Raw genomic sequence first — 115,343 nt, 5'->3', positions numbered from 1 at the left:
GATGACGCTGAGCAGCTTGGGCAGGAACAGCAGCACGATGGTCGTGGAGAACAGCGCGATGGCTTTTTCCGGGTGCCACTGCGGCCACAGCGGGTAGAGCTGGAACGGTTCGATGAAGTATTGCGGCTCCATCAGAGTATTGGTCGCCAGCAGTGCGGTCGACAGCACCAGGAACAGGAACCACAACGGCGCCGACAGGTACGACATCACCCCGGTGAGGAACACCGCGCGATGCACCGGGTGCATGCCCTTGACCAGGAACAGGCGGAAGTTCATCAGGTTGCCGTGGCACCAGCGACGGTCGCGCTTGAGCTCGTCGAGCAGGTTCGGCGGCAGTTCTTCGTAGCTGCCCGGCAGGTCGTAGGCGATCCACACGCCCCAACCGGCCCGGCGCATCAGTGCGGCTTCGACGAAGTCGTGGGAAAGGATCGCACCGGCAAACGCGCCCTTGCCCGGCAACGGCGCCAGGGCGCAGTGCTCGATGAATGGCTTCATGCGGATGATCGCGTTGTGGCCCCAGTAGTGCGACTCCCCCAACTGCCAGAAGTGCAGGCCGGCGGTGAACAGCGGGCCGTATACGCGGGTAGCGAACTGCTGCATGCGCGCATAAAGGGTATCCATGCCCGAAGCTTTCGGCCCGGTCTGGATGATGCCGGCGTCCGGGTTGGCCTCCATCAGGCGCACCAGGCTGCTCAGGCACTCGCCGCTCATGACGCTGTCGGCGTCGAGCACGACCATGTACTTGTACTCGCCGCCCCAACGACGGCAAAAGTCGTCGAGGTTACCGCTCTTGCGCTTCACCCGGCGCCGGCGACGACGGTAGAAGATGCGGCCGAAGCCCTTGGTCTCGCGACACACGTCGAGCCAGGCCTGTTGTTCGGCCACGGCGATATCGGTGTCGTTGGTATCGCTGAGCACGAAGAAGTCGAAGCGGTCGAGGTTGCCGCTGGCAGCCACCGACTCGAAGGTGGCGCGCAAGCCTGCGAACACCCGTGGCACGTCTTCGTTGCAGATCGGCATCACCAGCGCGGTACGCGCCTCGGCGGGAATCGGCTCGTTGCCGGCGCTGCTGCCGGAAATCTTGTACTTGTCGCGCCCGGTGAGCAGCTCGAGGAAGCCCATCAGCGCGGTCCAGAAGCCCGCCGATACCCAGCAGAACAGGATGCCGAAGAGGATCAGGATGGACGTCTGCAGCGCATACGGCCACACCTGCACCACGGTGTCCCACAGAGGCTGGTGGATGACTTCGTCGAGGTCGACGAACGACCAGCCCTGGTACGGCAGGATGCCCTTCATGTACCAGCCGGCGACAATGGTCTGCCCGATCATCAAGGTCAGCAGGATGTAGCGGCGGATCGAGCCGACCGTGCGCCAGCGCGCCGGCGGCAGCTCGCGCTTGGGCGGCTGCGGGGCGTTGGTGCGACCGGTCATGCGCCGCCACATGCGGATCAGCACGTTGGTGCGCCACGGCTCGGGCACGACCTTGGTGCGTTTGATCGGTGGGGCGATCTTCAGGCACAGGCGGCCGCTGCCATCGACGCCGAGCATCTCGGCCTCTTCCAATTCGGCGGCGCTGCCTACGGTAAGACGGGCACCCACCGAAGCCTGGACGGCCTCGGCGGTGGCGGCGGCCGGGTTGGCCGCCAGGCGTTGGTGCAGCTCGCTGAACGAAGTGCAACGGGCGAGTTCCGCGCGTTGCTCATCGCTCAGAGGGAGGTGGGCCAGGTACTCGCCAAGCGATTCCGGCCTTGTGCTTGAGTTACTCATCGGCAGGCAACTGATAGCTCCAGGTCTCGGTCAGCACCTTCTCGGTGGTGGCCGGGGCCCCGTTGGTGGATGCCGCGTCGGCGGCGGGTTGCTCGGCAGCCTGCTCGGCCTTGGCTTTCTCAGCCTTGGCGTGGACGTGCTTGGCCGCGGCCTTGTCCTGCTTGGTTTCCTTGGCAGGCTTCGGTTGCTCGACCGGCACGTCACGCAGCAGCGCGGCGCGCATCTCGGTGGACTTCTTCGGATCCTGCACCTTCAGGCGCAGGGTCAGGCGCCAGCCTTTGGTTTCCGGGTTGTAACGCAGATTGTTCTCGACCACTTCGGCGTTGTCGCCGACGCTGACCTGGCTGCGCACGGCGGTGTCCGCCGGCAACGCCGCAAGGTTCGGGCCGATGAAATCGACCAGCAGGGCAACACTACCGTCGGTCTGGCGGATCAGGTTGGACTGCTTGACGTCACCGGCAGAGCGCAGGGTCTGCTTGACCCAGCCCAGCTCCTGCGAGTGCAGCTGGTCTTCCTTGATGGTCCAGCGCAGGCGGTAGTCGTATTCGAACGGCTTGCCTGGCTCAGGCAGTTTTTCCGGGCTCCAGAAGGCCACGATGTTGTCATTGGTCTCGTCGGCGGTCGGAATCTCGACCAGGTCGACGGTGCCCTTGCCCCAATCACCCTTCGGCTCGATCCAGGCACTCGGACGCTTTTCGTACTCGTCGTCGAGGTCTTCATAGTCGCTGAAGGCGCGTTGGCGCTGGAGCAGGCCGAAACCACGCGGGTTCTCGACGCTGAAGTTGCTCACGGCCAGGTGTTTCGGGTTGTTCAGCGGGCGCCACAGCCACTCGCCGTTGGCGGCGTGGATGGCCAGACCTTCGGAATCATGCAGGGCCGGGCGGTAGTTCATGACCTTCGACGGCTGGTTGGGGCCGAACAGGTACATGCTGGTCAGCGGGGCGATGCCCAAACGGCTGACGTTTTCACGCAGGTAGACGCGCGACTTGACGTCGACCAGGGTGTCCTCGCCAGGGCGCAGGGTCAGCTTGTAGGCACCGGTGGAGCGCGGCGAGTCGAGCAGGGCGTAGATCACCAGGTGCTTGTCTTTCGGCTTGGGCTTCTCGATCCAGAATTCGCGGAAACGCGGGAATTCCTCGCCCGACGGCAGTGCGGTATCGATGGCCAGGCCACGGGCCGACAGACCATAGCGGTGGCCTTTGCCGACCACGCGGAAATAACTGGCGCCAAGCAGGGTCATGATCTCGTCCTGCTTGTCGGCCTTGTTGATCGGGTAGAGCACACGGAAGCCGGCATAGCCGAGGTTCTTGGTGGCATCAGCGTCATGGGGCACGTCACCGAACTCGAAGCGGCTCGGGTCGTACTTGATTTCCTTGACCTTGTTGGCGGTGATCTCGTTGATGGTCACCGGCGTGTCGAAGTGCATGCCCTGGTGATAGAAGGACAGCTTGAACGGCGTCTTGTCCTTGGCCCACTCGGCCTTTTCCTGCAGGAAGCGGATCTTCTGGTAGTCGGCGTACTTCATGTCGCGGAACACCGGTGGCAGGTTGCTCTTCGGTGCCTCGAACTTCTGACCGGCCAGATCCTTTGCCTTGGCTGCAACATCGTCCAGATTGAATGCCCACAGCTGGCCCGCGCTCATCAGGCCGACCAGCGCCACGCCGGCCAACAGGGCCTTGCGCAGCCGGATACCGGGGATTCTAGGTGCAATACAGGGGCTTACAATCACGAGCAATCCTCGCCGAAAACAGATCATGAAACCAACGGCCAGCGACAAATGCCGGGTTGGCGAGCACTGTTCGGACCCCGTGAGGGCGTAATGATTCCCCAAACGGATCCTGACAATGCTCGAGTCAAAGTGAAACGAACCTGCGAACGCAGGTTCATGCAGCGCGCGATTATCCAGCAGGTCGCGTTACAACGCATCAGGCTGAACAAACTATTTATCGTACAAAACCCCTTGTTTTCGCCAAACAAAGGGTTTTTTGACCTCATATTTGTAACATAAATGTTACCGGGCCATCATTGACCAGATGCACCTGCATGTCAGCGCCGAAGCGACCACTGGCCACCTGGGGATGCTGACCTTGTGCCTTATTCAAAAGATAGTCGAAAAGCGCCGCGCCAAGGGCCGGTGGCGCAGCTGTCGAGAAGCTCGGGCGCATGCCGTTGCGGGTGTCGGCGGCCAAGGTGAACTGCGAAACCAGCAACAGGCCACCGCCGACATCCTTGAGTGAGCGGTTCATCTTGCCCTGCTCGTCGCTGAACACTCGGTAGTTCAGCAGTTTATGCAGCAGTTTGTCGGCATGCTCGGGCGAATCGCCAGGCTCGACCGCCACCAGCGCCAGCAGCCCTTGGTCGATGGCCCCGACGATCTCCCCCGCCACTTCCACCCGTGCGCCACGCACACGCTGGATCAGCCCTTTCATGCCTCCTCCAGGGGCAGGTCGAGCAGGCGTCGCGCCATCTGGTCGGCCGCGCGTACCAGAGCGTCGGTGATACCCGGCTCGGAGGCGGCGTGGCCGGCGTCGCGGATCACCTTCAACTCACTGTTCGGCCAGGCTTGGTGCAGTTCCCAGGCGTTGTCCAGCGGGCAGATCACATCGTAGCGGCCATGCACGATCACCGCCGGCAGATGGGCGATCTTCGGCATGTCGCGGATCAGCTGATCCTGCTCGAGGAACGCGTTGTTGGTGAAGTAATGGCATTCGATGCGGGCGATCGACAGGGCGCGCTGGGGTTCGGAGAAGCGGTCGACCACCAACGGATTTGGCCGCAGGGTGGCGGTACGGCCTTCCCAGGTGGACCAGGCCTTGGCCGCGTGCATCTGGGCGATCTGGTCGTTGCCGGTCAGGCGCTTGTGGAAGGCCTTGACCAGGTCGCCACGCTCTTCCGGTGGAATCGGTGCGATGTAGTCCTGCCAGTAATCCGGGAACAGACGGCTGGCGCCCTCCTGGTAGAACCAGCTGATTTCCTGCGGGCGGCACAGGAAGATCCCGCGCAGGATCAGCCCATGCACGCGCTCAGGGTGGGTCTGGGCATAGGCCAGGGCCAGGGTGGAGCCCCAGGAGCCGCCGAACAGCACCCATTTGTCGATGCCGAGGTGCTCGCGGATGCGCTCCAGGTCCTCGACCAGATGCCAGGTGGTGTTGTTCTCCAGGCTCGCGTGGGGCGTGGAGCGGCCACAGCCGCGCTGGTCGAAGGTGATGATGCGGTACAGGTTGGGGTCGAAGTAGCAACGGCTCTGGGCGTCGCAACCGGCGCCCGGGCCGCCGTGGATGAACACCACGGGCAGACCTTCCGGCGAGCCGCTTTCATCGACGTACAGCACATGCGGCGCTTCCACGGCCAGATCGTGCCGGGCGTAGGGTTTGATCTGCGGGTAGAGGGTCTGCATCGCGCACTCCGTGTGAGGTTTGGTTCGGCCGTGGGCCATCATAAACCTGAATTGCGCTTTGAGCATGTGTCTAAGCAAGATCATCTTATGTGCAAGGCGCAGACACGGCTCAATAGCATGAGGGACTCAATCAACACGAGATGCCCTCATGCTCGACCCGGCAAACGCTGCAACCTCCGAACCTAGTCTCTATCACCAACTGATCAGCCGCAAGTTACCCGCCTGGCTGATCGACGCTCAGCCGGAGCAACGGCAACTCCTGCGCCAAGCGGCAAGCCAACGCGACCCACAGCTCGAACGCGCATGCGAGGAGAACCCGGCGGTGGCCAAGGCACTGGCGCAAACCTATGGCCAGCACCTGCAGGCCGAAGCCAACCTGAAGACACTTCTGGCGGGCCTGCCACAGCTGGAGCAATACGCCACTGAACTGCTTTCGAACGCGATCCGCCAGCACTTCGACCAGCAGATCGAGGTTTCGACAACCTACCTGATGAATCTGACCAGGGCCGCGGCCATCAGAGAGACGCTGTCCAGCCTGACCAGCGACCCATTCGCCACTTCAGCCCGCGCCCTGAAGCTGGCGACTCAATCCCTGCTGCACAGCGCCCTGCAGAATTTCGAGGCCTTCGAAGCTCGACCTGGGGGCTTGAAAGCTGGCAACAAAGAGTCGGCCATCCTCGACAGGAACGATGTCAGTCCCGTCTCCCAGGCCGTCAGGCTGCCCATCACTGCAGAAGACTTTGCGGCGCTGGCACGTAAGCTGGATATCGGCGGCAAGTACCAGGCGCTGCTCGACGCGCTTGATCCCCCCGCCGACAAGCCAGACTCAGAAGCCGTTCGGACCGTATTCAAGGCTGCCGAAAGCTCTGCATTCTGCTTGCACGTTCACCACGCCTTTTTACTGGGCAAGATCGGCAAAGCCATCCACGATACCCTGCTGAAACTCGCGAGCGACGACAAAGTCGAACATGGCGGGCGCCCTGTGCTGTGTGGCAGCATCACGCTGTTGCACACCACTCTTACCGGCGCAATGACGATTGGAATCGACGCTCGCATCCCAACGGGTGCCGGGCGCTTCCCACCCGGCCCGGTGTATCCCTATGACGGCTGGCTGGTGCTTTACCTCCCAGGCCTCCCCGAGCCGCTGACCTGCCATGCATCCAGGGCCGATGCCGAAGTCTTCCTTGCCAAGCAGTTGCCAGCACTTCGCCAGGCGAGCCACCAGCAACTGATACCCGACCGGCACCGGAGCAGTTTCCTCGACAGACTCACCGACACGCTTGAACCCTATACCTGGAACGCCAGCGGCCAGTACAAGGAACGCCTACCCGCCCCCAACCCCCAGATCAGCCTGCACGTACACCCCTTCACCAGGTCGTGCATGGACGAGCGAGTCACTCAACGGCAGCAGCGCCTGCGCGACGATGGACTGTTCCACGCCGTACCGACGGCAACGATGGACCAGCAGACCGCCCGAAGGCACATGGCCTACTTCGAGGCTATCGCGTTAAATACCCTGAATTTCGCGGGCATGTTCATAGCACCGTTAGGTGCCTTGATGCTCGGTGTGACCGCAGTGCAACTGGTCAACGAAACCTTCGAGGGTATTGGCAGCTGGCTCGACGGGGATCGCGAGCAAGCGCTGCAGTACCTGATGGATGTGATCGAGAACGTCGCCATCATGGCGGCGCTGGCGGCGGCTCACCGTGGCAGTGGCATACCGGTGGTCGAGCGAATATCGGTGCAGACGCCGTCCTTCATCGAAGAGCTCCAGCCCGTCGAGACGCCTGACGGTGAACGCCGCCTGTGGAAACCCGATCTGGCCCCCTTCCACCACGACACAGTACTGCCGGCCGGACTCAAGCCCGACGAATTCGGTTTGATCCACCACGAAGGCAAAACCTGGCTGCCGGTCGAGGACCGGGTGTACTCGCTCAAGCGCGCAGACAATGGGTATCGCCTCGAACACCCTGGCCGCACCAACAGCTACCAACCGACAGCGCTGCACAACGGCGCAGGGGCGTGGCTGCTTCCCACCGAGCAACCGCGTAGTTGGGCCGACATGCGTCTGTTCCGCAGGCTTGGACACCTGCAGGCCAGCTTCGATGAATGTGCCGCCGAGCAGATACTGCGTGTCAGCGGCACCGACGAGCACGTGCTGCGCAAGATTCTGTGTCACAACCAGAGGCTACCGGCGCTGCTGGAGGACACGATGGAGCGTTTTGCCATCGATCAGCACATACAGCAGGCGCTTCCCGAGGCCTCGATCATGGCGCGCAGCGCCGAGTTCAGGCACCGCACCCAGGCAGTCATCGTCCCCCTTTCCTCTCGCGCGGCACTGCTTCGAAGGGTTTACCCGAATCTACCTGTCAGGCTTTGCGAAGAACTGGCGCGCAATGCCTCATACGCCGAACGACGCATGCTGACTGCAGGTAAGGTACCTGGTCGGCTGGCTGGGGAAATTCGGCTCTATCAACAACAGGTGCGGCTGGCCCGTGCCTACGAAGGCCTGTATCTGGATTCCACGCGTAGCTGGGACAGCGACCGCCTGGCCCTGCGCATGCTCGAACGGCTGCCAGGCTGGCCCGAGGACCTGCGGGTGGAGCTGCACCACCGCCAGGTATCCCCGGAACGTATCGACGCTATCGGCCCAAAGAAAACCAGCTCGACCGTATCGATCACCAGTGCCTGGGCAGGCTATCTGGAGACCCCGACGGCCGAGACCCCGGATGAGCAGATTCGCCCCCACGACAGCCTGTACGGCGCAGTGTTCGACGCGCTGACCGACTCACATAAATTGGCGCTGGGTATCGATTCGGCGTCAGCCCTGCAAGAACGGGTGCGGGACGCCCCCCTGCTACCGCGCGCCGAACTGCGCAAAGTGCTCAACATGCAGCCCCCCGTGTTTCGTTCGCCCATGCGCCTGGCCGATGGACGGCTGGGCTACCGCCTGAGCGATGACGGGAAACCTCCAGAACCGCAGAGCAGGAGAAGCTTGTTGTCGCAACTTGACGACTTGAGCTTGGCACCCGAATTCTCCCTATCCTCGGAGCGTGTCTTGGTGGCCCTGGAAAACGCTGGCCGGTCGCCCTCTCAGATACAGGCGCGGATCGATCAATTGCGTGTCGAGCGCCAGGAGCTGCGTCAGAGTTTGGATGAGGCCTTCACCGGCACTAACCAGGTGTTGGCTCTCGGAGCGAGTATCGCCAATCGACAAGAGATCGAAATGGCCCTGTGGCAGCACTGGATTCATAGTGCCGTGCCCGAACTCGACGAATCACCAGGTATTCTGCGGCTTTCCAGGATGTTCATCGCCGAGTTCCCCCGGCAGTTGCCTGCCTTCATCGGTTTACGGGTCAACCGCTTGCAGCTGGACGACATCCTCCTCGATCACTCGCCCGACAGCAGCTTGGCCTGGACAGATTTCGAAGCGCAACTGAGCAATGTCTTCGGGCACTTCCCCAACCTGTCAGCCCTGGAAATCAGCCGTCACCCTGACGCGCTCGCTGGAACCTCGGAGTTCGCCAACAGCTTGCCGCTGATCGTCAGTAGTTTTCCACAGCTTGGTGAATTGAGACTGATCAACCAGAACCTCACACTCTACCCGCTGGACCTCGAACGCTTCGCCTCTCGCACTCAACTGAGCTATCTGGACCTGAGCGGCAATCGCCTTGCTCCACTCACACGCTTCAGCCCCCCGGACTGGTATCTGGATTACCTGGGCCTGGAGCGTATGGCACTGGAACACTGGCCGGACTGGCTTGACGCGGTGGCCCTGGAACGAATCGGCACCTTGTCGCTGCAACACAACAACCTGACCCGTGTCCCGACGCTGTTACTGGAAAACGCCGAAAGCGAGAGCACGCACACCCGTATTCTGCTCGATGGCAATGCCATACGCCCGGCGCAGTTGCTGGATTTGCACCACAGCCAGGCAAGCCTGCGTCGCCGGTTCGTTTTCAGCCTGGGGCACAATCTCGTCATCGAGCAGTATCAAGCGCTGCGCGACACCCTGTACCAGTGGAGCATGGCCTCCACGTCCACGTCGGTGCCTGACGGCCAAACGGCAAACGCTCGATCGAGAGTCGCCCAATCTACTCTCGACTTCTGGGAACGCCGTGTCCGTGACGACTCCCTGAGCCCCTGGCACCTTGATGACTTCAGTGTTGAACACTTCCCACCTTCACTGCCGGAGTTCTTCATCCGCTGCGCCGATATTGTCCGACTGACCCGCATGCAGGGCACGGCAGAGCAGCTTGACCGGTGGCTTGAGCGTTTCACACACATCACCCATTTGACCCTCGACGGCCATGCCCGGCCACTTTCGCGCCTACCCGAGGCACTGACCCGGCTGCCTGCGCTCAGCCGCCTGAGCGTCATAAACCAGGGCCTGGAGATCGACAATCAGGCGATGCGCGTAATCGCACGCATACCCGCCTTGAGGGAACTAGACATCTCTGACAACCGGCTGAACCCGGAATTGCGCAGCCTCAATGGCATGGCCCCACGCCTTGATCGCCTTGCTCTGCGCAACATGGGGCTGGAAAGCTGGCCGGCCTGGCTGGACAACCTGATGCCCAGATACACCTTGGACCTGCGGGAAAACCGCCTGACTACCCTGCCCCAGACGATTCTCGAAAACCCGCCAAGCACGTTCGGCAGCACTGCCATCCTGTTGACCGGCAACCCGTTGACCCCCGCGACGATGCGCGCAGCGCACCTGTCACAGCGCTACGACCGGACCTTCACCTTCGACATGGACTTGCCCTTCGACATTCTCAGCGCGTCGCCAATGGGCATCGAGCCAGGTGTCGCATTCGGCAGCTCGCTGGGCAGCCTCGGTAGTACGGGCAGCACCGGCAGCTACCATCGCCATGGCTTTGCCCCCTGGACGCCGATGCTAGAACTGGATGCCAGCCCTTGGCTGGAGGGTGCCGGCAGCTTGCACCACTCACGGGACGCGCAGTGGCAGCAAATTCGCCAGGCCGGTGATGCGGACAACCTGCTGCAACTGATCACCCAGCTGACAACAGCCGTGCCCTATCGCAACACCGACACCAGGCCAGCCATCATAGAGCGTGTCTGGCGTGTCCTGGCAATGGCAGCGAACCAGCCAGATGAACGTGAGGTGTTCGATGCGATTGCTGCCGAGGCCATCCGCGAAGGCACCTGCCCGGACGGGATCTTGCTGCAGTTCCAGCAGGTCGAGCAGATGCACATGATTGCCCAGACCGCCCTGGATACGACCGGGGCGGGTCGCGAGTCGCGCCTCTATCGTTTGCTGCGCCGCCATTTCCGCCAAGAGCGCCTCGATGAAATTGCCAGCGCCAGGTCACTGCACCAGGATGCCGCCGAAGTCCGCCTGGCTTATCGGCGTCTGCTGGCCTCGCGCCTGGATCTGCTGAGCCCGGCTGACGAAATGATGTTCGCTGCCGACGTGAGTTCGGCAGATGCCACGGATGCTGCGTTACGAATATGGGAGGCTGAGGAGGGGGAGGAGTTTCTGACATTCGCCGGCTACACGCCGTTCTGGGTCGATTACCTGCGCGAGGTCTACGCTGGCGATTTTGAGCGGATCGAAACGAAGTTCCAGAGCGCAGTGAACAACCTGCAATACGACCAACCAGAGGCCAGCCTGGATGAACTGGAGGCGCCGACCCGCGCGCTGGAGGCTCTGCGCGAGCGACAAGAGGCAAACCTGATCGCCGAGCTGACCCAGCGCATTCGCGCCGAGCACCACTAGCCGCAAGCCAGCGCCCGCAGCTACGGCGCTGGCCATTGCTGCATGTTAGCGCCCGTAGCGCTCACGCCCCCATTGCAAGGTGGCTTCCAACAGGCGGCGCAAGACCGACTGGGTGGGTTGTGCCAGTTGCTCGCGATAGGTGAAAGGCTCCACTTCATCCATGTAGGTGCTCTGCGCTAGCTCCAGTTGCACTGCATGGATGTTGTTCGCCGGATCGCCGTAATGCCGGGTGATATGCCCACCCTTGAAACGGCCATTGAGCACATGGCTGTAGCCCTGCGCCTCAGCGCATACGCCCTCCAGCCGTTGAGCCAGCTCCGGGTCGCAACTTGCACCGTTGAAGGTGCCAAGGTTGAAGTCCGGCAGCTTGCCGTCGAACAGGTGCGGAATCAGCGAGCGGATCGAATGGGCATCCCACAACAGGGCGTAGCCGAAGTGGTCATGCAGACGCTCCAACTCGTTGCGAATGGTGTCGTGGTAAGGGCGCCAGATCTGCTTCAGGTACTGTTTGCGCTGCTCGCCTGTCGGTTCCAGCCCGTCCTTGAACAGCGGCTCGCCATCGAACAACGTGGCCGGGTACAGGCCGGTGGTGGCACCGGCATACAGCGGCTTGTCGTCATCCGGCCGATTCAGGTCAATGACGAACCGCGAGTACTCCGCCGCTACCACGCTGGCGCCCAGGTCACGAGCGAAGGTATACAAGAGTGGGATATGCCAATCGGTGTCCGGCAGGCTGCGGGCCCGGTCTACCAGACCGTCGCGCACGGCATCGGTGAGGCCAAGCCCGGCGTGGGGCATGCTGATCAGCAGGGGCAGGCGGCCCTGGTGGAAACTCAAAACCTTGTCCATGTCGCCTCGCTCAATTGGATATCTCGTGACCCATGCGCACCACGCGCTTGGGCAGGTCGCCGCCAAGCCAGTAGCTGAGGTCGGCCGGGCGTTCGATCTGCCAGGCGATGAAATCCGCCACCTTGCCCACTTCCAGCGAGCCATGGCTGTCGCCCAGCCCCAGGGCCGTGGCGGCATGCACGGTGACGCCGGCCAGCGCTTCCTCGGGGGTCATGCGGAAACAGGTGCAGCCCATGTTCAGCATCAGGCGCAGCGACAGCCCCGGCGAGGTGCCAGGGTTGAGGTCGCTGGCCAGGGCGATCTTCACGCCGTGCCGGCGCAGGGCGTCCATCGGTGGCAACTGGGTTTCGCGCAGGAAGTAGAACGCCCCCGGCAACAGCACGGCAACAGTGCCGGCCGCAGCCATGGCCATGGCGTCTTCCTCGGTCATGAACTCCAGGTGATCGGCCGACAGCGCCTGGTAACGGGCTGCCAGGCTCGAGCCATGCAGCGACGACAGTTGCTCGGCATGCAGCTTGACCGGCAGCCCCAGCTCGCGCGCCTTGATGAAGAGGCGCTCGACCTGGGCCGGGGAAAACGCCAGGTGCTCGCAGAAGGCATCCACCGCGTCCACCAGCCCCTCGGCGGCCAACGCCGGGAGCATCTGCTCGCAGATATGGTCGATGTAGTCGTCCGCTCTGCCCGCGTATTCCGGAGGCATCGCATGGGCGGCCAGGCAGGTGCTGCGCACGGTCACCGGCAACTCCTCGCCCAGGCGGCGGGCGACGCGCAGCATCTTGCGCTCGTTCTCGAGATCCAGGCCATAGCCGGACTTGATCTCGATCGTGGTCACGCCGTCGCGCATCAGTGCCTGAACCCGCTGGCGGGCACTGCCCAGCAGCTCGTCCTCACTGGCCGCGCGGGTGGCCCGCACGGTGCTGGCGATACCGCCGCCCTGGGCAGCGATCTCGGCATAGCTGACGCCCTGCAGGCGCTGCTCGAACTCGCCGCTGCGGTTGCCGCCGAACACCGCATGGGTGTGGCAGTCGATCAGCCCGGGGGTGACCCAGGCGCCGCCAAGATCGACGACGCGGTCGGCCGTGACCGACGGCATGTCAGCGCGGGTGCCGATCCACTCGATCAGGCCGGCGCTGGTGACGATCGCCGCGTCCTCGATGACCGCGTAGCGACCACCGGTCATGGTCGCGGCGTGGCAGTGCTGCCAGAGGGTTCTCATCAGGATCTCCTTTCTAATTCAGCGTTGCAGCTCGGCAGTTTCCCGGACTGGCTCGCCACCACCGGCGCGTGGTTTGCACCACAGCAGGTAGGAGGCCACCAGGAACACCACCCAGATCACCCCGACGATCAATGCCGCCTGGGTGTCGGGGAAGTAGCCGAGCACACCGAAGATGAACACCATGAAGGCAATGGCCAGGGCCGGGCCATAGGGCCAGAAGGGTACCGGGAACTTGAGCTGGGCGACTTCCTCGCGGCTCATGCTGCGGCGCATGGCCACCTGGGTGACCAGGATCATCAGCCACACCCATACAGTGGCGAAGGTAGCGATCGATGCGATCAGCAGGAACACGTTCTCCGGGATCAGGTAGTTGAGCAGCACCCCGACCAGCAGCGCCGCGCCCATCACCACCACGGTCATCCACGGCACGCCGTGCCTGGACAGCTTGCCAAAGCCACGCGGCGCCTGGCCGTGCTGGGACAGGCCGTACATCATCCGGCCAGCGCCGAAGATGTCGCTGTTGATCGCAGAGATGGCTGCCGAAATCACCACGATGTTCAGCACCGCCGCCGCCGAGCCAATCCCCAGGTTGCTGAAGATCTGCACGAACGGGCTACCCTGGCTGCCGATCTGCGGCCAGGGGTACAGGCACATCAGCACGAACAGGGTCAGCACGTAGAACAGCAGGATGCGCAGCGGCACGGCGTTGATCGCTTTCGGGATCACGCGTTGCGGGTCTTTCGCTTCACCTGCGGTGACGCCGATGATCTCGATGCCGCCAAAGGCGAACATCACCACCGCGAACGAAGCGATCAGGCCGCTGACGCCATTGGGCATGAAGCCGCCATGTTCGAACAGGTTGCTCACCCCGACAGCCTGCCCGGTGCCCACCTGGCTGAAACCGAAGGCCATGATGCCGAGACCTGCGAGGATCATCGCGACGATGGCGCCGACCTTGAGCAGCGACAGCCAGAACTCCATCTCGCCGAACACCCGTACGTTGCACAGGTTCAGGCCGCCGATCAGGAAGACGATACCGAGCACCCAGATCCAGCGTGCCACTTCGGGGAACCAGAAGCCCATGTAGATCCCGAAGGCCGTGACGTCGGCGATGGCGACGATGACCATCTCGAAGGCGTAGGTCCAGCCGAGGATGAAGCCGGCCATGGGGCCGAGGTAGGTGCTGGCGTAGTGGCCGAAGGAGCCGGACACCGGATTGTGCACGGCCATTTCGCCGAGGGCACGCATGACCATGAATACTGCGGCGCCGCCGATCAGGTAGGCCAGCAGCACGGCCGGGCCGGCCATCTGGATGGCCGAGGCCGAACCGTAGAAAAGCCCGGTACCGATTGCCGAACCGAGCGCCATGAAACGGATGTGCCGGGCCGATAGCCCGCGCTTGAGACCTTGAGCTTGTTGCATGTCACGTCCTTATTGTTGTTCTGGTCGTGATATCGGGATGGGGTCTGCTGCGCAGCCCAATCGCCGGCAAGCCGGCTCCCACACAAGCAGTTGTGGGAGCCGGCTTGCCGGCGATGGGCCGCAAAGCGGCCCCGAGGGCGTTACAGGCTTGGCAGGACGCCCGCCGGCAGCAGCCCGGTCAGCGTGCCTTTGGCCAGCAACGCGGCAGCCGCCTCGATATCCGGCGAGAAGAAACGGTCGCGGTCATAGTGCGGCACTTCGCGCCGCAGCGCCTGGCGCGCCTGTTCCAGCTTGGCGGAGGTCTTCAGGCCCTTGCGCAGGTCCAGGCCCTGGCAGGCGCCCAACCATTCGATGGCCAGCACGCCACGGGTGTTCTCGGCCATTTCCCACAGGCGCTTGCCGGCGGCCGGGGCCATCGAGACATGGTCTTCCTGGTTGGCGGAGGTCGGCAGGCTGTCGACGCTGTGCGGGTGCGACAGTGCCTTGTTCTCGCTGGCCAGGGCGGCTGCGGTGACCTGGGCGATCATGAAGCCGGAGTTCACACCACCGTTTTCCACCAGGAACGGCGGCAGCTGGGACATGTGCTTGTCCATCATCAGCGAGATGCGGCGCTCGCTCAGCGAGCCGATCTCGGCAATGGCCAGGGCCAGGTTGTCGGCGGCCATGGCCACCGGCTCGGCGTGGAAGTTGCCACCGGAGATCACGTCACCCTCGGCGGCGAACACCAGCGGGTTGTCCGACACAGCGTTGGCTTCGATGCCCAGCACTTCGGCAGCCTGGCGGATCTGGGTCAGGCAGGCACCCATGACTTGCGGCTGGCAGCGCAGCGAGTACGGGTCCTGGACCTTGTCGCAGTTTTTGTGCGACAGCGAGACTTCGCTGGAATCACCCAGCAGGTCGCGGAAGCAGGCGGCGGTATCGATCTGGCCACGCTGACCGCGCACTTCATGGATGCGCGCATCGAACGGCGAGCGCGAACCCAGCGCCGCCTCGACGCTCAGGCCGCCACAGGCGATGGCCGCGGCGTACAGGTCTTCGGCCTGGAACAGGCCACGCAGGGCGTAAGCGGTGGAGGCCTGGGTGCCGTTGAGCAGTGCCAGGCCCTCTTTCGCGGCCAGGGTCAGTGGCTCCAGGCCGGCGACGGCCAGGGCTTCGGTGGCCGGCAACCATTGGCCCTTATAGCGGGCCTTGCCCTCGCCCAGCAGCACCAGCGACATGTGCGCCAGCGGCGCGAGGTCGCCGGAGGCGCCGACCGAACCTTTCAGCGGGATGTGTGGGTAGACTTCGGCGTTGACTAGGCCGATCAGCGCATCGATGACTTTGCGGCGAATGCCGGAGAAGCCACGACTGAGGCTGTTGATCTTGAGCACCATGATCAGCCGCACCAGGTCGTCGTCCAGTGGCGCGCCGATACCGGCGGCGTGGGACAGCACCAGCGAGCGCTGCAGGTTTTCCAGATCGTGGCTGGCGATGCGGGTCGAGGCCAGCAGGCCGAAACCGGTGTTGATGCCATAGGCGGTACGGTCTTCGGCGATGATCTGCTCGACGCAGGCGACGCTGGCGTCGATGGCGGGCGCGGCGCTGGCATCGAGCTGCAGGCGCACGGGCGCGGCGTGGACGGCGCGCAGTTGGGCCAGGGTCAGGGTGCCGGGCTTGAGGGTCAATTCGGTCACTTCGCTACTCCAATCGCGGGGGCCATGGCCCCCTTCTTGTTGTTCAGTATCACCCGTGAAGGGTGCGATCCAAAGCGCGGCGATCAGCCGGTGATCATCGGCAGGTCCAGGCCCTGCTCCTTGGCGCAGTCGATGGCGATCTGGTAGCCGGCGTCGGCGTGGCGCATCACGCCGGTGCCCGGGTCGTTGGTCAGTACGCGGGCGATACGCTCGGCGGCTTCATCGGTACCGTCGCAGACGATGACCATGCCCGAATGCTGGGAGAAGCCCATGCCTACGCCACCGCCGTGGTGCAGCGAAACCCAGGTGGCGCCGCCTGCGGTATTGAGCAGGGCGTTGAGTAGCGGCCAGTCGGAGACAGCGTCGGAGCCGTCGCGCATGGCTTCGGTTTCACGGTTGGGGCTGGACACCGAGCCCGAGTCCAGGTGGTCGCGGCCGATGACGACCGGCGCCGACAGCTCGCCGCTGCGCACCATTTCGTTGAATGCCAGGCCCAGCTTGGCGCGCAGGCCCAGGCCAACCCAGCAGATGCGCGCCGGCAGGCCCTGGAAGCTGATGCGCTCGCGGGCCATGTCCAGCCAGCGGTGCAGGTGGGCGTCGTCGGGGATCAGTTCCTTGACCTTGGCGTCGGTCTTGTAGATGTCCTCGGCGTCACCGGACAGCGCAGCCCAGCGGAACGGGCCGACACCGCGGCAGAACAGCGGGCGGATATACGCCGGGACGAAGCCTGGGAAGTCAAAGGCGTTGGCAACGCCCTCTTCCTTGGCCATCTGACGAATGTTGTTGCCGTAGTCGAAGGTCGGGATGCCCTGCTTCTGGAAGTCGAGCATGGCCTTGACGTGCACGGCCATGGATTGCTTGGCGGCTTTCACCACAGCAGCCGGGTCGGTCTGCGCGCGGTCGCGGTACTGCTCCCAGGTCCAGCCAGCCGGCAGGTAGCCGTTGAGCGGGTCGTGGGCGCTAGTCTGGTCGGTGACCATGTCCGGGCGCACGCCACGCTTGACCAGCTCTGGCAGGATTTCGGCGGCGTTGCCGTGCAGGGCGATGGAGATGGCCTTGCCTTCGGCGGTGTACTTGGCGATGCGGGCCAGGGCGTCGTCCAGGTCAGTGGCCTGCTCGTCGACGTAGCGGGTCTCGAGGCGGAAGTCGATGCGGCTCTGCTGGCACTCGATGTTCAGCGAGCAGGCGCCAGCAAGTGTTGCCGCCAGTGGCTGGGCGCCGCCCATGCCGCCCAGGCCCGCGGTCAGTACCCACTTGCCCTTGAGGCTGCCGTTGTAGTGCTGGCGGCCGGCCTCGACGAAGGTTTCATAGGTGCCCTGGACGATGCCCTGGCTGCCGATGTAGATCCAGCTGCCGGCGGTCATCTGGCCGTACATGGCCAGGCCCTTGGCATCCAGTTCGTTGAAGTGTTCCCAGTTGGCCCAGTGCGGTACCAGGTTGGAGTTGGCGATCAGCACGCGCGGGGCATTGCTGTGGGTCTTGAACACGCCGACCGGCTTGCCCGACTGCACCAGCAGGGTTTCGTCGTCTTCCAGGCGGGTCAGGGTTTCGACGATCTTGTCGTAGCACTCCCAGTTGCGCGCGGCGCGGCCGATGCCGCCGTACACCACCAGCTCCTTCGGGTTTTCGGCGACCTGCGGGTCGAGGTTGTTCATCAGCATGCGCAGCGGGGCTTCGGTCAGCCAGCTCTTGGCGGTCAGCTTGTTGCCACGCGGGGCACGGATTTCTACGTCACGGTACTTGTTGTTGTCAGTCACGGGGATGTCCTCTGCGGTCGTCCGACGGCATGTGTGTGTCGTGGTGACTATACAAACACACCTTTACTTGTATGTACAAGCATAGGCAACCAAAAAAGAGTGACCATTCCTCGGATGAAAAACGAAAAAGGGGCCGCTACGCGCCCCATCGCTGGCAAGCCAGCTCCCACAGGGTTCACTTGGCCCATGTGGGAGCTGGCTTGCCAGCGATGGGCTGCATAGCAGCCCCCTTTCAGCGATGACAGATCAGTGTGAAATCAGCTCGATCAGGCAGAACCGCCCCTGTACATCCATTTCCAGCAACCCTTCATTGCCATCGACCCGCAGACAGTCATAGCGCCCAAGCTGCTGCGTCTCCTCCCTAGCCAGCCCCACCTCGACATGAGTGCTGGCGGCAAACAGCAACAGCGTCGACGCCGAGCTGAAGAGCCGGCTACTGCCATCGAACCACTGCAACCGCGCCCGATACCGCTGCGGCGCATAGATCAGGTTGAAATCGCGAATCGCCCCGCCCAACAGCTTGCAGCTCACCTGGCTTTCGCCACTGAAGGCGAACGCATCGAACGGCAGCAACGGCCGGCTGGCTTGGCCATCGACCAACAGGCGCATGCCATCGCCCTGCAATACGGTGATGATCCGCTGGTACCCGGTGAAGCTGGAAAAACCACCGGACTCCTCGATATCGGCGATCGACAGGCGCCAGCCGAAACCGTCCAGGCTGTCGCCTGCGTCGCGGGTGATCTCTTCGGTGAAACCGCCACCGTTCTTCCAGGGCATGCGCGGGTAGTCCTGGGCACGCAACAGCTGCAACTGGGTCATTTGCTGAATCGTCCTTCCAGACGGTGACGGGAACCGGGGTGGATCAGGCGCGCAGCGGTGACCGGCTGGCGCCCCGACCAGGTGCGACGGCGGATCAACAGGCACGGCTCGCCCCGCTCGATCTGCAGTAGTTTGCATTCTTCAGGCTCGGCGAGGATCGCCTCGACCACGTGCTCGCCTTCAGTGAGCGGCGCCACCTGCGACAGGTAGGCGTAGGGCGTCTGCCGGGTGAAATCCTGCTTGAGGTAATCCGGAGCGATGGCGGCGTTGACGTAGCGGTCCTCGATCTGCACCGGCACGCCATTTTCGTAATGCACGATCAGCGAGTGGAAGACCCGCTGGCCTTCGCGCATGTCCAGTGCCAGGGCGCGCTCGGAGCCGGCGGCCTCTTCGGCAAGCTTGATTACCTGGCAGCTATGCTGGTGGCCACGGCCGGCGATCTCGTCGGCGATGTTGTTGACCTCGAACAGCGCCGAGCGGCTCTTGGGCTCGGCGACGAAGGTACCGACGCCCTGCATGCGCACCAGCAGGCCTTCGGCGGTGAGTTCGCGCAGGGCGCGGTTGATGGTCATGCGGCTGAAGCCCAGCTCGCTGACCAGTTCGCTTTCCGATGGCACCCGGTGATGAGGCGGCCAGCTGCCGCTCTCGATCTGCTGGATGATCATCTGTTTCACCCGGGCGTAGAGCGGCGCCGGCCCTTCGCCCATCTGGGCAACCAGCGCGGAGACAGGAAGTGTCGGCACGGCGTTGAATCCTTGTGCGGTTGGAGTGAACGGTAGCTTGCCGGAGTTTACCCGGCAGGCAAACGGCTGTATATGTATATACAAGTTAACAATAACAGGATTTCACCGATGCCCGCCTACTTCGCCGAACGCGCCCTGCTCCCTTCGGGCTGGGCCCGCAATGTCCGCCTGGAGGTCGCCGCCGACGGTCGACTGGCCGCGATCATGGCCGATGCCGACGCCGAGGGCGCCGAGCGCCTGGGCGGGCCGCTGCTGCCGGGCATGCCCAACCTGCACTCGCACGCATTCCAGCGGGCCATGGCAGGGCTGGCGGAAGTGGCCGGCAATCCCAACGACAGCTTCTGGACCTGGCGCGAGCTGATGTACCGCCTGGTCGGCCGCATCACGCCGGAGCAACTGCAGGTCATCGCGCGCCAGTTGTATATCGAGATGCTCAAGGCCGGCTACACCTCGGTGGCCGAGTTCCATTATGTACACCATGACCAGAACGGCCAGGCCTATGCCGACCCTGCCGAGTTGTCGCGGCGCATCAGCGCCGCCGCCGCCGCCAGCGGCATCGGCCTGACCTTGCTGCCGGTGCTATACAGCCATGCCGGATTCGGCGGCCAGGCGCCCAATGACGGGCAACGGCGCTTCATCAACTCAACCGAACAATACCTGCAACTGCAACAGCAGCTAGCACCATTGCTGACACAACAGCCGGCGCAGGCACTGGGACTGTGCTTCCACTCGCTGCGCGCCGTGACACCGGGGCAGATCGCCGATGTGCTCGGTGCCAGCGACAAATCCTGCCCGATCCATATCCACATTGCCGAGCAACAGAAGGAAGTCGATGACTGCCTGGCCTGGAGCGGCCGCCGTCCGCTGCAATGGCTGTACGAGCATGTCGATGTCGATCAGCGCTGGTGCCTGGTCCACGCTACCCACGCCGAAGCCGACGAAGTCGCCGCCATGGCCCGCAGTGGCGCGGTGGCCGGATTGTGCCTGACCACCGAGGCGAACCTGGGTGACGGCATCTTCCCGGCGGTGGACTACCTGGCCCAGGGCGGGCGCATGGGTATCGGCTCGGACAGCCATGTGTCTTTGAGCGTGGTCGAGGAACTGCGCTGGCTGGAGTATGGCCAGCGCCTGCGTGACCAGCGGCGCAATCGCCTGTATCGCGCCGATCAGCCGATGGTTGGTCGAACCTTGTACGACGCCGCGCTGCTGGGCGGTGCCCAGGCGCTGGGACAGCCGATCGGCGAACTGGCCGTGGGCAAGCGGGCGGACTGGCTGGTACTGGACGGGCAGGATCCGTATCTGGCCGTGGCCGACGGCGATGCCATTCTCAACCGCTGGTTGTTCGCGGGTTCTGATCGCCAGGTACGCGATGTGATGGTCAACGGGCAGTGGGTTGTGCGCCAAGGGCGGCATGAACAGGAGGAGCAAAGCGCGGCAGCGTTTGTACAAGTGCTGCGTCAGTTGCTGGACTGACAGTCGAAACATCGCGGGGCCCGCCCCCACAGGTAATGTGGGGAGCGGGTTTGCCCCGCGATGGCGTCCTCAATGCCGGGCGACGATGCTCTTGTCGGGCGTGCGCCAGATCAGGCGGCTGGTATCAAAGCCCTGCTGCCGCGCCTTGGCCAGCAGGTTTTCACGCTCCCACGCCGGCAACGAAGGCGTACGCGAAAGAATCCACAGGTACTTGCGGTCCGGGCTGCCGACAATCGCCGTGCGATAGCGCTCGTCGACGAACAGGATCCAGTAGTCCCCCTTGGCCACCCCGGGCACCAGGCGGGTGAACCAATTGTCGAACTCCACCCACAGCTTGTCGGTATGCCCCGCCTGCTGCGGCGTCGCATGGCCCTCGGCACGCAGCCATTCATCACCCAGGGTACGGCAACGGTTCAGCACGCCGACCGTGCCATCGGGCTTGAGGTTGTAATGGGCCTCGGACTGGGCGCAACCGTCCTGGTACTTCATTGGCAGGCGCGCCAGCTCGAACCATTTGCCTTGGTAACGCTTGAGGTCGACCGCACCTGCGGTCTTCGGCGCCAGCGGGTCGGTGGCCAAGGTGGCGCAGCCACCGAGCAGCATCACCAGGCACACGCCTAGCAGCAGGTGCAGGTGCCTCATTTGAGGCCCTGCCCGGAATACATCAGGACCTTGTCCGCCGCGTACTGCACGCTGATGAAGCTCTTCTCGTCCCCCCAGGTGCAACTGCTCATGCCTAGCGCACCAGAGCACTCCGTGGGCGTGCCGAGCAACTGCTCGACCTCGGCCTTGTTCATGCCAGCCTTGAGCTTGGAATAGTTTTCCTGGTTGATCTTGCTGCAGGCGGTCAGGACGACGCACAAGGACAACAAGGCGAGGGAACGCAACGACATGAAGGGACACTCCTGGAGATGGATACACAGGCACGAGGGCCTGCAGGGAGCTTAGAAGGGAAAAAGGCTCCTCGGTTCCCTGGCCGACGAGGTTTCGTTGTGCACCGTTGGTCGCCTGGCGCGCAAACGATTAATGTTTTATCCCTGCGCGTCGACATAGAGCGGTGGTGTGGCCTTTTGCCGCACCCCTCCCCTTCGTGCCCGTGCGCAGATTCCAAGAAAAATGACCAAGAACCTCAAGTTCAGCCACAAGATCCTGCTGGCCGCCGCCCTGGTGGTGGCAGTCGCCTTCACTTGCTTCGTCCTGTTCAACGACTACCGACAGCGTCAGTCGCTGCGTAGCGACACCGAGTCGACCCTGCAATCGCTGGGCAACCTCACCGCCGGCAACATCCGCACCTGGCTCGACAGCCGCATCCAGCTGGTGAACTCGGTGGCCCAGCAGATTGCCGTCGACGGCCCCGCCAAGAGCAGCCTCGAGCGCATCCTGGCGCTGCCAGTGTATGGCGGCAACTTCATCCTCACCTACTTCGGCGGCCAGGACGGCAGCATGCAGTCGGTGCCGGTGGGCAACCGTGCCGCCGACTACGACCCGCGCGTGCGCGGCTGGTACAAGGCAGCCAGCGCCGCTGGCCAAACCATCGTCACCGAACCGTACATCTCGGTATCGGCCGGCAAGCTGGTCATCACCCTGGCCACTCCGGTGCAACAGGGCGGGCGCATGATCGGCGTCAGCGGTGTCGACACCGATCTGCAGACCATCAGCAACCTGATCAACACCCTGGACTTCGGCGGCCACGGGCACGCCTTCATCGTCAACGGCGAGGGCAAGGTGCTCATCCACCCCAAGGGCGAACTGGCGCTCAAGCCCCTGGCGGAAGTCTACCCTGGCAGTAACCTGCGCATCGGCAGCGGCCTGAAGGAAGTGGAGGTCGAGGGTCGCAAACAGTTCATCAGCTTCACCCACGTCGACGGCGTGCCGTCGGCGGACTGGTACGTGGCCCTGGTGCTGGACCAGGACGCAGCTTTCGCCATGCTCGGCGAACTGCGCACTTCGGCCGTGGTGGCGACACTGATCGCGGTGGTGGTGATCATCGCCCTGCTCGGCTTGCTGATCCGCGTGCTGATGGAACCGCTGCACGTCATGGGCCGCGCCATGCGCGACATCGCCGAGGGCGAAGGCGACCTGACCCGGCGCCTGGCCATCCACGCCCAGGACGAGTTCGGCAGCCTGGCGCAGTCGTTCAACCGCTTCGTCGAGCGGATCCACGAATCGATCCGCGAAGTGGCCTCGGCCACCGGCCAAGTGAATGCCGTGGCCGGTCAGGTGGTGAGCGCCTCGAATGCCTCGATCCACAACGCCGACCAGCAGTCCAGCCGCACCAGCAGTGTCGCCGCGGCGATCAACCAGCTCGGCGCCGCCGCCCAGGAGATCGCCCAGAACGCCGCCCTCGCTTCGCAGCACTCCAGCGCCGCCCGCGGCCTGGCTGAAGAGGGCCAGCAGGTGGTGGGCGAAACCATCGACGTGATGAATCAGTTGTCGGCGCGCATCAGTGATGCCAGCGGCAACATCGAAACGCTGAACAACCACACGGCCAACATCGGCCAGATCCTCGATGTGATCAGCGGCATTTCGCAGCAGACCAACCTGTTGGCGCTCAACGCGGCCATCGAGGCAGCCCGTGCCGGCGAAGCCGGGCGTGGGTTCGCGGTGGTGGCCGACGAGGTGCGCAACCTGGCACACCGCACCCAGGACTCGGCACAGCAGGTGCAGCGCCTGATCGAGGAGCTGCAGGCCGGAGCCCAGGTGGCCGTGAGCACCATGAACCAGAGCCAGCAACACAGCGACCGCAGCGTCGGCATCGCCAACCAGGCCGGCGAACGCCTGGGCAGCGTCACCCAGCGCATCGGCGAAATCGACGGCATGAACCAGTCGGTGGCCACCGCCACCGAAGAGCAGACGGCCGTGGTCGAGTCGATCAATGTCGACATCACCGAGATCAATACGCTGAATCAGGAAGGGGTGCAGAACCTGCAGAGCACCTTGCGTGCCTGCACCGACCTGGAGCATCAGGTCGAGCGGTTGAAGCATCTGGTGGGTAGTTTCAGGATCTGAGATGGCTGGGGCCGCTTCGCGGCCCCACTGGCACTAGAACCTGGACCCAGGCTCCAGCAAGAAGTCCATCTCTTCACTGGTGCTCGGGCGGTTCAGCACCAGGTTGCGGTGCGGGAAGCGCCCGAAGCGGGCGATCACCCGCTGGTGCTGCTCGGCATAGTCGAGGAAGCCTTCGAACAACCGACGGTTGGCCTCGGGCTGCTCGTCCAGCAAGGTCTGGTAACGCTCGACGCACAGGTTTTGCCAGTCCAGCACCTCGGCGTGCTCCAGTACCAGCAGCACGAACACCCGCTGGATCGGCAGCAGCTGGTAGTCCCAGCCCTTCTGCAACCCCTGCATGGCCACTACCTGGGCACGCCGGTCACCCTCGAAGGCACGCGGCGTGTCGCGATAGATCATGCGCGGCAACTGATCCAGCAGCAGCACCAGACCGAGCCAGCCCTGGGGGCTCTGCTGCCACTCGTCGAGCCCGCCCGCCAGGGCTTGCTCGACCAGGTCGCCGAACAGCGCCTGGGCATCGACGTCGTGATGCTTGCCGAACCACAGCGTGTTCTTCTCGTCAGCCACGGCCTGGGCACTTGTGCCCCAACCGAACCACCACTCCAGCAACGGCTGCCAAGGTGCGAGCATGACTTACTCCTTGTGGTAGGCGGTGACGCGCTCGACCTCTTCCTTCGAGCCGAGGATCACCGACACACGCTGGTGCAGGCTCTCCGGCTTGATGTCGAGGATACGCTCGTAACCGTTGGTGGAGGCGCCGCCTGCCTGTTCGATGATGAACGACATCGGGTTGGCTTCGTACATCAGGCGCAGCTTGCCCGGCTTGCTCGGCTCGCGGGCATCGCGTGGGTACATGAACAGGCCGCCACGGGTCAGGATGCGATGCACATCGGCCACCATGGAGGCGATCCAGCGCATGTTGTAGTTCTTTTTCAGCGGCCCGGTCTCGCCGGCCAGCAGCTCGCCCACGTAGCGTTGCACCGGGGCTTCCCAGTGGCGCTGGTTGGACATGTTGATGGCGAACTCGGCGGTGGTGGCCGGTACCTGGATGTTTTCGTGGGTCAGGACGAAGCTGCCCAGCTCGCGGTCCAGGGTGAAGCCCTTGACGCCGTTGCCCAGGGTCAGGATCAGCATGGTCTGCGGGCCGTAGATGGCGTAGCCGGCGGCGACCTGCTGGGTGCCTGGCTGCAGGAATGCATTCTCGTTCAGGGTTTCGTTCTGGCTCAGGTATTCGTTCGGGCAACGCAGCACCGAGAAGATGGTGCCGACCGAGACGTTGACGTCGATGTTCGACGAGCCGTCCAGCGGGTCAAAGACCAGCAGGTAGGCGCCTTTGGGGTACTTGCCCGGGATCTGGTAGGCATTGTCCATCTCTTCGGAGGCCATGCCGGCCAGGTGACCGCCCCACTCGTTGGCTTCGAGCAGGATGTCGTTGGAAATCACGTCGAGCTTCTTCTGCACCTCGCCCTGCACGTTCTCGGTGCCCATGCTGCCCAGCACGCCGCCCAGGGCGCCCTTGGACACGTGGTGACTGATCTCCTTGCACGCACGCGCCACCACTTCGATCAGGAAGCGCAGATCGGCAGGGGTATTGTTGCTGCGGGTCTGCTCAATCAGATAGCGACTCAGGGTAACGCGGGACATGTATGGCTCCGAAAAGGAAAGGGGGAGAAAAACCCCCGCAGTTTACAGGGAGAGTTGCAGGCTAGCGAGCAAAGAGACTCGACTGGCGGATCAGACGGCGCTTTGGCCATTGAGTTCACGCAGCTGGTCGATCGGGGCTGCCGCGCAGCCCCACGCTTCAATCCAAGGCCTTCCAGATCTCGCTCGCATACTCGCGAATGGTCCGGTCAGACGAGAACCAGCCCATGCGCGCCGTGTTCAGCACTGCCACGCGCCACCAGTCCTGCGGCGCGTGCCACAACTCCTCGACCCGCCGCTGGGCGTCCCAGTAGGCATCGAAGTCGGCGCACACCAGGAAGCGGTCGTAGGCGATCAGCCCGTCCACCAAGCCGGCATAGCGCGCCGGATCATCAGGCGAGAACACCCCGCTGCGAATCGCCTGCAGCACGTCGCCCAGGCGGTGGGAGGCGGCGATCGCCGACGCGGCGCCAAAGTCGCCGCTGCGCTTGCGTGCCTCCACCTGCTGCGCGGTCAGGCCGAAGATGAACATGTTCTCCGCCCCTACCTGCTCGCACATCTCGACGTTGGCGCCATCGAGGGTGCCGATGGTCAACGCGCCATTGAGGCCGAACTTCATGTTGCTGGTGCCGGAGGCCTCGTAGCCGGCCGTGGAAATCTGCTCGGACAGGTCCGCCGCCGGAATGATGCTCTCAGCCAGGCTGACGTTGTAGTTGGGCAGGAACACCACCTTGAGCAGGCCGCGCACCGTGGGGTCGTTATTGACCACCCGGGCAATGTCGTTGGCCAGCTTGATGATCAGCTTGGCCTGGTGGTAGCTGGCCGCCGCCTTGCCGGCGAAAATCTTCACCCGCGGCACCCAGTCAGTGCCGGGGTCGTTGCGGATGGCCTGGTACAGCGCCACCGTATGCAGCAGGTTGAGCAACTGGCGCTTGTACTCGTGGATGCGTTTGACCTGCACGTCGAACAGCGCCTCCGGGTTGACCGTCACGCCCAACCTGTCCTGGATAATGCTGGCCAGGGCGCGCTTGCTGTGCAGGCGCTGGGCGGCGAACTGCTTGCGGAAGGTGGCCTTGTCGGCGAAGGGCGCCAGTGCCTTGAGCTTGCCTTCCGGGTCATCCAGCACCTCCGGCCCCAGCGCCTCGATCAGCATCGCCGTGAGCGGCGGGTTGGCCTGGTACAGCCAACGGCGGAAGGTGATGCCGTTGGTCTTGTTGTTGATTCGCTGCGGGTAAAGCTTGTGCAGCTCGGCGAACACCGTGCTTTTCATCAGCTTGCTGTGCAGCGCCGAGACGCCGTTGACGCTGTGCGAGCCGAGGAACGCGAGGTTGCCCATGCGTACCCGGCGGCCATTGTCCTCCTCGATCAACGACACCGCGCGCAGCACGTCGAAGTCGTGCAGGCCTTTGGCCCGCAGTGCGTCGATATGGTAGGCGTTGATCAGGTAGATGATCTGCATGTGCCGCGGCAGCATGCGCTCCATCAATGCCACCGGCCAGGTTTCCAGGGCTTCGGGCAACAAGGTGTGGTTGGTGTAGGCCAGGGTGCCGACGGTCAGCGCCCACGCTTTGTCCCAGGGGATTTCGTGCTGGTCGACCAGCAGGCGCATCAGCTCGGCCACGGCAATCGACGGGTGGGTGTCGTTGAGCTGGATGGCCGCGGCATCCGGCAGGTTGAGCAGGTCCTTGTGCATGTTCAGGTGGCGTCGCAGCAGGTCCTGCAGCGACGCCGAAACGAAGAAGTACTCCTGGCGCAGGCGCAACTCCTGGCCAGCCTCGGTGCTGTCGGCCGGGTACAACACTCGCGAGATGCTTTCGGCGCGGGCCACCTCGGCCACCGCGCCCAGGTGGTCACCAGCATTGAAGCGTTCCAGGTGCAGCTCCTCCAGCGCCCGGGCACGCCACAGGCGCAGGGTATTGACGCTGGAGCCGCGCCAGCCGACCACCGGCGTGTCATAGGCCACCGCCCGCACCGTCTCGCCCGGCCACCAAACCTGACGTTGCTGGCCATTGCCTTCCTGCACGGTCTCGACGCTGCCGCCGAAACTGATCGGATAGATCACTTCGGCCCGCTCGAACTCCCAGGGGTTACCAAAGTCCAGCCAGTTCTCGGTCTGCTCCTGCTGCCAGCCATCGACCACCGCCTGGCGGAACAACCCGTGCTCGTAGCGAATGCCATAGCCATGGGCGGCAATACCCAGGGTCGACATGCTCTCCATGAAGCACGCCGCCAGGCGCCCGAGGCCACCGTTGCCCAGCGCCGCATCGGGCTCGAGCAGGCGGATGCGCTCCAGGTCGACGTCCAGGCCTTCGAGGGCCTCGCGGGCGATCTCCAGGTAACCCAGATTGCTCAGGCTGTCGTACAGCAGGCGGCCGATGAGAAACTCGAGGGAGAGGTAATACACCCGTTTCTGGCTACGGCGGTAGGCCTGGCGAGTGTGATCCATCCAGTGGTCGACCATATGGTCGCGGGCAGCCAGGGCAATGGCCTCGAACCAGTCGTGGTCGAAGGCGTGTTCCGGGTCCTTGCCAACGGCGTAGGTCAGCTTGGCCAGCACGGCGGCGCGGAACGCGGCCACCTCGTCGGTATGAGCTTTGGCCTCACGGGCCTTGTTTTCCTGGGACATGCGGCATCCTCGGGCAAGTAGGCGAAAGCGCAGGGAGAGTGTTCAGCCTAGACGCTCTGACACACAGCGACAGCGAGCGTTCGCGGTTTTCATCAACCACCAGGGGAATCGGGCAAAAGGTTGTTCACAAATTGAACAACTCCGGTATGATCGCGCGCCCCAAGACCGTGATTCACCCCATAACCATGAAAACGACCCTGATCGCCGCCGCCGAAGTCGACCGCCTGGAGACCTGGCAGCGCTATGCCAGCCATATGTGCGGTGGCTGCCACTCGACCTGTTGCACCCTGCCGGTGGAGGTGAAGATCAAGGATCTGATCCGCATTGGCGTGGTGGACGAATTCGAGAAAGACGAACCACCAAAGAACGTGGCCAAGCGCCTGCAGAAGGAAGGCATCATCGAGCGCTTCAACCAGAAGTCGGGGATCTTCACCCTGACCCGGATGAGCAACGATGACTGCATGTACCTGGATCGCAAGAGCCGCCTGTGCACCATCTACGACAAGCGCCCGGATACCTGCCGCAACCACCCCAAGGTCGGGCCGCGGCCGGGGTATTGCGCGTACAAGCCCAAGGTGGTCGGGCGCTGAGACTGCGCCACGCCTGAAATGCTGGGGCTGCAAAGCGGCCTGTATTTCTGAAGGCAAACAAAAACGCCCCCGGCCTTTCGACCGGGGGCGTTTTCATTCAGCCTGAGCTAACTCAGTTCTTGGCTTTCTTGGCAGCGCGGGTACGCTCGCCTTCGTCCAGGATCTTCTTGCGCAGACGGATCGACTTCGGCGTGACTTCGCACAGCTCGTCGTCCTGGATGAACTCCAGAGCCTGTTCCAGGGTGTGGCGAACCGGCGGTACCAGGGCGATGACTTCGTCCTTGCCCGAAGCACGCATGTTGTCGAGCTTCTTGCCTTTGGTCGGGTTCACGCCCAGGTCGTTGTCGCGGCTGTTCAGGCCGATGATCTGACCGTTGTAGATCTCCTGGCCGTGCTCGACGAACAGCTTGCCGCGCGCCTGCAGGGTTTCCAGCGAGTAGGTCAGTGCCTTGCCGGTCTCGACCGAAACCAGTACGCCGTTCAGACGGCCGGACATCTGGCCCGACTTCATGGTGTCGTAGCGATCGAAGATCGAGGTCAGGATGCCTGCACCGTTGGTCAGGGTCAGGAACTGGTTACGGAAACCGATCAGACCACGGGCTGGAATGTTGTATTCCAGGCGAACACGGCCCTTGCCATCCGGCACCATGTTGGTCAGGTCGCCTTTACGCAGACCCATTTCTTCCATGACCTTGCCCTGGGATTCTTCAGGGATGTCGATGGTGACGTTCTCGAACGGCTCCTGCTTGACGCCGTCGACTTCGCGGATGATCACTTCAGGACGGCCTACGGCCATCTCGAAGCCTTCACGGCGCATGGTTTCGATCAGAACGGACAGGTGCAGCTCACCACGGCCCGATACCTTGAACTTGTCAGGGGAGTCGGTTTCCTGGACGCGCAGGGCAACGTTGTACAGCAGCTCTTTGTCCAGACGGTCCTTGATGTTACGGCTGGTGACGAACTTGCCTTCCTTGCCGCAGAACGGCGAGTCGTTGACCTGGAAGGTCATCGAGACGGTTGGCTCGTCGACGGTCAGCGGCTTCATCGCTTCTACCGCGTCCGGGGCGCACAGGGTGTCGGAGATGAACAGCTCGTCGAAACCGCTGATGCAGACGATGTCGCCAGCCTGGGCTTCTTCGACGTCGACGCGGTGCAGGCCGTGGTGGCCCATCAGCTTCAGAATACGGCCGTTACGCTTCTTGCCGTCGACATCGATGGCAACAACCGGGGTGTTCGGCTTGATGCGGCCACGGGCGATACGGCCAACACCGATAACACCGAGGAAGCTGTTGTAGTCCAGTGCCGAGATCTGCATCTGGAACGAACCTTCACGGTCAACGTCCGGCGCCGGTACGTTGTCGACGATCGACTGGTACAGGGCGGTCATGTCTTCGCCCATGGCGGTGTGGTCCAGACCGGCGATGCCGTTCAGGGCCGAGGCGTAGACGACTTTGAAGTCCAGCTGTTCGTCGGTGGCGCCGAGGTTGTCGAACAGGTCGAAGATCTGGTCCAGAACCCAGTCAGGACGCGCGCCCGGACGGTCGACCTTGTTGATCACGACGATTGGCTTGAGGCCAGCTTCGAAGGCCTTCTTGGTCACGAAGCGGGTTTGCGGCATCGGGCCGTCCTGGGCGTCGACCAGCAGCAGCACGGAGTCGACCATCGACATTACACGCTCAACCTCGCCACCGAAGTCGGCGTGACCGGGGGTGTCGACGATGTTGATGTGGTAGCCGTTCCAGTTGATGGCGGTGTTTTTCGCCAGAATGGTAATGCCGCGCTCTTTTTCCTGGTCGTTGGAGTCCATGACGCGCTCGTCGTTGAGCTCGTTACGCTCCAGGGTGCCGGACTGGCGCAGGAGTTTGTCGACCAGGGTGGTTTTACCATGGTCAACGTGGGCGATGATGGCGATGTTACGCAGATTTTCGATCACAACTGTATCTCGATCAGAGGATTCGGTTGCCGCCAGTGTAGGCGGCCAATATGTACGGTTTACGGCTCAGCGGGCCCGGTGGTCGGGAGGGCGATGGCGGATGCTGCCGCCATACAGCCCTGGCGTCTTATGTCGGACGATAAACACGCACATTGGCATGTCCCTCACTGAGCAGGTGGTGTGCGTGCAGACGGCTCATCACACCCTTGTCGCAATACAGCAAGTACTGGCGCGTGGGGTCCAGGTGCTTGAACTTGCTGTTGATGGCGTAGAACGGCATGGCCTGGACTTCGATGCCTTCCAGCACCAGAGGTTCGTCCTCCTGGGCGTCGGGGTGACGAATGTCGATGACGATCTGGCCTGGCAGCGCGTCGGCCACTTCCTCGATTTCGATGTCCTTGCCCAGTTCGTCGATCACATGGTCGATGGAGATGAACTTGGCACGCTCCAGGGCGCGCTCCAGCACGGCCATGTCGAACTGCTTCTCTTCGTGCTCCATGCGGTGACGCTTGGCATGGGTAGTCGGGTTCACCGAGATCACGCCGCAATATTCGGGCATGTGCTTGGCGAAGTCGGCGGTGCCGATCTCGGTGGCCTGGTCGATGATGTCCTGCTTGTGGCTGGCCAGCAGCGGGCGCAGCACCAGCTTGTCGGTGGCCGAGTCGATGATCGACAGGTTCGGCAAGGTCTGGCTCGACACCTGGGAGATCGCCTCGCCGGTGACCAGCGCGTCGATCTGCAGACGGTCGGCCATGTGCGCGGCGCCGCGCAGCATCATGCGCTTGAGGGTGACGCCCATGTAGCTGTTGTCGACCTTGTTGAGGATCTCGCCGACCACTTCCTCGAACGGCACGCTGATGAACAGTACGCGCTGGCTGCTGCCGTACTTCTTCCACAGGTAGTGAGCCACTTCCATCACGCCCAGCTCGTGGGCACGGCCACCGAGGTTGAAGAAGCAGAAATGGGTCATCAGTCCGCGGCGCATCATCTGGTAGGCCGCGACGGTGGAGTCGAAGCCACCGGACATCAGCACCAGGGTCTGTTCCAGTGCGCCCAGCGGGTAGCCGCCAATGCCGTTGTGCTGATTGTGAATCACGTACAGGCGCTGGTCGCGGATCTCCATGCGCACCACGACTTCTGGGGTCTTCAGGTCGATGCCGGCGGCGCCGCACTGCTGGCGCAGTTGGCTGCCGACGTAGCGGTCGACGTCCATCGAGGTGAAATCGTGGTGGCCGCCGCGCTTGCAGCGTACCGAGAAGCGCTTGCCGGCCAGCAGGTGGCCAAAGTGGTGCTTGCACTTGGCGACGATGTCGTCGAAATCGCCCAGTGCATACTCCTCGACCTGCAGGAAGTGGGTGATACCCGGCGTGCAGGTGAGGCGCTCGATCATTTCGCGCTGGAGCTTTTCGTCCTCGACGCGGGTGACCACCTCGAGATTATCCCAGACACCATCAACCGCGAGCTCGGGATCAAGGTCCTTGAGCACGTTGCGGATGTTCTTGGCGAGCTGGCGGATGAAGCGCTTGCGCACCGGCCGGCTCTTGATGGTGATTTCTGGGAAGACTTTGACGATAAGTTTCATTGGTTTAACAGCGCGCCCAGGGCCTACCGAAAATGAGGGGCGCGAATTATAGCGGAAATTGCTCAGCTTTTGACCAACTTTTGTCCAGAAGGTTGGATTTATGTTGCCTGCCCCGCGATGTAGCCCTGCACGCACAGAGCGCACCATAACGGTGCGGCAAAGTTAAAAAACGCATCACATGAGTGCACAGCAGCCATCCAGATCACCAGCAAATGCCCAGCACCGCCTCCTTTTATCGCGTGCAGGCCATTTTCGGGCACTGGCATGCAATTTGCTCCCTTGTGAGGCAGGTAAGCTTGGCCGACTATCCGCGCCCAGCGACACCCTTATTTCCAGGGCAGCGGCCAACTGCGCCCTAGACCATCCGGAGGACAATATGTCGAAGTCGGTTCAACTCATCAAAGATCATGACGTCAAGTGGATTGATCTGCGTTTCACGGACACCAAGGGCATTCAGCATCACGTGACCATGCCGGCGCGCGATGGCCTGGACGAAGACTTCTTCGAAGTCGGCAAGATGTTCGACGGCTCCTCCATCGCTGGCTGGAAAGGCATCGAAGCCTCCGACATGATCCTGATGCCGGTTGACGAAACCGCCGTGCTGGACCCGTTCACCGAAGAACCGACCCTGATCATCACCTGCGACATCGTCGACCCGTCGAGCATGCAGGGCTACGATCGTGACCCGCGCGGCATCGCCAAGCGCGCCGAAGAGTACCTGAAGAGCACCGGCATCGGTGACACCGTGTTCGCAGGCCCAGAGCCTGAGTTCTTCATCTTCGACGAAGTGAAGTTCCACTCGGACATCTCCGGCTCGATGTTCAAGATCTTCTCCGAGCAAGGCTCGTGGATGACCGGCGCTGACGTGGAAGGCGGCAACAAAGGCCACCGTCCGGGCGTGAAAGGCGGCTACTTCCCGGTTCCGCCGTTCGACCACGACCACGAAATCCGCACCGCCATGTGCAACGCCCTGGAAGAAATGGGCCAGACCGTCGAAGTTCACCACCACGAAGTGGCGACTGCCGGCCAGAACGAAATCGGCGTCAAGTTCAACACCCTGGTGAAGAAAGCTGACGAAGTACAGGCCCTGAAATACGTCGTGCACAACGTTGCCGACGCCTATGGCCGTACCGCCACCTTCATGCCCAAGCCTCTGTACGGCGACAACGGCTCGGGCATGCACGTGCACATGTCGATCTGGAAAGACGGCAAGAACACCTTCTCCGGCGAAGGCTATGCCGGCCTGTCCGATACCGCCCTGTACTTCATCGGCGGCATCATCAAGCACGGCAAGGCCCTGAACGGCTTCACCAACCCGTCGACCAACTCCTACAAGCGTCTGGTCCCAGGTTTCGAAGCCCCGGTAATGCTGGCCTACTCGGCGCGCAACCGTTCCGCCTCGATCCGTATTCCTTACGTCGGCAGCCCGAAAGCCCGCCGTATCGAAGCACGCTTCCCGGACCCGTCGGCCAACCCGTACCTGGCCTTCGCGGCCCTGCTGATGGCAGGCCTGGACGGTATCCAGAACAAGATCCACCCAGGCGATGCCGCCGACAAGAACCTGTACGACCTGCCGCCTGAAGAGGCCAAGGAAATCCCGCAAGTCTGTGGCAGCCTGAAGGAAGCCCTGGAAGAGCTGGACAAAGGCCGTGCGTTCCTGACCAAGGGCGGCGTGTTCTCCGACGACTTCATCGATGCCTTCATCGAGCTGAAGAGCGAAGAAGAGATCAAGGTCCGCACCTTCGTGCACCCGCTGGAATACGAGCTGTACTACAGCTGCTGATCTGATCCGCGCCTCGCGTCGGTAACATCAGGACGGCCTCCTTCAGGAGGCCGTTTCCATTTTTGCATCGGCATCATCGGACTAGGCCTACAGCCGTATTTGGCAGCACTGCGACACTCGACTCTCCACCCATCCAGGAGATCGCCATGCGTACCACCCACCTCGCCTTCACTTGCTGCCTTGCACTGTCTGGTTGCAGCGCCGCGCCGCCGCCCACTTCGGACCTCGACACCTTGCTCGACGCCATCGAGCGCCGCCTTGACCTTGCCGAAGCAGTCGCCCTGCACAAATGGGACCGAGGGCAACCTGTGCAGGCCGTGGAACGCGAGCAACTGGTTCTGGCTAGTGCACGCCAGGCCGCAACCGCCTACCAACTGGACCCCGCACGCGCCGAAGCATTCTTCGCAGACCAGATCGAGGCCAGCAAACTGCTCCAGTACTACCTGCTTGACAGCTGGCACCGGGAACGGCGAGCACCCGACCTGCCTCGACGTGATCTTGGCCAAGATGTGCGCCCCACATTAGACCGCCTTCAGGCGCAACTGCTCGTGGCCCTTGCCCGGTTCGACCAGGGGGCCACGATCAAATGCCCCGGTTACCTGGCCGACGCACTGCAGCGCCGCACCCACGAAGCCACGCGACACCTCGCACTGATCCGCGCCACCGGCCAACTGTGCAAAAACGCCTGACCACCCTATGCTCCATATTGGTGCATAGCTAGGCCGAGCGCCTCGACATGCAGCCCAGTTTGGGTCGCAAGAATCGTTTAACCAAGACTTTGTGTGCCGAATTTGCGCGCACACGCGACTTTATCCGGAAATCCCGCTTCTTTTCGGAGCCTTGGTTTGGTTCTTGCATTTTCATTGCATCCTGCACGTCATCCGTGCGCGCCCCAGGTCTGGCCGGGGCGCCAAAAGAGTGCCAACAGAGGTCACCGACGCCTTATGACCATCAGCGATGCACAGCACCGTCTGCTTCTGGACAACCTGACCACGGCCACGCTCCTGCTCAATGCCGAACTGCGCCTGGAGTACATGAATCCAGCCGCGGAAATGCTCCTGGCTGTCAGTGGCCAGCGCAGCCATGGCCAGTTCATCAGCGAGCTGTTCACCGAATCGGCCGAGGCACTCAACTCGCTGCGCCAGGCGGTGGAACAGGCGCACCCGTTCACCAAGCGCGAAGCCCAGCTGACCTCGCTGACCGGCCAGAGCATCACCGTCGACTACGCCGTCACGCCCATCCTGCACCAAGGCCAGACCCTGCTGCTGCTGGAAGTGCACCCGCGTGACCGCCTGCTGCGCATCACCAAGGAGGAGGCCCAGCTGAGCAAGCAGGAGACCACCAAGATGCTGGTGCGCGGCCTTGCCCACGAGATCAAGAACCCCCTCGGCGGCATTCGCGGCGCGGCGCAACTGCTGGCCCGCGAGCTGCCCGAGGATGGCCTGCGCGATTACACCAATGTGATCATTGAAGAGGCCGACCGCCTGCGCAACCTGGTCGACCGCATGCTTGGCTCGAACAAGCTGCCGTCGTTGTCCATGACCAATATCCACGAAGTGCTCGAACGGGTATGCAGCCTGGTCGAGGCGGAGAGCCAGGGCGGCATCACACTGGTGCGCGACTACGACCCGAGCCTGCCGGACGTGCTGATCGACCGCGAGCAGATGATCCAGGCCGTGCTCAATATCGTGCGCAACGCCATGCAGGCCATCGCCGGGCAGAACGAACTGCGCCTGGGCCGTATCACCCTGCGCAGTCGCGCCGTGCGCCAGTTCACCATCGGCCATGTGCGCCACCGCCTGGTGGCGCGGATCGAGATCATCGACAACGGCCCAGGCATCCCCGCGGAACTGCAGGACACGCTCTTCTATCCCATGGTCAGCGGCCGCCCGGACGGTACCGGGCTGGGCCTGGCCATTACCCAGAACATCATCAGCCAGCACCAGGGCCTGATCGAATGTGAAAGCCACGCCGGCCACACCACCTTCTCGATCTACCTGCCCCTGGAACAAGGAGCCACCGCCCCATGAGCCGAAGTGAAACCGTCTGGATCGTCGATGATGATCGTTCCATCCGCTGGGTCTTGGAAAAGGCCCTGCAGCAGGAAGGCATGACCACCCAGAGCTTCGACAGCGCCGATGGTGTCATGGGCCGCCTGGCCCGCCAGCAACCGGACGTGATCATCTCGGATATCCGCATGCCCGGCGCCAGCGGTCTCGACCTGCTCGCCCAGATCCGCGACCAGCACCCTGGGCTGCCGGTGATCATCATGACCGCCCACTCCGACCTGGACAGCGCCGTGGCGTCGTACCAGGGTGGTGCCTTCGAGTACCTGCCCAAGCCGTTCGATGTCGACGAAGCAGTGTCGCTGGTCAAACGCGCCAACCAGCACGCCCAGGAGCAACAGGCCCTGGAAGTGCCTCAGGCGCTGGCCCGCACCCCGGAGATCATCGGCGAGGCACCGGCGATGCAGGAGGTGTTCCGCGCCATCGGCCGCCTCAGCCACTCCAACATCACCGTGCTGATCAATGGTGAGTCGGGTACCGGCAAAGAGCTGGTGGCCCATGCCCTGCACCGCCACAGCCCGCGTGCGGCATCGCCGTTCATTGCCCTGAACATGGCGGCGATCCCCAAGGACCTGATGGAGTCCGAACTGTTCGGCCATGAAAAGGGCGCCTTCACCGGCGCCGCCAACCTGCGTCGCGGGCGTTTCGAGCAGGCCGACGGCGGCACTCTGTTCCTCGACGAGATCGGCGACATGCCCGCCGATACCCAGACCCGCCTGCTGCGAGTGCTGGCCGACGGCGAGTTCTACCGGGTCGGCGGCCATGTGCCGGTGAAGGTGGATGTGCGCATCATCGCCGCCACCCACCAGAACCTCGAGTCCCTGGTACAGGCCGGCAAGTTTCGTGAGGACCTGTTCCACCGCCTCAACGTGATCCGCATCCATATCCCGCGCCTGGCCGACCGGCGCGAGGACATCCCGGCGCTGGCCCGCCATTTCCTCGGCCGCGCCGCTCAGGAGTTGGCGGTGGAGCCCAAGCTGCTCAAGCCCGAGACCGAAGCGTTCATCCGCAACCTGCCCTGGCCGGGCAATGTACGCCAGCTGGAGAACACCTGCCGCTGGATCACCGTGATGGCTTCCAGCCGCGAAGTGCTGGTCGGCGACCTGCCGCCAGAGCTGCTCAACCTGCCCCAGGACGCCGCGCCGGTGACCAACTGGGAGCAGGCCTTGCGTCAGTGGGCCGACCAGGCCCTTGCCCGCGGCCAGACCAACCTGCTGGACAGCGCCGTGCCCAGTTTCGAGCGGATCATGATCGAAACCGCGCTCAAGCACACCGCCGGGCGTCGTCGTGATGCGGCATTGTTGCTGGGGTGGGGGCGCAACACCTTGACGCGCAAGATCAAGGAGCTGGGGATGAAGGTAGATGGGGGGGATGATGATGAGGGGGAAGAGCACTGAGCATCGACCTGCTGCAAACCTGGGAGGGCCAAACATGGCCCTCTCGTAGGCACACATGATTCAGACCAATTGGCGACTCAACTGCCAATAGAGCGCAACAGACATGAAGCAGGAATAGATCGACTTACTGCATGCCCCTTAATTCACCGCCGGCCTCAGGAACGTCATTGTATGCCTGCTGTACTACTACCTCGGACAGATCCGAGGCCGTGCCGGCGTTGATTGACTCCTTCACTTGCCCGAACAACGCAGGAATTTTCTGTTCCTGTTTCACGCTACTCAGCCTCAGATAGTGCAAGGGATCCTGCGCCTGACTTGCCTCACGAAACAGGGCAGCTTTCTTCGCTCCCCAGAGCACAAAACTCGCCCATGCCGCCACACTGCCCACAACAGGGTTCACCGCCACACCCGCCAACTGAAGCGCATTGGTGGCAAACGCAAGCCCTCCCAAGGCGACCTCACCACTATCGACGGTGAGCCGTGTCAGGCTAGGGGCCACCTCGTTCAGCACACGATGATCGGTCGAATGCACCTTTTTCGCCTGCACCTCTACCCTGCTCAGGAGGCTTTTGTGCAGATCCCTTGCCCCATCCTGAAAGACGAGGCCCGAAAAGACGGCATCTCTCACCAATGCCCACCAGCGCCCACCAGGATCACTCCGATTGACTGGGTCACCAGCACAATAGCCATATGCGTTGAGCCCCCCTCTGCCGAATGGGCTGTGGCGATCCGGTGACAGGAAGCGCAATGCGGTTGGCGAATAGCAACGGTAGCCGTTGCCCAGTTGATAGGTGCCCATAGGTCTTTCGCAGAGCTGCCCGCAGAAGCCGACAGTCGGGCCTTCTGCAAATGCAGCGGCACCGTATGGCGTATACGCCCTGGAGTAGGAACTCCCCCCGAAAGATGATCGCTGGTGATCGAGCATCGGCAAGTGCAGGCTCATGAACAATCCCTCCCACAGGAGCATGATTCATGAGCAGAACGTTAACCAATGCTGGCAGTGGCCGAAACTGGCAAAACTATCAGGTCCCAGCTGCACCGTTGCTGTGCCGCATGCACCAGCACAAGGCAGATTAGCCTTCAAAACCCTCGAAAAATGGCCGGAACACCGCATTTCAGGGCCTGCAAGACCTGGCACGCTCCCTGCTTTGTATCGAGTACCTCCAGTTTCGGGGACCTCGGTACAGGCAGGCCGGGATATCCCCTCTTTTATTCGTGCAGCCTGACCTGCACCCGCCAACGCCCCACCTCCTGCGCGCCGGTCCATTCGCCGCGCAGGGGGCGCGCAGCGACCAGCGTCAACAGCAAGCCTTCCTCGCTCTTCTGCAAACGCCAGCCCACCGGCTTGCCCTGCAACATCAACTGGCCCCGCGCGGCCTTGCCCTCGGCCTGGAACACCACGGCCACGGTACCCTCGACATTCTCGCCATGCAGTTGCGGCTCTTCGTTGAACCATAGGTCCAGCCCGCCCTGCACCACCTCGACCTGCTCCAGCACCCGCTCCTCGGGCGCCGTCAGCCGGCCGATCATCAGGCCCACGAGCATGCCGAAGATCGCCAGCGACAGCAGCACCCGCGGCCAGGCCTTCGAACGCGGGTCGGGTTCGGGGGTAGAATGCTCGTCATCTTCACGCTTGGAGCCGTGCATGTTTCACGTCATCCTTTTTCAACCAGAAATTCCGCCGAATACCGGCAACATCATCCGCCTGTGCGCCAACAGCGGCTGCGCCCTGCACCTGATCGAGCCCATCAGCTTCGAGCTGGACGACAAGCGCCTGCGGCGCGCGGGGCTGGACTACCACGAGTATGCCACGCTACAGCGCCACCAAAGCCTGGCCGAATGCCTGGAAAGCCTGAATCAGCCTCGACTGTTCGCGTTCACTACCAAAGGCTCGCACCCGTTCCATGAGGTCGAGTACCTGCCCGGTGACGCTTTCCTGTTCGGGCCCGAAAGCCGTGGCCTGCCGGCCGAGGTGCTGGACAGCCTGCCTGCCGAACAACGCCTGCGCCTGCCGATGCGGCCGGGGTGCCGGAGCTTGAACCTGTCCAATACCGTGGCGGTGACGGTGTACGAGGCGTGGCGCCAGCAGGAGTTTGCCGGAAGCTGATGCGCTTGCCGCTCGGGCCCTATCACCAGCAAGAGACATGAAAAAGGCGACCACGAAGGTCGCCTTTTGCTTTACCGGCAGAAATTACTGCACGGTCGGCACTTCACCGGCTTCCTGCATGCGCTGCATCTCTTGCGCGTACAGGGCGTCGAAGTTGACCGGCGACAGCATCAGCGCCGGGAACGAACCACGGGTCACCAGGCTGTCCAGGGTCTCGCGGGCGTACGGGAACAGGATGTTCGGGCAGAACGCGCCGAGGGTGTGGCTCATCGAAGCGGCATCGAGGTTGGCGATCAGGAAGATGCCGGCCTGTTGCACTTCGGCGATGAAGGCCACTTCGTCACCGTTCTTGACGGTCACCGACAGGGTCAGCACCACTTCGTGGAAGTCGCCTTCCAGGGCTTTCTGGCGGGTGTTCAGGTCCAGCGATACGCTCGGTTCCCACTGCTGGCGGAAGATCTGCGGGCTTTTCGGAGCCTCGAACGATAGATCGCGCACGTAGATGCGCTGCAGGGAGAATTGTGGTGCGGTTTCTTCAGCACCAGCGCCGTTGTTCTGTTGGTCAGTCATGGCAGATCCTTTTCCTAATGTTCTTGAATGCAGTGCGAATCAGGCCGCCAGCAGCGCGTCGAGCTTGCCCGCGCGCTCCAGGGCATAGAGGTCATCGCATCCACCGACATGCGTGCTGCCGATCCAGATCTGCGGCACCGAGGTACGGCCGGCCTTCTGGCTCATTTCGGCGCGAACCTGGGGTTTGCCGTCGACCTTGATCTCCTCGAACGCCACGCCCTTGCTCTCGAGCAGGTACTTGGCGCGCATGCAGTAGGGGCAGTAGTCGCTGGAATAGACGATGACGGGCTTCATATCACTTCACCAGGGGCAGGTTATCGGCTTTCCAGCTGGAAACGCCACCGCTGAGCTTGGCGGCGGTGTAACCAGCCTTGAGCAGTTCGCGGCACAGGGTACCGGACTGCTGGCCCATCGCGTCGACGACGATCAGGGTCTTGTCTTTGTGTTTTTCCAGCTCGGTCATGCGGCCGGCCACTTTGTCCTGCGGCATGCTCAGCGCGCCGACGATATGCCCGGCCGAATATTCCTTGGCAGTGCGGATATCGATCACCACGGCCTTGTCGGCGTTGACCAGTGCGGTCAATTGGCCGTTGCTCAGGCTCTGGCCGCCACGGCGGACTTCATTGACCAGCAGCAGGACCAGCAGGACGACGAAAATGGCCACCAGGATGAAGTGATCTGTCGCGAATTGAATCAGGTGAGCAACCATCAGGGGTGTTCCAGGCGATTGAAAATGGCGGCCAGTATACACAGCCCCCCATGACCGCCAAAGCCCACCGGGCTGGCGGCAAACGCGCCTTCATGCTGCATGCCTGACCGCGCTGGTCGGGCAATGGGAGGAATATTCGCCGTCGCTGGCGGATTTGCCCTAAAATGCGTGTCTTTATCATCTTTGAACAACCGTGAGTTTGATTGATGACGAGTACGCCTAAACCCCTGGTCCTGATCATCCTGGATGGCTTCGGTCACAGCGAAAGCCCCGAATACAACGCCATCTTCGCTGCCAACACGCCGGTCTACGACCGCCTGCGCGCCACCCAGCCGCACGGTCTGATCTCCGGCTCCGGCATGGACGTGGGTCTGCCCGACGGGCAGATGGGCAACTCGGAAGTCGGTCACATGAACCTCGGCGCCGGCCGCGTGGTGTACCAGGACTTCACCCGGGTGACCAAGGCCATCCGTGACGGCGAGTTCTTCGAAAACCCGGTGCTCGTCGGTGCCGTGGAAAAAGCCGCCAGTGCCGGCAAGGCCGTGCATATCCTCGGCCTGCTCTCCGACGGCGGCGTGCACAGCCACCAGGACCACCTGATCGCCATGGCCGAACTGGCCGCGCAGCGTGGTGCCGAGAAGATCTACCTGCATGCCTTCCTTGACGGCCGCGACACGCCGCCGCGCAGCGCGCAATCGTCCATCGAACTGCTCGACGCCACCTTCGCCAAGCTCGGCAAGGGCCGCATCGCCAGCCTGATCGGCCGCTACTACGCGATGGACCGCGACAACCGCTGGGACCGCGTCAGCGCCGCCTACAACCTGATCGTCGACAGCGCCGCCGAATACACCGCAGCGACCGCCGTGGCCGGCCTTGAAGCCGCCTATGCCCGCGACGAGAGCGACGAGTTCGTCAAGGCCACGCGCATTGGCGAGGCGGTCGAGGTCGAAGACGGCGACGCCGTGATCTTCATGAACTTCCGAGCCGACCGCGCCCGCGAGCTGTCCCGCGTGTTCGTCGAGCCCGATTTCAATGAATTCCCGCGCGCGCGCCTACCCAAGCTGGCGGCCTACATCGGCCTGACCCAGTACTCGGCGAAGATCCCGGCCCCCGCGGCTTTCGCCCCGGCCAGCCTGCACAACGTGCTCGGCGAGTACCTGGCGAAGAATGGCAAGACCCAGCTGCGCATCGCCGAAACCGAGAAGTACGCCCACGTCACGTTCTTCTTCTCGGGCGGGCGCGAAGAGCCGTTCGAAGGCGAAGAGCGCATCCTGATCCCGTCGCCGAAGGTCGCCACCTACGACCTGCAGCCGGAAATGAGCGCCCCTGAGGTCACCGACCGTATCGTCGAGGCCATCGAGCAGCAACGTTATGACGTGATCGTAGTCAACTACGCCAACGGCGACATGGTCGGCCACACCGGTGTGTTCGATGCCGCGGTCAAGGCCGTGGAGGCGCTGGACGGCTGCGTCGGCCGCATCGTCGAGGCGCTGGACAAGGTCGGCGGCGAAGCCCTGATCACCGCCGACCACGGCAACGTCGAGCAGATGGAAGACGAATGCACAGGCCAGGCGCACACCGCCCACACCACCGAGCCGGTGCCGTTCATCTACGTCGGCAAGCGCCACGTGAAAGTCCGTAACGGCGGCGTGCTGGCGGACGTGGCGCCGACCATGCTCGAGCTACTGGGGCTGGAAAAACCAGTGGAGATGACCGGCACCTCGATCCTGATCGACGCCTGATCGATGTAGTGGGGCTGCCTTGCGGCCCCCAAAACAGTTGAATTCCAGACCAACGCCCCGCCGCACACGCCGCTGGGCGTTTTTTTTGCACGCCTGCGCGGGCATACTAGGCCAGTCTCCATCCCTGGTACGCCCAACCCCATGCTCCGCGCCCTGTTCCTACTCGCCCTGTCATGTCTGCTTGCCCCGGCCATCGCTGCCGATGAGCGCGCGCAGACCCAACAACAGCTGGACGCCACCCGCCAGGACATCGCCGAGCTGAAAAAGATGCTGGGCAAGCTCCAGGAGGAAAAGTCCGGCGTGCAGAAAGACCTCAAGGCCACCGAGACCGATATCGGCAACCTCGAAAAACAGGTGGAGGCACTGCAGCAAGAACTAAAAAAGACCGAGGGCGAGCTGGAGCGCCTTGACCACGAGAAAAAAAAACTCCAGAGCGCCCGCGTTGAACAGCAACGCCTGATTGCCATCCAGGCCCGTTCCGCGTACCAGAACAATGGTCGCGAGGAATACCTCAAGCTGCTGCTGAACCAGCAGAATCCCGAGAAATTCGCCCGTACCCTCACCTATTACGACTATCTCAGCAAAGCGCGCATGGACCAGTTGCGCACCTTCAACGAGACCTTGCGCCAGTTGGCCAACGTCGAGCAGGACATCGCCGGCCACCAGCAACAGTTGCTGGCACAACGTGCCGAGCTCGACACTCAGCGCCAGGCCCTCGTCGCCGAACGCGACAAGCGCCAGCAGGTGCTGGCCAAGCTCAGCAGCGACATGAAGGAGCGCGACCAGAAACTGCAGAGCCGCGAGCAGGACCAGGCCGACCTGAGCAAGGTGCTCAAGACCATCGAGGAAACCCTCGCCCGCCAGGCGCGCGAGGCCGAGGAGGCCCGCCAGCGGGCCCTGCTGGCCAAACAGGAAGAAGAGCAGCGCCGCAAGGCGCAGGCCCTGGCCGCCGCGACCCGCAAGCAGGAACCCGAGGAAGCCCCGAAAAAGGCCCGGACTACCCTCGGCCCGGTGGTTTCCAGCGACACGGCCAGCTATGGCGGCGCATTTTCTTCGGCACGGGGAAAACTTCCATGGCCGGTCAATGGTCGATTGCTGGCACGCTTCGGTGACACCCGCGGCGGTGATGCGCGGGCCAAGTGGGACGGGGTGATGATCAGCGCCAGTGCGGGCACCCAGGTGCGCGCCGTGCATGGCGGGCGGGTGGTGTTCGCCGACTGGTTGCGCGGCGCTGGACTTCTGGTCATTCTCGACCATGGCAATGGCTACCTGAGCCTGTACGGCCACAACCAGAGCCTGCTCAAGAGCGCCGGCGACATCGTCAAGGCCGGCGAAGCCATCTCCACTGTCGGCGACAGTGGCGGCCAGGACAGCGCCGGCCTGTACTTCGCGATTCGCCAGCAGGGCCAGCCCACCGACCCCGCGCAATGGTGCCGAGGCTAGATAATGCTACTTTTACGGCGCCGCCCACGAAACGGCGGCGCCGATGCTCCCAGCAGGAGCACCAACAGGATCAGGAGTTCGTTCGACATGCTGCACTCGCCTCGCCTCACCCAGCTGGCCCTGACCATCGCCCTGGTCATCGGCGCGCCCTTGGCCATTGCCGCCGAACCGGCCAAGCCAGTGGCCAGGCAGGCCGCGGTGCCGGCCACCGAGGTGACCGCCAAGGCGCCGCTGCCGCTGGAGGAGCTGCGCACCTTCGCCGAGGTCATGGACCGCATCAAGGCGGCTTATGTGGAACCGGTCGACGACAAGACCCTGCTGGAAAACGCCATCAAAGGCATGCTCAGCAACCTCGACCCGCACTCGGCCTACCTTGGCCCCGAAGACTTCCAGGAGCTGCAGGAAAGCACCAGCGGCGAGTTCGGCGGCCTTGGGATAGAGGTCGGCATGGAGGACGGCTTCGTCAAGGTGGTCTCCCCCATCGACGACACCCCGGCTTCCCGCGCCGGCATCGAGGCCGGTGACCTGATCGTCAAGATCAATGGCGCGCCAACCCGCGGTCAGACCATGACCGAGGCCGTGGACAAGATGCGCGGCAAGATTGGCGAGAAAATCACCCTCACACTGGTGCGCGACGGCGGCACGCCGTTCGACGTGACGCTGGCCCGTGCGGTGATCCAGGTCAAGAGCGTCAAGAGCCAGCTGCTGGAGAACGACTACGGCTACATCCGCATCACCCAGTTCCAGGTCAAGACTGGCGACGAGGTGGGCAAGGCCCTGGCCAAGCTGCGCAAGGACAACGGCAAGAAGCTGCGCGGCGTGGTTCTCGACCTGCGCAACAACCCCGGCGGCGTGCTGCAGTCGGCGGTCGAAGTGGCCGACCACTTCCTCACCAAAGGCTTGATCGTCTACACCAAGGGCCGCATCGCCAACTCCGAGCTGCGCTACTCCGCCGACCCGGCCGATGCCAGCGAAGGCGTACCTCTGGTGGTGCTGATCAACGGTGGCAGCGCCTCGGCCTCGGAAATCGTCGCTGGCGCCCTGCAGGACCAGAAACGCGCCGTGCTGATGGGCACCGACAGCTTTGGCAAGGGCTCGGTGCAGACCGTCCTGCCGCTGGCCAACGACCGTGCGCTGAAACTCACCACCGCGCTGTACTTCACCCCCAACGGCCGTTCGATCCAGGCCCAGGGCATCGTCCCGGACATCGAAGTGCGCCCGGCCAAGCTGACCGCCGAAGCCGACAACGACAACTTCAAGGAAGCCGACCTGCAAGGCCACCTGGGCAACGGCAATGGCGGCGCCGACCGACCGACCGGCAGCGCCAAGCGCAAGGATCGCCCGCAGGACAACGACTTCCAGCTCAGCCAGGCACTCAGCCTGCTCAAAGGTCTGAACATCACCAAGGGTGACTGAAGCCCCCCATGCGTTATCTGCTGTCCCTGCTGTTCTGCCTGCTGGCCGTCGTCGCGCACGCGGCGCCCGCCGGCAAGGCCTACATGAGCATCATCATTGACGACCTCGGCCAAAGCAGCGAGCGCGACAGCCGCACCCTCGCCCTGCCCGGCCCTGTGACCATGGCGATCATGCCCGACACCCCGCATGCCACCGACTTCGCCCGCCAGGCCCACAAGGCCGGACGCACGGTGATCCTGCACATGCCCATGGACCCGGCCACCGGCCCCTACGCCTGGCACCCCGGCACGCCGGTCGACGAACTGGCCCGACGCCTGGACGCCGCCTTGGCCAAGGTGCCCTTCGTCGCCGGTATCAACAACCACATGGGCAGCCGCATGACCGCTCAGCGCGAACCGATGCACTGGCTGATGGAAGAGCTGCAGCGCCGCCACCTGTTCTTCGTCGACAGCCGCACCAGCGCCGCCACCGTGGCCGCGGCCCAAGCGCAGGCCATCGGCCTGGCGCATGTTTCGCGGGATGTATTCCTCGATGACGTGAGAACGACAGAGGCGATCAACGGACAGTTGCAGCTGGGCATCGCCCAGGCCCGCAAGCAAGGCTCGGCGGTGCTGATCGGCCACCCCTATCCGCAGACGCTCGAGGTGCTGGCTCGCGAGATCCCTCGACTGAAGGCCCAGGGCATCGAGTTGATCGGCCTGCACCAGATAATCGCCGAGCGCGGCAACCAGGCCATGCCCGCCCATGGCCGCCTAGGCCGCTACGACAGCCGCTGAAAGCCTGGCAAGCCGGGGTCGAATCCAGCCGTTATTCAGGTCAAAGGAATGATGCCTTCCACATCCGTTGGCGTCAGACGCCCCCTGTGGACCCGCTCACCGCTGACGGCCTCGTACCGTCGCCCCAGGAAGCGCTGGCTCCAGACCTTCAGGTGCCCATAGGTGAAGGCCTCGAGCGGCGCGGACTGCGAGTCCACATGGAAGTGCGCGGCCCACAGGTTGCGTCCCTTTGTCTCTCCGGGAGCATTCAGGCGGGTGATCCTGAACTCATCGAAGGGGCTGGTGCTGACCGATGTATCACGCCTGACATAATCCACCTTGATCAGCCCCTGTTCATGGAGAAACCGCAGACCATGCGCGGTCGGGTATCGGGTCTTGCCGTACAGTTCGATCATCAACCGTACCTTGTGAGCCTGAAAGTCGCTCACGGCCTCACTCAAGGCGGCTATCCGCTGCGCACTCACCCCCTGCCCCGCCAGTGCCGCGATCGTTCCTTGCAGCTTGCCGAGCTGCCGGTTCAGCAACCGCTGCAGCACCACGCCGTTGACGTCATCCCTCACGTAGTCTTCGGCGATTGCCAGCACGTCGTTGCCATCCTTGAGCAGTGCTTGTACCAGGGCCTCGACGTCCGGCGTGCCCCCCTCTTCGGACGATGGTTCGTTGATATCCTCGCGCTGGACCCATTGCCCATCCTTGAGATCGAAGACTTGCAGCGACCGTTTGCTGAGCGGATCCAGCACTTCTAGCGCGCTATCCCCCTGAATCCGGGTGGCGATGACCAAAAGTCCATCCCGGTTGCGAATGGCCCGCTGAGGCAAACTTGCCTTTGGATAGGGCAAGCGACCGGCAGCGCCCACCACACCGTCCTGCTCCGCAAGGGCGTCGATCAAGCGGCGTCCGGCATCATCCTTGAGCAACTGCATATGAGCCCGGTAGCGCTGAAGCATGTCGGTTTCGACAAGGGCGCCCCCCGTGCGTTCGAGGTGCAACGCGTTGATGATAGCGGCCGCATAGGCATCCCACGCCTCCTGCAGGATGCTGATGCGGTCGGCCACGTTCAGGTTGGACATCAGCGACTCGCCATGGGCCGTGGCGGCGCTTCTTAGCGTGTCGCCTGCCAGGTCCTCCCGATATCTGAACAACTGAGGTTGCCCCGCGTCCAGGTGCAGCGCCAGGTCCGCCAGGTTCAGGGCATGATGAAAGCGAAGGTCTACAGTGGTGAACATGCGCCCGGCAATCAGTTGGTCGACCGTGCGCGGGGCGCCCACCCGTCCGATATCGAGATCGCCCGCTACCTCGCCGAGCAACTCGTCCAGGACACCTTGGGCGACAAGCATGCGCTCCTGTATACCGATGACCGTTTTCAGCTCCTCGCGAAACTGCTGATACTCCTTGCGCACATGGCCCCCCACGCCATCGTCGAATTGCGCGGCCAGCTCGCTCATGCGCGGGAAGTTCGCCAGATGCTGCAGCTCCCCCAGGATGAAATCGCTATTGCGGATCAGACCGGCCACCAGCATGCTTCGTTGCTGCAGGATGGCCTGCCCGAGCCCTTGTGTTCGATAGCTGCCGTACTTGGGCTCGAGCATGGCGGTCAGGATGTCGCGGTGCTCGCGATCCAGGCGCACTATACGCTCGGTCTGGGCGACCGCCTCCAGGCGCTTGGCGTCCAGCTCCATATCGAGCGTCGCGATACGTTGTTCATATGAACCCATGATCCTGTCGGATGCAGGCCAATCAAACGACTCATCCTTGTTGTTTTCCGCCTCCAGTCGCTTGCTCCCCTCTGCATCCTTAAGTCTTTCGAGGTGCTCGATGCGCCCTTGGATAGTGACCACCTCAAGGCTGCAACGACCAAACGCATCCAGCTCCCGCGCGGCATTGCTGGTAAAGGTATCGGAGGACTTTCTCATCTTGATGAACTGCTTCTCGAGACTTGCCTTCGGCATGCCGCCAAGGAGGCGTAGCCCTGCATCGACTCGCCAGGCGCCTTGCTCGAAGACCAGCCATGGCCCGCTCTTGTGCGCCGTGTCGACTACCCGGACGCCGTCCTCTGTCACGCTCACGGCAAAGGCCTCGCCAAGCATCGAGACATAGTGCCCTCCATCAACCTCGAACAATCCTGCTTGCGAAGGTTGCAGTCCCTCCAGCACGACGCTCGAGCGCATTGCCATCAGGACCTCGCGCTGCCCCGGCGCCAGCCAGTTGAAGCCCTGGTTGCCACGCCACGCCAAGTCGAGCAATAAGCCATCTACCTGCGACAAGGCACCTGGCGAGCCCACCTTCCCCTGGGTAGGTTCGACCCTGGCAGCCGCGTAACCACCGTCCTGAGCAGGGGTACCCTCGAACAAGGGAAGTCTGGGCGGGCGGTTCGGGCCCGCCACCGCGGATTGCGGCAATCGGGCATGCAGCATTGCCATCCCCAGGCTCATGACCAGATCAACGGTCGCCGCGGACCGCTCGAACGCACTGCCTTGCTCAAGGGCTTGCCCGTCCCCGTGCAGGCTGGCGGCGCTCTGGACCAGCCAGGCCGCCGAAGCGACCGGCCCCCGGAGCAACACAGTGGCGGTGTCGAACAACAACCATGCGCCTTTGCTGAGTATCGCCCAACGACTCTCCCTATCAGAGGTGCTCTGCTCCTCGGCCAATACAGTCAGCAACTCACGATTCGCCGTGTACAGCTTTTCATCCACAGCGCTCAACCACTGATGCGCGTCGAACTGGGCCGGCCCAGGCTTGTCAGGTAACGCGTACAGGTCGATACCGATGGAGGTGATATGAGGCTCGGTGAATCCGCCGTTGGCATAGATCGGACGAACACGCTCGTCCATCCAGGCGAGAATGCTTTCCTGCAGGGTGGATGATTCGCGAATGGCCGCCATCATTGCGTCGAGGCAGGAGAACTGCCGCAATGGATCCTTCGGGTAGAGCGGGCGATACAGCATCACCACCGCAGGCTCGGTCGAGAACAGCACGAACATGCCCCGGACCAGATCATCCTGGCCTGACGCCGACTGTCGCTTGAAAGTCAGCGGCATCAAGCCACTTGCGTTTGTCTGCTTGTCGACATGGCCGTTGCACAGGTCGACAATGCACTGCAGGCCTGCCTGCGAAAGCTTGCGGTCGAGTTTCGCCTGCAAGGCACTGAAACGTAGCGCCTGGCGCCACTCCCGGGCAAAGCGACGAGTGCGATCGGAACGGGTTGCCGGGTCAGCCAAGGCATCGGCTACGTATGCTGGGTAACACCCGCCGATATCAACCTTGCTTACCAGGTTCTTGACGTACTCGGCATTCATCCAGGGCATGACCAGTTGCTCGTTGACGTGCCTGATGTGCTTGATGAAGGCATTCCCCAAGCCACTGAGGTTGCCGATGGCGAACTCGGTGAGGGTCTTCTCGCCCGCCGCCGCCAGCGGCTCGCCACCGCCGCTGCCGACACCTGCGCCACCGGGCATGCCCTCGGCGACCTGCAGTTCCAGTATCAGCTCATCAGGAAAATAGTTGGCCTCCACCGGATAGTCCTCCAGCATCTGCTTTCGCAGCTTCCGGCTGGCGTAGGTCTGCAGGTCGAGCACCCCGTCCAGCGCCGCGACGCCCTCGACACTTGCATGGTCCAGCGCCAGGTCCAGCAACCCCGACTGATAGGCGAAGCTGTCACTCGCCGAGGCGAAGTCGATGCCCGGTGGTATCGCGGGTGAACCGTCCTCTACGATGAAGTAACCACCGACGAACCACTGCGCAGGGTCGCTCAGCTCCGCGAACAGCCCCTCCATCCGCGCCAGGGTCAACCCGTGCAAGCGCAATTGGCCGATGCGTTCGAGCATGTGCCCGAGCAGCAAGGCGCTCAGCTGCGCGAATGCGTTGCCTTCGAGTTCGTGACGATCCCAGCTCATGGCAGTGAACCGATAGCGCAGCGCAAGCTCGTCACGCAACGACCGGGCAAAATCACACAACGACTCGAAGGCCAGGACCTGGCCGGACGGCTCGCACCAGAGCACAACCTCCCGCTCATCCCACTCGCCTGTCACCAGCAAGCCGGGCTGTATCCGATCGAATTGCTGCGCATCGGCACTCAGGTTGGCCTGAACGACGAACACCGCTGGCTGCTCGTCGCCACCGCGGATCAAGCTACGGACACAGGCCTGCTGCTGATCATCCAGCCTCTGCAGAGGCAGGTTGCGCAGCAGCGCCATCTTCAACAGCAATTGCAACCAGCTATCACGGCTCCTTCCGGAACTACTAACCCCGTTCCAGTAGTTCACCTGGGCTTGGCAAAAGCATTCGGCAAGCTGCGGCAGCAGCTCGTTGAGCGCTGGCGTAAGACCTGTCAGGCGACGCGTGTCCCATTCGCTGTGCGAGTCGGCGAAACGGTGTGACGCCGCCAACCCAAGATTGTGGTGTCGCTCACCGATCGCCTCCAGATCCAGCGGCGCGCCATCGAGCATCGCCTGCATCACGACATCCACCAGCGCTGCGGTCGTCCAGTACTCGGTGTCGGGATCGGGGCTGTCCAGGATCAGCGGATCGGCGGACACCAACGCGGGTTCGACGAAGGCCAGCCAGGGCAGTTCCTTGAACAGCACTTGCAGCAGCTGCTCACTGACGACCTGACGCAAGGTCGGACGGTCGGCGAATTGACGGACTACGGCGTCCTTGAAGTCGAAGATCGATGTGGAGGATTGGGTCATGGCAAAGGCCTGCTCGTTGATGAGCCGCCACCATGCCCGCGCAGCCGCACACTGCTGGCACTACATATTGCACCCCAGAACGACAAGGGGCCCGACGCTTGCGCGCCGGGCCCCTTGGTCACTTCAGCCGTGATCAGCTGTACACACGCCCCAGCAGCTGGCGATGGCTTTCGAACTGATCCAGCACGTCACGCACGATCTGCTCGCGGGTGAAGCCCATCAGGTCGTACTCCTGACTGCCGTCGTGCAGATACACCTCGGCACGGTAGAAGCGCTGCTGCACTTCCGGCTCGCCCTCGACCGGCGCCTCGCTCGGCGCGGCGAGGTAGCCATCCAGGCTGGCTTCGTAGACGAACGGGTTGCCCTCTTCCATCATCACCCGCAGGCCCATCATGTTGCGCGACTGGCCAACACGGGTCTCGACCTCGAAGCCCAGGGTACGCAGCTGCTCGGCGGCCTCTTTCAGCGCCGGACTGACCTGCTTGTCCATGAACCGCTGCACCACGGCCTGGGTCGGCTGCAGGTCCAGCTGGCTGAGACGCTCGCTGAAACCGCGACGGCCACGGGCGGCCAGTTCGGCGCGCTCGCTCTCGACCGCGACGTCCTGCTTCATGGCCTTCATCAGGCCGAACATGAACAGCACCAGGACCACCGAGAACGGCAGGCCGGCCAGTACCACCATGGTCTGCATGGCTTCGAAGTTACCGGCGAACAGCAGGCCGATGGTGACCAGGGTGATGACCACCGACCAGAACACCACCATCCAGTGCGGGGCGTCTTCGTCGACCTTGCCGCCTTTGCACGACAGGTTGGCCATCATCACCGCGCCGGAGTCGGCCGGAGTGAGGAACAGCACGAAGCCAACAAACACCGCCACACCGATGACGATCTTGGCCGCCGGGAAGAATTCCAGCAGCTGGTAGATCGACATAGACGGCTGTTCGAGCGCGGTCTTGCCCAGCTCCACGGCGCCCTGGTTGATCACCAGGTCCAGCGCAGTGTTGCCGAAGATCGACAGCCAGGCCAGGGTGAAGCCCAACGGGATCAGCAGCACGCCGCTGACCAGCTGGCGCACGGTACGGCCCTTGGAGATACGGGCGATGAACATGCCGACGAACGGGCCCCAGGAGATCCACCAGGCCCAGTAGAACACGGTCCACAGGCCCAGCCAGCGCTCGGACTTGTCGTTGTCGCCTTCATAGACATAGAGGTCGAAGGTCTTCAGGACGACGCCGTTGAGGTAGTCACCGACGTTCTGCACGAAGCCGTTGAGCAGGTGCAGGGTGTTGCCGGCCAGCAGCACGAAGATCAACAGGCCGCTGAACAGCAGGATGTTCAGGTTGGACAGGCGGCGGATGCCGTTCTCCACGCCGGACACCGCGGCCACGGTGGCCACACCGGCCATGACCAGGATCACCACCAGCAGGTTGGTCTTGCTGTGGTCCATGCCAAACAGGTATTCCAGACCCGAGGCCACCTGCATCGAGCCGATACCCAGGTTGGTCACCAGGCCCAGCAGGGTGACGAACATACCGAAGATGTCCACGGCATGGCCGGCGCCGCCCTTGACCCAACGCTCACCGACCAGCGGGTACAGCGCCGAGCGCAGTGCCAGCGGCTGGTTGTGGCGGTAGGCGAAGTAGCCGACGGCAAGGCCCACCAGGGCGTAGATCGCCCAGCCGTGCAGGCCCCAGTGCAGGAAGGTCAGCTGCAGGCCCTGGCGCGCGGCCTCGAGGCTGGCAGGCGTACCTTGCGGTGGGTTGAAGTAATGGTCCAGCGGCTCGGAAGCGCCGAAGTACAGCAGCGAGATACCGATACCGGAGGAGAACAGCATGCCGGCCCAGGCGCCGTAGCTGAAGTCGGGGGTGTCGTCCTTGCCGCCCAGCTTGAGCTTGCCGAAGTCGGAGAAGGCCAGGTAGACGACGAACAGCAGGTAGCCACAGATGACCAGCATGTAGTACCAGCCAAAAGTGCGGGTCAGCCATTTCTGGGCGACGCCCAGCACCTGGCCGGCGGCTTCGGGTACAGCGATCAGCAAGGCAGTCAGAACGAGGATCATCAGCGCCGAGGTGTAGAACACCACGCGATTGACCCGTACCCGCTCGGCGGGGGGCTTTGTCAGGGAGGCAGAACTCATTGCACGAATGCTCCGGGCAGTGCGGCAGTGGAGGCTAAACAGTTATTTCCCACGCAATTGGTGCAATAGCCCTACTGCGACAGGTGTTATAAAAGCACCCTGGAAACCGTGATCCCGAATAGGAACGTTGCAAAAAAATCAGACCGGTCGGCTGTGGAAAACCCTGCCCTCCATAAGGAGGTGCGCGCATTCGCCACAGACACCTGCCCGCTCCAAGGGCCGGCCGCGCAGCCTGTGACTGCTCGGCAAAATCTGTCTTTCGCATCGCCCATGCCCGTCAACGCCTTGTATTCCGGGGGTTACACGATTTCCTGGGGTGTCGATTCGTGCTTCCGTGACCGTCCGAAAACTGTCAATGGCACAAATTGTCGCAGAGCTTATTCTTTATTGATTGAACGTTCAATCAAAACAAAATAGACTGGCCTTCGCCGAGGCAGCCGCTTGTCGTCTGCCCGCAGGCCTGAGGAGATAGCAAGATGCCCAAGGTCGGTATGCAACCCATCCGCCGCCAGCAGTTGATCGAAGCCACACTGCAGGCGGTCGATCAGGTCGGACTGGGAGATGCCAGCATTGCGCTGATTGCCCGTTTGGCCGGCGTGTCGAACGGCATCATCAGTCACTACTTTCAGGACAAGAACGGCCTGATCGCAGCGACGATGCGCTACATCATGAACATGCTCAACGAGGGTGTGATCGCGCGTCGTCAGGCACTCACGGACGACAGCCCGCGTGCCCACCTGAAGGTGATCATCGAAGGCAACTTCGATGCGAGCCAGGTGAATGGCCCGGCAATGAAAACCTGGCTGGCCTTCTGGGCCTCCAGCATGCACCAGCCGTCTTTGCACAGGTTGCAGCGGATCAACGACCACCGCCTGTATTCCAACCTGTGCTGCCAGTTCCGCCGCGTCCTGCCGCTCTACCATGCGCGCAAGGCTGCCCGCGGCCTGGCAGCGTTGATCGACGGCCTTTGGCTGCGTGGTGCCCTGTCGGGTGACGCATTCGACACCGAGCAGGCAATACGCATCGCTTACGAATACATGGATCTACAACTGGCTAAGCAGCAGACCCTGGGCACAACCGACCAGGCCGCTGAACAGCCGCGCGCAGCGACCAGCCAACCGGCGGGAGCGTGACGCGGCAGCCAACCACACACTGCACTTGCGAGGACACTATGGCCCGTTTCGGAACGCAAAAACTCTACATCGATGGCGCTTACGTCGACGCTGGCAGCGATGCCACCTTCGAAGCCATCAACCCAGCTACCGGCGAAGTCCTCGCCCACGTGCAGCGCGCAACTCAAGCTGACGTCGAGAAGGCCGTCGAAAGCGCCGAGCGTGGCCAGAAAGTCTGGGCCGCCATGACCGCCATGCAGCGTTCGCGCATCCTGCGCCGCGCCGTCGACATCCTGCGCGAGCGCAACGACGAGCTGGCCATGCTGGAAACCCTGGACACCGGCAAGTCGTACTCTGAAACCCGCTACGTCGACATCGTCACCGGCGCCGACGTTCTGGAGTACTACGCTGGCCTGGTACCGGCCATCGAAGGTGAGCAGATCCCGCTGCGCGAATCGTCCTTCGTCTACACCCGCCGCGAGCCGCTGGGCGTGACCGTCGGTATCGGCGCCTGGAACTACCCGATCCAGATCGCCCTGTGGAAATCCGCCCCGGCCCTGGCCGCCGGCAACGCGATGATCTTCAAGCCGTCGGAAGTCACCTCGCTGACCACCCTGAAACTGGCCGAGATCTTCACCGAAGCCGGCCTGCCGAACGGCGTGTTCAACGTCCTGACCGGCAGCGGTCGCGAAGTCGGCACCTGGCTGACCGAGCACCCGCGCATCGAGAAAGTCTCCTTCACCGGCGGCACCACCACCGGCAAGAAAGTCATGGCCAGCGCCTCGAGCTCGTCGCTCAAGGAAGTCACCATGGAACTGGGCGGCAAGTCGCCGCTGATCATCTGCGATGATGCCGACCTGGACAAGGCCGCCGACATCGCCATGATGGCCAACTTCTACAGCTCCGGTCAGGTCTGCACCAACGGCACCCGCGTGTTCATCCCTGCCGCGATGAAAGCCGCCTTCGAAGCCAAGATCGCCGAGCGCGTTGCCCGCATCCGTGCCGGCAACCCGGAAGACGAGAACACCAACTTCGGCCCGCTGGTCAGCTTCCAGCACATGGAAAGCGTGCTGTCCTACATCGCCAAGGGTAAAGAAGAAGGCGCCCGCGTCCTCTGCGGCGGTGAGCGTCTGCTGGACGGTGCCTTCGCCAAGGGCGCGTTCGTCGCCCCGACCGTGTTCACCGACTGCACCGACGACATGACCATCGTCAAGGAAGAGATCTTCGGCCCAGTGATGAGCATCCTCAGCTACGAGACCGAGGAAGAAGTCATCCGTCGCGCCAACGACACCGAATACGGCCTGGCCGCCGGTGTCTGCACCAACGACATCAGCCGCGCCCACCGCATCATCCACAAGCTCGAAGCCGGTATCTGCTGGATCAACGCCTGGGGCGAGTCGCCGGCCGAAATGCCGGTTGGCGGTTACAAGCAGTCGGGCGTCGGCCGTGAGAACGGTGTCAGCTCGCTGGCTCAATACACTCGCATCAAGTCGGTCCAGGTCGAGCTGGGCGGCTACAACTCGGTTTTCTAAACCCCGTTTAGCCACGCCCGTGCTTTCACGCACGGGCGTTTCCGCTCCCTGACCACCGCCAACGAGGGTACTTTTCATGTCCCAAGAATTCGATTACATCATCGTCGGTGCCGGCTCCGCCGGTAATACCCTGGCCACCCGCCTGACCGAAGACGCCAGCGTCACCGTGCTGCTGCTGGAAGCCGGCGGCCCCGACTACCGCTTCGACTTCCGCACCCAGATGCCGGCCGCCCTGGCCTTCCCCCTGCAGGGTCGTCGCTACAACTGGGCCTACGAGACCGATCCGGAGCCGCACATGGACGGCCGCCGCATGGAATGTGGCCGCGGCAAGGGCCTGGGTGGCTCCTCGCTGATCAACGGCATGTGCTACATCCGCGGCAATGCCATGGACTTCGACGGCTGGGCTGAACTTCCAGGCCTCGAGGACTGGACCTACCTGGACTGCCTGCCGTACTTCCGTAAAGCCGAAACCCGCGACATCGGCCCGAACGACTACCACGGCGGCGAAGGCCCGGTCAGCGTGGCCACGCCGAAAGCCGGCAACAACCCGCTGTTCCACGCCATGGTCGAGGCCGGCGTGCAGGCCGGCTACCCGCGCACCGAAGACCTCAATGGCTACCAGCAGGAAGGTTTCGGCCCGATGGACCGTTCGGTCACCAAGAATGGTCGTCGTTCCAGCACCGCCCGTGGCTACCTGGACCAGGCCAAGAAGCGCCCGAACCTGACCATCGTCACCCACGCCCTGAGCGACCGCGTGCTGTTCGACAACAAGCGTGCCATCGGAGTGACCTACCTGGTGGGTGACAGCGAAGAGCGCGTCGAAGCCCGCGCCCGCAAGGAAGTCATCGTTTCCTCCGGCGCCATCGCCTCGCCACAACTGCTGCAGCGCTCCGGCGTCGGCCCGCGCGCCCTCCTGGAAAGCCTCGACATTCCAGTGGTCCACGACCTCCCGGGCGTCGGCGAGAACCTGCAGGACCACCTCGAGCTGTACCTGCAGTACGCCTGCACCCAGCCGGTGTCGCTTTACCCGTCGCTGCTGTGGTGGAACCAGCCGGCCATCGGTGCCGAGTGGCTGTTCAACGGCACCGGCATCGGCGCCAGCAACCAGTTCGAGGCCGGTGGTTTCATCCGCACCCGCCCTGAATTCAAGTGGCCGAACATCCAGTACCACTTCCTGCCGGTCGCCATCAACTACAACGGCTCCAACGGCGTGAAGGAGCACGGCTTCCAGGCACACATGGGCTCCATGCGCTCGCCAGCCCGTGGTCGCATCCAGGCCAAGTCGAAAGACCCGCGCCAGCACCCGAGCATCCTGTTCAACTACATGTCCACCGAGCAGGACTGGCAGGAGTTCCGCGACGGCATCCGCCTGACCCGCGAAATCATGGCCCAGCCGGCGCTGGACCCGTACCGCGGCCGCGAGATCAGCCCGGGCGCCCACGTGCAGACCGATGAAGAGCTGGACAAATTCATCCGCGAGCACGCCGAAACCGCCTTCCACCCGTCCTGCTCGTGCAAGATGGGCACCGACGACATGGCGGTAGTCGATGGCGAGGGTCGCGTGCACGGCATGCAGGGCCTGCGTGTAGTCGATGCGTCGATCATGCCGCTGATCATCACCGGCAACCTCAACGCCACCACGATCATGATCGCCGAGAAGATCTCGGACAAGATCCGTGGCCGCAAGCCGCTGCCGCGCAGCACCGCCAAGTACTATGTGGCAGGTGATGCGCCGGTGAAAGGCAAGCCGATGCGTGAAGTGAAGCAGGGCTGACACCCCGATCAGGGGCCGCGCTGCGGCCCCTCTCACGCCTTCCAGTCAGGTGGGCAACGCAAAGAAGGTGCGCATCAACGCGTCATCCTCTGTGCCCAAACGCTCAGCCAGTGCCTGAAGATCGAACAATCCCCCCGTGCGCATCTCCCGCACGGTCCCCCCGCTTGGCGCCTGGGCCAGCGCCTTCAGGCACACCTCCGTAAACTGATAATCGTGCCCCTGAACGGCCGTCACCTTCTCCACTTGCAGGTAGCGCCCCGGCAACATCAGCGACTCCGCCTCATCCGGTCGCCTTGAGAAGGGCCCGATAGGCGTCGCCTGCATGTCCTCGCCCGGTTCCAGCACGTACACCAGCGCGTGGTCATCAAACGGTCCTCTGCCACTGACCTGTGTCTGCGGGTCGTTGAAAACCTCCCAGAGTGCATAAGGGTTTTCCGTGAAAGACGTGAAGTCGGTGGTCACCAGCACGTCACCCACATCAATGGCGCCATCGCCGAACGCCGGTATACCGGTACCCCGCAAGCTGGATGCTGCCCGGTACAGCCGTACCTGGTTGCTCACTCCTATATGCCCAAGGGCACAGGCAAGGTCGTGACTGCGCTGGACATTCCCGGCGTGAGTACCTTCGAGGGGCAAACCCCGCCACAGGTTGTTGTAGCGCTCTGGTGAGCTGGTGTACTCGGCAATGGCGGCCGAGCCAAAGCCGTGCTCATCCCGATAGACGGGAAAGGGCTCACTGAATGCATCCAGATACTCACCGCAGGGGCCCAAAGCATCCAGGTCAGCCCACGGCACCGAGCCCATCAGGGCTTCCTGGCGGGCTAGCGCCTGGTCCGACATCGCCAGCAATTCGTCTGCCGCCGGCGCCATGTAAAGCCCCCAGTCGACCTCGGCAGCCGCGGTTTGCGCCTGGCCAGCAATGCGCGGGGGTATGCGGCTCTCGCTGAACAGCTCACCGGCTCGCATCATTGCTGCATCGAGCAGAATAAAAAGAATATCCGTCAGTACTGCCCACCATGCTGCCGTGCGCCAAGCCCGTTTGCCATTGAGCGCCCGGTCCAGGTGCAGCCCCAGGCTCGCGGTACCAAGCCCCAGCGAGGTCAATATGACTGGCCAGCCAAACGGCGCCATCGGTGCAATGACCAGGCTCGCAGCTTGTAAGCCCGCCAGCCAATTGGCCTTGCGCAGTTGTGCGTTGGTGGTCAGCCGCTCGTGGGCATCGCTGGTCAGATCATCCATGACCGCATCGCGCAGGTGGACGAACAGGTCCCCTGCAATCGCCTGCCCGGTAATCGTGATATCGCCCCGTGACTGGGCAAGCCACTTGAGGTTTGTGCTTAGGCGCAGGCGTAGCGACTGTGCCAGTACCCCATCCCCGACGAATAGCCTGACCAGGCGCTCCCGCCCCTCAGGCGTGGCTGCCTGATCAGCAAGCCATGCTGTCAGCGCGTGGCGATCGTCGAATAGCTGCACAACAGCCTGCGCATCGGCAAGATAGAGGCACAACTTGCCAGCCTTCAGCTTATGCTGGAACAACAGCCTGGCGCTGATACCGCCGATGGCAAGCATGCTCCAACCCCGCTGAGCATTCACCGGGCGGGTCTGTCGCAGACCTTGCACACTGATCGGCACTGCGGGTGCCGCAAACGTCGCCACCATCAGCTCCCGCCGCTCTGGCTCGCTGAGCGTCGATTGGCCCACAGCGGCAAGGAAACGGGCGCGGGCCAGCACGCAATAATCTTCGCCATGCTGCGACCGGAACCTGCTCAGAGCCTCGGTATAGCGCCCCGCAAAATCCAGTTGCCAGAACGCCTTCAGTACCTGCTGTGGGTCAAGCCGCACTTCGTTGCGCTCGTCATAGTCAATGTGGCTGGCATCCACCCGGTAGAAGCCACCGTAAACGCTTAACTCATCTGCACTGTCCTGCTGCTGTGGGCTGAAGCGCTGGACCACCAGCTCGGTCAGGCTCAGGGAGCGCCAGGGCGGCCCGCTGTGGCACCAGCCGGTGTAGCTGCGCGAGCTCGTTGCCGCGGCGTGGAATTCGTGCCAGTAGAGCCTGTCCGGATCCACCCAGTAACCCAACTGCTGGTGCAGCACATGGCCGGCCGCTTGACGCGCCATCCTGTGCAAATCAGGGAAATGCCCCAGCATGCGTTGAGCCAGCTGGGCGAGTGACAAGGTTTCTTGATCGTTCATGGATCTTGGCTACCTGGGACAAGGCGTTCCACTACACCGGCAAGCCGCAGCAACGATGCGGTATCGCTTTACAGCCCGCATCGGCCTCAGGTTAGAATCGATTGGCACGCGACCTGCTAGCTTTTTCTGAAAACTACGCTACATGGTCCATTCCCCCGCTGTCGGAGTACCTGCCTTTGGATGCAAGCACCATCAACAGCCTGTTCTTGATCGGCGCATTGCTGGTGGGCGCAAGTATCCTGGTCAGTTCCCTGTCATCGCGCCTGGGTATTCCTATTCTGGTCATCATCCTCGCCGTCGGCATGGTCGCCGGTGTCGACGGTGGCGGGATCATCTTCAACAACTACCCGACCGCCTACCTGGTGGGCAATCTGGCTTTGGCCGTGATCCTGCTCGACGGCGGCCTGCGCACGCGGGTGGCAAGCTTTCGCGTAGCGCTGTGGCCGGCGCTGTCGCTGGCCACGGTCGGGGTGATGATCACCACCGCCCTCACCGGCCTGGTTGCCGCCTGGCTGTTCAACCTGAGCCTGATCCAGGGCCTGCTGATCGGCGCCATCGTTGGCTCCACCGATGCCGCTGCGGTGTTCTCGCTGCTGGGCGGCAAAGGCCTGAACGAACGGGTTACCGCCACCCTGGAGATCGAGTCGGGCAGCAACGACCCAATGGCCGTGTTCCTCACGGTCACCCTGATCGACATGATCGCCAGCGGCCAGACCGGTCTGCACTGGAGCCTGCTGGGCCACCTGTTGCGCGAATTCGGCATCGGCGGGCTGCTGGGCCTGGGTGGCGGCTGGCTGATGCTGCAACTGGTAAACCGCATCAACCTGGCCGGTGGCCTGTACCCGATCCTGGTGGTAGCCGGCGGCCTGGTGGTGTTCTCGCTGACCAACGCCCTGCACGGCAGCGGCTTCCTCGCCGTGTACCTGTGCGGCCTGGTGCTGGGCAACAAGCCTATCCGCAGTCGCCATGGCATCCTGCACATGCTCGACGGCATGGCCTGGCTAGCCCAGATCGGCATGTTCCTGGTACTGGGCCTGCTGGTCACGCCCCACGACCTGCTGCCCATCGCCCTGCCCGCCCTGGGCCTGGCATTGTGGATGATCCTGGTCGCCCGGCCACTGTCGGTGGTCGCCGCACTGCTACCGTTCAAGGCCTTCCATGGTCGCGAGAAAGGCTTCATCAGCTGGGTCGGCCTGCGCGGCGCGGTGCCGATCATTCTGGCGGTGTTCCCGTTGATGGCTGGCCTGCCCCAGGCCCAGCTGTTCTTCAACCTGGCGTTTTTCATCGTGCTGGTGTCGCTGCTGGTGCAAGGCACCAGCCTGCCGTGGATGGCCAAGCTGCTGAAGGTCACGGTACCGCCGGACCCGGCGCCGATTTCACGCTCCGCGCTCGAGGTACACGTCACTAGCGAATGGGAGCTGTTCGTCTACCGCCTGGGCGCCGAAAAATGGTGCATCGGCGCCGCACTGCGTGAGCTGAAAATGCCAGAGGGCACGCGGATCGCCGCCTTGTTCCGCGGCGAGCAGCTGCTGCACCCGTCGGGCAGCACCGTGCTGGAGGTCGGCGACATGCTCTGCGTGATCGGCCACGAACATAACCTGCCGGCGCTGGGCAAGCTGTTCAGCCAGGCGCCGCAACGCGGCCTGGACCTGCGCTTCTTCGGCGATTTCGTGCTCGAAGGCGATGCCGAGCTGGGTGCGGTGGCCGCACTTTATGGCCTGAAACTCGATGGCCTGGACGCGAAGATGCCGCTGGCGCAGTTCATCCGACAGAAGGTCGGAGGCGCTCCAGTAGTAGGCGACCAGATCGAATGGCACGGCACGATCTGGACCGTCGCGGTCATGGACGGGAACAAGATCCAGAAAGTGGGCGTCAGATTCCCCGAAGGTACCCGCCCCGGCCCCGGGCTGTTCCTCTAAACTCCGATTTGCCGCGTAACACAAGAACTCTGCCTATGTCCCTGCGTGACCATTGCCGCGCAGCCCTGCTGGGGCTGTGCCTGACCCTCTCGTTCGCCGCCGGCGCGGTGGAAATCCCGACCACTCCGGGCATCCAGAGCAGCCTGAGCAAGATCGCCGAGCGCAAACTGCCGGAAACCGAGCAGAAAGCCGTGCAGCAGGTGCTGGAGCAGACCCTGGCGCTGCTCAACGCCCGCGACGACAGCGAAAAGAAGCTCGAAGCCCTCAAGCAACAGCTGGCCAACGCTCCCCAGGAGATCCGCGACAGCCAGCGCGAACTGATCAAGCTCAAAGCCTCCAGCGTCGTGCCGGTGGCGCAGCGCTACGCCAGCCTGACGGTGCCGCAGCTCGAACAGATGCTCAGCGAGCGCAGCACTCAGCAGGGCGACCTGCAGAAAGCGCTGTCCGAAGCCAACAGCCTGATCATCAACTCCCAGACCCGCCCGGAGCGCGCCCAGGCCGAGATCAGCGGCAACCAGATGCGTGCCCAGCAGATCAACAACAGCCTCAAGAGCGGCAAGGACAACGGCAAGTCGATCAATGCCGACCAGCGCAACCAGCTCAACGCCGAGCTGGCCTCGCTCAACGCCCTGACCCTGCTGCGCCGCCAGGAACTGGCCGGCAACAGCGTGCTGCAGGACCTGGGCAACGCCCGCCACGACCTGCTGATCGAACGCGCCACAAGGCTGGAACAGGAAATCCAGGACCTGCAGACGTTGATCAACGAAAAGCGCCTGGCGCAGTCGCAACAGGCCGTCACCCGCCAGTCGATCGAGGCGCAGAAGGCCGGCGGCAGCAACCTGCTGGCCACCGAGAGCACCGCCAACCTGCAGCTGTCCGACTATCTGCTGCGCAGCACCGACCGCCTCAACGAGGTGACCCAGCAGAACCTGCGCACCAAGCAGCAGCTCGATAGCCTCACCCAGGCCGACCAGGCCCTCGACGAGCAGATCAACGTACTCAAGGGCAGCTTGCTGCTGTCGAAGATCCTGTACAAGCAGAAGCAGGCCCTGCCGCACCTGAAGCTTGATCGCAACCTGGCCGACCAGATCGCCGATATCCGCCTGTACCAGTTCGAGATCAACCAGGAACGCGAACAGATGAGCAGCCCGTCCGCTTACGTGGACAAGCTGCTGGCCAGTCAGCCCGAGGAAGACATCACCCCGCAACTGCGCAAGGCCCTGCTGGAAGTGGCGATCACCCGTGGCGACCTGCTCGAGCGGTTGAACCGCGAGCTGTCGGCGCTGCTCAACGAATGCATCACCCTGCAGCTGAACCAGAAGCAGCTGCTGAGCACCGCCCAGAGCCTGCGCACCACGCTGGAAGAGCAGATGTTCTGGATCCCCAGCAACAAGCCGCTGGACTGGCAGTGGCTGCGCGAAGTACCCGAGCGCCTGACCACCCAGGTGGCCAGCCTGCCCTGGGGCGCGGGCATCAAGGAACTGGCTGACGGCCTGGTGCAACAGCCGCTGCTGTTCCTGCCGCTGATCCTTGTGATCGGCGCCCTGCTGTGGCGGCGTAAGGCGCTGTACCGGCGCCTGGGCAAGGTCCACCAGGACATCGGCCACTTCAAGCGCGACAGCCAGTGGCACACGCCCCAGGCGATCCTGATCAACATCCTGCTGGCCCTGCCGGTGGCCCTGGCCCTGACCCTGGGCAGCTACGCCCTGCAGCTCGATGCCCGTGGGCAGAACGCCAATCTCGGCGCCGCCTTGTGGCAGATCGCCCAGGCATGGCTGGTGTTCTACACCGCCTACCGCATCCTCGCCCCGGGCGGAGTGGCAGAGATCCACTTCCGCTGGCACAAGCCGCAGGTCGAGTTCCTGCGCGGCTGGGTGCGCCGGCTCGGCACCGTGGTGCTGGCCCTGGTCGGTGTGGTGGCAGTGGCCGAACACCAGCCGTCGGCCTTGGCCGAGGACGTGCTGGGCATCGGCGTGGTACTGACCTGCTACGCCCTGATGGCCTGGCTGCTCAGCCGCCTGCTGCTGAGCAGCCCCGCGCACCGCAACACCTCGCTGTTCCGCAAGACCGTGGGAGTGGCCTTCACCGCCTTGCCCATCGCGCTGTTCGTGGCGGTGTGCTTCGGCTACTACTACACCGCCCTCAAGCTCACCGACCGGTTGATCTACACCCTTTACCTGCTGCTGTTCTGGCTGGTGATCGAGGCCGCGTTCGTGCGCGGCCTGTCGGTGGCGGCGCGGCGCCTGGCCTACCAGCGCGCCCTGAGCAAGCGCCAGGCGGCCAAGGAAGGGCTTGACGGCGAAGTGGTGGTCGAGGAGCCGACCCTGGACATCGAGCAGGTCAACCAGCAGTCCCTGCGCCTGATCCGGCTGGCCCTGCTCGGCGGCTTCATCGGCGGGCTGTACTGGGTATGGGCGGACCTGATCACGGTATTCGCCTACCTCAACAACATCACCCTCTACGAGTACAGCAGCGGCACCGGCGCGGCGGCGAGCATGGTGCCGATCAGCCTCGGCGACCTGCTCGGCGCCATGGTCATCGCCGGTATCGCCGTGGCCCTGGCCAGCAACCTGCCGGGCCTGCTCGAAGTACTGGTGCTGTCGCGCCTGAACCTTGCCCAGGGCAGCGCCTACGCCATCACCACGCTGCTTTCCTACGTGATTGCCGGCGTCGGCATCGTCAGCACCCTGGCCACCCTCGGGGTCAGCTGGGACAAACTGCAATGGCTGGTGGCGGCACTGTCGCTTGGCCTGGGCTTCGGCATGCAGGAGATCTTCGCCAACTTCATCTCCGGCATCATGATCCTGTTCGAGCGTCCGGTGCGCATCGGCGACACCATCACCATCGGCAACCTGTCCGGCACGGTGAGCAAGATCCGCATCCGTGCCACCACCATTACCGACTTCGACCGCAAGGACATCATCGTCCCTAACAAGACCTTCATCACCGGCCAGCTGATCAACTGGTCGCTGACCGACACGGTCACCCGGGTGACGCTGAAGCTGGGCATCGACTATGGCTCGGACCTGGACCTGGTGCGCGACCTGCTGCTCAAGGGCGCCCACGAAAACCCGCGGGTGCTCAAGGATCCGGAGCCGCTGGTGTACTTCCTCAACTTCGGCGAAAGCTCGCTGGACCACGAGCTGCGCATGCATGTGCGCGACCTGGGCGACCGCAACCCGACCCTGGACGAACTGAACCGCTACATCAACCGCGAGTTCAAGGCGCACAACATCAAGATCTCGGTGCGCCAGGTGGAGGTGTTCCTCATGGATACCAAGGGCGGCAAGCAGCAGTTGATCCCGATGGACAGCAAACCGGACAGCACCCCGCCGAGTTGAGTGGACGCCAAGGGGCAAGCCCTTGAGAATGATGCGCAGGAGTCATAAACGCATCGCGGGGCAAGCCCGCTCCCACGCAACCTTCGTGGGAGCGGGCTTGCCCCGCGATCAGTCCAATTGCGGAGCAGGCCTGTGAAGTCCCTCGACCAACTCACCTTCGACAACCGCTTCGCCCAACTCGGCGACGCCTTCTCCACCCAGGTCCTGCCCGACCCGATCGCCGATCCACGCCTGGTCGTCGCCAGCGAATCGGCCATGACCCTGCTCGACCTCGACCCGGCCCAAGCCGAACTGCCGGTGTTCGCCGAGCTGTTCAGCGGCCACAAGCTCTGGGAAGAGGCCGACCCGCGGGCGATGGTCTATTCCGGCCACCAGTTCGGCTCCTACAACCCGCGCCTGGGGGACGGTCGTGGCCTGCTGCTGGGCGAGGTCCTCAACGATGGCGGCGAGCACTGGGACCTGCACCTCAAGGGCGCCGGCCAGACGCCCTACTCGCGCATGGGCGACGGCCGCGCCGTGCTGCGCTCGTCGATCCGCGAATTCCTCGCCTCCGAGGCCCTGCACGCCCTGGGCATTCCCAGCAGCCGTGCGTTGTGCGTGATCGGCTCGAGCACCCCGGTATGGCGTGAGACCCGCGAGAGCGCCGCCATGCTCCTGCGCCTGGCCCAGAGCCATGTGCGCTTCGGCCACTTCGAATACTTCTACTACACCAAGCAACCGGAACAGCAGCGGGTGCTGATCGACCATGTGCTGGAGCAGCACTACCCCGAGTGCCGCGATGCCGAGCAGCCTTACCTGGCCATGTTCCGCACCATCGTCGAGCGCAACGCCGAGCTGATTGCCCGCTGGCAGGCCTACGGCTTCTGCCACGGGGTGATGAACACCGACAACATGTCGATCCTCGGCATCACCTTCGACTTCGGCCCCTACGCCTTCCTCGACGACTTCGACGCCAACTTCATCTGCAACCATTCCGATGACCGGGGCCGCTACAGCTACGCCAACCAGGTGCCTATCGCCCATTGGAACCTCAGCGCGCTGGCCCAGGCGCTGACCACGGTGATCGAAGTCGAGCCGCTGAAAGAAGCGCTGGGGCTGTTCCTACCGCTGTACCAGGCGCACTACCTGGACCTGATGCGCCGCCGCCTGGGCCTGACCACGGCCGAGGACGGCGACATGGCGCTGGTCGAGCGCCTGCTGCAGTGCATGCAGAGGGGCGGCGTGGATTACACCCTGTTCTTCCGCCGCCTGGGCGAGCAACCCGTGGCCGAGGCCCTGCAGGTGGTACGGGAAGATTTCATCGATCTGGCCGGCTTCGACGCCTGGGGCGCCGAATACCAGGCGCGCTGCGCGCGCGAAGCGGGCAATGCAGAAGGGCGCCGCGAGCGCATGCATGCGGTCAACCCGCTGTATGTGCTGCGCAATTACCTGGCGCAGAAGGCCATCGAAGCCGCCGAGGCGGGCGACTACCGTGAAGTGCGGCGGCTGCACCAGGTGCTGGGCAAGCCGTTCGAGGAGCAGCCCGGGATGCAGGCCTATGCCGAGCGGCCGCCGGAATGGGGCAAGCATCTGGAAATCAGTTGTTCGTCATGAACCCCGGGGCCGCTACGCGGCCCCAGCAATATCAAGGAGATGAAATGTCCGAACCACTCGTAATCCCCTGCCCAAACTGCAACGGCCTCAACCGCCTGCCCGCCGAGCGCCTGGGCGACAGCCCCAAATGCGGCCGCTGCAAACAGGACATGCTGCTCGCTCAGCCCTTCGAACTGAACGAAAGCACCTATGCCGCCCAGATCAAGGGCGATCTGCCGTTGCTGCTGGATGTCTGGGCCGACTGGTGCGGCCCCTGCAAGAATTTCGCCCCGGTGTTCGAACAGGCCGCACGCCAGCTCGCCGGCCGCTGCCGCCTGGCCAAGCTCGACAGCGAGGCCAACCGCAATCTCGCCGGCCAGCTCGGCATCCGCTCGATCCCGAGCCTGATCCTGTTCAGGAACGGCCGCGAAGTGGCTCGCCAGGCCGGCGCATTTCCACTGCAGTCGTTGCTGGAGTGGCTGCGCAGCCAGGGTGTCTAGGCGCTGCGTTCGAGCAGGTCGTGCAACTCGACGAACTGCTGGGTCAACTTGTGCCGTGGCTCAAGGTGGATCAGCGGCAGGCTGGCATGGTGGGATTCGCGCATCTTCACCGAACTGCCCAGGTACACCGGCAGCACCGGCAGGCCTTCGGCCAGCAGCTCTTCGAGCATTTGCTGGGGCAGGCTGGCCCGTGACTGGAACTGGTTGACCACGATGCCCTCGACCGTCAGCTCGTCGTTGTGGTCTTCCTTGAGTTCATCGATCTCGGCCAGCAGGCCGTACAGGGCCTGGCGCGAAAAGCTGTCGCAGTCGAAGGGAATCAGCACGCGATCGGCGGCGATCAACGCGGAAACCGCGTAGAAATTCAGTGCAGGCGGGGTATCGATGTAGATCCGCTCGTAATCCTCGTCCAGCTCGTCGAGCAGTTTGCGCAGCTTGTTGATCTTGTGCTTGGCCTCGAGCTTGGGCTGCAGGTCGGCCAGCTCTGCCGTGGCGGTGACCACGTGCAGGTTATCGAAAGGGGTTTCGTAGATGTCGACCTTGTTCTTCTTGGCGAACGGCCCGCTGGACAGCGACTGCTTGAAGAAGTCGGCGATGCCCATGGGGATGTCGTCGCCGGTCAGGCCGGTCAGGTACTGGGTCGAGTTGGCCTGGGCATCCAGGTCGATCAGCAGGGTCCTATAGCCTTCACTGGCGCTGACCGCCGCAAGATTGCAGGCAATGCTCGACTTGCCCACGCCACCTTTCTGATTGAACACCACGCGCCGCATGTCAGACCTCCGTGTATCAACGAATGCCCGAGTATGTGGTCAGCGCAGCGGTTTAGCCAGCACCTTCGGGCTGTTCCAGCCCGGCCAGCAGGGCGATGAAGGCATTGGCCATGGCCGAGCCGGGCGCCTCGCGACGTACCAGCCACACGGCAGTCATCGCCTGCTCATCCAGTAGAGTGCGATACACCACGCCTTCGATGCGCATGCGCTGGAACGAGGCCGGTAGCACCGAAACGCCCAGCCCCGCCGAGACCAGGCCGATGATGGTCATCGCCTCTCCCGCCTCCTGGGCGAAATGCGGGGTGAAACCCGCCTGGCGCGCCAGGCTCATCAATTGGGCATGCAGGCCACTGCCGTAGCTGCGCGGGAAGAACACAAACGGTTCATGGGCCAGAGCCTGCATGTGCACACCTTGTTCGCTGCCGACGGCCAGCGGGTGCGATGCATTGAGCACGGCTACCAGGGGTTCGTGGAACAGCTCGGTGCAGGCTATTCCTTCTGGCAGTGGCATCGGTCGCATCAGGCCGATCTCGATGGACTCGTCGAACACCGCCTCCACCACTTCACGGCTACTCATTTCCTGGAGATTGAGGTGCACTGACGGATAGCGCTGACGGAAGGCACGAATTGCCTGGGGAATCCGCGAGGTGAACGGTGCCGACGAGGTGAAACCGATCTTCATCTCGCCCAACTCACCCAGCTGCGCTCTCCTTGCCACGTCGGCGGCCTTCTCGACCTGCGCCAGCACCTGGCGCGCCTCCTCGAGGAACAGCCGCCCGGCCTCGCTCAACTCGACCCGACGGTTGGTGCGCTCGAACAGGCGCGCGCCCAATTCCTGTTCCAGCGCCTGGATCTGCTGGCTCAAGGGTGGCTGGGAAATACCCAACTGCTGAGCGGCGCGGCCGAAGTGCAGCTCCTCGGCCACGGCGATGAAATAGCGCAGGTGACGCAGCTCCATGATCGGCTCCAAACAGGTCGTAAAACGTCTTAAACAGGTCGAACAATATATTGGATCTAATCATTAGCCAGCTATATGCTTTTTTCATCGCAGCACCGGCCCCAGCGCCCGAGGTACCCTCCGTGAGATCCGCCGTAGTCCCCCTGCCTGCCGAACCCGAGCCTGTCGTCAACGATATCTGGATCGAGAAAGGCTCGCCCGCGTTCATGAAAACCGTGCTGGCCCTGTTCAGCGGTGGCTTCGCCACCTTTGCCCTGTTGTACTGCGTACAGCCGATGATGCCGCTGCTTTCCCGGGAGTTCTCGATCAACGCCGCGCAGAGCAGCCTGGTGCTGTCGGTGTCCACCGCCATGCTGGCGTTCGGGCTGCTGGTCACGGGGCCAATCTCCGACCGCATCGGGCGCAAGCCGGTGATGGTCTTCGCCCTGCTCTGCGCGGCCCTGTCGACCCTGGCCAGCGCGGTGATGCCGAGCTGGGAGCTGGTATTGGCCGCGCGTGCCCTGGTGGGCCTGTCGTTGAGCGGCCTGGCGGCGGTGGCGATGACCTACCTGAGCGAAGAAATCCACCCGCAGCACATCGGCCTGGCCATGGGCCTGTACATCGGCGGCAACGCCATCGGCGGCATGAGCGGGCGCCTGATCACCGGCGTGCTGATCGACTTCGTCAGCTGGCACACGGCGATGCTGACCATCGGCGGGCTGGCCCTGGCAGCAGCGCTGGTGTTCTGGAGGGTGTTGCCCGAATCGCGCAACTTCCGGCCCCAGCCCCTGAATCCGCGCAGCCTGCTGGACGGCTTCGTCATGCACTTCAAGGATGCCGGACTGCCCTGGCTGTTCCTCGAAGCCTTCCTGCTGATGGGTGCCTTCGTGACCCTGTTCAACTATATCGGCTACCGCCTGCTGGCCGGGCCCTATCACATGAACCAGGCGCTGGTCGGGTTGCTGTCGGTGGTATACCTGTCGGGGATCTACAGTTCGGCGCAGGTCGGCGCCCTGGCCGACAGGCTGGGACGGCGCAAGGTGTTCTGGGCCAGCATCCTGGTGATGGCCGGCGGCCTGTTGATGACCCTGGCCACCCCATTGGCGATGATCATCGTCGGCATGCTGGTGTTCACCTTCGGCTTCTTCGGCGCGCACTCGGTAGCCAGCAGCTGGATCGGCCGCCGGGCGCTGAAGGCCAAGGGGCAGGCGTCTTCGCTTTACCTGTTCTGCTACTACGCGGGATCAAGTGTCGCCGGGACTGCCGGCGGGGTGTTCTGGCACCAGTGGGGCTGGAACGGGACAGGACTGTTCATTGCCAGCCTGCTGGCGGTCGCGTTGCTGGTGGCGCTGCGCCTGAGCAAGTTGGCGCCTAAATCGGGCTGATTCCAGGGCTGCAGTGAGGCGCTTGTCGCTCGCGGGGAGGGCCTGGAACGCCTCACTCAATACTCGATTAAAATCCAGGTTAATAATCGACATTAGCAACTCTTTGTTTGTCAGCATCCACTCAAGTGGATAAAAATCGATCAACCACAACTACAAGAAAAGCCAGGATCGATCAATGGCCAACGCCCCCCGCTCCGCCCCCGCGCAACTGCGCCGTGTCCTGGGCCTTCCCGCCCTGGTGTTCTTCGGCCTGGTGTACATGGTCCCGCTGACCATCTTCACCACCTACGGCATCGTCACCGAACTCACCGGTGGCCGCACCGCCGGCGCCTACCTGGTCACCCTGCTAGCCATGCTGTTCACCGCCACCTCCTACAGCTTCATGGTCAAGCGCTTCCCCGTCGCGGGCTCGGCGTACTCCTACACCAACATGGCGTTCGGCCCCAACGTGGGTTTCCTGGCGGGTTGGTCGCTGCTGCTCGACTACCTGTTCATCCCGATGATCAATTACCTGCTGATCGGGCTGTTCCTCAACATCGCCTTCCCAGCCATCCCGGCCTGGGCCATCGTGCTGGCGGCCATCGCCGTGGTGACCGTGCTCAACGTGGTCGGTATCCACTCGGTGGCCAAGACCAGCAACCTGATCGTCGGCGCGCAGATCGTCTTCATCGGCGTGTTCGTCGCCCTGTCCTGGCAGGGCCTGGCCGGGCAGCCGCTGGACCTGCTGGCGCCGTTGCGCGGTGATGGCAGCGCGCCGGGCTTCGCTGCCTTGATGGCGGGGGCGGCGGTGCTGTGCCTGTCGTTCCTCGGCTTCGATGCCGTGTCGACCCTGGCCGAAGAGTGCAAGGACGCCCGCCGTGACGTGCCGCGGGCGATCATCCTCACCACCCTCGGCGCCGGGCTGCTGTTCACCGTACTGGCCTATGTCAGCCAGCTGGTGCTGCCGGGCAGCACCTTCGCCAACAGCGATGCCGCCGCCAACGAAGTGATGATCAAGGCCGGCGGCCAGTTCCTCGCCAACTTCTTCACCGCTGCCTTCGTTGCCGGCAGCCTGGGCTCGGCGCTGGCCTCGCAGGCGGCGGTGTCGCGCATCCTGTTCACCATGGGCCGCGACCGCGTGCTGCCGCAGCGCAGCTTCGGCTACCTGTCGCCGCGCTTCGGCACGCCGGTGTTCGCCACCCTGCTGGTGTCGGCGTTCTCGTTGCTGGCACTGGTGATCGATCTGGCCACCCTCGCCTCGCTGATCAGCTTTGGCGCGCTGGTGGCGTTCTCGGCGGTGAACCTGGCGGTGGTGAAGACGCACCTGATGGATGATGCCCACCAGCGCACGCCGCTGGGCCTGCTGCGCTATGGCGCGGTGCCGTTGGTGGGGTTGGGCCTTACCTTGTGGCTGTGGACCAGCCTGTCGGCGCTGACGCTGGTGATCGGCTTGTGCTGGTTCGCGTTGGGGCTGGCGTACCTGGCGGTGCTGACGGCTGGTTTCCGTCGGCCGGTGCGGCTGGTGGATTTCTCCGAAACCGCGTAGCCCCGCATGTCTCCTGCAGGAGCGGCGGTGCACCGCTCCTGCAGAGGATGGGTCAGACCGACGGGGTGTTTACCGTCGGGCTACCCCACAAACTCCCCAGGTTTTGCAGCAACGACCCGGCAATCCCCTGCTGCCCCAGGTACTGCAGGATCAACGGCGCAAACTGGCCGATCATCCCGGTATCCATGCCCAGCGCCTTGAAGGCGGTGTCCAGGTCATTGCGGTTCTCGACTTCACCGCCCAGCGCATTGCTCAGCGCCGAGCTGTTCTTGTCATTGCCCAGCAACTGCCCCAGCCCGTTCAGCCCACCCAGTGCATTGTTGCCCGACAGCAGGTCGAGCCCCGGGACAGCCTTGGTCAACTGCCCGTAGTCATCGCCGCTGAGGTTGTTGCGCGCCAGGCCCAACATGGCTCCCGCGCCGCCGATGGCCTGTTCGGGGGTGATCTTCAATTCGCTGCCCAGCGTATTCAGCAGGTTGGCCTGGGCGGCCGGCGCTTGCCCCTGGGCCTGTTGGTTCTGGTTCTGCATGGCCGAGACAGCATTGGCCGCGTCGCTGAGGTTGAAGGCGAACACCGGGCTTGCGGCCAGGGTCATCAAGGTTGCCAGGGTGAATGCTTTCATCGGGAGGGACCTCGTCGGCCGGAATGGCCGGGAAACGAGGGGTTGGACTGGGGTGCCAGGGGTTTGTTCCGGGCCGGCCATCGGTGTTCATCCCAGGGCCAATCGCTGGCAAGCCAGCTCCCACAGTGGATTGCGCAATAGCCTAAGCCCTGCGTGGTCCTGTGGGAGCCGGCTTGCCGGCGATAGGCCGCACTGCGGCCCCAGCTATTTCAACCCGGCTGATAGAACCCCGAGGCAGGCACCTGCTTCAACGCCCCCACCAGCGCATCGACCTGCCCCCAGGCGACGGTCAGATGCTGCAGGCTCGACGCCTGGAGCTGCTTCAGATCGCCGTCGGTCGCCAGTTCCTGGGCGTGGTAGCCGTCGGTATAGGCGATGAACATGAAATGGCAGACGTTCATCAGCACTTCCTCGATGGGCACGGCGCCTTCGAGGATGGCGGTGGAGAGGGATTGGCCGGGTGGGAGTTGGAATTTGGCGTGGAGGTCTTCGGGTGGGTCGGGGACGATCTTTTTCATGGCAGTCACCTGAATGCAGTGATGCTGCACCATTCGTTTCCACACAAAAGGGTGGCAGCTGTACACGGGGTGGAAACCCGGATGCATTCAGGAAAACCCGGTAGGCATAAAGCCTCCCGTGCACAGCCGCCATGACGACACGTTCCAGAATGCATATCCGGGTTTCCACACCCGATCGCTGAACCGACAGCGACCGGGAAAGCCTAGTGGGCAGGATTTCCCCGGACAATCAGACGTGAATCGACAGACTGCGTAGGGTATTTCCTCCGGCCTCAAGTTTTTATCAGAAGGTTACCTGTAAGTGAGTAGGAATATTCCGCGCGCCTAGTATTTTTACCAGTTGCGGGGTCACCAACCTCCCCACAAAATTTTGCTTCAGCAAACTCACAGTCGGAGGACCTATGACACAGGACCACAAAGCCAGCAGCGCAACCACTCTACTGGCAACAGATGCTCCAGGTTCTGTTCTGCGCCAGCTATCTAGTCACCTGAACTACAATTACACACCTTTCGGCTATGATGCCCCCAGAGCTAATGGTGGGCCATTGCTAGGGTTTAACTCGCAGCTTCTTGACCTTTCCTGCACCTACCTTCTAGGAAGCGGATATCGCGCATACAACCCAACTACGATGCGCTTCAATTCACCAGACAGCCTCAGCCCATTCAACGGTGGCGGTATCAATATATATGCTTACTGCTCTAACGACCCAATCAACAACGTAGATCCAAGCGGTCACATTCAACGCCCGCTGCTGCAAACCAACGCGACATATAAAGCCCACCATGGGATTTTGTATAAAGCTATGCCGTTCAATGGGAAACATCGAATGGTTCAGGCGCCTCCAGGATCAATGAATATACTTGAAGCAGGCATCACTAAATCTCAAGCGGTATTAGAGATACTCAATCAAGAAGCTAGCACATTGAAACGCCTGGCACAGCCCGAGCTAGGCATCATACTTACATCTCAGCAAATCATCGTCAAAAATAACAATACCTTAGCTCAGCTACCGATACCCGCACGCGGTGCAAGAGATCGTGACAATGTTAAAAAAGTCCACCAAAGACTAGATGCAAGCTCCGCCCTAGAACAGGGAAGAATCAATGTAGCAATGAACAGCAAGAAACAATTTCTCACCTCACTTAAAAGAGTCGAAGATGAAATAGCAATAATTAAAAATGACATTTACATAACACTGAAAACCATGGACGCCACACGAACCAAGAAATAAGCAAACACACAAGCGGCAACGAAATGCGGCACAACCAACCTAGCACCTAACACCAATAACAACACCCCTGAACGGGGTGTTGTTATTTAATAATCTAAGCGGCACTAAACGTCCTATGCGGATCAATCACAAACTTCTTCGGCACCCCCGCATCAAACTCCCCATACCCCTCGGGCGCCTGATCCAGGCTGATCACCTGCACCCCCACCACTTCAGCGATATTGATGCGGTCCCACATGATCGCCTGCATCAACTGGCGGTTGTACTTCATGGTCGGGGTCTGTCCGGTGTGGAAGCTGTGCGACTTGGCCCAGCCCAGGCCGAAGCGAATGCTCAAGGCACCGATCTTGGCGGCGGCATCCACCGCGCCCGGATCCTCGGTCACGTAAAGGCCCGGAATACCGATCTTGCCGGCCACGCGGGTGACTTGCATCAGCGAGTTGAGCACGGTGGCCGGGGCTTCGTGCTTGGCGCCTTCATGGCCATGGCCACGGGCTTCGAAGCCGACGGCGTCCACGGCGCAGTCCACTTCCGGCTCGCCGAGGATATCGACGATCTGCTCGTGCAGCGGGGTGTCCTTGGACAGGTCGACCACTTCGAAACCTTGCGACTTGGCGTGGGCCAGCCGGGCCGGGTTGAGGTCGCCGACAATGACGCAGGCGGCACCCAGCAGGCGGGCGGACGCTGCGGCAGCCAGGCCGACCGGGCCGGCACCGGCGACATACACCGTGCTGCCCGGGCCAACGCCAGCAGTAACGGCGCCGTGGTAGCCGGTGGGGAGGATATCGGACAGGCAGGTCAGGTCGCGGATCTTCTCCATCGCCTTGTCGCGGTCCGGCAGTTTCAGCAGGTTGAAGTCGGCGTATGGCACCAGCACGTATTCGGCCTGGCCACCGGTCCAATCGCCCATGTCGACATAGCCGTAGGCGCCGCCAGCGCGGGCCGGGTTCACGGTCAGGCACACGCCGGTGTGCATCTCTTTGCACGAACGGCAACGGCCGCAGGCGACGTTGAACGGGACCGACACCAGGTCGCCGATCTTCAGGCGCTCGACGTCACGCCCCATCTCGACGATTTCACCGGTGATTTCGTGGCCCAGCACCAGGCCGACCTGGGCGGTGGTGCGGCCGCGGACCATGTGCTGGTCGGAGCCGCAGATGTTGGTGGAGACCACCTTGAGGATGACACCGTGCTCGATCTTCTTGCCGCGCGGGTCCTGCATCTTGGGGTAGTCGATCTTCTGCACCTCGACCTTGCCCGCGCCGAGATACACCACTCCACGGTTACCAGACATGCTCTTACCTCGCTTGATTTGTATTTATGCAGCGGTGGTGGAAAGCGCCGCCTTTCCGTGGGCGGCCTGTGTTACTGGAATGAAGGGATTGTGGGCTTGATGGGGGATGGGGCGGTGACTGGATGCGACAGGGGGATGCCTGTTTGCGGCGCAGCTAACGTCGCAAAAAGCATCGCGGGGCAAGCCCGCTCCCACGCTGGATAACGTGGGAGCGGGCTTGCCCCGCGATGGTGTCGGCTCAGAGAACGACAGTACGATTGGCGTTCAAAAATACCCTTCTTTCGATGTGATAGCCGACCGCCCGCGCCAGGGTCAGGCACTCGATATCCCGCCCCTTGGCGATCAGGTCTTCCGGGTAGTGGCTGTGATCCACCACCTCCACACCCTGGGCGATGATCGGCCCTTCGTCCAGGTCGTTGTTGATGTAGTGCGCGGTGGCACCCACCATCTTCACGCCCTTGTTGTAGGCCTGGTGATACGGCTTGGCGCCCTTGAAGCCAGGCAGCAGCGAGTGGTGGATGTTGATCGCCCAGCCATCCAGCCGGCGGCACAGCTCCGGCGACAGCACTTGCATGTAGCGGGCGAGGATCACCAGCTCGGCGCCGCTCTCCTCGATCACCTGCAGCACCTTGCGCTCCTGCGCCGGCTTGTCGTTGGGGTCGAGGGCGAAGTGGTAGTAGGGAATCTTGTGCCAGTGCGCCAGCGGCTCCAGGTCGGGGTGGTTGGACACCACCGCAACCACGTCCATGGCCAGCTGGCCGATGCGTTGGCGGTACAGCAGGTCGTTCAGGCAATGGTCGGCCTTGGACACCATGATCACCACCTTGGGGCGGTGATTGGGCGCGGTCAGCTCGAAAGTCATGCCGAAGGCTTCGCTGCGTTCGGCGAGGCCGGCACGGAAGCCCTCCTCGTCGAAGCCGTCCGCGGCGCGGAACTCCACACGGATGAAGAACCGCCCCGACAACCGGTCATCGAAGGAATGGTGCTCGGTGACGTAGCAGCGCTGCTCGTAGAGATGACGCGTCACCACATCGACCGTGCCGAGCATGCTCGGGCAGTCGGCGGTGAGAATCCAGGTGTCCGGTGCCCGACTCATGGTGCTGCTCCTTACGCTTCGATGGCCAGGCCGTACTCGGCCGATGCGTCCTGCAGCCACAGCCACCAGTAGTCGGAGAAGCTGCGGCGAATCACCAACTCCCAGGTGTCCTCGGCGGTACGGCGGATCACCAGTTGCGACTTGGCGAAGACGGTGCCAACGGCCTTGCCGACCGGGAAGTTGTTCGGGTGTACATCATAGCTGGTGGATTTCATCAGCACGTCGCGCACGTTGGGGCCGCGCAGCTCGAGCAGGGTCTGCCCGCCGGTGACGTTGACCACCTGGATGTGCTGGCCGTCGAGGGCATCGCGCAGCTTCTGCTCGACGGCGAACTCCTGGCCGCCGGGGACGATCAGCAGCCACTCGTCCGGGCCGACCCACTGCAGCGACATCTCGCTGTTGGCGACCACGGTCAGGGCCACCGGCAGCTCCAGGCCCAGGGCCTTGTGCACGCCGCCGGCAAAGGCCTGGTCATGGCCGTCGCCACGCAGGGTCAGGTGGCCGAGGAATTTCTTTTCGCGCAGGGTCACGCCTGCGTTCTTGCGGCCCTTGCCAACCAGGCTGGCCAGGTCGGCGTGGTGCAGTGGCGACTGGGCCTTGGCGTCAGGGCCTGGGTTTTGCTGGAAGACGTTGATAGCGCTCATTTCTTACCTGCCTTGAATTCTTGTGCGAGGAACCACACTGATCTCGTGGGAGCGGGCTTGCCCCGCGATAGCGGCATCAGGGCCTCAATCGCATCGCGGGGCAAGCCCGCTCCCACCAGGACCGCGTCATCCTGAAATCAAACGTTCTGCCGCTCACCCTTCGGATCGAAGAACACCGAAGACACGATCTCGGCCTCGATCACACTGCCATCGGCCTGCGGCGAATAGACCCGCTCGCCCAGGCGCTTGAGGCCGCCCTTGACCACGCCCATGGCGAACGAATAGCCCAGGGAGTTGGCCGCGTAGCTGGAGGTGACGTGGCCGACCATGTCCATCGGGATCGGCTGCTTGGGGTCGAACACCAGCTGGGCGCCCTCGGGCAGCCACACGTTCGGGTCCACGGGCTTGAGGCCCACCAGCTGCTTGCGATTGTCGCGGGTGGTGTCCTCGCGGTTCATGCCGCGCAGGCCGATCCACGAGAAGGCCTTGTTGCGGCCCACGCACCAGCTCATGTTGAGGTCGTCCGGGGTCATCGAGCCGTCGGTGTCCTGGCCGACGATGATGAAGCCCTTCTCGGCGCGCAGCACGTGCATGGTCTCGGTGCCGTAGGGGGTCAGGTTGTACTTTTTGCCCGCCTCGACGATCTGCTCCAGCACGCCCATGGCGTAGTTGGCCTGGACGTTGATCTCGTACGACAGTTCACCGGTGAACGAGATGCGGAACACCCGCGCTGGCACGCCGCCGACCAGGCCTTCCTTCCAGCTCATGAACGGGAAGCCGTCCTTGTCCAGGTCGATATCGCTGACCTCGGCCAGCAGCTTGCGGCTGTTGGGGCCGGACAGGGTCATGGTCGCCCAGTGGTCGGTGACCGAGGTGAAGTACACCTTCATCTCTGGCCATTCGGTCTGGTGGTACAGCTCCAGCCACTGCAGCACGCGAGCGGCGCCACCGGTGGTGGTGGTCATGATGAAGTGGTTGTCGCCGACGCAGGCGGTCACGCCGTCGTCGAAGACCATGCCGTCTTCCTTGCACATCAGGCCGTAGCGGGCCTTGCCCACGTCGAGCTTGGTCCAGGCGTTGGTGTAGATGCGGTTGAGGAACTCACGCGCATCCGGGCCCTGGATATCGATCTTGCCCAGGGTCGAGGCGTCCAGCAGGCCGACGCTGTCACGCACGGCCTTGCACTCGCGGGCCACCGCGGTGTGGATATCTTCGCCGGGCTTGGGGAAGTACCACGGGCGCTTCCATTGGCCGACGTCCTCGAACTCGGCGCCGTTCTTGATGTGCCAGGCATGCAGGGCGGTGAAGCGCACCGGCTCGAACAGGTGGCCGCAGTGCCGGCCTGCTACCGCGCCGAAGGTCACCGGCGTGTAGTTGGGGCGGAACATGGTGGTGCCCATTTCCGGGATGCTGATCCCGAGCGAGCGGGCGGCGATGGCCAGGCCGTTGATGTTGCCCAGCTTGCCCTGGTCGGTGCCGAAGCCCAGGGCGGTGTAGCGCTTGACGTGCTCGACCGACTCGAAGCCTTCGCGGGTGGCCAGCTCGATGGCCGCGGCGGTGACGTCGTTCTGTTGGTCGACGAACTGCTTCGGCGCACGGGCGGTGCCTTTGTCGTGGGGCACTTGGAACAGGGCCACGGTGGCCTCTTCCTTGCGCGCCAGGGTTTTCGGCAGGGTGCCGACACTGGCCTTGAAGCCGGCCTCGGTGGCAGCGCGAACACCGCCTTCGAAACCGTCGGCGATCACGTCACCAAGGGCATAGACGCCGTTCACGCCACCGACGCACACGCGTTTCTGCGGGGCATCGCCCGGCACGAAGCCGAGGATGTCTTCACGCCACACCGGGCGACCGCCCAGGTGCGAGGCCAGGTGCACCACCGGGCTGTAGCCGCCGGAGGTGGCGATCAGGTCGCAGTCGAGGGTTTCACCCGGGCTGGTGACCTTGTGCGCCTGCACATCGATGGCGGCCACGCGGGCGCCAGTGACGTGCTTGCTGCCCTTGGCCTCGATCACGGCGCTGGAGGTGAGGATGCGAATACCTTTGGCGCGAGCCTCTTCGACCAGCGAGCCACGCGGGTTGTGGCGGGCGTCGGCGATGGCGACCACTTGCAGGCCGGCATCGTGCCAGTCCAACGCGGCACGGTAGGCGTGGTCGTTGTTGGTCGACAGCACCAGCTTGCGGCCCGGGGCCACGCCATAGCGGCGCACGTAGGTGGATACGGCGCCAGCCAGCATGTTGCCCGGCAGGTCGTTGTTGCCGTACACCAATGGACGCTCATGGGCGCCGGCGGCCAGCACCACACGGTTGGCACGGACGCGATGCACCCGCTGACGCACCTGGCCGATAGGCGCGCGGTCACCGAGGTGGTCGGTGAGGCGTTCGTGGATCGTGAGGAAGTTGTGGTCGTGGTAGCCATTGACGGTGCTGCGCGGCAGCAGGGTGACTTCCGGCAGGTTTTCCAGCTCGGCCACCACGGCATTGACCCAGTCAGCGGCTGGTTTGCCGTCGAGGGTTTCGCGGCTGTCGAGCAAGGTGCCGCCGAACTCTTCCTGCTCGTCGGCCAGGATCACCCGGGCACCGCTACGGGCAGCGGCCAGCGCGGCGGCCAGGCCGGCAGGGCCGGCGCCGACGATCAGCACGTCGCAGTGCTGGTTCATGTAGTCGTAGCTGTCCGGATCATTCTGCAGCGGCGCACGGCCGAGGCCCGCCGCCTTGCGGATGTACTTCTCGTAGGTCATCCAGAACGACTTGGGGTACATGAAGGTCTTGTAGTAGAACCCGGGCGGCATCATGCTGCCGCCGACCTTGCCGATGATGCCCATCATGTCGTTGTTGACGTTCGGCCAGCCGTTGGTGCTGGTGGCCACCAGGCCTGCGTACAGGGCCTGCTGGGTGGCGCGCACGTTGGGGATCTGGGTAGCTTCGCTGGCGCCGATCTGCAGGATCGCATTCGGCTCTTCGGTACCGGCGGCGATGATCCCGCGGGGACGCGAGTACTTGAAGCTGCGCCCGACGATGTCGACGCCGTTGGCCAGCAGCGCGGCGGCCAGGGTGTCGCCGGCATAGCCCTGGTAGGTCTTGCCGTTGAAGGTGAAATTCAGCACCTTGCTGCGGTCGATACGGCCGCCGCTGGCGAGGCGATAGGTCTGGCTCATACTTTTTCCCCTTGGCCCTTGGCGGTCGCTGGCGCGCTGCTCTGTTTCGAGGCGGCGGTGACCTGAGGCTTCTCGCCGATCTTGTAGGTTTCCAGAATCTCGTAGGTCACGGTGTCGCGGGTGACGTTGAAGTACTGGCGGCAGCCGGCAACGTGGTCCCACAGCTCGTGGTGGATGCCACGCGGGTTGTCGCGGAAGAACATGTAGGTGCCCCACTCCTCGTCGGAGCAGGCGTTCGGGTCCAGCGGGCGGGCGATATGCGCCTGGCCGGACGCGTGGAATTCTTCCTCGGAGCGCAGCTCGCCGCAGTGGGGACAGAAGATGTGCAACATGACGGTTGTCTCCGGGGTCAGTGGGCGACGGCAGCGGCGCCGTGTTCGTCGATCAGCGCGCCGTTGTAGAAACGGTCGATGGAGAAAGGCGCGGCCAGCGGGTGCATCTCGCCCTTGGCCAGGCTGGCGGCAAACACGTTGCCCGAGCCCGGGGTGGCCTTGAAGCCGCCGGTGCCCCAGCCGCAGTTGAAGAACATGTTCTTCACCGGGGTCTTGGAGATGATCGGGCAGGCGTCGGGGGTGGTGTCGACGATACCGCCCCACTGGCGGTTCATGCGCACGCGCGAGAGGATCGGGAACATCTCGACGATCGCCTGCAGGGTGTGCTCGATGACCGGGTACGAACCGCGCTGGCCGTAGCCGACCCAACCGTCGATACCGGCGCCAATCACCAGGTCGCCCTTGTCGGACTGGCTGATGTAGCCGTGCACGGCGTTGGACATGATCACGCTGTCGATGATCGGCTTGATCGGCTCCGATACCAGTGCCTGCAGCGGGTGCGACTCCAGCGGCAGGCGGAAGCCGGCGAGCTTGGCCATGTGCCCGGAGTTGCCGGCGGTGACCACGCCGACGCGCTTGGCGCCGATGAAGCCCTTGTTCGTTTCAACCCCGATCACGGCACCGTTCTCCTTGCGGAAGCCGATCACCTCGGTCTGCTGGATCAAGTCCACGCCCAGGGCGTCGGCGGCACGGGCGAAGCCCCAGGCCACGGCATCGTGGCGGGCCACGCCGCCACGGCGCTGCACGGTGGCACCGAGGATCGGGTAGCGGGTGTTCTTCGAGCAGTCGAGATATGGGATCTCGGCCGCCACCTGTTCGGTGCGGATCAGCTCGCCGTCGACGCCGTTGAGGCGGTTGGCGTTGACCCGGCGCTCGGAGTCGCGAATGTCCTGCAGGGTGTGACACAGGTTGTAGACGCCGCGCTGGGAGAACATCACGTTGTAGTTGATGTCCTGGGACAGCCCCTCCCACAGCTTCATGGCGTGTTCATACAGGTGCGCCGACTCATCCCACAGGTAGTTGGAACGCACGATGGTGGTGTTGCGAGCGGTGTTGCCGCCGCCCAGGTAGCCCTTCTCGATCACCGCGACGTTGGTGATGCCGTGCTCCTTGGCCAGGTAGTAGGCGGTGGCCAGGCCATGGCCGCCACCGCCAACGATGACCACGTCGTAGACCTTCTTCGGCGTCGGCGTGCGCCACATACGCTGCCAGTTCTCGTGGTGGCTGAGGGAGTGCTTGAAGAGGCCGAAGCCCGAATAACGTTGCATGGTGTTCTGCTCCACTCAGCGGTAGACCGGGAAGTCGGCGCACAGCGCGGCGACGTTCTTGGCCACATCGGCCTCGACATCGGCGTCGCCCAGGTTGTCGAGCACATCGCAGATCCAGCCGGCCAGCGCAGTGCACTGGGCAACCTTGAAGCCACGGGTGGTGACCGCCGGGGTACCGATGCGCAGGCCCGAGGTGACGAACGGCGACTGCGGGTCGTTGGGCACGGCGTTCTTGTTGACGGTGATATGGGCGCGGCCCAGGGCTGCGTCAGCGTCCTTGCCGGTCAGGCCCTGGCGGATCAGGCTGACCAGGAACAGGTGGTTGTCGGTACCGCCGGACACCACGTCGTAGCCGCGCTCGATGAATACCTGGGCCATGGCCTGGGCGTTTTCGATGACTTGTTTCTGGTAGGCCTTGAACTCGGGCTCCAGAGCCTCCTTGAAACACACCGCCTTGGCGGCGATCACGTGCATCAGCGGGCCGCCCTGGGCACCGGGGAACACGGCGGCGTTGAGCTTCTTCTCGATCTCTTCGTTGGATTTGGCCAGGATCAGGCCGCCACGAGGACCGCGCAGGGTCTTGTGGGTGGTGGTGGTGACCACGTCGGCGAACGGGATCGGGTTCGGGTACAGCCCCGCGGCGACCAGCCCGGCGACGTGGGCCATGTCGACGAACAGCAGCGCGCCGACTTTATCGGCGATCTGGCGGAAACGCGGGAAATCCAGGGTCTTGGAGTAGGCCGAGAAGCCGGCGACGATCATCTTCGGCTTGTGTTCCACGGCCAGGCGCTCGACTTCGTCGTAGTCGATCAAGCCGGTTGCGGTGTCAATCCCGTATTGAACGGCGTTGTACAGCTTGCCCGAGGACGACACCTTGGCGCCGTGGGTCAGGTGGCCGCCGTGGGCCAGGCTCATGCCCAGGATGGTGTCGCCGGCCTGCAGCAGGGCCAGGTACACCGCGCCGTTGGCCGAGGAGCCGGAGTGCGGCTGGACGTTGGCGTAATCGGCGCCGAACAGCTGCTTGGCGCGCTCGATGGCCAGCGCCTCGACTTTATCCACATGCTCGCAGCCGCCGTAGTAGCGCTTGCCCGGGTAGCCTTCGGCGTACTTGTTGGTGAGGCCGCTGCCCTGGGCCTGCATCACGCGCTTGCTGGTGTAGTTCTCCGAGGCGATCAGCTCGATGTGATCTTCCTGGCGCTGTTCCTCGGCATTCATCGCCGCCAGCAGTGCGTCGTCGTAACCCTGGATCTGGTCTTGCTTGCTGAACATCGTGTATCTCCCGGCAGCGATCGTTTCTTGTCTGGTGAGGGTTTTCCCACCCTTTGCAGCGATGGTATGACCGGGCACGGCGGTACAGATGCCTGCGCGCGCCTTGCAATGGCGCGTTTACGACATTGCTACCCCAAGCACCACACAGCCCTGTGGGAGCCGGCTTGCCGGCGATGGAGCCAGACGCAGAACCATCGCTGGTTGAGCGGACGCTATCGCCGGCAAGCCGGCTCCCACAGGGATAGCGGTGGCCTGTATAGGCAACCGCCGAATCGATGGTTTAGAGTGCGTGCCTGCGTCGTAAAAAGGACAGGCGTCATGACCAATAACAACCAGCAATTCGCCAGCGACAACTATTCCGGCATCTGCCCCGAAGCCTGGGCCGCCATGGAAAAGGCCAACCACGGCCACGACCGCGCCTACGGCGACGACCAGTGGACCGAACGCGCCTCGGAGTACTTCCGCAAGTTGTTCGAGACCGACTGCGAAGTGTTCTTCGCCTTCAACGGCACCGCCGCCAACTCCCTGGCCCTGGCCTCGCTGTGCCAGAGCTACCACAGCGTGATCTGTTCCGAGACCGCCCACGTCGAGACCGACGAATGCGGCGCGCCGGAGTTCTTCTCCAACGGCTCCAAGCTGCTCACCGCGCCTAGCGTCAACGGCAAGCTCACCCCCGAGTCGATCCGCGAAGTGGCACTCAAGCGCCAGGACATCCACTACCCCAAGCCGCGGGTGGTGACCCTTACCCAGGCCACCGAAGTGGGCACCGTCTACCGCCCCGACGAGCTCAAGGCGATCAGCGCCACCTGCAAGGAGCTGGGCCTGAACCTGCACATGGACGGCGCGCGCTTTACCAATGCCTGCGCCTTCCTCGGCTGTTCGCCGGCCGAACTGACCTGGAAGTCCGGCGTCGATGTGCTGTGCTTTGGCGGCACCAAGAACGGCATGGCGGTGGGCGAGGCGATCCTGTTCTTCAACCGTGCCCTGGCTGAGGACTTCGACTACCGCTGCAAGCAGGCCGGGCAGCTGGCGTCGAAGATGCGCTTCCTGTCGGCACCGTGGGTGGGCCTTTTGGAAGACGGCGCCTGGCTGCGCCATGGCAACCATGCCAACCGTTGCGCGCAGCTGCTGGCATCGCTGGTGAGTGATTTGCCGGGGGTCGAGCTGATGTTCCCGGTGGAAGCCAACGGGGTGTTCCTGCAGATGCCGGAACATGCCATCGAGGCGCTACGTGGCAGGGGCTGGCGCTTCTATACCTTCATTGGTAGTGGCGGCGCACGCTTCATGTGTTCGTGGGATACCGAAGAGGACCGCGTGCGCGAACTGGCAGCAGATATCCGTAGCATTATCGGCGTCTGACGCCATTGTTCGGCAGGCCACAAGGCCTGCCGGGCTATTTTCAACGACGCGTATAACAATCTCTAGCCTGAAGTCACCTGACAGTTTTGCCAGTTTGCAACGTGCAGACGAGGCTTTATGTTCTTCGGCAGCCAATGGCTTTGACCCACCACGCCGAGGATGCATCATGACTACGAAAGTGTTGATAAATGATGAAGAAGTAGAAAATATTCATCCGACCAACCTGCGGTTCTTTCTCGCACTCAAACTTAAAGACCAATATATTGGCCGCCGTCAGTCTGGCCTTGTCACCAAAGTCACCCACAAGGAGGAAGGTGACAACGTGACCGTAGAGATCACCTTGGACGGGGCCACGGTAAGTGGCAATTCATCCTATAAACATAAAAATCGAACGCTCCGGCATCGCGGCCCAAATGCACCCATCACAGAAGTCACATTCTACGGGTCGAATAACGATACTCACTACGTCGATGAGCCTGAGATAGGCAAACTTATCAAGCTTAGTGCCGGTGAGAATTTCAAGATCAAGTGTGTGGATGAAAAAGAGAAAGAGGTCACTCTGATTGGCCAGATCATTGAGCAAATATTTGAGTATGAATTCGCTGGATCCAGCTCCCTTTGGACTGCTGTACATTAATCATCTTCATGGTAACTGCTACAGTCTCACCACCCGGGAGGGCTTTGCCCTTCTGTAGCGGTACAAGGCCGCGAAGCGGCCCCCGGCAATCTAAAGCCTGAACCCCCCCATCTGCCGCGCCAGATCATCAGCCAGGCCACGCAAAGCCTGGCATTCGTCCCGGCACCCTTGGACTTCGGCCGCAGTCTCCCGCGCCAGGTCGGAAATCCCCTGTACGGTGCGATTGATTTCCTCGGTCACCGCCGACTGCTCTTCGGTCGCAGTCGCCACCTGATTGTTCATGTCGCTGATGTGCTCGACCTGGTCGGTAATCGCCCCCAATGACGCGCCGGTGAGCTGGCTGGACTCCACACCACTGCCGGTCGCCTGCTGCCCCGCCTGCATCGAACTCACCGCTGAACCCGCCCCCTGCTTGAGGCGCTGGATCATCTGCTGCACTTCATCGGTGGACAGCTGTGTACGCCGGGCCAACGTCCGCACTTCATCGGCCACCACGGCAAATCCACGGCCCATCTCCCCTGCCCTGGCCGCTTCGATGGCAGCATTCAATGCCAGCAGGTTGGTCTGCTCGGAAATACTGCGGATCACCGCCAATACTTCGTCGATCGAGGCGACTTCATCAGCCAACTGGCTGACAGCATCAGCCGCCTTGCCGATATCGCCCGACATGCCCTCGATACCCTGGATCGAGCGCCGTACCACTTCGCGCGCCTGCAGGGCCTCATCCCGCGCCGATTGCGACGCCTGCGCCGCATCGCCGGCATTGCGGGCGATGTCCTGCACGGTCAGGCCCATCTCGTGCACCGCGGTGGCGACCATCTCGGTCATTTCCTGCTGGCGGCCCGAGCGTTCGGCGGTGTTGTCCACCACCTGGGTCACCTGCTCCACCGACAGGTGCAGGCGTTCAGTGGTGCGCAGCACCTCGCCGATCAGACCACGCTGGCTGTCGAGGAAACGGTTGAAGCCACGGGCCAGGTCGCCCAGTTCGTCCTGGCGCGAGTCGTCCAGGCGATGGCTGAGGTCTCCCGCGCCACTGCCGATCTGCACCAATGCGGCGGTGACCTGGCGAATGGGGCGTACCAACCCGCGTGCCAGCAGCACCACCAGCAATAGCGAAAGCAACGCCACACCACCGCCGATCAGGCAGGTCTGCCAGATAGCCTGGCGCGCCTGGGCGTAGATCTCGGCTTCCGGCACTTCGGCCACCAGCGTCCAGTTCAGGTCGCGCAAGGGCAAGCCCAAGGCCAGGTAGTCCGCGCCATCACGTTGGAAACGGCTGCTGCGCAGGCCTTCGCCGCCTACCAGCACGGCCTTCGCCGCCTCGACGTCCAGCTGCTCGGCGAGCTGGCGCTTGCCACTGAACTGCTGGTCGGGATGGACCTGGATCAACCCGTCGTTGCGCACCAGGAACACCTTGCCGTGCTCGCCGAAGCTGAAGTCGTGGATCAGCTTCGACAGCTCGGTCATGCGCAGGCCCATGCCGGCTACACCGACCAGCTGGCCATCCTTCTCGACCCGGTAGTCGATGAACAGTGCCAGCTCGCCGGTCGAGCCGTCGATATCGATGTTGATCAGGCGCTCGGCGCCACTGTCGATGTAGCCGTAGAACCATTTGTCCTTGGGGTTGGCACGGCTGAGGGTACGGTCCAGGCCCTTCTCGTTGTAATAGTGGCCGGTGACGGTCGAGGCGAACAGGGTGGTGAAGGCGTGATTGCGCTGCTTGGCCGCGTCCAGGTATTCGATGAAGCGCGGCAGCTCGGCCGGGGTTTCACCGGCGGCCAGCCAGTCACGCAGGAGGGTGTTGCCAGCGATGTCCGCCGCCGCCACCAGCGGCTGGCCGAGCATGCGCTCGATATCGTTGCGGATGGCCTCGACGCTGGCCGGCAGCGCCGTGTCGACCAGGTAGCGTTCGGTGAGGCGGTTGAGCGCCACCGTGTAGATCGCCACCACCCCCAGGATGCTCACCAGCAGGGCGGCGCCCATGCTCGCGATCAATTGCCACTGGATGCTCCGCTGCCAGATACGCATGTCCCACTCCCCGATAATTATTGTTTTTCGGGAAGTGTATACACTTAAGTATCCAGTTGTTCCAGTGATCTGCGACAGGATGACCGCCACCATCGCGGGGCAGGTCGGGTCGACGCATCGTCGCTCCCACGAAGCCCCGCCATGACATCATTCAGACGTCGGAGACGGCCTTGCTGATGGCATCGACCGTGGCGTCGATCTGCGCCTGGGTGCGCTCGAGGGTGCGGTCGTGCTCGCGCTGCAGTTCGATCTGCCTGGAGCACAGGTTCAGGGCGGCCAGCACCAGCAGCTTGTCGCCGATCAGGGTCGGGTAGCTGCGCTTGGTCTCGGCCAGGGCGACATTGAGCATGCGCACGGCCTGGTTCAGGGTTTCTTCCTGGCCCTCGGGGGCCTTCAGCGAATAGTCGTTGCCCAAGATCGACACGACGGTGACCGGCTGCGCTTGCAGTCTCATGCGTTCACGACACCTGCGCTGGCGCGCTCGACCAAGGCCTGGATGCGCGCGGCGGTGGCGCCGTGCTTCTCTTCCTGCTCCATGAGCGACAACTGCAGGCTGTCGTTCTCTTCCTTGGCCTGGGCCAGTTCCTGGCTGAGGCTGGTGTTCTGTTCGGCCAGCTGTGCGTTCTTGTGCATCAGGTCGCTGACCAGTTGCTCGAGTTGATTCAGGGAAGTTTCCAACATGCGTCTATCTCGGTTGTTGCAAAGGGCGCACACGATAAGGAAAAACCTGCGCCCCCGCCATTAAATATCGGATTCAAAAGGTGTTTGCCGGGTTCAGGTTGACCCAGGATCAGCGCCCTTGTTCCGACTTGGGTCAACCGCTGGTCAGGAAAATAGTTAGCTGCCTCACAATTTCATCAAGTCAGCCTAAAGACTGGCCGGTCACGACCGATAGGCAGGCAGGTCTTCTTCCGTCGCATGGATCGCGGCACCTCTTCTGCCTTGGAAACCGCCTCCATGTCCTTACGCAATATGAATATCGCGCCCCGCGCGTTGCTCGGGTTCGCCGTGATCGGTGTGCTGATGCTCGGCCTGGGTATCTTCTCGCTGATCCAGATGGGCAACATCCGCCAGGCCGGCGTGACCATCGAAGAAGTCAGCGTGCCCAGCATCAAGACCCTCGACGAGCTGACCGCGCTGAACCTGCGCCTGCGCACCCTCTCCTACCGCTTGCTGCTCAACCGCGAGCCGGCCACCCAGCAAGATACCCTGCGCCTGCTGGACGAGCGCAACGCGCAGATCGACAAGGCGCGCCGCGCCTATGAGCCGCTGGTGACCGCCGCCGACGAGAAGGCCGTCTTCGACCAGTACGGCCTGCTGCTCAACCAATACCGCCAGCTCGAGGCGCGCATGCGCAGCCTGAGCCAGGCCGGCGACCTCGATGCCCTGCGTGACCTGCTCAACCGCGACCTGCTGGACAACTCCGAGCAGATCAACAAGGTCATGGACGCGCTGGTGCGCATCAACACTGACCAGACCAGCGCCACCAATGCCCAGGCCGCCGAGCAGTACAGCGGCGCCTTCGCCCTGGTCATCAGCCTGCTGGTGGCGGCCACGGTGCTGACTTTGCTGTTCGCCTTCCTCCTCACCCGCAGCATCGTCAAGCCCATCGACGAGGCGCTCAAGGCCGCCGAGCAGATCGCCGAAGGCGACCTGACCCACAGCATTCACGCCGACGGCACCGATGAGGCCGCGCGCCTGCTCAAGGCCATGGCCAAGATGCAGGACAAGCTGCGCGACACCCTGCAGCTGATCGCCGGCTCCGCCACCCAGCTGGCCTCCGCCGCAGAAGAGCTGAACAGCGTGACCGACGAAAGCGCCCGTGGCCTGCAGCAGCAGAACAACGAGATCGAGCAGGCCGCCACCGCCGTTACCGAGATGACCAGTGCCGTCGAAGAAGTCGCACGCAACGCGGTCAGCACTTCGGAAGCCTCCAGCGAAGCCAGCCGGTCGGCCGGCGATGGCCGCGACCTGGTACTGGAGACCGTGGGCGCCATCGAGCGCATGAGCGGCGATGTGCAGGCCACCGCCAAGCTGATCGCACACCTCGCCGAGCAGTCCCGTGATATCGGCAAGGTGCTCGACGTGATCCGCGGCCTGGCCGACCAGACCAACCTGCTGGCGCTCAACGCCGCCATCGAGGCCGCCCGCGCCGGCGAGGCCGGTCGTGGCTTCGCCGTGGTCGCCGACGAGGTGCGCGCACTGGCGCATCGCACCCAGCAGTCCACCAGCGAGATCGAGCGGATGATCGGCAGCATCCAGGGCGGCACCGAGCAGGCCGTGGACTCGATGCGCACCAGCACCGAGCGCGCCGAGTCGACCCTGAACATCGCCCGTGGCGCGGGCCTGGCGCTGGACACCATCGCCGGGGCGGTGGCGCAGATCAACGAGCGCAACCTGGTGATCGCCAGCGCCGCCGAGGAGCAGGCCCAGGTGGCCCGCGAGGTGGACCGCAACCTGGTGAACATCAACGACCTGTCGGTGCAGAGCGCCACCGGGGCGCACCAGACCAGCGCGGCGAGTGCCGAGCTGTCCCGTCTGGCAGTGGATCTGAACGGGTTGGTGGCGCGGTTCCGCACCTGATCCTCAAACGCATCGCGGGGCAAGCCCGCTCCCACCAGCCTCACTGCGTGGGAGCGGGCTTGCCCCGCGATCGCATCCGATCGAGGATCAATACTCGATCCGCACATCCCCCTTCGGCACGCTGCAACACGACAGGATGTAGCCCTCGGCCTCGTCCTCCTCGGTGATCCCGCCGTTGTGCTCCATCTCCACCTCGCCGCCGAGCTTGAGCACCTTGCAGGTGCCGCAGATGCCCATGCCACAGGCCTTGGGGATCATCAACCCGACCTTGGCCGCGGCCGCGTGCACGGTCTCGCCCGGGGCCACGCGAATACTCTTGTCGCTACCGACGAACTCCACCAGGTTGAGGTCGGCTACATCCACTTCCGGCGCATCGGCCGCGGCCTCCGCGTGCTCGACCGCGTCGGCCTTGGCCTCCGGCGGCGTCGCGCCGAACGATTCCTCGTGGTAGTTCTTCATGTCGAAGCCGACCGCTTCGAGCATGCGCTTGACCGCGCTCATGTAGGGCGTTGGGCCGCAGCAGAATATGGTGCGCTCGAGGTAGTCCGGGGCGATCAGTTCCATCAATCGCTGGTTGAGGTAACCGCGATAACCCGCCCACGGCTCGCCCAGCCCATGCTTCTCGCAAATGATATGCAGGCTGAAGTTAGGGATGCGCGAGGCCATCTGCTCCAGCTCACGGTGGTAGATGATGTCTTTCGGCGAGCGGGCGCTGTGCACGAACACCATGTCGACATTGGCGTTGGTGTCGTAGAACCAGCGGGCCATGGACATTACCGGGGTGATGCCGACGCCGCCGGACAGGTACAGCGTCTTGCCGGCCGGGAAGTCGATGGCGTTGAACAGCCCCACCGGCCCGTGCACCGGTAGCTCGGCGCCTTCGTGCATGGTGTCGTGGAGGAAGTTGGAGACCAGCCCGCCCGGGACCCGCTTGACGGTGATCGAGAAGCTGTAAGGCACTGACGGCGAGCTGGAGATGGTGTACGAACGCATCACCGGCTTGCCTTCGATCTCCAGTTCCAGGGTGACGAACTGCCCGGGCTTGAAGAAGAACATGATCGGCTGGTCAGCCATGAAGCAGAAGGTGCGCACGTCCCAGGTTTCCTGGATGACCTTGACACAACGCACGATGTGGCGGCCATTGGCCCAGGTCTGGGTGGTAACCGGGTTGAGGAAGGTATCGGACATGTTCATCTCCAGCAGCCGACTGTCGGCCTTTCTTATGGCTCCGATAATGCGCATAGCGCCGTCTACGTACATTCCCATCCGCGACATCGGCGTGCTTATCGCGACCAGCCCCGCGCTACAAGGGCTGGCGCGTCGGAATTCGATGCGGCCATGTCGCCCGTGGATATGGTCCTTTCACTGCGCGGACGCACACTCCTCGGCAAAACAACACGCTGTTTATCGCGAAGAACAGCCTTGCGGCACTACAACAACGATTAGCCACTTCAGCCGGCCGCACGCGGCCACGAGGACCACACGATGGACGTCACCGCAACCCTGAGCCTGGGCGATCCACTGGAACCTGCACGCAAGGCCACCGCCGAGATGCTGCAGACCCGCGAGCGCACCTACTCGCTGCCGCAACCGTTCTACTGCGACGAGCGCCTGTTCCAGATCGACATGCAGGAGATATTCCACAAGGAGTGGCTGATCGCCGGCATGGTTTGCGAGATCCCGACCAAGGGCAACTACATCACCCTGCAGATCGGCAAGAACCCGATCATCGTGATACGCGGTGCCGAAGGTAAGGTGCATGCCTTCCACAACGTCTGCCGCCACCGCGGCTCGCGCCTGTGCGTCAGCGACAAAGGCAAGGTGGCCAAGCTGGTCTGCCACTACCACCAGTGGACCTACGAACTCGATGGCCGCCTGCTGTTCGCCGGCACCGAGATGGGCGCCGACTTCGACATGAACCAGTACGGCCTCAAACCCGTGAACGTGAAGGTGGCCGGGGGCTACATCTTCATCAGCCTGGCCGAGAACCCGCCAGCGATCGACGAGTTCCTCGCCACCCTCGACCACTACATGGAACCCTACGACATGGAGAACACCAAGGTGGCGGTGCAGACCACCTTGATGGAAAAGGCCAACTGGAAACTGGTGCTGGAGAACAACCGCGAGTGCTACCACTGCAGCGGCTCGCACCCAGAATTGCTGAAGACCCTGCTGGAGTGGGACGACACCAACGATCCCCGCGCCAGCCAGGAATTCAAGGACCACGTCGCCGCCTCCGCCGCCGCCTGGGAAGCCGAGAAGATCCCCTACCTGCACAAGAGCCACGGCTTGCGTAACCGCATCGTGCGCATGCCGCTGCTCAAGGGCACCGTGTCGATGACCATGGACGGCAAGGTGGCGTGCAAGAAGCTGATGGGCCGCATCAAGAACCCGGATCTGGGCTCGATGCGCATCCTGCACCTGCCGCATTCGTGGAACCACTGCATGGGCGACCACATGATCGTGTTCACCGTGTGGCCGATCAGCGCGCAGGAAACCATGGTCACCACCAAGTGGCTGGTGCACAAGGATGCGGTGGAGGGTGTGGATTACAACCCCGAGGAGATGCGCAAGGTGTGGGATGCCACCAATGACCAGGATCGGCGGTTGGCGGAGGAGAACCAGCGGGGGATCAACTCAACGGCGTATCAGCCGGGGCCTTATTCGAAGACTTATGAGTTTGGCGTGGTGAACTTCATCGACTGGTACAGCCAGCGGATGCTAAATAATCTGGGGGCGGAGCCTGCTGCTTACCTTAAGGAAGTAATGGCTCAGTAAAAGAGTGGCCACGCCTGCGGTGGGTCGCAGGCGTGGCCACTGGTACCAGCGCTCAGCTCTACTCTCTACGATAATTTTGGCTGTCGGCATATGCCGGACTTTTTCAGTAACTTTACGCCCGCATATTTTCCACCACGCCCACTAGATCGAATGTATTATCAATGGTCGAAGACCTACGACTAGGGTAAGGTGAATTATCTTGAGAAGAATTATTACTCGTAGCACTCGATGCGTGCCTGAGTCTCACGGCGCTTTGACCACCAAAGTTGCCACCTTCAACCACAACCTCTGGAAACGAACTGCTTGACTCTCGAAAACCCAAATTATTCATACCCACAGAAACTTCACGCCCACGTTGGCCCCAAGCATGGTAGCGATTCGACGCAGACACATAAGCCGATTGAACACCTCTGACTGCAGACATAACAACATTGGCGGCAGGCTCCCTGAATACAAGTAGCGCCGCAGCGACAGTTGCGTCATTGATCATACTGTCTCCCAGCGGGACATCATTATACTGCAGCACTGCACCCACGGAAGTATAGGCAGCAACAACACCACCAATTATAGACTGAGTTAATTGCCCACCCGAAAAGGTCGGGTTAGCTCTAAACGCCCCAGCGTCCTTGTATGTCGTATAACTACCCGCCAGCGCGGCAACCCCAGAAGCTGCCCACCCTGGAATGCCCATTATACGCCCACTAGGATCGATGAAATTTATTGGATTGCCCTGACAATAGGCATAGCTATTCAGCCCGCCTTTCCCCATTGGACTCATCTGATCAGCTGAATTGAAACGCATCAGTATTGGGTTGTAGCCGCGATAGCCATTGCCCAGCAAATAAATTTCTAATCCGCGTTCTCGCAGCTGCCCGGTAAAGCCCAGGGCTGCCATTTCTCGGCAGCTACCGCGGCCATATGGCATGTAGGCCTTAATCATGCGTTCAGTTAGAGTCACCGCGGCAATCGGGCTTGAAAGTTTGTCAACGGCCAACAAGCGCATACTCATATGATTTCCTCGCGCACCAGACGGTCAGTTCATACTGAATTACGCTATCACAGCCGCTGACAAAGGGTACTGGCAAAAATGCTAGGTTGCCTTACCTACCGAGATGCCCCATCCTCCAGACTCCGCCTCCTTCGGAGGAAAAACCTTGAAAATGTCCGATGCCTTTCGCCTGCTAGCAACCGATGCGCAGTGCTCGACGGTGCACCACTGTTCGGCGTGGGCGAGTTCTTCAATGGCTTACCCAGTCTATGGCCATACACCTTCGGCAAGCTACCCAACATTGATGTACGCAGGAAAACTACGTGAACGCTCAGGCTTTTATAGCCTTGGAAATGGTTATCGCATCTACAATCCAGTGCTGATGCGCTTCTACTCGGCGGATGTGCTCAGCCCATTTTTAGCAGGCGGGATAAACACATATACCTATTGCGAAGGGAATCCTGTGGGCTGGCAAGACCCTTCCGGGCATAACCGGGGGAGAAAGCGTAGTTTTATTCCATTACCAACGATCGTGGAGGAAAGCACAACGACAACGAAACCGACACTTTTGGCCTATCCTATTGAGGAGGCAGTGAATTCTGTACTAAAAGCCCCAATTGACGCTTTCCCACAACATATGCAAAAAAACATAAAAACAATAAATGAACAAAAGAGCAACATACTAAAGACCAAGGCCGAGATAAACAAATACAGCACTTCCATTACCTATGCCAGCACACCAACTAATAAGGCCCCACTTCCCGTTAGCGTACTCCTCACCTACATCACCATGAACAAAGAAATCCAGCACACTCACAAGACAATAAAACATAACGCGACGCACAGCTTGTTTCACTACATAAGAACAATGCCAATGGAGTCATTTATTGAAACTGCCAGAAAAATACAAGCCATCCGTAATGTCGAATCCGCCTAAATTTGACATGCACAGTGAATTGCAGCCCTCGTGCAGCCCAATCAAGGAATCCTCAACCTCCGTCTGCAGTGGTTTCTGATGTCCAGTGCCAACCCCAAACCTTATCCACAACCCTGCTGGTGCAGTGGAAGCCCCATCCGGCCTTTACAACCCTCCACCCCCGCATCTGTGCAAATGCTTGTTTTTTGATCAAACCTTTGAAAGCCGCGCGGTGTAAGGCCTACGGTAAAAGCTGAACAGATTATCCACAGCCTGGCAAACAGCAATTGTGGGCAACTGGATGAATCAAAATAATCAATTCACATGAGACTGCATACATCGCATTGATCGATTATTGCTCAATCGCTTGAGGGCCTTGCTATACAGGCCCTGGCGCGATTCGCAAACACTTTATCCACAGAATATCGAACAGATTTGGTGGGTAACCACGTCTATTTTTGATTAGTCACGGGGACGGCGGAGCAGGACTGATAAATTACCCACAGCCTGAAACTACTTACGAAGCAATGGCTGTTTTGCAGAACGTCTATTCTTACCCCATTGCAGGGTAAGCCCACTCCTGAAAAAGTGCGCAAGGCTCGTAGGAGTGGGTATTCCGGGAAATAGCGACAGCGTTGAATAGATTCAGCGCAACACCCCCTCCTCCACCAACAGCTTCAGAATGGCCTCGGCCCCTTCCTGCGCAGATACATCCTTCAGCACCTTACCGCCCCCACCACTGGCCTTGGCCGTGGCAGCCTTCATCCGGTCGGCACCGCTCTTGGCCTTGATCACCTTGAGCCGCTTGGGTCGTGGCCGGGCGGGTTGCAGGGCGTCTTCGGCGAGCAGCGGATCGTCCACTACCACAACCTCACGCGCCGCCAATATGCCCCGGCGCGCCGGGCCAAACGCGCTCTGGCGTGGCTTGGGCGCGGCGTTATCCACAGTGGCCAGCAACGGCAGGCGCACTTTCAGGCGACGCCGCTGGCCGCGAGGCAGGGCCTGTAATACTTGAGCAGTGCCGTTGTCGATGGATTCCACCTCAGCCAGCCCGACCACCAATGGCCAGCCCAGCTTCTCGGCCAGTAGGAACGGCAGCATGCCCGAGCCCTCGCCGGTTTCGGCCTGGCTGCCGGTCAGCACCAGCTGGGCACCCGCGTCGCGCAGATAGTCGCCGAGCACGCCCAATACATCGGCGCCGGCGGGCTGTTCCAGCACATCCAGGTGGTCCAGCCCCATGCCCAGGTAGGCACGCAGCGCCTCTTCACGAGGATCGCCGGCGTGCACCACCTGCAAGTTATCCCCAGCCAGTTGCAAGCCCAGCTCCACGGCACGGGCATCCTGCTCGGCGCGGCGCGCACGGCCGGAGCTGGGGTGGGCGCCGATCGAGACCAGGCTGATGACTTTCGTACTCATGCTCGCTGCCCCTATGCCGCGTCGCGCTGGCCGCCGCTGCGGTAGTTGTCCACAGCCTCGATCAGTGCCTGGAGAATTGCCGAGCTGTCGCCAATCACCGACAGGTCGGCCCGTTTGATCATGTCGCAGCCTGGGTCCATATTGATCGCCACCACCTTGTCGCAGGCGCCGATGCCCTGCAGGTGCTGGATGGCGCCGGAGATACCCACAGCCACGTATACCCGCGCCGTGACCCAGGTGCCGGTGGCGCCGACCTGGCGGTTACGCGGCATGAAGCCGTCGTCCACCGCCACCCGCGACGCGCCTTCGGTAGCGCCCAACGCGGCAGTGGCCTGGTGATACAGGTCCCAGTCCTTGACGCCGTTGCCACCGGAGACGATGAACTCGGCCTCGGCCATGGCGATGGCGGCCGGGTCCACGGCCACCGAGCCAAGGTCTTCGATGCGCGACAGGCTGCGCGCCACGCCTGTGGACAACTCCACCGGCAGGGCTTCATGGCGAGTTTCACTCACAGGTTCGGCGCATTCGGCGGCGGCCAGGATCAGTCGCGGCACCTCACGCTGGATATCCTGCTGGCCCGCGCCGGCACGGCCGATGCACTGGCCATCCTTGACCTGCCACACCCTTGTTGCCGGGCGCTCACCCAGGGCTGCGGCGAAACGTCGGCCCAGCTCGCCACCACCGCTGCGGCTGTCGGGCAGCAGCCAGTGGCGTGGGGCGAACTGGTTATCCACAGCCCGCAAGCCCTGGACCAGTTGTTCCGGTGCATAACCCTCGAAGGCCTCACCCTCGATGACCAGCAGGCGGTCCACACCGGCTGTGGAAAAGTTGCTTTCCTTGTGCTCGCCGAACACCACGGCCAGCACTGCACCGTCGCTACCGGCCAGGCTGTGGGCCAGGCCGAGCAGGTCGCGGTCGTGGCTGCCGAGGCGACCACCGACCATATCCGGTACCACGGCGATATAGAACGCAGGCGCAGCCACGCTGTGCAGCGGCAACTGCACTTCGGCAGCTGCCGTGCGCCGGCCGCCGACGCCGGTGCCCTGCTGGGCGCCGCTGCGGTCGATGCGCTTGAGGCCGTTGGGGCCGATGAAGCCGGCAGCAATCGCATGGGGGTTCTTGCGCATCAGCCCATTGGGGCCCATCCAGCTGGTTTGTTGCGTCTGCATGGCCGCATGCAGCGGGTGCAGGCGGTTACGGGCGATCCACTCGGCGCGTGGGTCGCGGCGGATGATGTCGCTCATCAGTGCACCTCCGCAGGTTCACGTTTGGCCGCTGGCGACTTTGCGCTGGCGGGGGCCTCACCTTCGATCAGTACATCGGCGACCAGCTCGGCCAGGTCCTTGATCTGTGGGCGCGGTTCGACCACGCCTTCGAGCATCGCCGTGCACTGCGGGCAGCCCACGGCCACCAGCTCCGCTTCGGTTTCGCGGATATCGTCCATGCGCATGTCGGGGATACGCTGCTTGCCGGGGATATCGGTGATCGGCGCACCGCCGCCTCCGCCACAGCAGCGGGAACGGAAGCCCGAGCGCTGCATCTCGCGTACCTCGATACCGAGGGCCTTGAGCACGTCGCGCGGGGCTTGGTACTCGCCGTTGTAGCGGCCCAGGTAGCAGGGATCGTGATAGGTCACGCTGCCGCCCTTGTGCTGGCCGAGGTTGAGCTTGCCAGCGGCGATCAGTTCGGCGATGTAGGTGCTGTGGTGCTGCACCTGGTATTCGCCGCCAAGGGCGCCGTATTCGTTCTTCAGCACATGGAAGCTGTGCGGGTCGCAGGTGACGATGCGCTGGAACTGGTACTTGGCCAGGGTCTGGATATTGCGCTTGGCCAGCTGCTGGAACGTTGCCTCGTCGCCCAGGCGGCGCGCCACGTCACCGCTGTCTCGCTCTTCCAGGCCGAGCACGGCGAAGTCGACGCCGGATGCTTTGAGCACTTTGACGAAGGCGCGCAGGGTGCGCTGGTTGCGCATGTCGAAGGCGCCATCGCCCACCCAGAACAGCACCTCGGTGGTTTTCACCTCTGAGAGCAGCTGCAGGTTGAGGTCGGCCGCCCAGTTCATCCGCCCGCCGGGGGCGAAGCCGCCGGGGTTGTCGGTGGCGATCAGGTTGTCCAGCACCTCGGCGCCCTTGTTCGGCGTGGCGCCCTTTTCCAGGGTCAGGTGGCGGCGCATGTCGACGATGGCATCGACGTGCTCGATCATCATCGGGCATTCCTCGACGCAGGCGCGGCAAGTCGTGCACGACCACAGCGTCTCGGCATCCACCAGGCCGTTGACGATCGGCTGGTGCGGGTGGCCGCCATGCTCGCCGATCGGCTTGCCCGGGTACGGGCTGCCGGCGAACCGCGCGTCGGTGCCACCGGCCAGGCCGATGACCATGTCCTGGATCAGTTTCTTCGGGTTCAGCGGCTGGCCAGCGGCGAACGCCGGGCACATGGCCTCGCATTTGCCGCACTGCACGCAGGCGTCGAAACCGAGCAGCTGGTTCCAGGTGAAATCCACCGGTTTTTCCACGCCCAGCGGCGCATTCGGGTCTTCCAGATCCAGCGGCTTGAGGCCCGTGGAGCGGCCACCGCCAAAGCGTTCGGCGCGGCGGTGCCAGGCCAGGTGCAGGGCACCGGCGAAGGCGTGCTTCATCGGCCCGCCCCAAGTCATGCCGAAGAACAGTTCGGACACGCCCCACAGCACGCCGATACCCAGCAGTGCGACCAGTACCCAGCCGCCCGTGCCTTCAGGCAGGATCCCCGCCACCGGCAAGGTGGCAATGAAGAAGCTCGCCGCGAACATCAGCAGGCTCTTGGGCAGGCGCATCCACGGGCCCTTGGACAGCCGGGAGGGCGGGTTCAGCCGGCGTTTGAAGACAAACAGGGCGCCACTGAACATGATCACCGTGGCCACCAGCAAGGCGTAACCGAGGATCTTGCTGTGCAGGCCAAAGCCATGCACCAGGATCGCCAGCACGGCCGAGAGCACGAAGCCGCCAGCGGTGGCCACGTGGGTCTTGGACATGTACTTGTCGCGCTCGACCACATGGTGCAGATCCACCAGGTAGCGCCGTGGCATGGCCAGCAGGCCACCAAGCAGGTCAACCTTGCTCGGCCGCCCGCGGCGCCACATGCGCACCCGGCGCAGGGCGCCGAGCACCGCCAAGGCGAGGGCGGTGAACAGCAGGATGGGTAGAAGGGTGTTCAACATGGGAGGCTCCCACAACAGCGGTAAGCGTGCGCCGGTCCCTGTGGGAGAGGTCGGTGGGAGCGGGCTTGCCCCGCGATAGCGTCCGGTCGGCCAATCAGGTTGCACCTGCTGGCGCTATCGCGGGGCAAGCCCGCTCCCACCGTGTTCTCCCTACAGGGACCGCGTTGGTCCTGGGCTCAGAAATCCTTGCACAGCCGCAAGGCGTCATAGATCGCCGCATGCACGTTGCGCTGCGCCACGCAGTCGCCGATGCGGTACAGCAGGTAGCCTTCGCCCGGCTGGCTGAGGATCGGCTGCGGCTTGATGGCGAACAGCGCCTCCACATCGATCTGGCCCTTGTTGCGCGAACCGTCCTTGAGCGCGTAGTACAGCTGCTCATCGGGACGCACACCGTTCTCCACCACCACCTGGTCGACTACCCGTTCTTCCTTGGCGCCGGTGTACTCGTTCTCGAGCACCGCCACCAGCTTGTCGCCTTCGCGGTAGACCTTTTCCAGCATCATGTCGCCGGTCATGATCACTTCTTTCGGATACATGCTGCGGTAGTAGGTCGGGAAGGTGGTGCCGCCCATGGCCACGCCCGGCTTGATGTCGTCGGTGACGATCTCGACCTGGCTGCCCTTGTCGGCGATGAAGTCGGCCACCGACATGCCGGTGAATTCGCAGATGGTGTCGTACACCAGCACGTTCTTGCCCGGCGCGACCTTGCCGTCGAGCACGTCCCAGCTGCTGACCACCAGGCCTTCGGCAGCGCCCCAGTGCTCATTCTGTTCAAGGAACGAGTGCCCGCCCACCGCCAGCACGATCACATCCGGGCGCAGGTCCTGGATGGTCGCCACGTCGGCGGCAGTGCCCAGGCGCAGGTCGACCTTCAGACGTGCCAGCTCCAGCTGGTACCAGCGGGTGATACCGGCAATCTGGTCACGCTGCGGGGCCTTGGCGGCGATGGTGATCTGCCCGCCAATCTGCTCCTTCTTCTCGAACAGGGTCACGTCGTGACCACGTTCGGCTGCCACGCGGGCTGCTTCCATGCCGGCGGGGCCTGCGCCAACCACCACCACCTTGCGCTTGACCCCGGTGGTCTTCTCGATGATGTGCGGCACGCCCAGGTATTCACGGGAGGTGGCGGCGTTCTGGATGCACAGCACATCCAGGCCCTGGTACTGGCGGTCGATGCAGTAGTTGGCACCGACGCACTGCTTGATCTGGTCGATCTGGCCCATCTTGATCTTGGCGATCAGGTGCGGGTCGGCCATGTGCGCGCGGGTCATGCCAACCATGTCCACGTAGCCGCCTTCGAGAATGCGCGTGGCCTGGTTCGGGTCCTTGATGTTCTGCGCGTGCAGCACCGGAACCTTGACCACTTCCTTGATGCCGGCCGCCAGGTGCAGGAACGGCTCCGGCGGGTAGCTCATGTTGGGGATGACGTTGGCCAGGGTGTTGTGGGTGTCACAGCCCGAGCCGACCACGCCGATGAAATCGAGCATGCCGGTGGCGTCGTAGTACGCGGCGATCTGCTTCATGTCCTCGTGGCTGAGGCCATCGGGGTGGAACTCGTCGCCACAGATGCGCATGCCCACGCAGAAATCGTCACCGACTTCCTTGCGCACGGCCTTGAGCACTTCCAGGCCAAACTTCATGCGCCCTTCGAAGGTGCCGCCCCATTCGTCGGTACGCTTGTTGACCCGCGGGCTCCAGAACTGGTCGATCATGTGCTGGTGCACGGCCGACAGCTCGACGCCGTCCAGGCCGCCCTCCTTGGCCCGACGCGCAGCCTGGGCGTAGTTGCCGATCACCCGCCAGATCTCTTCCACCTCGATGGTCTTGCAGGTGGCGCGGTGCACCGGTTCACGAATGCCCGATGGCGACATCAGCGTGGGCCAGTTGAAGCCGTCCCAACGCGAGCGCCGACCCATGTGGGTAATCTGGATCATGATCTTGGCGCCATGCTTGTGCATGGCGTCGGCGAGGTTCTGGAAGTGCGGGATGATGCGGTCGGTGGACAGGTTGACCGAGGCCCACCACTCCTGCGGGCTGTCGATGGCCACCACCGACGAGCCACCGCAGATCGCCAGGCCGATGCCGCCCTTGGCCTTCTCTTCGTAATACTTCACATAGCGGTCGGTGGTCATGCCGCCGTCGGTGGCATACACCTCGGCATGCGCGGTGCTGAGCACGCGGTTGCGGATGGTCAGCTTGCCGATCTGGATCGGCTGGAACATTGCTTCGAAGGCCATGACGCTATCTCCGGCTTACAACGGCTTTGTAACGAACAGGCCATCTTCGTGGCCTTCTTCCGACCCGCCGTAGACCTGCTCGGCCACGGTGCGGATCGAGCTGCCGCGAGCGGCGAGAATCTGGTCCATGGCGCCGGCGAACCAGCCGGTGAACATGTAGTCGACCTTACGGCCGCACTTGCCGTACACGTACACGAACGCCGAGTGCTTGAGCTTGACGCTGCAGGTGCCTTTATCCAGGTCGATATCCTGGATCTCGAACAGGCCCCAGCCACGCTGGCTCAGCCGCTTCATGTAGTGTTCGAACACCGCCACCCCTTCCAGGCCATGGCACTCGGCCTCTTTCTCGCACCAGTGCCAGGCGGACTTGTAGCCGGCCTTGTAGAGGATCTCGGCGTAGGCGTCGGCGCCCAGCACTTCCTCGATGCCCATGTGGTTATTGACGAAGAAATGCCGCGGCACGTACAGCATCGGCAGGGCGTCGCTGGTCCAGACACCGGTCTCGCTGTCGACTTCGATTGGCAATTGCGGGGCGATCTTGGCCATGGAAACTCAACTCCATAAAATTTTTTGTTTGGGTGCCCCGGCGTTGCTGGCAAGGGCTTTCAGGCTTGGAGAGCGGCTTACTCGCCCCAGACGTCTTTCAACACGTTGACCCAGTTTTCGCCCATGATCTTGCGCACCACGCGCTCGGAATGGCCGCGCTTGAGCAGCGTCTCGGTCAGGTTGGGGAACTCGCCGACGGTGCGGATGCCCAGCGGGTTGATGATCTTGCCGAAGTTGGTCAGGCGCCGGGCGTAGCCCTTGTCGTGCGTGAGGTACTCGAAGAAGTCCTGGCCGTGGCCCTGGGTGAAGTCGGTACCGATACCGATGGCGTCTTCACCGACAATGTTCATGGTGTACTCGATGGCCTCGGCGTAGTCGTCGATGGTCGAGTCGATGCCTTTGGCCAGGAACGGCGCGAACATGGTCACGCCGACGAAGCCGCCGTGGTCGGCGATGAACTTCAGCTCTGCGTCGGATTTGTTGCGCGGATGTTCCTTGAGGCCCGAAGGCAGGCAGTGGGAATAGCAGACCGGCTTCTTCGATTCGAGGATGACTTCCTCGGAGGTTTTCGAGCCGACGTGGGACAGGTCGCACATGATGCCGACACGGTTCATCTCGGCGACGATCTCGCGGCCGAAGCCCGACAGCCCGCCGTCGCGCTCGTAACAGCCGGTGCCGACCAGGTTCTGGGTGTTGTAGCACATCTGCACGATGCCCACGCCCAGTTGCTTGAACACGTCGACGTAGGCGATCTGGTCCTCGAACGCGTGGGCGTTCTGGAAGCCGAAGAGGATGCCGGTCTTGCCCAGTTCCTTGGCCTTGCGGATGTCGGCGGTGGTGCGCACCGGCATCACCAGGTCGCTGTTTTCGCGGATCAGCTTCTGGCTGGAAGCGATGTTGTCGACGGTGGCCTTGAAGCCCTCCCACACCGACACCGTGCAGTTGGCCGCGGTCAGCCCGCCCTTGCGCATGTCCTCGAACAGCTCGCGGTTCCATTTGGCAATGATCAGGCCGTCGATGACGATGCTGTCGGCGTGAAGTTCGGCTGGGCTCATCAGGCTGTCCCCTTTTATTGAAGTTTGCAGGCGCCGAACCTTGTGCCGACGCTTTGGGGCCAGCATATGCCTGCGGCCCGAGGCGCCCCGATGCAAAAACGACAGGGGGTTTGCCGAAAGCGTCAATGGCCGACCTGGCACGCTCTAACGCGCCCCTCGGCAATGAGAGCGAGTCTCGACAACGCTGTTTCATGAACATTTTCTCGGGGAGCTATCGCCCGGGCCTGGGCTGAGCGAGAATCCAGCGCATCGTCAGCCTCTTCAGGAGAAACCCGATGAAATCAATGGCATGGCTGGTCTTGCTGGCAGTGGCTTTCGGCGCGCACGCCGCCGAAGAGGAGAGCACCCCCTGCGACAACGTCGAGACCGACCAGCAGGGCTATGCCTGCGCCGCCTACAACAAGCAGACCGCCGAACGCGAGCTGAAGGCGGCCTATGACGACCTCATGCAGCGCATTCGCGACCAGTACGCGGATGAAAGCGACAAGGCCGCGGCGCTGAGCGGCAAGATGGAAGCCGCCGAGAAACTCTGGACGCAGCTGCGTGACGCCGACTGCAAGGTCGAGACCTGGGCCGAGAAACCCGGCAGCAAGGCGTTCGAGGCAGCGTGGGACACCTGCGTGGCGCAACGTAGCGATGAGCGGTCGGAGTACCTGCAGGGCATCGGCCAGCAATGACCTTTGGCCCGCGACGGGCCGCCAAGCGGCCCCCGGGAGTTCCCGCGCCGGGCGCTAGCGCCTGAAGTCAGGCCGCAGCTCCTGGCCATCGATGCTCAGCGTCTTGTAACGCGGCGCCACCAGTTTCACCGCCCCCTCGCGAATACCGTTGGCCAAGCTTTCGAGGTTTTCCATGTTGCCGCTCAGGCTGCCCACCTCGCGCCACTCCCGGTCTTCCCAGGTGAACACGAACAGCTGCGATGCATAGGTGTGCCGGGGGATCATCAGCACTTCGTTGTGCCCGTCGCCATCCAGGTCGACTGCCCACAGGTAGCAGCCCTTGCCACCGCACTGGCTTTGCGCAAGCGTCGCGTCGGCCAATGATTCGCTACTCGATTGCACCGGCCCGAGCCACTCGAACTTCGGGCCATGGTCTTCGGCCACTGTCGGTTGACGCACCTGGGCCATCAGCACCAACAACTGCTGGCGGCGGCCCGCATCGAACAGTTCATCCGTCTGCAGCCGCTGCTCGAGCTGCTCGAAGGCTTCACGCCCCGGCTGGCCGAGGTCGCGATACAAGGTCTCGGCGTCGAACTCGGTGATCGGCGTGTACCCGTTGACCAGGCGCTGGACCTGGTTCCTCGCACTCAATGCCTGCGGATCGAGCAGCGGCGTGTAGAACACCACCACCAGCAGCGCACTGAGCAGGGCGATCCATGGATTGCTCAGGCGCAGGCTGTGCAGCCAGGCCTGGCGCGAAGCCAGCACCGACCAGACCGCCGCCAGGCCGTGCGCCAGCATCACGCCCACCAGCATCGACGCCATGATCCGTGACGGTGTAAGCCCGTATTGGTCGATACGCAGCCAGCTCGCATAGGCTGCCAGGCCCACCAGCACCGGCAGGCACAGCAGGCTGGCCTCCACCAGACGCTTGAGCGGCGCGGGGTAGACGCTACCTTGCCGGCCATCCTGGAACACGCCGTTGACCAGGAACAGGTTGATGCCCGCCAGTACCAGCAGAAGGGTGGTCGAATAGCCGGTGTTCCACACCGGTTGCAGGCCGGAGAATGGCAATGTCAGGGTGAACAGCACGGCGATCAGCGCGCTGAGCGGCAACAGGAAGCGGCACAGCGTCAGCAGGATGCCGCGCAGCAGGCCGATGATCTTCTCGTTTTCCCGGCCCATGCGCATGCCCAGCGAAAATACCACCGGCAGCACCAGCCAGAGAAACACCGGTGACTCCACCGCGTCCTTGACCTGCGGAATACCCAGCATGCTGAACAGCAGCGCGCACAACCACAGCAGTTGCCAGAACAGGCCAGTCAGCAGCTGTGCCAGGAACACGATGAACACGTTGTTCCAGGCATGCCGGAACAGGTCTTCGTAGCGCAGGCGCAGCCCTTCGCCGGTCGGCCAGGCGAGAATGAACGCGGTACCGATATAGGCCAGCACGACGGCGGCCAGGCACCAGGTCTGCTGCAGCCAGCCCATACGCCCGGTATCGAGGAGCCAGGCACTGATCCCGCTGAGCAGCACGGTCAGGCCCAGTACCAACCAGCCGGTGCCACGCTGCAGCACCGCGCTGCCAAGCAGTTGCAGGTTCACGCCCGCTACCGCCACCGCGACGCACAGGGCTACCGACAGGCTGAAACCCAGCAGCTGACCCTCCCCCTTCACGGTGGTGAGCCACACCACGCCCTGAATCAGGCCGATGACGACGTAGAACAATAAGGAGCGACTTGGCGCTGGCATTGCAAATCCTTTTGGCCAGAGGAGTAGAAGGCGCGCAAGTCTACCGAAACCGGCCCCCTCCACACCAAGGCCTTTACCTTGCGGGCTGGCGGCAGCCAATTATCACAACGCCATTCCCTCACGAGCGCGGCGGTGTAGAATCGGGCTATTCATCGCCAGACACCCCCGGCGGGTTTATGAGCTCTGGTCGAGCCTGCGGCGATCCCGCGCGGTCCTTCGACCCCCATCCGTGCCTGTGGCAACCGGCCTTCGGCGTATTAGGACAAGAGAAGCTCACTCCCTGTTTGGGTTTGCGGAAAAGCACTTTTCTCGCAAAGCCAGTGACCTGATTAAGCCGCCAGGAGCGCTCCATGCCTGATTATCGTTCCAAGACCTCCACCCATGGCCGCAACATGGCCGGCGCCCGTGCCCTGTGGCGCGCCACCGGGATGAAGGATGAAGACTTCAAGAAACCGATCATCGCCATCGCCAACTCGTTCACCCAGTTCGTCCCGGGGCACGTGCACCTGAAGGACCTGGGCCAGCTGGTTGCCCGCGAGATCGAACGCGCCGGTGGCGTGGCCAAGGAATTCAACACCATCGCCGTCGATGACGGCATCGCCATGGGCCACGACGGCATGCTGTACTCGCTGCCCAGCCGCGAGATCATCGCCGACGCCGTCGAATACATGGTCAACGCCCACTGTGCCGACGCCATCGTCTGCATCTCCAACTGCGACAAGATCACCCCCGGCATGCTGATGGCGGCCTTGCGCCTGAACATCCCGGTGATCTTCGTCTCCGGCGGCCCGATGGAAGCCGGCAAGACCAAACTGGCCAGCCACGGCCTGGACCTGGTCGACGCCATGGTCATCGCCGCCGACTCCTCGGCCAGCGACGAGAAAGTTGCCGAGTACGAGCGCAGCGCCTGCCCGACCTGTGGTTCGTGCTCCGGCATGTTCACCGCCAACTCGATGAACTGCCTGACCGAGGCCCTGGGCCTGGCCCTGCCGGGCAACGGCTCCACGCTGGCGACCCACTCTGACCGCGAGCAGCTGTTCCTTACCGCGGGCCGCACCATCGTCGAGCTGTGCAAACGCTACTACGGCGAGGGCGATGCGTCCGTGCTGCCGCGCAGCATCGCCAACTTCAAGGCGTTCGAGAACGCCATGATGCTCGACATCGCCATGGGCGGCTCGACCAACACCATCCTGCACCTGCTGGCCGCGGCCCAGGAAGGCGAGGTGGACTTCGACCTGCGCGACATCGATCGCCTGTCGCGCAAGGTGCCGCAGCTGTGCAAGGTGGCGCCGAACATCCAGAAGTACCACATGGAAGACGTGCATCGCGCCGGCGGCATCTTCAGCATTCTCGGCTCGCTGGCCCGTGGCGGCCTGCTGCACACCGACCTGCCGACCGTGCACAGCGCCAGCATGGAGGAAGCCATCGCCAAGTGGGACATCACCCAGACCGATGACGAAGCGGTGCACACCTTCTTCAAGGCAGGCCCGGCCGGTATCCCCACGCAAACCGCCTTCAGCCAGTCGACCCGCTGGGAAACCCTGGACGACGACCGCGAAAACGGCTGCATCCGCAGCTTCGAACACGCCTACTCGCAAGAGGGCGGCCTGGCCGTGCTATACGGCAACATTGCCCTGGACGGCTGCGTGGTGAAGACCGCCGGCGTGGATGAGTCGATCCACGTGTTCGAGGGCAACGCGAAGATCTTCGAGAGCCAGGACAGCGCGGTACGCGGCATCCTCGCCGACGAGGTGAAGGCCGGCGATATCGTCATCATCCGCTACGAAGGCCCGAAAGGCGGCCCGGGCATGCAGGAGATGCTCTACCCGACCTCGTACCTGAAGTCCAAGGGCCTGGGCAAGGCGTGCGCGCTGCTCACCGACGGCCGCTTCTCCGGCGGCACCTCGGGCCTGTCCATCGGCCATGCCTCGCCGGAAGCTGCCGCAGGCGGCGCCATTGGCCTGGTGCGCGATGGCGACAAGGTGCTGATCGACATCCCCAACCGGTCGATCAACCTGCTGGTCAGCGATGAAGAGCTGGCCGCGCGTCGTGTCGAGCAGGACAAGAAAGGCTGGAAGCCGGCGGAAGTGCGCCCACGTAAAGTGACCACTGCGCTGAAGGCCTATGCCCTGCTGGCCACCAGCGCCGACAAGGGCGCGGTGCGCAACAAGGCAATGCTCGAAGGGCTGTGAGGCTCTGAAGGCAATAAGAACCGGCGCCTAGGGCGCCGGTTTTTTTATGCCTGAGGAGGCCTCATCGCCGGCAAGCCGGCTCCCACAATGTAATCGCAGACCTTGGCATTGTACCTGTGGGAGCTGGCTTGCCAGCGATTGGGCCGAAACAGGTTATGCGTATTTCACTGAATCTGCTCCGGCGTCACGATCACCCAGTTCTTGTCCGCCGTCACCGGCAAGCCTTCCTTGGCCTGGGCCGCTGCATTCTTCGCGATCATGCCATTGATCTGATCCATGTACTTGGCCTTGCGGTTTATCCACAGGTGAATGCCGCCTTTGTTCACATCGACGCCGTGGAACTGCATGTAGCCGTCGCTCGTCGGAGTGTCGCCCCCCACCAGCACCGGCTTCTTCCACTCATCGATGTAAGTCAGGATCGCCGCCTGCTTGCCCGCCATCCAGGTAGCCGGCGTCCACAGGTACGGGGTCAGTTCCAGGCCTTCATTGGCCTTGGGATCGTACTGCCCGGCGCTGATCTGCTTGCGCGCCGTGGTCAGCTGGCCACTGGCGCGGTCCTTGAGCAGCAGGCTCACGCCGATCACGTTCTGCGGCTTGACGTTGTAGCCGTACCTGGGATCCGAGGCGACCATGCGTACCAGCTCTTCGGACGCCGCCGAGATCACATAGACCTCGATGCCGTTCTCCATCAGCTTGTTGTACAGCTCGGCCTGGCCCGTGAACACCTTCGGCGGCTGCACCTCGATACTCTTGACCTGGTCGCCCTCGAAGTAGGTGCTGGGGATCGGCTTGCCCGAGGCCATCAGCTCGTCGACCTGCTGCTTCAGTTCCTTGAGAGTGAAGCCAGAGAACACCTGGGCCACCCAGGGGTAGCAGACCATGTCGTCGAGTTCGCACAGGCGGTAGTAGTAACTGAACAGGCTTTCCTTATGCTCCGCTGTGTCCTTGAATGGGATCAGCTTGAGTGAGGGGTCAAGCGTGTCTCGGCTCAGCAGGCCCTTGTTCTCCATGAACGGCAGCAGTGCCTCTTCGAGGTCGAAGCGGTAGCTGGTGTTGTCCATGTCGAACACCGCGTAGTTACCCTTGTTGGCGTTGGCCTTGATCATTGCGTCGAGCTTTTGCGCGGCTTCGGCCGGCCAGTGCTTGAGCTCGGTGGCCGCCCAGCTGCTGGCGCTCAGCAACAGGGCAAGGCCGCCGGCAAGGATTCTCGGAGCTGACATCATGTGCGGTTCTCCCAAAGACGTGGCCGCTCAACCCTAGACCTGATTCATGACAGACAGGCATGCGCCACCGACCTCGAAGCAACCGCAAACGCCATGTGTATTGCCAAAAACGACCAGGCGTTATTCCATAAACGACTATGTAAATTCCTTTTAGGTATAAATTCGTTTGTTTTCAGGCTGTTAGCATTTCCGTTCGTAATCGCTCACAGAGGCGATGCCTCTTTTGCCTTTTTCCGGAGCTTCAATGAACCTGCCGCTGTCACTCAACCTGCTGGCGTTCCTGGCCCTGCTGCTGGGCCTCGCGCAAACCCGCCGCACCGACTGGAGCCTGGCCAAGAAGGTGCTGCTGGGCCTGGCCCTCGGCGTCGGCTTCGGCCTGGTGCTGCACACGATCTACGGTGCCGGGCACCCGGTGCTCAAGGCCACCATCGGCTGGCTCGACCTGGTCGGCAATGGCTACGTCGGTTTGCTGCAGATGATCGTCATGCCGCTGATCTTCGCCTCGATCCTCAGCGCCGTGGCGCGCCTGCACAACGCCTCGGCGCTGGGCCGCATCAGCGTGCTGAGCATCGGCACCCTGTTGCTGACCACCGCGATCGCCGCGCTGATCGGTATCGCCCTGACCAACCTGTTTGGCCTGAGCGCCGAAGGGCTGGTGGCTGGTGCCCAGGAAAGCGCCCGCCTGCAGGCCATCCACAGCGACTACGCGGGCAAGGTCGCCGACCTCAACATCCCGCAACTGCTGCTGTCGTTCATCCCCAGCAACCCGGTGGGCGATCTGGCCCGGGCCAAGCCGACCTCGATCATCAGCGTGGTGATCTTCGCCGTGTTCCTGGGCCTCGCCGCTTTGCAACTGATCAAGGACGACAAGGACAAGGGCGAGCGCGCCCTGTCGGCCATCGACGTGTTGCAGGCCTGGGTCATGCGCCTGGTGCGCCTGGTGATGAAGCTCACCCCCTACGGCGTGTTGGCCTTGATGACCAAGGTAGTGGCCAGCTCCAATCTCGAGGACATCCTCAAGCTGGGCAGCTTCGTCGTGGTGTCGTACATTGGCCTGGGCCTGATGTTCGTGGTCCATGGGGTGATCCTGGCGCTGACCGGTGTCAGCCCGCTGCGCTTCTTCCGTAAAGTCTGGCCGGTGCTGACCTTCGCCTTCACCAGCCGCTCCAGCGCCGCCAGCATCCCGCTGAACATCGAGGCGCAGACCCTGCGCCTGGGCGTACCGCAGTCGATCGCCAGCTTCAGCGCATCGTTTGGCGCCACCATTGGCCAAAACGGCTGCGCCGGCCTGTACCCGGCGATGCTGGCGGTAATGGTCGCCCCGGCGGTGGGCATCGATACCTTCGACCCGCTGTGGATCGCCACCCTGGTGGCCATCGTCACCCTCAGCTCGGCAGGCGTTGCCGGCGTCGGCGGCGGCGCGACCTTCGCCGCGCTGATCGTGCTGCCGGCCATGGGCCTGCCGGTGGAACTGGTGGCGCTGCTGATCTCGGTGGAACCGCTGATCGACATGGGCCGCACGGCGTTGAACGTGAATGGTTCGATGACGGCGGGCGTGGTTACCAGCCAGTTGCTCAAGCAGACCGACCAGCAGGTGCTGGCAGGGGATGAGCATGCACAACTGAGTCACTCCTGAAAGATTATCGGGGGCGCTTTGCGCCCCCGGCGATCCAGGCTCAGTACGTCGCGCGCAACTTGAGCGTCAGGTTGCGCGGCTCGCCATAGAAGTTCGAGCCCCAGGCACTGTCCACACGCTCGTAATACACACGGTCGAACAGGTTGTTGGCCGTGAGTGTCGCCGACAGGTGCTTGTTGAAGCGATAGCCCACCTGCGCCGTAGCGACGCTGTAGCCACCCTGCACGAAGTCCACGCTGTTGCGCGTGTAGTAGGTGGAGCTGACCACCCGCACGCCGCCTCCGACACTGAACCCTTCCAGCGGCCCATCGGCGAACGCATAGCGCGTCCACACATTGAAGTTGTGCTTGGGCGTGATGCTGATGCCCTGGTAGTCGGCCTGACGCCCTGATTCCAGACGGGTGAAGGCGTAGCCGGTGCTGACGCTCCAGTTGTCGGTCAGGTTGCCGGACAGCTCGGTTTCCCAACCCTGGCTGCGCACCTTGGCCTGGGCCTCGTAGAACGGCGTCTGGTCGATTTGCTGGGCGCGGTTCTCGTCGTAGATGCGGAACACCGCCACGCTGCCGTTCAGGCGGCCGTCGAAGAACTCCCGCTTCAGGCCCAACTCATACTGTTTGCCCTCGCGCGGCGCCACCGTGCTGTCGCCGCCGGCCATCTGCGTCTGCGGCTTGTACACCGTGGTGTAGCTGGCATAGGCCGACAGTTCGGGGGTGAGCTTGGCGACCAGCGCACCGTAGGGGATCACCTTGCGGCGAACACTGGTGTGCGGGTCGGAGAATTCGTTGAAGAACGGGTTGGCATTGTGGCCATCGCTGTCGAACCAGATCACCCGGCTACCGAGGATCACGTCCAGCCAGTCGTTGGCGCTGACCTTGGTGCGGGCATACAGTCCGTACTGGTTCGACTTGGACGAGTTGCCGTTGTCCATGGCGTAGTCGATCTTGGGGATGTCGATGCTGCCCGGGTCAAACACGTTGATGTCGAACCACTCCCGGCCACCGTAGCGAAAGTCCTTGTCCACATGCTGGTAGTCGGCGCCCACGGTGAGCTCATGGGTACGCCCGAACGCCTCGAACGGCCGCGTCACGAAGCTGTCCAGACCCAGAGTCTTGATGTGGGTGTAGTAGTTGTAGGCCACCGCGGAACTGGCACCGGTCACCGGGTCCACGGCGCCGTCGGTCCAGGTGAAGTTGCGCGTGGGTGCCTCGGCGTCGCGATAGGTCAGCGAGGTCTTGAACTGGCCACCATCGTCCAGCTCATGGTCGACCTCGAAGAAGCTTTCCCAGACGCGCTCGTCCAGCTCGTTCCACTTCGCGTCGACGAAGGTCGAGCGCTTGACGTCGAGCAGCTTGCCGCTGTCGTAGGCCGGCAGACCGAACGCGGGCACCGACTTGTTGCGCTGGTAGGCGCCGCCCAGGGTCAGGGTGGTGGCCGGCGACAGGTCGTACTCCAGGCGCCCGTACATCATCGGGCGCTCGTTCTGGGCGTAGTCGACAAAGGCCTGGTTGTTCTCGTAGGCGGTGACGAAACGCCCGCGCAGGCTGCCATCGCTGTTCAGCGGCCCGGTGACGTCAACTGTGGAGTGGTAACGGTCATAGGTACCCGCCGACAGCTCACCAGACAGGGCAAACTTGCCCAAGGCGCGCTTGCGCACCAGGTTGATGGTGCCGCCGGGTTCGCCCGCGCCCTGGTACAGGCCGGATGGCCCGCGCAGCACTTCGACACGGTCATACATGGCCAGGTCGAACGCCGTGGCCATGTCGCCTTGCCCGGTGGGCTGGGTGACGCCATCGACCTGCACCAGGTCGACCGGGAAGCCGCGCATGTAAACGTCATTGAGGTTGGAGCCGGTGTTGTAGCTCTTGATCGTGGTACCGGTCACCTGCCGCATGGCGTCCTGCAGGCTGTTCATGTTCTGGTCGTCCAGGCGCTGGCGGGTCATTACCGACACCGACTGCGGGATGTCCTTGAGCTTCTGCTCGCCCTTGCCAAGGGTCAGCGACCCAGTGGTGTAGGAGCCGGTGCCTTCGGTGGTGGTGCCCAGCTGACTGCTGTCGATCTTCACCGCGCCCAGTTGCATCGCGTCGTCGCCCCCGGCGCGCTGGCGCTCCAGGGTGACGCTGTCGTTATCGATGTAGGCGGCATTCAGGCCAGTGCCCTGGAGCAGGCGGGCCAGTGCCTGGTCCTGTGGATAACTGCCACTCAGGCCCGGCGAGCGCAGGCCCTGGGTGAACTCCCCAGGTACCAGCACCTGGATCCGGGTAACCGCACTGAAGGCCGCCAGGGCCGAGTCCAGCGACTGCGCCGGTATGTCGAAACGGTAGACCTGAGCCTGCGTGGCGGCCTGGGCCTGCAAGGGTCCGGCCAGCGCGGCGCTGCCAAGCGCGATGGCCAGGCCGAGCACGGCCCGAGTGGCGGTGGTTTTCATCAGTGGGGCTCCCCGAAAGCGTCAAAGTGATCGACTGGCGCGGCACTGTCTGAGAGTGCTTATTATTTGCGCCTACGAGATCAAGGACGTCGGTGCGACGGGAATCCCCGAAAATATTTTCAATCAGCCTTCGCGCAGGATGCGCAGGTACGGTGTGTACTGGTCGGCACGCACGCCCAGGGTATGGGTCAAAGCCTTGAGCACGGCGTCCGGCTTGTCGATGTCGAACACGCCGGAGACCTTGCGCTGGCGCAGGCCGTCGCCCAGCACCAGGGTCTGTCCGGGCCAGTAGCGATTGAGTTCGGTCACCACCTCACCCAGCGGCTGCTGGCTGAATACCAGTTGCCGCTCGCGCCAGGCGAAGGCGCGGGCGGGCTCGAAGCCATGCACCGCACCCGGCCCGCCTGCCGCGTACTCCACGGCTTGCCCGGGCTCGAGGAACAACCCCTGGCCGGCGCCGGCGCGAACTTCGACCTTGCCCTGGGCCAGTTGCACACGGGTCTGCCCGCCCGTCTCGGCCACGCTGAAACGCGTACCGACTACCCGCACCCAGCCCTCACCGGCACGCACCACGAAAGGCCGGGCCATATCGCGGGTCACCTCGAACCAGGCCTCGCCGCGCAACAGCCGGACACGCCGCTCGGTGGCCCCCAGCTCGACCTGTAAGGCGCTGTCGGTGTTGAGCTGGATGCGCGAGCCATCCTCCAGCTGCAGGCTGCGCGTCTCGCCCGTGGCGGTGGCGTAATCGGCGCGCCAGCGGTCGAGCCAGGGCGTCTGGACGAGCAGCACACCCAGCAGCACCGCCGCCGCGGCAACACTTGCCACCTTGGGCCAGATCCGGCGTCGGGGGGAGTGCCAAGCCGCCTGCTGGTCTTCCCGCAGGCGCCTGGCCGGGCCCTGCAAAGCCCCCAACAGGTCGAGCACTTCCTCCCAGGCCTTGGCATGCGTCGCCCCCTGCGCGCGCCACACGGCGAACGCCTGGCGTTCGTCCAGGGTGACGTCATCGGCGTGCAGACGGTAATACCAGGCTGTGGCTTCGGCGAACAGGCGCTCGCTGTCGGACAGGTCGCTCATGGGATCGGTCGCACTCTCGGGATGACGGCTCATGGACGTTGCCCTCTCGCGTCACCGGCCAGCCGCGCCTGGATGAAGGCGCGGCAGTCGAGCAATGCCCGGCGCAGCTGGTACTCGACACTGCGGGGCGTGACGTTCATGCGCTCGGCGATCTCACGGTAGGTGCAACCGTCGACATGATAGAGCAGGAAGATGTGCCGGGTCGCCTCGGGCAGGGCCTGGATCGCCGCCTGCATCAGCGCCTGCTCCTGCTGCGCGGCCAACTGGTCGTCGGCGCCGGGGGCTTCGCTGGCCAGTTCGTCGCTGGGCTCGCCGCCATCCAGCCGCTCGCGGCGAATGGCCTGGCGCTGGTGATCGCGCACCAGGTTGCTGGCAATCGTGAAAAGGAAGGCCGGCAGGTTGTCGATCTGCTTGTCGGCAGGCAGCCGCGCCAGGCGCAGGAAGGACTCCTGGGTCAGGTCGGCGGCCACTTGGCTATTGCCGGTGCGCCGTGCGACGAACGCCTCCAGGGCCTTCTTGTGCTCGGTGAACAACCGGGCGATCTGCTTGTTCCACGAAGACACGGCACATCCTGGCTCTGGGTCTCAAGAGGAGCGAACGCTAGCAGAAGATGATATTTGTTCGCAATTGCAGTTATCGCGTATCAGCGGCCCCGAACACACTCAAGCCTTGTCCCAGACTTCGAAGTGATAGGCCGGCTTGTCCGCTTCGGACTGCGCCTCGCTCGACGTCAACTGCCACTGCCCGTGGTCGAACTCCGGGAACCAGGCATCACCCTGCGGCGACAGCGCCACCCGGGTCAGGTACATCCGGCTCACCAGCCCTTTCTCCAACGCCTGCCCATACAGCTGCGCACCGCCGATCAGCATCAATTCCCCGACGCCCTGCTCCCGCGCCCACTGCTCGGCGCGCACCAGCGCCGCCTCCAGCGACGCGAACACCTCGGCGCCGGCCAGTTGCAGCCCCGGCTGGCGGCTGACGACGATGTTCAGCCGCCCCGGCAATGGCCGGCCCAGCGAATCCCAGGTCTTGCGCCCCATGATGATCGGCTTGCCCAGGGTGGTGGCCTTGAAGTACTTGAAATCCCCCGGCAGGTGCCAGGGCATGGAGTTGTCGATGCCGATCACACGGTTCTCGGCGAGCGCCGCGATCAGGCTGAGGGGGAGTGATGTATTCATGCCGGCGAGGATAGCATCGGGCGCGTGGGTTATGCTTGCGGCCAGACCTGTGCAATGGAAGAGCTTGTGACTGCACCCACTCCACTCGACAAGCGCTGGCTCACCGAAGCGGTACGCCTGCGCGAGGAACACGCCGGGCCCCTGGAAGACCAGGAAGCCAACCGCCGCGCCCGCCAGCAGGGCGGCGACCTGGCCACGCGCATCGAGGCCCGCGCCTTGTGGCTGGCCGAGCGTGACGGCATGGACACGGCGCTGCGCCACTGGAAGCAGGGCGCGCGCCTGGCGTTGCTGGCGCTGATGCTCCTGGCCGTGCTCAGCGGTGCCGGCCTGGGGCTGGCGGCCCTGGGCGACGGCCTGCGGCCGGTGAACGTATTCTGGGCCCTGGGCAGCCTGCTCGG

At 63.3% G+C, this 115,343-nt stretch carries 87 protein-coding genes and 2 pseudogenes (2 of these 89 only partly in view); 34 read left to right on the top strand and 55 right to left on the bottom strand.

Translation table 11 applies throughout. The features are described from left to right. The 4 genes from mdoH to pip form a co-directional block, all read right to left on the bottom strand. Positions 1–1,767, bottom strand: the 5' portion of a protein-coding gene (gene mdoH / locus KHO27_RS24100) for a glucans biosynthesis glucosyltransferase MdoH (protein ID WP_110700376.1). The gene continues 801 nt to the left of window position 1, outside the view; only the first 1,767 of its 2,568 coding nucleotides appear in the window; the start codon lies at positions 1,765–1,767; its stop codon lies beyond the left edge, outside the window. Further along, positions 1,760–3,496: a glucan biosynthesis protein G gene (locus tag KHO27_RS24095; RefSeq protein WP_214500896.1), complete on the bottom strand. Its 1,737-nt coding sequence runs from the start codon at positions 3,494–3,496 to the stop codon at positions 1,760–1,762. The genes mdoH and KHO27_RS24095 overlap by 8 nt, the downstream gene beginning before the upstream one ends. Positions 3,497–3,758: 262 nt before the next feature. Next, positions 3,759–4,196, bottom strand: coding sequence for a D-aminoacyl-tRNA deacylase (gene dtd / locus KHO27_RS24090; protein WP_110700372.1), 438 nt, complete (start codon positions 4,194–4,196; stop codon positions 3,759–3,761). Next, positions 4,193–5,164: a prolyl aminopeptidase gene (gene pip, locus KHO27_RS24085; RefSeq protein WP_046853900.1), complete on the bottom strand. Its 972-nt coding sequence runs from the start codon at positions 5,162–5,164 to the stop codon at positions 4,193–4,195. The genes dtd and pip overlap by 4 nt, the downstream gene beginning before the upstream one ends. A 148-nt stretch (positions 5,165–5,312) precedes the next feature. Here pip and KHO27_RS24080 point away from each other — a divergent pair, with 148 nt between their 5' ends. Then, a complete protein-coding gene (locus tag KHO27_RS24080) occupies positions 5,313–10,907 on the top strand; it encodes an NEL-type E3 ubiquitin ligase domain-containing protein (RefSeq protein WP_214500895.1) in 5,595 nt (1,864 codons plus the stop codon). Between the two features lie 45 nt (positions 10,908–10,952). On the opposite strand, the gene hutG is transcribed toward KHO27_RS24080, so the two are convergent. From hutG to hutC, 7 genes are all read right to left on the bottom strand, one after another. Then, the gene (hutG, locus tag KHO27_RS24075; RefSeq protein ID WP_110700368.1) at positions 10,953–11,756 is read right to left on the bottom strand and encodes an N-formylglutamate deformylase; all 804 of its coding nucleotides are present in this window, start codon (positions 11,754–11,756) and stop codon (positions 10,953–10,955) included. A gap of 10 nt (positions 11,757–11,766) precedes the next feature. After that, entirely contained in the window at positions 11,767–12,972 is a 1,206-nt protein-coding gene (gene hutI, locus KHO27_RS24070; protein WP_214500894.1) for an imidazolonepropionase, read from the bottom strand. 18 nt (positions 12,973–12,990) lie between these two features. Continuing rightward, positions 12,991–14,394: an L-histidine transporter HutT gene (locus tag KHO27_RS24065; protein WP_214500893.1), complete on the bottom strand. Its 1,404-nt coding sequence runs from the start codon at positions 14,392–14,394 to the stop codon at positions 12,991–12,993. A 140-nt stretch (positions 14,395–14,534) separates the two neighbouring features. Further along, positions 14,535–16,067, bottom strand: coding sequence for a histidine ammonia-lyase (hutH, locus tag KHO27_RS24060; protein WP_110700362.1), 1,533 nt, complete (start codon positions 16,065–16,067; stop codon positions 14,535–14,537). Between the two features lie 83 nt (positions 16,068–16,150). Continuing rightward, entirely contained in the window at positions 16,151–17,824 is a 1,674-nt protein-coding gene (gene hutU, locus KHO27_RS24055) for a urocanate hydratase (RefSeq protein ID WP_011536088.1), read from the bottom strand. Between the two features lie 246 nt (positions 17,825–18,070). Beyond that, positions 18,071–18,643, bottom strand: a complete 573-nt coding sequence (locus KHO27_RS24050) for a HutD/Ves family protein (RefSeq protein ID WP_110700360.1) — start codon at positions 18,641–18,643, stop codon at positions 18,071–18,073. Next, a complete protein-coding gene (gene hutC, locus KHO27_RS24045; protein ID WP_167659468.1) occupies positions 18,640–19,350 on the bottom strand; it encodes a histidine utilization transcriptional repressor HutC in 711 nt (236 codons plus the stop codon). The genes KHO27_RS24050 and hutC overlap by 4 nt, the downstream gene beginning before the upstream one ends. Positions 19,351–19,494: 144 nt before the next feature. Between hutC and KHO27_RS24040 the strand changes: the two genes are divergently transcribed. Continuing rightward, entirely contained in the window at positions 19,495–20,859 is a 1,365-nt protein-coding gene (locus KHO27_RS24040; protein ID WP_110700358.1) for a formimidoylglutamate deiminase, read from the top strand. A 69-nt stretch (positions 20,860–20,928) separates the two neighbouring features. Here the strand turns inward: KHO27_RS24040 and KHO27_RS24035 are convergent, their stop codons facing one another. After that, complete coding sequence (locus KHO27_RS24035; RefSeq protein ID WP_110700357.1) at positions 20,929–21,501, bottom strand: lipocalin family protein; 573 nt, start codon at positions 21,499–21,501, stop codon at positions 20,929–20,931. Next, positions 21,498–21,752, bottom strand: a complete 255-nt coding sequence (gene bamE, locus KHO27_RS24030; RefSeq protein WP_079230016.1) for an outer membrane protein assembly factor BamE domain-containing protein — start codon at positions 21,750–21,752, stop codon at positions 21,498–21,500. Before bamE ends, KHO27_RS24035 begins: the two co-directional genes overlap by 4 nt. A 223-nt stretch (positions 21,753–21,975) precedes the next feature. Here bamE and KHO27_RS26625 point away from each other — a divergent pair. Then, a pseudogene (locus KHO27_RS26625) lies at positions 21,976–23,013 on the top strand (cache domain-containing protein); the annotation flags it as partial. Between the two features lie 24 nt (positions 23,014–23,037). Beyond that, on the top strand, positions 23,038–23,868 hold the full coding sequence (locus tag KHO27_RS26620) for a methyl-accepting chemotaxis protein (protein WP_371926848.1): 831 nt from the start codon (positions 23,038–23,040) through the stop codon (positions 23,866–23,868). A gap of 33 nt (positions 23,869–23,901) precedes the next feature. Here KHO27_RS26620 and KHO27_RS24020 read toward each other — a convergent pair whose 3' ends face one another. The 3 genes from KHO27_RS24020 to KHO27_RS24010 all read right to left on the bottom strand — a co-directional run bounded on the left by KHO27_RS24020 (position 23,902) and on the right by KHO27_RS24010 (position 28,135). Continuing rightward, complete coding sequence (locus KHO27_RS24020) at positions 23,902–24,498, bottom strand: DUF924 family protein (RefSeq protein ID WP_110700352.1); 597 nt, start codon at positions 24,496–24,498, stop codon at positions 23,902–23,904. Between the two features lie 3 nt (positions 24,499–24,501). Next, positions 24,502–25,512, bottom strand: coding sequence for a class 1 fructose-bisphosphatase (locus KHO27_RS24015; protein ID WP_038706942.1), 1,011 nt, complete (start codon positions 25,510–25,512; stop codon positions 24,502–24,504). A 157-nt stretch (positions 25,513–25,669) separates the two neighbouring features. Next, positions 25,670–28,135, bottom strand: a complete 2,466-nt coding sequence (locus KHO27_RS24010) for a glycogen/starch/alpha-glucan phosphorylase (RefSeq protein ID WP_110700350.1) — start codon at positions 28,133–28,135, stop codon at positions 25,670–25,672. Between the two features lie 185 nt (positions 28,136–28,320). Here KHO27_RS24010 and KHO27_RS24005 point away from each other — a divergent pair, with 185 nt between their 5' ends. Next, on the top strand, positions 28,321–28,725 hold the full coding sequence (locus tag KHO27_RS24005) for a YkgJ family cysteine cluster protein (protein WP_016712459.1): 405 nt from the start codon (positions 28,321–28,323) through the stop codon (positions 28,723–28,725). A 112-nt stretch (positions 28,726–28,837) separates the two neighbouring features. On the opposite strand, the gene typA is transcribed toward KHO27_RS24005, so the two are convergent. The 3 genes from typA to KHO27_RS23990 all read right to left on the bottom strand — a co-directional run bounded on the left by typA (position 28,838) and on the right by KHO27_RS23990 (position 32,506). Continuing rightward, complete coding sequence (gene typA / locus KHO27_RS24000) at positions 28,838–30,658, bottom strand: translational GTPase TypA (protein ID WP_046853888.1); 1,821 nt, start codon at positions 30,656–30,658, stop codon at positions 28,838–28,840. A 127-nt stretch (positions 30,659–30,785) separates the two neighbouring features. Then, positions 30,786–32,240 (bottom strand): tRNA uracil 4-sulfurtransferase ThiI, encoded by a 1,455-nt coding sequence (gene thiI / locus KHO27_RS23995; RefSeq protein ID WP_214500892.1) that lies wholly within the window; start codon positions 32,238–32,240, stop codon positions 30,786–30,788. A gap of 98 nt (positions 32,241–32,338) precedes the next feature. Further along, positions 32,339–32,506 (bottom strand): hypothetical protein, encoded by a 168-nt coding sequence (locus tag KHO27_RS23990; protein ID WP_214500891.1) that lies wholly within the window; start codon positions 32,504–32,506, stop codon positions 32,339–32,341. Between the two features lie 110 nt (positions 32,507–32,616). Here KHO27_RS23990 and glnA point away from each other — a divergent pair, with 110 nt between their 5' ends. From glnA to ntrC, 4 genes are all read left to right on the top strand, one after another. Next, on the top strand, positions 32,617–34,023 hold the full coding sequence (gene glnA / locus KHO27_RS23985; RefSeq protein WP_023628815.1) for a type I glutamate--ammonia ligase: 1,407 nt from the start codon (positions 32,617–32,619) through the stop codon (positions 34,021–34,023). 146 nt (positions 34,024–34,169) lie between these two features. After that, the gene (gene aroQ / locus KHO27_RS23980) at positions 34,170–34,712 is read left to right on the top strand and encodes a gamma subclass chorismate mutase AroQ (RefSeq protein ID WP_110700346.1); all 543 of its coding nucleotides are present in this window, start codon (positions 34,170–34,172) and stop codon (positions 34,710–34,712) included. 255 nt (positions 34,713–34,967) lie between these two features. Then, positions 34,968–36,053 (top strand): nitrogen regulation protein NR(II), encoded by a 1,086-nt coding sequence (gene glnL / locus KHO27_RS23975; protein ID WP_046853886.1) that lies wholly within the window; start codon positions 34,968–34,970, stop codon positions 36,051–36,053. Continuing rightward, positions 36,050–37,486, top strand: a complete 1,437-nt coding sequence (gene ntrC, locus KHO27_RS23970; protein WP_214500890.1) for a nitrogen regulation protein NR(I) — start codon at positions 36,050–36,052, stop codon at positions 37,484–37,486. The genes glnL and ntrC overlap by 4 nt, the downstream gene beginning before the upstream one ends. Positions 37,487–37,610: 124 nt before the next feature. Here the strand turns inward: ntrC and KHO27_RS23965 are convergent, their stop codons facing one another. Continuing rightward, entirely contained in the window at positions 37,611–38,429 is an 819-nt protein-coding gene (locus KHO27_RS23965; RefSeq protein WP_250888393.1) for an RHS repeat-associated core domain-containing protein, read from the bottom strand. Between the two features lie 266 nt (positions 38,430–38,695). Continuing rightward, entirely contained in the window at positions 38,696–39,133 is a 438-nt protein-coding gene (locus tag KHO27_RS23960) for a hypothetical protein (RefSeq protein WP_214500888.1), read from the bottom strand. On the opposite strand from KHO27_RS23960, the gene trmL reads away from it, so the two are divergent. Beyond that, the gene (gene trmL, locus KHO27_RS23955; protein ID WP_110700337.1) at positions 39,132–39,593 is read left to right on the top strand and encodes a tRNA (uridine(34)/cytosine(34)/5-carboxymethylaminomethyluridine(34)-2'-O)-methyltransferase TrmL; all 462 of its coding nucleotides are present in this window, start codon (positions 39,132–39,134) and stop codon (positions 39,591–39,593) included. The two genes, KHO27_RS23960 and trmL, sit on opposite strands and share 2 nt — an antisense overlap. A gap of 84 nt (positions 39,594–39,677) precedes the next feature. Here the strand turns inward: trmL and secB are convergent, their stop codons facing one another. From secB to KHO27_RS23940, 3 genes are read right to left on the bottom strand one after another with little or no spacing between them, the layout of a single operon-like run. Further along, entirely contained in the window at positions 39,678–40,163 is a 486-nt protein-coding gene (gene secB / locus KHO27_RS23950; RefSeq protein ID WP_023628821.1) for a protein-export chaperone SecB, read from the bottom strand. 39 nt (positions 40,164–40,202) lie between these two features. Next, a complete protein-coding gene (gene grxC / locus KHO27_RS23945) occupies positions 40,203–40,457 on the bottom strand; it encodes a glutaredoxin 3 (protein ID WP_003249204.1) in 255 nt (84 codons plus the stop codon). A 1-nt stretch (position 40,458) separates the two neighbouring features. After that, positions 40,459–40,872 carry a rhodanese-like domain-containing protein gene (locus tag KHO27_RS23940; RefSeq protein WP_023628822.1) on the bottom strand — a complete coding sequence of 138 codons (414 nt, stop codon included), beginning with the start codon at positions 40,870–40,872 and terminating at the stop codon, positions 40,459–40,461. A 206-nt stretch (positions 40,873–41,078) separates the two neighbouring features. On the opposite strand from KHO27_RS23940, the gene gpmI reads away from it, so the two are divergent. The 4 genes from gpmI to KHO27_RS23920 all read left to right on the top strand — a co-directional run bounded on the left by gpmI (position 41,079) and on the right by KHO27_RS23920 (position 46,249). Then, positions 41,079–42,614 carry a 2,3-bisphosphoglycerate-independent phosphoglycerate mutase gene (gpmI, locus tag KHO27_RS23935; protein ID WP_111532531.1) on the top strand — a complete coding sequence of 512 codons (1,536 nt, stop codon included), beginning with the start codon at positions 41,079–41,081 and terminating at the stop codon, positions 42,612–42,614. A gap of 141 nt (positions 42,615–42,755) precedes the next feature. After that, positions 42,756–44,057, top strand: a complete 1,302-nt coding sequence (locus tag KHO27_RS23930) for a murein hydrolase activator EnvC family protein (RefSeq protein WP_214500887.1) — start codon at positions 42,756–42,758, stop codon at positions 44,055–44,057. 87 nt (positions 44,058–44,144) lie between these two features. Beyond that, positions 44,145–45,473: a S41 family peptidase gene (locus tag KHO27_RS23925; RefSeq protein ID WP_102681755.1), complete on the top strand. Its 1,329-nt coding sequence runs from the start codon at positions 44,145–44,147 to the stop codon at positions 45,471–45,473. 8 nt (positions 45,474–45,481) lie between these two features. After that, on the top strand, positions 45,482–46,249 hold the full coding sequence (locus KHO27_RS23920; RefSeq protein WP_214500886.1) for a divergent polysaccharide deacetylase family protein: 768 nt from the start codon (positions 45,482–45,484) through the stop codon (positions 46,247–46,249). A 35-nt stretch (positions 46,250–46,284) separates the two neighbouring features. Here the strand turns inward: KHO27_RS23920 and KHO27_RS23915 are convergent, their stop codons facing one another. Together KHO27_RS23915 and KHO27_RS23910 are read right to left on the bottom strand one after the other, a co-directional pair. Further along, entirely contained in the window at positions 46,285–50,937 is a 4,653-nt protein-coding gene (locus KHO27_RS23915) for a dermonecrotic toxin domain-containing protein (RefSeq protein ID WP_214500885.1), read from the bottom strand. Between the two features lie 133 nt (positions 50,938–51,070). After that, on the bottom strand, positions 51,071–53,074 hold the full coding sequence (locus tag KHO27_RS23910; protein WP_110700327.1) for a BCCT family transporter: 2,004 nt from the start codon (positions 53,072–53,074) through the stop codon (positions 51,071–51,073). A gap of 476 nt (positions 53,075–53,550) precedes the next feature. On the opposite strand from KHO27_RS23910, the gene betI reads away from it, so the two are divergent. From betI to betA, 3 genes are all read left to right on the top strand, one after another. Further along, positions 53,551–54,207 carry a transcriptional regulator BetI gene (gene betI / locus KHO27_RS23905; RefSeq protein ID WP_046853878.1) on the top strand — a complete coding sequence of 219 codons (657 nt, stop codon included), beginning with the start codon at positions 53,551–53,553 and terminating at the stop codon, positions 54,205–54,207. Positions 54,208–54,245: 38 nt separating this feature from the next. Further along, a complete protein-coding gene (betB, locus tag KHO27_RS23900) occupies positions 54,246–55,718 on the top strand; it encodes a betaine-aldehyde dehydrogenase (RefSeq protein ID WP_110700325.1) in 1,473 nt (490 codons plus the stop codon). Between the two features lie 76 nt (positions 55,719–55,794). Beyond that, complete coding sequence (gene betA, locus KHO27_RS23895) at positions 55,795–57,492, top strand: choline dehydrogenase (RefSeq protein ID WP_110700323.1); 1,698 nt, start codon at positions 55,795–55,797, stop codon at positions 57,490–57,492. Between the two features lie 45 nt (positions 57,493–57,537). Here the strand turns inward: betA and KHO27_RS23890 are convergent, their stop codons facing one another. Beyond that, complete coding sequence (locus tag KHO27_RS23890) at positions 57,538–59,688, bottom strand: dermonecrotic toxin domain-containing protein (RefSeq protein WP_214500884.1); 2,151 nt, start codon at positions 59,686–59,688, stop codon at positions 57,538–57,540. A 176-nt stretch (positions 59,689–59,864) separates the two neighbouring features. On the opposite strand from KHO27_RS23890, the gene KHO27_RS23885 reads away from it, so the two are divergent. From KHO27_RS23885 to trxC, 4 genes are all read left to right on the top strand, one after another. Then, positions 59,865–61,607 (top strand): potassium/proton antiporter, encoded by a 1,743-nt coding sequence (locus tag KHO27_RS23885; RefSeq protein ID WP_110700319.1) that lies wholly within the window; start codon positions 59,865–59,867, stop codon positions 61,605–61,607. 35 nt (positions 61,608–61,642) lie between these two features. After that, on the top strand, positions 61,643–64,948 hold the full coding sequence (gene mscK, locus KHO27_RS23880) for a mechanosensitive channel MscK (RefSeq protein ID WP_214500883.1): 3,306 nt from the start codon (positions 61,643–61,645) through the stop codon (positions 64,946–64,948). Between the two features lie 132 nt (positions 64,949–65,080). Next, positions 65,081–66,541, top strand: coding sequence for a protein adenylyltransferase SelO (selO, locus tag KHO27_RS23875; RefSeq protein ID WP_214500882.1), 1,461 nt, complete (start codon positions 65,081–65,083; stop codon positions 66,539–66,541). Positions 66,542–66,585: 44 nt separating this feature from the next. Then, positions 66,586–67,020 (top strand): thioredoxin TrxC, encoded by a 435-nt coding sequence (gene trxC / locus KHO27_RS23870; protein ID WP_110700313.1) that lies wholly within the window; start codon positions 66,586–66,588, stop codon positions 67,018–67,020. On the opposite strand, the gene KHO27_RS23865 is transcribed toward trxC, so the two are convergent. Together KHO27_RS23865 and KHO27_RS23860 are read right to left on the bottom strand one after the other, a co-directional pair. Continuing rightward, entirely contained in the window at positions 67,017–67,790 is a 774-nt protein-coding gene (locus tag KHO27_RS23865; RefSeq protein WP_214500881.1) for a ParA family protein, read from the bottom strand. The two genes, trxC and KHO27_RS23865, sit on opposite strands and share 4 nt — an antisense overlap. 52 nt (positions 67,791–67,842) lie before the next feature. After that, a complete protein-coding gene (locus tag KHO27_RS23860) occupies positions 67,843–68,748 on the bottom strand; it encodes a LysR family transcriptional regulator (RefSeq protein ID WP_110700309.1) in 906 nt (301 codons plus the stop codon). Positions 68,749–68,870: 122 nt separating this feature from the next. On the opposite strand from KHO27_RS23860, the gene KHO27_RS23855 reads away from it, so the two are divergent. Together KHO27_RS23855 and KHO27_RS23850 are read left to right on the top strand one after the other, a co-directional pair. Further along, positions 68,871–70,112, top strand: a complete 1,242-nt coding sequence (locus KHO27_RS23855) for an MFS transporter (RefSeq protein WP_110700307.1) — start codon at positions 68,871–68,873, stop codon at positions 70,110–70,112. A gap of 175 nt (positions 70,113–70,287) precedes the next feature. Then, positions 70,288–71,637 (top strand): APC family permease, encoded by a 1,350-nt coding sequence (locus KHO27_RS23850; RefSeq protein ID WP_214500880.1) that lies wholly within the window; start codon positions 70,288–70,290, stop codon positions 71,635–71,637. 52 nt (positions 71,638–71,689) lie between these two features. Here the strand turns inward: KHO27_RS23850 and KHO27_RS23845 are convergent, their stop codons facing one another. Beyond that, positions 71,690–72,259, bottom strand: coding sequence for a DUF2780 domain-containing protein (locus KHO27_RS23845; RefSeq protein WP_214500879.1), 570 nt, complete (start codon positions 72,257–72,259; stop codon positions 71,690–71,692). 209 nt (positions 72,260–72,468) lie between these two features. After that, positions 72,469–72,777 carry a hypothetical protein gene (locus tag KHO27_RS23840; protein WP_046857444.1) on the bottom strand — a complete coding sequence of 103 codons (309 nt, stop codon included), beginning with the start codon at positions 72,775–72,777 and terminating at the stop codon, positions 72,469–72,471. A 401-nt stretch (positions 72,778–73,178) separates the two neighbouring features. On the opposite strand from KHO27_RS23840, the gene KHO27_RS23835 reads away from it, so the two are divergent. Next, positions 73,179–74,009: an RHS repeat-associated core domain-containing protein gene (locus KHO27_RS23835; RefSeq protein WP_214500878.1), complete on the top strand. Its 831-nt coding sequence runs from the start codon at positions 73,179–73,181 to the stop codon at positions 74,007–74,009. Between the two features lie 94 nt (positions 74,010–74,103). Here KHO27_RS23835 and fdhA read toward each other — a convergent pair whose 3' ends face one another. The 7 genes from fdhA to KHO27_RS23800 form a co-directional block, all read right to left on the bottom strand. Then, on the bottom strand, positions 74,104–75,303 hold the full coding sequence (fdhA, locus tag KHO27_RS23830; RefSeq protein WP_214500877.1) for a formaldehyde dehydrogenase, glutathione-independent: 1,200 nt from the start codon (positions 75,301–75,303) through the stop codon (positions 74,104–74,106). Between the two features lie 238 nt (positions 75,304–75,541). Beyond that, positions 75,542–76,399, bottom strand: coding sequence for a formyltetrahydrofolate deformylase (gene purU / locus KHO27_RS23825; RefSeq protein WP_110700296.1), 858 nt, complete (start codon positions 76,397–76,399; stop codon positions 75,542–75,544). An 11-nt stretch (positions 76,400–76,410) separates the two neighbouring features. After that, positions 76,411–77,043, bottom strand: coding sequence for a sarcosine oxidase subunit gamma (locus tag KHO27_RS23820; RefSeq protein WP_102681863.1), 633 nt, complete (start codon positions 77,041–77,043; stop codon positions 76,411–76,413). A 137-nt stretch (positions 77,044–77,180) separates the two neighbouring features. Continuing rightward, on the bottom strand, positions 77,181–80,198 hold the full coding sequence (locus tag KHO27_RS23815; protein WP_214500876.1) for a sarcosine oxidase subunit alpha: 3,018 nt from the start codon (positions 80,196–80,198) through the stop codon (positions 77,181–77,183). Continuing rightward, positions 80,195–80,530, bottom strand: coding sequence for a sarcosine oxidase subunit delta (locus KHO27_RS23810; RefSeq protein ID WP_023631299.1), 336 nt, complete (start codon positions 80,528–80,530; stop codon positions 80,195–80,197). The genes KHO27_RS23815 and KHO27_RS23810 overlap by 4 nt, the downstream gene beginning before the upstream one ends. A 17-nt stretch (positions 80,531–80,547) precedes the next feature. Next, positions 80,548–81,798: a sarcosine oxidase subunit beta family protein gene (locus KHO27_RS23805; protein ID WP_046857448.1), complete on the bottom strand. Its 1,251-nt coding sequence runs from the start codon at positions 81,796–81,798 to the stop codon at positions 80,548–80,550. A 15-nt stretch (positions 81,799–81,813) separates the two neighbouring features. Further along, positions 81,814–83,067 carry a serine hydroxymethyltransferase gene (locus KHO27_RS23800; protein WP_102681861.1) on the bottom strand — a complete coding sequence of 418 codons (1,254 nt, stop codon included), beginning with the start codon at positions 83,065–83,067 and terminating at the stop codon, positions 81,814–81,816. A gap of 318 nt (positions 83,068–83,385) precedes the next feature. On the opposite strand from KHO27_RS23800, the gene KHO27_RS23795 reads away from it, so the two are divergent. Continuing rightward, positions 83,386–84,426 (top strand): threonine aldolase family protein, encoded by a 1,041-nt coding sequence (locus KHO27_RS23795; protein ID WP_110700292.1) that lies wholly within the window; start codon positions 83,386–83,388, stop codon positions 84,424–84,426. Between the two features lie 166 nt (positions 84,427–84,592). After that, positions 84,593–85,063 carry a hypothetical protein gene (locus tag KHO27_RS23790; protein ID WP_111532522.1) on the top strand — a complete coding sequence of 157 codons (471 nt, stop codon included), beginning with the start codon at positions 84,593–84,595 and terminating at the stop codon, positions 85,061–85,063. 90 nt (positions 85,064–85,153) lie between these two features. On the opposite strand, the gene KHO27_RS23785 is transcribed toward KHO27_RS23790, so the two are convergent. From KHO27_RS23785 to KHO27_RS23775, 3 genes are all read right to left on the bottom strand, one after another. Further along, a complete protein-coding gene (locus KHO27_RS23785; protein WP_214500875.1) occupies positions 85,154–87,091 on the bottom strand; it encodes a methyl-accepting chemotaxis protein in 1,938 nt (645 codons plus the stop codon). A 151-nt stretch (positions 87,092–87,242) separates the two neighbouring features. Then, positions 87,243–87,545, bottom strand: coding sequence for a cell division protein ZapA (locus tag KHO27_RS23780; protein WP_214500874.1), 303 nt, complete (start codon positions 87,543–87,545; stop codon positions 87,243–87,245). Then, positions 87,542–87,772 carry a hypothetical protein gene (locus KHO27_RS23775; protein ID WP_102681859.1) on the bottom strand — a complete coding sequence of 77 codons (231 nt, stop codon included), beginning with the start codon at positions 87,770–87,772 and terminating at the stop codon, positions 87,542–87,544. The genes KHO27_RS23780 and KHO27_RS23775 overlap by 4 nt, the downstream gene beginning before the upstream one ends. A 237-nt stretch (positions 87,773–88,009) precedes the next feature. Between KHO27_RS23775 and KHO27_RS26615 the strand changes: the two are divergent. Both KHO27_RS26615 and KHO27_RS26610 read left to right on the top strand, forming a co-directional pair. Next, positions 88,010–88,819, top strand: a pseudogene (locus KHO27_RS26615) (MCP four helix bundle domain-containing protein); the annotation flags it as partial. Further along, positions 88,802–89,674: a methyl-accepting chemotaxis protein gene (locus KHO27_RS26610; protein WP_371918340.1), complete on the top strand. Its 873-nt coding sequence runs from the start codon at positions 88,802–88,804 to the stop codon at positions 89,672–89,674. The pseudogene KHO27_RS26615 and the gene KHO27_RS26610, both read left to right, overlap by 18 nt. Before the next feature lie 87 nt (positions 89,675–89,761). On the opposite strand, the gene gbcB is transcribed toward KHO27_RS26610, so the two are convergent. Then, positions 89,762–90,862, bottom strand: coding sequence for a glycine betaine monooxygenase reductase subunit (gene gbcB, locus KHO27_RS23765; protein ID WP_046857453.1), 1,101 nt, complete (start codon positions 90,860–90,862; stop codon positions 89,762–89,764). Positions 90,863–91,159: 297 nt separating this feature from the next. On the opposite strand from gbcB, the gene gbca reads away from it, so the two are divergent. Then, positions 91,160–92,452 carry a glycine betaine monooxygenase oxygenase subunit gene (gbca, locus tag KHO27_RS23760; RefSeq protein WP_111532520.1) on the top strand — a complete coding sequence of 431 codons (1,293 nt, stop codon included), beginning with the start codon at positions 91,160–91,162 and terminating at the stop codon, positions 92,450–92,452. 112 nt (positions 92,453–92,564) lie between these two features. On the opposite strand, the gene KHO27_RS23755 is transcribed toward gbca, so the two are convergent. Beyond that, entirely contained in the window at positions 92,565–93,461 is an 897-nt protein-coding gene (locus tag KHO27_RS23755; protein WP_214500873.1) for an RHS repeat-associated core domain-containing protein, read from the bottom strand. 151 nt (positions 93,462–93,612) lie between these two features. Between KHO27_RS23755 and KHO27_RS23750 the strand changes: the two genes are divergently transcribed. Continuing rightward, positions 93,613–94,377 carry an RHS repeat-associated core domain-containing protein gene (locus KHO27_RS23750; protein WP_250888392.1) on the top strand — a complete coding sequence of 255 codons (765 nt, stop codon included), beginning with the start codon at positions 93,613–93,615 and terminating at the stop codon, positions 94,375–94,377. Positions 94,378–95,001: 624 nt separating this feature from the next. Here the strand turns inward: KHO27_RS23750 and etfB are convergent. The 6 genes from etfB to KHO27_RS23720 all read right to left on the bottom strand — a co-directional run bounded on the left by etfB (position 95,002) and on the right by KHO27_RS23720 (position 102,806). Beyond that, positions 95,002–95,772, bottom strand: coding sequence for an electron transfer flavoprotein subunit beta (etfB, locus tag KHO27_RS23745; RefSeq protein ID WP_111532519.1), 771 nt, complete (start codon positions 95,770–95,772; stop codon positions 95,002–95,004). 11 nt (positions 95,773–95,783) lie between these two features. After that, a complete protein-coding gene (gene etfA, locus KHO27_RS23740) occupies positions 95,784–97,016 on the bottom strand; it encodes an electron transfer flavoprotein subunit alpha (RefSeq protein WP_110700276.1) in 1,233 nt (410 codons plus the stop codon). After that, positions 97,016–98,968, bottom strand: coding sequence for a dimethylglycine demethylation protein DgcB (gene dgcB, locus KHO27_RS23735; protein WP_214500871.1), 1,953 nt, complete (start codon positions 98,966–98,968; stop codon positions 97,016–97,018). Before dgcB ends, etfA begins: the two co-directional genes overlap by 1 nt. A gap of 176 nt (positions 98,969–99,144) precedes the next feature. After that, complete coding sequence (dgcA, locus tag KHO27_RS23730; protein WP_038707195.1) at positions 99,145–101,205, bottom strand: dimethylglycine demethylation protein DgcA; 2,061 nt, start codon at positions 101,203–101,205, stop codon at positions 99,145–99,147. Positions 101,206–101,220: 15 nt separating this feature from the next. Then, positions 101,221–101,751, bottom strand: coding sequence for a DUF5943 domain-containing protein (locus tag KHO27_RS23725; RefSeq protein ID WP_012316656.1), 531 nt, complete (start codon positions 101,749–101,751; stop codon positions 101,221–101,223). Between the two features lie 77 nt (positions 101,752–101,828). Then, positions 101,829–102,806, bottom strand: a complete 978-nt coding sequence (locus KHO27_RS23720) for a dipeptidase (protein ID WP_011536164.1) — start codon at positions 102,804–102,806, stop codon at positions 101,829–101,831. Between the two features lie 275 nt (positions 102,807–103,081). On the opposite strand from KHO27_RS23720, the gene KHO27_RS23715 reads away from it, so the two are divergent. Beyond that, positions 103,082–103,483 (top strand): lysozyme inhibitor LprI family protein, encoded by a 402-nt coding sequence (locus KHO27_RS23715; RefSeq protein WP_046857459.1) that lies wholly within the window; start codon positions 103,082–103,084, stop codon positions 103,481–103,483. 54 nt (positions 103,484–103,537) lie between these two features. Here the strand turns inward: KHO27_RS23715 and KHO27_RS23710 are convergent, their stop codons facing one another. Then, positions 103,538–105,214, bottom strand: coding sequence for a DUF4153 domain-containing protein (locus tag KHO27_RS23710; RefSeq protein WP_110700272.1), 1,677 nt, complete (start codon positions 105,212–105,214; stop codon positions 103,538–103,540). Positions 105,215–105,564: 350 nt separating this feature from the next. Between KHO27_RS23710 and ilvD the strand changes: the two genes are divergently transcribed. Beyond that, entirely contained in the window at positions 105,565–107,406 is a 1,842-nt protein-coding gene (gene ilvD / locus KHO27_RS23705; protein WP_110700270.1) for a dihydroxy-acid dehydratase, read from the top strand. Positions 107,407–107,570: 164 nt separating this feature from the next. Here the strand turns inward: ilvD and KHO27_RS23700 are convergent, their stop codons facing one another. Next, on the bottom strand, positions 107,571–108,626 hold the full coding sequence (locus tag KHO27_RS23700; protein ID WP_214502016.1) for an HAD family hydrolase: 1,056 nt from the start codon (positions 108,624–108,626) through the stop codon (positions 107,571–107,573). Between the two features lie 247 nt (positions 108,627–108,873). Between KHO27_RS23700 and KHO27_RS23695 the strand changes: the two genes are divergently transcribed. After that, complete coding sequence (locus KHO27_RS23695) at positions 108,874–110,265, top strand: L-cystine transporter (RefSeq protein WP_214500870.1); 1,392 nt, start codon at positions 108,874–108,876, stop codon at positions 110,263–110,265. A gap of 40 nt (positions 110,266–110,305) precedes the next feature. On the opposite strand, the gene KHO27_RS23690 is transcribed toward KHO27_RS23695, so the two are convergent. From KHO27_RS23690 to KHO27_RS23675, 4 genes are all read right to left on the bottom strand, one after another. Beyond that, positions 110,306–112,696 (bottom strand): TonB-dependent siderophore receptor, encoded by a 2,391-nt coding sequence (locus KHO27_RS23690; RefSeq protein WP_502937656.1) that lies wholly within the window; start codon positions 112,694–112,696, stop codon positions 110,306–110,308. 120 nt (positions 112,697–112,816) lie between these two features. Then, complete coding sequence (locus KHO27_RS23685) at positions 112,817–113,800, bottom strand: FecR family protein (protein ID WP_250888391.1); 984 nt, start codon at positions 113,798–113,800, stop codon at positions 112,817–112,819. Next, complete coding sequence (locus KHO27_RS23680; protein WP_110700260.1) at positions 113,797–114,330, bottom strand: RNA polymerase sigma factor; 534 nt, start codon at positions 114,328–114,330, stop codon at positions 113,797–113,799. The genes KHO27_RS23685 and KHO27_RS23680 overlap by 4 nt, the downstream gene beginning before the upstream one ends. 99 nt (positions 114,331–114,429) lie before the next feature. Then, positions 114,430–114,945: a dihydrofolate reductase gene (locus KHO27_RS23675; protein ID WP_214500868.1), complete on the bottom strand. Its 516-nt coding sequence runs from the start codon at positions 114,943–114,945 to the stop codon at positions 114,430–114,432. A gap of 54 nt (positions 114,946–114,999) precedes the next feature. Here KHO27_RS23675 and KHO27_RS23670 point away from each other — a divergent pair, with 54 nt between their 5' ends. Next, positions 115,000–115,343 carry the 5' portion of a DUF2868 domain-containing protein gene (locus KHO27_RS23670; protein WP_214500867.1) on the top strand. Its footprint extends 1,048 nt past the window's final position, so only the first 344 of its 1,392 coding nucleotides appear in the window; it begins with the start codon at positions 115,000–115,002; the stop codon falls past the right edge of the window.

Origin of the sequence: Pseudomonas sp. RC3H12 (genome assembly GCF_018596375.1) — a bacterium.
Taxonomy (GTDB): Bacteria; Pseudomonadota; Gammaproteobacteria; order Pseudomonadales; family Pseudomonadaceae; genus Aquipseudomonas.
The sequence above is the reverse complement of the archived record's forward strand: the minus strand, read 5'-3'. Positions and strand labels throughout refer to the sequence as shown.

Excerpts from the sequence above, each read along its gene's own strand:
- KHO27_RS23840 (WP_046857444.1), bottom strand. The coding sequence starts at position 72,777 with ATGAAAAAGATCGTCCCCGACCCACCCGAAGACCTCCACGCCAAATTC.
- KHO27_RS26610 (WP_371918340.1), top strand. The coding sequence starts at position 88,802 with ATGGCCAAGATGCAGGACAAGCTGCGCGACACCCTGCAGCTGATCGCC.
- KHO27_RS24080 (WP_214500895.1), top strand. The coding sequence starts at position 5,313 with ATGCTCGACCCGGCAAACGCTGCAACCTCCGAACCTAGTCTCTATCAC.
- KHO27_RS24015 (WP_038706942.1), bottom strand. The coding sequence starts at position 25,512 with ATGTCCCGCGTTACCCTGAGTCGCTATCTGATTGAGCAGACCCGCAGC.
- dgcA (WP_038707195.1), bottom strand. The coding sequence starts at position 101,205 with ATGGCCTTCGAAGCAATGTTCCAGCCGATCCAGATCGGCAAGCTGACC.
- grxC (WP_003249204.1), bottom strand. The coding sequence starts at position 40,457 with ATGAAGCCCGTCATCGTCTATTCCAGCGACTACTGCCCCTACTGCATG.
- KHO27_RS23835 (WP_214500878.1), top strand. The coding sequence starts at position 73,179 with ATGACACAGGACCACAAAGCCAGCAGCGCAACCACTCTACTGGCAACA.
- hutI (WP_214500894.1), bottom strand. The coding sequence starts at position 12,972 with ATGAGAACCCTCTGGCAGCACTGCCACGCCGCGACCATGACCGGTGGT.
- thiI (WP_214500892.1), bottom strand. The coding sequence starts at position 32,240 with ATGAAACTTATCGTCAAAGTCTTCCCAGAAATCACCATCAAGAGCCGG.
- gbcB (WP_046857453.1), bottom strand. The coding sequence starts at position 90,862 with ATGTCCGATACCTTCCTCAACCCGGTTACCACCCAGACCTGGGCCAAT.
- dtd (WP_110700372.1), bottom strand. The coding sequence starts at position 4,196 with ATGAAAGGGCTGATCCAGCGTGTGCGTGGCGCACGGGTGGAAGTGGCG.
- KHO27_RS23965 (WP_250888393.1), bottom strand. The coding sequence starts at position 38,429 with ATGAGCCTGCACTTGCCGATGCTCGATCACCAGCGATCATCTTTCGGG.
- KHO27_RS24020 (WP_110700352.1), bottom strand. The coding sequence starts at position 24,498 with ATGCTCGCACCTTGGCAGCCGTTGCTGGAGTGGTGGTTCGGTTGGGGC.
- KHO27_RS23685 (WP_250888391.1), bottom strand. The coding sequence starts at position 113,800 with ATGAGCCGTCATCCCGAGAGTGCGACCGATCCCATGAGCGACCTGTCC.
- KHO27_RS23930 (WP_214500887.1), top strand. The coding sequence starts at position 42,756 with ATGCTCCGCGCCCTGTTCCTACTCGCCCTGTCATGTCTGCTTGCCCCG.
- secB (WP_023628821.1), bottom strand. The coding sequence starts at position 40,163 with ATGACTGACCAACAGAACAACGGCGCTGGTGCTGAAGAAACCGCACCA.
- KHO27_RS24010 (WP_110700350.1), bottom strand. The coding sequence starts at position 28,135 with ATGTCCCAGGAAAACAAGGCCCGTGAGGCCAAAGCTCATACCGACGAG.
- mscK (WP_214500883.1), top strand. The coding sequence starts at position 61,643 with ATGTCCCTGCGTGACCATTGCCGCGCAGCCCTGCTGGGGCTGTGCCTG.
- KHO27_RS24065 (WP_214500893.1), bottom strand. The coding sequence starts at position 14,394 with ATGCAACAAGCTCAAGGTCTCAAGCGCGGGCTATCGGCCCGGCACATC.
- KHO27_RS23695 (WP_214500870.1), top strand. The coding sequence starts at position 108,874 with ATGAACCTGCCGCTGTCACTCAACCTGCTGGCGTTCCTGGCCCTGCTG.
- KHO27_RS24005 (WP_016712459.1), top strand. The coding sequence starts at position 28,321 with ATGAAAACGACCCTGATCGCCGCCGCCGAAGTCGACCGCCTGGAGACC.
- aroQ (WP_110700346.1), top strand. The coding sequence starts at position 34,170 with ATGCGTACCACCCACCTCGCCTTCACTTGCTGCCTTGCACTGTCTGGT.
- KHO27_RS23865 (WP_214500881.1), bottom strand. The coding sequence starts at position 67,790 with ATGCGGCGCGTGGTGTTCAATCAGAAAGGTGGCGTGGGCAAGTCGAGC.
- ilvD (WP_110700270.1), top strand. The coding sequence starts at position 105,565 with ATGCCTGATTATCGTTCCAAGACCTCCACCCATGGCCGCAACATGGCC.
- glnA (WP_023628815.1), top strand. The coding sequence starts at position 32,617 with ATGTCGAAGTCGGTTCAACTCATCAAAGATCATGACGTCAAGTGGATT.
- KHO27_RS23715 (WP_046857459.1), top strand. The coding sequence starts at position 103,082 with ATGAAATCAATGGCATGGCTGGTCTTGCTGGCAGTGGCTTTCGGCGCG.
- hutC (WP_167659468.1), bottom strand. The coding sequence starts at position 19,350 with ATGGGCGAAGGGCCGGCGCCGCTCTACGCCCGGGTGAAACAGATGATC.
- KHO27_RS24040 (WP_110700358.1), top strand. The coding sequence starts at position 19,495 with ATGCCCGCCTACTTCGCCGAACGCGCCCTGCTCCCTTCGGGCTGGGCC.
- KHO27_RS23775 (WP_102681859.1), bottom strand. The coding sequence starts at position 87,772 with ATGTTGGAAACTTCCCTGAATCAACTCGAGCAACTGGTCAGCGACCTG.
- KHO27_RS23920 (WP_214500886.1), top strand. The coding sequence starts at position 45,482 with ATGCGTTATCTGCTGTCCCTGCTGTTCTGCCTGCTGGCCGTCGTCGCG.
- KHO27_RS23755 (WP_214500873.1), bottom strand. The coding sequence starts at position 93,461 with ATGAGTATGCGCTTGTTGGCCGTTGACAAACTTTCAAGCCCGATTGCC.
- pip (WP_046853900.1), bottom strand. The coding sequence starts at position 5,164 with ATGCAGACCCTCTACCCGCAGATCAAACCCTACGCCCGGCACGATCTG.
- KHO27_RS23850 (WP_214500880.1), top strand. The coding sequence starts at position 70,288 with ATGGCCAACGCCCCCCGCTCCGCCCCCGCGCAACTGCGCCGTGTCCTG.
- KHO27_RS23940 (WP_023628822.1), bottom strand. The coding sequence starts at position 40,872 with ATGGTTGCTCACCTGATTCAATTCGCGACAGATCACTTCATCCTGGTG.
- KHO27_RS23725 (WP_012316656.1), bottom strand. The coding sequence starts at position 101,751 with ATGGCCAAGATCGCCCCGCAATTGCCAATCGAAGTCGACAGCGAGACC.
- KHO27_RS23720 (WP_011536164.1), bottom strand. The coding sequence starts at position 102,806 with ATGAGCCCAGCCGAACTTCACGCCGACAGCATCGTCATCGACGGCCTG.
- trmL (WP_110700337.1), top strand. The coding sequence starts at position 39,132 with ATGTTTCACGTCATCCTTTTTCAACCAGAAATTCCGCCGAATACCGGC.
- gpmI (WP_111532531.1), top strand. The coding sequence starts at position 41,079 with ATGACGAGTACGCCTAAACCCCTGGTCCTGATCATCCTGGATGGCTTC.
- bamE (WP_079230016.1), bottom strand. The coding sequence starts at position 21,752 with ATGTCGTTGCGTTCCCTCGCCTTGTTGTCCTTGTGCGTCGTCCTGACC.
- KHO27_RS23710 (WP_110700272.1), bottom strand. The coding sequence starts at position 105,214 with ATGCCAGCGCCAAGTCGCTCCTTATTGTTCTACGTCGTCATCGGCCTG.
- KHO27_RS23915 (WP_214500885.1), bottom strand. The coding sequence starts at position 50,937 with ATGACCCAATCCTCCACATCGATCTTCGACTTCAAGGACGCCGTAGTC.
- dgcB (WP_214500871.1), bottom strand. The coding sequence starts at position 98,968 with ATGTTGAACACCCTTCTACCCATCCTGCTGTTCACCGCCCTCGCCTTG.
- betA (WP_110700323.1), top strand. The coding sequence starts at position 55,795 with ATGTCCCAAGAATTCGATTACATCATCGTCGGTGCCGGCTCCGCCGGT.
- KHO27_RS23810 (WP_023631299.1), bottom strand. The coding sequence starts at position 80,530 with ATGTTGCACATCTTCTGTCCCCACTGCGGCGAGCTGCGCTCCGAGGAA.
- KHO27_RS23700 (WP_214502016.1), bottom strand. The coding sequence starts at position 108,626 with ATGTCAGCTCCGAGAATCCTTGCCGGCGGCCTTGCCCTGTTGCTGAGC.
- KHO27_RS23805 (WP_046857448.1), bottom strand. The coding sequence starts at position 81,798 with ATGCAACGTTATTCGGGCTTCGGCCTCTTCAAGCACTCCCTCAGCCAC.
- betI (WP_046853878.1), top strand. The coding sequence starts at position 53,551 with ATGCCCAAGGTCGGTATGCAACCCATCCGCCGCCAGCAGTTGATCGAA.
- KHO27_RS24035 (WP_110700357.1), bottom strand. The coding sequence starts at position 21,501 with ATGAGGCACCTGCACCTGCTGCTAGGCGTGTGCCTGGTGATGCTGCTC.
- etfA (WP_110700276.1), bottom strand. The coding sequence starts at position 97,016 with ATGAGCGACATCATCCGCCGCGACCCACGCGCCGAGTGGATCGCCCGT.
- KHO27_RS23750 (WP_250888392.1), top strand. The coding sequence starts at position 93,613 with ATGTCCGATGCCTTTCGCCTGCTAGCAACCGATGCGCAGTGCTCGACG.
- KHO27_RS23780 (WP_214500874.1), bottom strand. The coding sequence starts at position 87,545 with ATGAGACTGCAAGCGCAGCCGGTCACCGTCGTGTCGATCTTGGGCAAC.
- KHO27_RS24050 (WP_110700360.1), bottom strand. The coding sequence starts at position 18,643 with ATGACCCAGTTGCAGCTGTTGCGTGCCCAGGACTACCCGCGCATGCCC.
- KHO27_RS23890 (WP_214500884.1), bottom strand. The coding sequence starts at position 59,688 with ATGAACGATCAAGAAACCTTGTCACTCGCCCAGCTGGCTCAACGCATG.
- KHO27_RS23860 (WP_110700309.1), bottom strand. The coding sequence starts at position 68,748 with ATGGAGCTGCGTCACCTGCGCTATTTCATCGCCGTGGCCGAGGAGCTG.
- KHO27_RS23910 (WP_110700327.1), bottom strand. The coding sequence starts at position 53,074 with ATGAGTTCTGCCTCCCTGACAAAGCCCCCCGCCGAGCGGGTACGGGTC.
- KHO27_RS23845 (WP_214500879.1), bottom strand. The coding sequence starts at position 72,259 with ATGAAAGCATTCACCCTGGCAACCTTGATGACCCTGGCCGCAAGCCCG.
- KHO27_RS23990 (WP_214500891.1), bottom strand. The coding sequence starts at position 32,506 with ATGCCAGTGCCCGAAAATGGCCTGCACGCGATAAAAGGAGGCGGTGCT.
- trxC (WP_110700313.1), top strand. The coding sequence starts at position 66,586 with ATGTCCGAACCACTCGTAATCCCCTGCCCAAACTGCAACGGCCTCAAC.
- gbca (WP_111532520.1), top strand. The coding sequence starts at position 91,160 with ATGGACGTCACCGCAACCCTGAGCCTGGGCGATCCACTGGAACCTGCA.
- KHO27_RS23785 (WP_214500875.1), bottom strand. The coding sequence starts at position 87,091 with ATGCGTATCTGGCAGCGGAGCATCCAGTGGCAATTGATCGCGAGCATG.
- KHO27_RS23815 (WP_214500876.1), bottom strand. The coding sequence starts at position 80,198 with ATGAGCCAGACCTATCGCCTCGCCAGCGGCGGCCGTATCGACCGCAGC.
- KHO27_RS23800 (WP_102681861.1), bottom strand. The coding sequence starts at position 83,067 with ATGTTCAGCAAGCAAGACCAGATCCAGGGTTACGACGACGCACTGCTG.
- ntrC (WP_214500890.1), top strand. The coding sequence starts at position 36,050 with ATGAGCCGAAGTGAAACCGTCTGGATCGTCGATGATGATCGTTCCATC.
- betB (WP_110700325.1), top strand. The coding sequence starts at position 54,246 with ATGGCCCGTTTCGGAACGCAAAAACTCTACATCGATGGCGCTTACGTC.
- KHO27_RS23675 (WP_214500868.1), bottom strand. The coding sequence starts at position 114,945 with ATGAATACATCACTCCCCCTCAGCCTGATCGCGGCGCTCGCCGAGAAC.
- KHO27_RS23820 (WP_102681863.1), bottom strand. The coding sequence starts at position 77,043 with ATGAGCGCTATCAACGTCTTCCAGCAAAACCCAGGCCCTGACGCCAAG.
- KHO27_RS23795 (WP_110700292.1), top strand. The coding sequence starts at position 83,386 with ATGACCAATAACAACCAGCAATTCGCCAGCGACAACTATTCCGGCATC.
- KHO27_RS23960 (WP_214500888.1), bottom strand. The coding sequence starts at position 39,133 with ATGCACGGCTCCAAGCGTGAAGATGACGAGCATTCTACCCCCGAACCC.
- KHO27_RS23790 (WP_111532522.1), top strand. The coding sequence starts at position 84,593 with ATGACTACGAAAGTGTTGATAAATGATGAAGAAGTAGAAAATATTCAT.
- fdhA (WP_214500877.1), bottom strand. The coding sequence starts at position 75,303 with ATGTCTGGTAACCGTGGAGTGGTGTATCTCGGCGCGGGCAAGGTCGAG.
- KHO27_RS23925 (WP_102681755.1), top strand. The coding sequence starts at position 44,145 with ATGCTGCACTCGCCTCGCCTCACCCAGCTGGCCCTGACCATCGCCCTG.
- glnL (WP_046853886.1), top strand. The coding sequence starts at position 34,968 with ATGACCATCAGCGATGCACAGCACCGTCTGCTTCTGGACAACCTGACC.
- etfB (WP_111532519.1), bottom strand. The coding sequence starts at position 95,772 with ATGAGTACGAAAGTCATCAGCCTGGTCTCGATCGGCGCCCACCCCAGC.
- hutG (WP_110700368.1), bottom strand. The coding sequence starts at position 11,756 with ATGGACAAGGTTTTGAGTTTCCACCAGGGCCGCCTGCCCCTGCTGATC.
- purU (WP_110700296.1), bottom strand. The coding sequence starts at position 76,399 with ATGAGTCGGGCACCGGACACCTGGATTCTCACCGCCGACTGCCCGAGC.